We start from the raw sequence: 115343 nt of genomic DNA on the forward strand, positions 1-115343 counted from the left end.
CACCCCGCCCGTCGAGGCGTGCCGCCCGGGGGGGGGGGGGGGGGGCGCGGGGGGGGGGGGGGGGGGCGGGCGGGGGCGGGCGGGGGGGGGGGGGGGGGGGGGGGGGGGGGGGGGGGGGGGGGGGGGCCGGGGCCCCCCCCCCCCCCCCGACGGGATCAGCCGGCGCGATCAGCCGAGCAGGTCGTCCAGGTCGCCGTTGAGGCAGTGGTCGACCACCGGACGTACGGTCTCGAACGTGCACTCCTTGGCGTTGCCCGGCGTGCAGGCGTCACCGAGGACGTGGTTGGTGATCCGGTCGACGTCCGCGGCGTCGCCGACGATCGTCGGGGCGTTCTCGTAGTAGGCGGTCGGCCCCTGGCCGAGCCGGTTCTTCGAGTACGTGTCCTTCGTGACGTCCACGAACCGCTCGGTGATGCCGACGTCGCGCAGCAGCCGGATGGCCGCGGCCAGCGCCGCGTCGGCGGCCTGCACGTCGGTCATGCCGTGGGTGTCGACGCCCATCGCGCGGGCGATGTCGGCGAACCGCTTGTAGTGCGTGGGCATGTTGAACGCCCACACCCGCGGCAGCGCGATCGCGTTGTTGAGGCCGTGGTGGGTGTCGTAGAACGCACTGATGGCGTGGCTGATCGAGTGGATGATGCCGAGGCCGCCGGAGTTGAACGCCTGGGCGGCGATGTACTGGGCGTACATCATCCCCTCGCGGCCGCCGAGGTCCTGGCCGTTCCAGACCGCCTGCCGCAGGTTCTCCGAGGTCAGCTTGATCGCGTGCAGCGCGTTGCCGAGCGAGGGCTGGAAGTTGATCCGGGAGACGTACGGCTCGCTGGCGTGCGCCAGGACGTCGAAGCCGCACTGCGCGGTGTAGTCGACCGGGCAGTCGAAGTAGAGCACCGGGTCGTCGATCGCCAGGCTGGCGACCGAGGCGTCGTCGAAGGCGACGTACTTGTGCGGGTTGTCCGGGTCGGTGGTGGTGTCGGTGATGACGTACGCCCAGGACGTCTCGGACCCGGTGCCGGCCGTCGTGGAGACCGCGATGTGCGGCGGGTTCTTCGGGTTCTCGGACATGTTGAAGCCCTCGAACTCGTTGACGTTGCGGCCGTCGTGGGCGACCGAGATGCGCGCGCCCTTGCAGGCGTCGTGCGACGAGCCGCCACCGATGGAGACGAACGAGTCGCACTCGTTCTCCTGGTAGAGCTTCACCGAGTCCATGACGTTGTAGTCCTTGGGGTTGGACTCGACCTTGTCGTACACGACGACCTCGAGGCCGTGGTACTTCATCGACTCGACGATCTTGGTGACGATGTCCGTGCCGCGCAGGCCGGACGTCATCACCAAGGTCTTACGGAAGCCCATCTTCAGAGCCTCGGGCCCGATCATCTCGTGAGCGCCGGGGCCCATGAGGGCACGGGGGAACGGGTGGAACTCCTTGATGGGGAACGGCTTGAGTAGTTCGTCGACCTGCATGGCAACCTCCGTTGGCGTGTGTGACGCTCAGCACATTAGGTACGCCGAGAGCGCCCCGAACAGGCGAGGAACGGGAAACAGCCCACCCCGGGAGGGGCCGACCTACCCGTTGGGAGAGGTGCCTCCCTGGCCGGTCTTCCGGCCGGGTCGACGCGGCAGCAGACAGGTGATCGAACGTGCTCTGATCGCACCCGCCCACAGCCCCGCGCCGTACGCCATGTCGTCGAGGCGCCGGGCCAGCGGCCGGTATCGCGTGCCGGGGTTGTCGACCTGGGCGACGACCACGTCGACGAGCAGCGAGGCCGCCAAGGCGCGCCGGACGAGGGCGCTGCGCGGGGCGAGGAGCACGGTCAGCGGCCACCAGTGCCGCAGCAGCAGTGCGGCCTCCTGTCGTACCGTCCAGCCGAGGCCCTGGGCGCAGAGCTGAACCGCGAGCCGATCCCGTCCGGGGGTCTCCGGCAGCCGCCTTCGCAGCGAGAGCGTGCCGTAGGCGATCCCGGCCGCGGCGATCGGGAGGGACCACCGGCGGTGCACCATCAGCGCGGCCGCGGTGGCCGCCATGCTCACGGTCATCACGGCCGGCGCCCCCTTGCGGCCGTGTCGGACGGCGAGGTCGGCACCGCCGGTCCCATAGAGGTACTTACGGCCGAGCCAGCCGCGGATCGTGGTGCGGGTGTCGTGCCAGGCCGTCTGGTCCGGGTCGTAGCGGACGACCTCGCCGGCCTCGACCAGCCGCCAGACCAGGTCGACGTCCTCGCCCACGCGCATGGACTCCTCGAACCCCGCGCCGAGCCGGTCGGCGCGCCCCACCAGGCAGGCGCTGGGCAGCCAGCCCACCGCTGCGCCGGGGCGTACGACGCAGGCCCGGGTGCCGAGCGCCAGGGAGGAGTCGTCCTCGTCGAAGCGCTCGAACCACCGCGGTTCCCGGCTGAGGGCGCGGCTGCGGACCAGCGGCGCGACCAGCGCGACGCGACCGTCGGCGAAGTGGCGGGAGAGCGCCAGGAGCGTGGTCGCCTCGACCGTGACGTCGGAGTCGACGAAGGCGACGTACGGGGTGCGGACGGCCCGCAGGCCGGCGTTGCGGGCGCCGGCGGGGCCGAGGTTCTCCGGCAGCCGGATGATGCGCGCACCATGGCGGCGGGCCACCTTCTCGACCGCGTCGGGATCGTGGGAGTCGTCGTCGACGACGATGCGACTCAGACCCTCCAACGGGCCCAGAGCGCGGTCGAGCTGGTCGGGCCGGTCGCGGACGGGGATGACGACGGTGAGCTCGGCCGGGTCCACCCCGGGGCCGCTGAGCACGGGATCGGCCAGGTTGCCGTCGACGAGCCTGGCCGCGAGCGCCTCGGTGGCCGCGTCGACCACCGTGATCTCGCCGTCATCGAGGTGGGCCAGGGCGGCGTCGGCGAGCCGGACGGCACGCAGCGGCGAGCCACCGACCAGCAGGCGCCGGTCGATGCGGCGTACGTCCGCGCGGATCCGGACCCGGAAGCCGATCGGGAGTCTCACCCCACTGCCACGCCGCCGGGAGCCAGCACGTCCATCGTGGTCTGCTCGATCATCAGGGTGAGCGCCTCTGCTCCCTGCGCCGCCGTGGCGCCGGTGGGATCGCCGAGCACGCCGTTGGCGGAGACCGCCTCGACCCCGCCCGCCCGCATGAGCGGGAGGATCTCCGCGAGCGGCCGGGTGTCGCCGGGCTCGGCCAGATCCATGCGTACGGCCTCGGGCCGCAGGTGCAGCATCAGGGACGTCTCGGTGCGGCCCGCGTGCAGGTCGAACTCCTCGGTGCGGCACGGCAGCCAGCACGCGGTCTGCCGCTCGAAGGTGAGCTGGTTGACCGCGCTGGTCAGTGCGGCGGCGTTGCCGCCGTGGCCGTTGATCAGCACGACCCGGTCGGCCCAGGTGCGGGCCGACCGGACGAGCTCGACGACGACCAGATGCAGCGCGTCGCTCCCGATCGACACGGTGCCGGCGAAGGACTGGTGCTCGCCGCTGGAGCCGATCGCGATCGGCGGCGCCGTCCAGCTCCGGACGCCATGCTCGGCGAGTCGTTCGGCCACGCCGTGCGTGACCGCGGTCGCGATGGTCGTGTCGGTGTCGAAGGGCAGATGCGGTCCGTGCTGCTCCAGCGAGCCGACGGGGACCAGCAGGACCGTGCCCTCGCCGACCTGGGGCCAGGTGGCGTCACTCAGCGCGTACATGGAAGCCGTCCGGGACGATCAGATGCTCGGGCCGCAGCTCGCTGACCGAGCCGACCGCGAGGCCCCGCAGCGCCGAGTCGATCCCGCCGCTCAGCACGTCGAGGACGTTCTCGACCCCGGCCTGGCCGTTGGCGGCCAGACCCCACAGATAGGCCCGGCCGATCAGCACCGCCTTCGCACCGAGCGCGAGCGCCTTGACGACGTCGGAGCCGCGGCGTACGCCTCCGTCCATCACCACGTCGACCTGGTCACCGACGCGGTCCGCGATCGGCTTGACCATCCGGATCGCGGCCGGGGTGCCGTCGAGGTTGTTCCCGCCGTGGTTGGACACGGAGATGCCCGCGACCCCGGCATCGACCGCACGGAGCGCGTCGTCGACCCGGCACACGCCCTTCAGCACGAACGGGGTGCCACTGATCTGGTGCCACTGCTCGCGCATCCAGACGACGTCCTCCCAGCTCGGCGGCGGGGTGGTCATCCACTCGTAATAGGCACCGAAGAACGTCGGCGCGCTCCCGCCCGGCGGAGCGAGGTTCGGTGCGGTGAGATCGGGGAAGGAACCGGTCCGCCCGAACTTCCACGCCCACCGGGGCCGGGCCGCCACCTGCGGCGCCAGCCGCATCATCGTCCGCAGATCGACCTGCTCCGGGATCTCGGGGCTGCCCCAGTCGCGGCCGATCGAGAAGGACCAGTCGAGCGTGGCGATCAGTCCCTGGGCGCCGGCGGCGTGCGCCCGCTGCATGCGCTGGACGATCGTGTCTCGGTCACCGGTCCAGTACATCTGGAAGAAGGTGGTCGCGCCGGTCGCCGTCACCTCCTCCACCGACCTCGAGGCGAAGTTGGAGAGCCCGATGATCGTGCCCCGGGCCGCGGCGGCCCGGGCGACGGCGACCTCGCCGTCCGGATGTACGGCCTGGACCCCCGTCGGGCTGATCAGGACGGGCAGCGGGACGGAGTGGCCGAAGACGGTCGTGCCCAGGTCGCGCTTGGCGTGCTGGCCGACGACATGGGGCGCCCAGCCGAGCTCGGCGAAGGCGGCCTGGTTGTCGGTCATGCTCTGGCCGCGCTCGGAGCCGGCGACCAGCGCGCCGTAGACCGGCTCGGGCAGCCGTCGCCGGGCTCGTTCCTGAGCCACCGCGACCGACTCGAACCACGGGTTCTTCTTCCAGGGGTTCTCGAGCTTCACGACAGGTCACCTCCGGCGAGCGGGTCTTCGTTGCAGGCGGAGACGGGGCGCCGCCTGGTCGCTCCGAGGTTGAGCAGCACCGGTGCGTTGCGGCTGGCCTGGCTGCGCGAGTGGTCCTGGCTCGCCGTCGGCACCGATCGGTCGCCGGCGAGCGCCGTCTCGCCATAGCCCTGGACGCACTCCGGGTCCGGCCCGTCCAGCGGCAGCCCGGTGAAGAACTTGGCGGCCATGCAGCCGCCGCGGCACGCGTCGAAGTGCTGGCACTTGGTGCAGGCTCCGCCGGTCTGCGGCGAACGCAGCTCGGTGAACAGCGGCGAGGACTGCCAGACCTCCCGGAAGCCGCCCTCGCCGAGGAGGTTGCCGGCCAGGAACTGGTCGTGGATCGCGAACGGACAGGCGTACACGTCGCCGATCGGGTCGATCAGGCACACCACCCGCCCGGCGCCGCACAGGTTGAGCCCGGGGAGCGACTCGCCGTAGGCGGCCAGGTGGAAGAACGAGTCCCCGGTGAGCACATCCTCGCCATGAGCCATCAGCCAGTCGTAGAGCTCGCGCTGCTGCTCGGGGAGCGGGTGCAGCTCGTCCCAGACGTCGGCGCCGCGACCCGAAGGGCGCAGCCGGGTGAGGCGCAGGGTGGCGCCGTACTCGTCCGCGATGGCCTTGAAGTCGTCGAGCTGGCCGATGTTCTCCCGGGTGCAGACCACGGAGATCTTGGCGTCGGAGAAGCCGGCGTCGCGGAGGTTCCTCAGGGCCTTGAGCGCGGTGTCGTACGAGCCTGCTCCGCGGACCCGGTCGTTGACCTCCGCGGTCGCGCCGTCCAGGGAGATCTGTACGTCGACGTAGTCGGTCGAGGCCAGGAAGGCGGCGCGCTCGGGGGTGATCCGGAAGCCGTTGGTGGAGAACTTCACGCCGACCTGATGGTCGACGGCGTACTCCACGAGCTCCCAGAAGTCGGGGCGGATCGTCGGCTCACCGCCACCGATGTTGACGTAGAAGATCTGCATGCGCTGCAGCTCGTCGATGACCGCCTTGCACTGCTCGGTGCTGAGCTCGCGCGGGTCGCGCCGGCCCGAGCTCGACAGGCAATGGGCGCACTCGAGGTTGCAGGCGTACGTCAGCTCCCAGGTCAGGCAGATCGGGGCGTCGAGTCCGAACTCGAACTGCTCGACGAGACTGCCGCCGGCGGGACGGCCCGTGGGAGTGGTGGGGCGTTCTGGTGCGAGGGTCACGCTGCCTCCTCATGGCGGGGGCGGATCATGTCGGTCTCGGCGAGGGCACGGAGCGCCGCTGCGTACGCGTCGTGCTGCTCCGGCGGGATGCCGGCGGCGTCGAGCGCGCTGCCGAGACGAGGGTGCTGCTCGAGGAGCCGGACCACCTCGACCAGCTCCGGCCGCTTGAGGAAGGTCAGCTTCCGGTTGCCGAAGTGGTAGGCGAGAGCCCCGAACGGCTCAGGACGCAGCGCCACCGACGGCGAGAGTGTCCACGGCTCCTCGAGCATGCGATCGGGCATCAGTAGACGCCGCACATTCCGTCGATCGAGACCTCCTCGATGAGGTCCTCGGTGGCGACGTCGGTCGGGTTCGACTCGTTCTGGGGTTCCATCTGCTGCTCCTCTCACGGGGTGACCGTTCGCACGTTAATCACGGCGTGAGCGGAGCAACCTCCCCGATCGGAGAGTCTTGCGGGCAGGATCAGGGAGGAGAATCAGCTCGTGGCGTACGCGACGACCTGCTGACCGAGCGGCGAGAGCCGGCCCTCCTCGACCACCAGCTCCCAGCCGTGCCCCGCCTCGGCGGGCACGAACTCCGAGGACGTGGTCTGCGCCAGCGCGCGGGCGGCGTCCGCCTCCTCGCCACCGTCGGTGTCCTCGGCGATGGCGATCAGGCCCGGCGTGCTGATGGCGTCGGCGACCGAGGCGAGGTCGACACCGGCCCAGTTCGACGGCCCGGACAGGTCGACCCAGCCGTCGACGTCCACACCGGCGGCGACGGCCCGCACCGTCTGACTGCCGCCCATCGAGGCACCGACGAGCACGACCGGAGCGTCCGGCCACTGCTTCTCGACCTCGGCCAGCGCGGCCCGCACCTGCGGGACGGGATCGTCGGGATCCTCGATCCCGCACTCGGCCTTGCCATAGCCGCACTGGTCGTACGAGAGGCCCGCGACGCCCTGGAGAGCCGCCAGGGTCGCGAAGTCGCCCCAGCCGCAGCGGTCGCCGTCGGTCTGATGGAGCATCACCAGCACCGCCGACGGATCCCGGCCCTCCGGAGGGGAGAAGCGGATGGCCGGCAGCTCGAGCTCCGGCCCGGCGACCCGCGCCGGCTCGACGGCCACATCGGTCTCCGGCAGGAAACAGCCGCCGAGCTCACCCTCGATGTACGGCCCATCGGTCGGCAGCACGGGACCGGTCTCCTTCGCCTTCGCCGGCCCGGGGTCGTCGGCGCCGCAGCCGGCCAGGAACAGGCCGAGGATCGCCGCGCCGGCCGCTACGCCCTTCACGCTTCGCATATGTCAATATTGACATATGAGGAACCCCGGGGTGACCGCTTCCAACCTCGGCTTCGCGATCCTCGGCCTGCTGGCGCGGCGCGCGAGCACCGGCTACGAGGTCGCCCAGCGGATGCGTCAGCCGATCGGCTACTTCTGGACCGCCCGCCACTCCCAGATCTACCCGGAGCTGAACCGTCTCGATGCTGCCGGACTGGTCGAGCACGAGGTCATCGAGGGCGCCGGTCCCCGACCGACGAAGCGCTACCGGATCACCACAGCCGGTCGGGACGCGCTGGCGGCATGGGTCGTCGGCGACCTCGAGCCCCAGCCGGTCCGTGACCTGGAGGTCCTCCGGCTGTGGTCCGTCTGGACCGTCGAACCCGATGCCGCCGACGACCTGGTCGCTCGGCTCGAAGCGACCCACCAGAGCGCCCTCGACCGCTACCTCGAGGAGCTCGCCGAGATCTCCGACGACCCGGGCGCTCGCGACCCCTCGAACCCGCTGTTCGCGAGTCGGATCACGCTCGAAGGCGGCATCCGGTCACGGCGTACGTCCTTGGAGTGGTGCGCCTGGATGCGCACCGAGTTCGCAGCCGCCGAGCGGCACGAGCGACCCGGGACCTGATCAGCCCAGGCCGGAGACCTCGGCGGCGATCGTGGTGTCGTCGCCGTGCCCGGTGTGGACGACCGTCTCGCCGGGAAGCGTGAACAGCTTGGCCCGGATCGACGACTCGATCGTGGGCCGATCGCTGAAGGAGCGCCCGGTCGCTCCGGGACCACCCTGGAACAGGGTGTCACCGGTGAAGACGCACCCCAGCGACGGCACCGACAGACAGACCGCTCCCGGCGCGTGACCGGGCGTGTGCAGGACGGTCACCTCGGTGTCGCCGATCTCGATGACCTGGCCGTCGGAGAGGTCCGCGTCCCACAGCTCATCGGGGTGGGTGAGCTCCCACAGCGGCCGGTCGTCGGGATGGAGCAGGATCGGGGCCCGAACGGCCTCGCGCAACGCCGGCGCCACGCGTACGTGGTCGTCGTGGGCGTGGGTGCAGACGATCGCCTTCACGCGGCGACCGTCCACCACCGCCAAGATGTCCTCCACCGAGTGCGGTGCGTCGATGACCAGGCACTCCTGGTCGTCGCCGATCACCCAGACGTTGTTGTCCACCTGGTGCGTCTCGCCGTCGAGGCTGAAGGTGCCGCTGGTGACGCCGTGGTCCACACGTACGGCCATCACAGCACCACCACCGAGCGCAGCACTTCGCCTCGGTGCATCTTCTCGAAGGCGGCCTCGATGTCGCCGATCCCGATCTCCTCGCTGACGAAGGCGTCCAGGTCGAGACGGCCCTGCCGGTAGAGGTCGACCAGCATCGGGAAGTCGCGGCTGGGGAGACAGTCGCCGTACCAGCTGGACTTGAGCGAGCCACCGCGTCCGAAGACGTCGATGAGCGGGATCTCGGGCACCGCCATGTCGGGCGTGGGCACGCCGACGAGCACGACCGTGCCTGCCAGGTCACGGGCGTAGAAGGCCTGCTTCCAGGTCTCCGGGCGACCGACCGCCTCGATGACGATGTCGGCGCCTTCGGCTCCTTCGTAAGTCCCCGAGCAGATCCGCCGGATCTCCTCGACCGGGTCGGTCTGCGAGGAGTCCACGGTGTGGGTCGCGCCCATCACCGCGGCGCGCTCGAGCTTCTTGGCGTCGATGTCGACGGCGATGACCGGGCTCGCCCCGGCCAGCACCGCGCCGGCGATCGCTGCCACGCCGACGCCGCCGCACCCGATGACTGCGACCGAGCGCCCTCGGGTCGCACCGCCGGTGTTGATGGCGGCACCGATGCCGGCCATCACACCGCAGCCGAGCAGGCCGACGGCCGCGGGCCGGGCCTCCGGGTCGACCTTCGTGCACTGACCCGCCGCGACCAGGGTCTTCTCCGCGAAGGCGCCGATGCCCAGCGCGGGGGACAGCTCGGTGCCGTCCTCGAGGGCCATCTTCTGGGTGGCGTTGAACGTGGCGAAGCAGTACTGCGGCTCACCCCGCTTGCAGGCCCGGCAGCTGCCGCAGACCGCGCGCCAGTTGAGCACCACGAAGTCGCCCGGCGCCACGTCGGTCACGTCGGGGCCCACCGCCTCGACCACTCCTGCGGCCTCGTGACCCAGCAGGAACGGGAACTCGTCGTTGATCCCGCCCTCCCGGTAGTGGAGGTCGGTGTGGCAGACCCCGCACGACTGGATCTTCACCACCGCCTCACCCGGGCCGGGATCGGGCACGTTGATCGTCACCAGCTCCACCGGGGCTCCCTTGGCACGGGCGATGACGGCCTTGACCTGCTGCATCTCTCTCCTCTCGGGGCACCGGAGGCTTCCGGTCGCTCCCCGGTTCATCCTGGGGGTTCGTGATATATCTGAGCAAGGGCCGGTCTCGGCGTCCGGGCTTCCCCCGGTCAGGCGCCCGGCCCGCGCCTGTCGGCCGGCTCGAACTTCTCCCGGTGGATGAGCCGCGGCGCCATCCGGCGCCGCTTGAACGCCTTGACCCCGGCCTCGACCAGCGCCGGCGAGCCACACAGCCACCCGGACCAGCCCCGGGCGCTGGCGATGTCCTCCACGAACGCGTCGGGGGCGTAGCCGCTGCGGTGGCCCGGCACAGACTCCCGGGAGAGCACCGTGACGACGCTGAAACCCGGGTACGTCCCGGCCAGCTCCGTGAGCCGGTCGGTGTCGTAGAGGTCCGCCTCGGTGCGTACGCCGTGGTAGAGCACCGTCGTCCGGTTCGGGTGGCGTTCGAGCGCCGTGCGGGCGATGCCGAGCAGGGGCGCCAGCCCGGTGCCGCCGCCGATGAGCACCATCGGCTCGCCCGCGTCCTGATCCGCGTCCGGAACGTGGAAGTCACCCAGCGGGCCGCGCACCTCGACCCGGTCGCCGACCGACACCGGCCCGAAGAGCCAGTCGCTGGCGACGCCGCCGGGGACGCGGCGTACGTGGAGCTCGAGGACCTTGTCCTCCTGGGCCGTGTTGGCGAGGGAGTACTGGCGCCGCTCGGAGGTGCCGGGGACCAGCACCTCGACGTACTGTCCCGCCGAGAACGCGAGCGGCTCCTCGAGGCCGAACCGGACGCGCCGGGTGTCGCGGGCCACGTCCTCGACGTCGACGACGGTGGCGGTGAGATCACGGAGCAGGTGGGTGGCGCGGCCCGTCTCTGTGCCGCGCAGCGCGACCTCGGTGTCCACGAGCGGCCGGGCCTGGCACGCCAGTGCCAGACCGCTCGCGCGCTCGTCCGCGGTCAGCGTCTCGAGCGGGGAGTCGCGGTGGTCGACGTCGCCGCACAGGACCTGCAGCTTGCAGGTGCCGCAGGTGCCCTGGTTGCAGGAGTTGGGCATCCACACGCCGGCGCGGAGGAACGCCTCCAGGATCGACTGGTCCTCGGCACACTCGACGCGGCGGCCGGAGACACTGATCGCGGCGGGCATCGCTCAGACCTCCCAGGTGCCGTGCAGGCTGGTGGGGCCGCGGAATCCCCAGCCCCAGAACTCGACGCCCTCGCCGGTGTCGCGCTCCAGGTTGGGGATCGCCTCGAGGAGCTCCTCGAGCCCGATCCGCATCACCTGGTTGGCGTAGTAGATGCCGGCGCACGCGTGGTTCCCGGCTCCGAAGGCGAGGTGCGGCAGCGGCGGCCGGTGCAGGTCGTACGCCGTGGGCGCATCGTATTTCCCGGAGTCGTGGTTCGCGGAGCCGTAGGAGAGGATCACCGGCGTCCCGGCGGGCAGGTCGACGCCGGCGACGGTGACCGGCTTGGTGCTGATCCGCGCGGTCGCCGACCAGATCGGCGACGTCCAGCGCATGCCCTCGGAGATGGCTCGCGGCAGGAGCGAGGGGTCGTCGACGACCTCCTCCATCTGCTCGGGACGGCTGAAGAGGCCGACCAGCGTCGAGGCCATCCCGTGGCCGGGCTCCTGCATCGCACCGAGCAGGTAGACGTAGATGGTGGGGTAGATGTACGCGCGGTCGCGGGTCTTCCCCGGCGGCATGCCGTCGTGGAGCCAGTGGGAGATCGCGGTGTTCTCGGGGTGCTCGATCCACCGGTCGATCAGCGGGTCGACGACCGCCTGGATCTCGGCCCTGGCCTCGTCACCGGGGGTGAACCCGTCGGGATTGGTGAACTCTCCGTTCTCGTCGACCGCGGCGTTGGTGAACGAGACGCTCAGCTTGTGGAACCACTCGCGGAGCTTGTCGGAGGAGACCGACTGCAGCCCCAGCAGATCGCCGAGCGAGCGTACGGAGACGGGCTCGCAGTACTCCGCGACCAACTCGGCGCGCCCGCGGTCCTCGAACTGCTCGACGTAGTTCCGGGCGATCGGACGGACCAGGTCGTCCACCCAGCTGTCGACCTCGACCGGCTGGAGCTGGGGCTCGACCATGCCGCGCAGGTCGGCATGGATGTCGCCGTTGACGCCGATGATCGCCGGGTGCCCGAACGTACGTCCGCCGGCCGGGGTGATCACCGCCTCGAAGTCGGGGCTGGTGGCGACCTCGCGGCAGATCTCCGCGGTGGAGGCGACGTAGGAGCCGAGCACCGGGACGAAGGCGAGCGGCGCCTCGCTGCGTAGGCGCTCATAGGTCGGGTAGGGGTTCCGCTCGAGCTCGGTCATCGTGACGTCGTCGAGCCAGGAGAGGTCCTGCTTGCCGGGTTGCTGCGTGGTCGTCATGGGTGCTCCTCGGGGAGTGGGAGGTTCCGAACAGGAGTCGAAAGTAGGTCGGTCCTCGCACCCCGGCGACACGGATTGCGCGGGTTCGGCACCCTGAACGCGACCAATTTGTGACGCTCGTCTCAGGTACGCTCGGCGGCATGTCCGGTCGTATGCGAGCCGCTCCCCGGGACTGGGGGCAGGCCTCGCGCGTCGTGGCCCAGGCATACTTCCCGCACCAGCTCCGGCCGGTCGGCGGCGCTCACGAGCCGCGGCTCACGCTACGTACGCTGGATCTCGGGCCGGTCCTGATCGGCCACGTCGGCTGGGGCGCGGACGTCGCGATCGAGTGTGACTACCCGAGCGCGTACGAGGTGAACATGCCGATCACCGGCCACCTGGAGAGCCGCGGCCGGTTCGGTGAGCTCACCTCGGTGGTCGGCCAGGGCACCGTCTTCCGGGCCGACACCCCGTCCCTGATCAGCCACTGGGACGCGACCTGCACCGTACTCGGCGTGAAGTTCGACAGCGACTGGCTGGAGGTCGAGACCGAGCGGATCCTGGGCACCGACCGCGTCAACACCCGCGCTCTCCTCCCGGAGCAGCTGTCGCTGGAGTCCGGCCGCGGTCGCGCCTGGCATCACCTGATCACCAGCCTGGCAGCCAACCTGCACGACCCGGACCTCTTCGCCGACAGCGAGCTCGTACGCCGCCAGCTCGCCGGCGCGGTCGCCGCGGGCCTGATGGAGATGTGCTGCCCCGACGGCGGCGTCACCGCGGCCGCCCAGCCGCGGACGATCCGACGCGTGGTCGAGGCCCTCCACGACGACCCCGCCCGGGCCTGGACCGCCGCCGACATGGCCGCCCTCGCTGGCACCAGCGTCCGCCGGCTGCAGGAGGGATTCCAGCAGTGGCTGGGTAGCGCGCCCTCCCAATATCTCCTCGACATCAGGCTCCAGCGCGCCCACGCCGACCTCACCACCGACCCCGCCCTCAGCGTCGGCGACGTCGCCGCGCGCTGGGGCTTCTCCTCCGCGAGCCGCTTCGCCGCCGCCCACCGCCGCAGGTACGGCACCGCCCCGTCGGCCGCCCGCCGCTGACGGTCCGGCCGGTCTAGCTGCTCGGCGGCATCACGAGGAACCGCTCCAGCTGGCGACGCTCTGCTTCTACGTCGTCGCCGGGGCTGATGAGGAACGACAGGATGATGCGCAGGACCCAGTCGGCGAGGTCGGGGTCGGTGGCGCCGGAGGCGAGATAGCTCTCCGCGGATCCGCGGATGATCGGGGAGTCGTGGAGCACCTCGCGCAGCAGGGTGCTGTCACCGGCGTACCAGGCGGCGAGGTGGGGGCGCTCGCGCACGGCGGCGAGGCAGGAGATCACGGCCTCGACCACGCGACGGCGGGGGTCGGACACATCGGTCGTCGCCTCGGCGACCTGCTTGGTGATGAGCCGCGCCTCGCGATGGGCGAAGGCGTGGATCAGCGCCTGCCGGTTCTCGAAGTAGCGATACAGGGTCGCCCGCGAGCAGCCGGCCGCGCGGGCCACCTCGTCCATGCCCGGCTTGTCGACGCCGCGCTCCACGAAGAGCTCGCCCGCGGCGTCGAGGATCCGTTCGGCGGCGAGCTCGGTCCGCTCCGCCTCCAGCCAGCTCATCCCGCCACCTCGACATGGAGGCTGAGGGGCCTGCGTACGTAGCTCCCCGGCGCCCATCGCAGGGAGTCGTGGTCGACGGTGAAGGACGGCATCCGGGTGAGTATCTCGGTGAGCGTCACCCGGCCCATCATCCGGGCGGCCGCGGCACCGAGGCAGTGATGCGCCCCGTGGGCGAAGGTCAGGATCTGCCGCGGCCGGCGGGTGACGTCGAGCTCCTCGGCGTCGGCGCCGAAGGCACGAGGATCCCGGTTCGCGGCGGCGTAGCAGAGCAGGACCTTCTTGCCCGCGGGAACGGTGACGTCATGGATCGTGACGTCGCAGGTGGTGGTCCGGGCGAGCCCCTGCACGGGCGAGGTGAGCCGCAGCAGCTCCTCGACGGCGGCCGGGATGTCCTGCAGCGCGAGCTCGCGCTGGTCGGGGCGGTCGGCCAGCAGCGGCAGTCCGCCACCCAGCAGCCCGGTCGTCGTGTCGTTGCCGCCCGCGACCATGGTGAAGGCGAACGCGAGCACCCGCAGCAGCCCGGCGTCGTCGTCGGCCTCCCCGGCGGCGACGAGGTGGGAGACGGTGTCGTCACCGGGCTCGCGCCGGCGTCGCTCGATCAGCTCGGCGAAGTAGCCCATGAGCTCGGCGGCGGCACCGGCTCCGATGCTCTCGTCCTGCGCCGCATTGGCCGTCACGATCGCGTCGGTCCACACGTCGAAGCGACCCCAGTCCGCCTCGGGGACCCCGAGATAGTGGGCCACGACCATGCTCGGCAGCGGCTTGAACAGCTCCTCGACGATGTCGCCACCGCCGGCCGCCCGGATCCGCTCGACCCGCTCGACGACGAACTGCGTCACCCGAGGAGTGACGTCCTCGACCTGCTTCGGCGTGAACCCCCGGTTCACCAGCTTCCGGAACGCCGTATGGGCCGGCGGATCGGTCATCACCATCGGCGGGTTGTCGGCCAGCCCGATCCGCTCGAGCTCGTCGTGAGCCGTCGTCAGCCCGCCGGTCGAGCTGAACGTCTCGTGGTCGCGCACCGCCGTGTAGACGTCGTCGTGCCTGGTCAGGACCCAGTAGTCGCCCCGAGCGACGTGGTGGACCGGGTCGTGCTCGCGCAGCGCGGCGTACATCGGCCACGGGTCGGCCCAGGAGGGCCCGGTCGGAGGGACGTACGCGGCGATCCCGTGAGACACATCGATTTTCATGTCTCACAGAATCAACACCGTCGGCTAGTTTGTCAATGGCTCGGTCCGGCCAGCGCGACACCGTGTCGCTCGGTGACCGACAGGATCGCGGCCAGCGAGTCCGCGGCCGGAAGGTCCGTGGGGACGGAGGCGGAGAAGTCGGCGAAGAACTTGCCGGCGCCGTCGCCGCTGGTGATCGCGAGGAACCGGGCGGAGTCGCCGACGACCTCGAAGGTGATGGGCGTGCCGGCAGGGCAGACGACCATGCCACCGGGTTCGACGTCGTAGGTCGTGCCGTCGACGTACACCGTCACACGGCCCTCGAGCAGGTACAGCACCCCGCTCCACGGCGAGACGTGCGGCGGCGCCATCGGGGAGGCGGGGGCGACGACCTCGAAGACCTCGAATGCGCCCTGGGCGTCCTTCACCGCGGCCTTCGCGATGTGGTCGCCGTCGATCATCGGGATGTGCTGACCCTCGTGGGGCCGGACGTACGTGGTGCTCATGACGCCTCCTTCTGTTGGGTACGCACCAGCGTCCGCCGCCGGAGGAGACCCGGTGCGAGTAGTGCGCTACTCGACTCCGAGGAGGTCTGCCAGCGCGGCCCGCTCGGAGACGCCGAGCTTGTGGCCGGCCCGGTAGAGGTGGCCCTCGACGGTACGCACCGAGAGCGTCAGCCGGGCCGCGATGTCCTTGTTCGACAGCCCCCGGGCGGCCAGTGCGGCGATCTCGCGCTCCCGCACGGTCAGCGGCAGCGGCCGGGCCGCGACGACCAGCGCAGGGGTGCGGGCACCAGACCTCTCGGCGAGCCTCTCGGCGGTCGCCGCCGCGGTCATCGCCGACCCCTGCCGCCCCGCGCGGCGCTGCACGTCGGCGCACTGCGCCGCCGCGTCGCCCGCGGCGACGAGATCGCCGAGCCGGGCCCAGGCGTGCGCCACCTGGAGCAGCGCATCGCCGTCCTCGTCGGCCCAGGCTCGGGCGTGGGCCAGGGCGGTGCCGGCGCGAGGGCACAGCCCGGCGAGCGCGGCGAGCCGACGGGCCGGCGCCACGGTCGTGTCACCGAGCTGGACCGCGGTCTGCCAGGCGAGGACCTCGTACGTCGGCGAACCCGCCTCGCGAGCGAGATCCGCCGTGGCGACGGCATGGCCGACAGCCTCCGTCGTCCACCCCTCGGCCGCGGCGCCCCACGCCAGCGCGAGGTGGTCGTCGGGCAGATAGAGCCGGTACGCCGGATGGTGCCCGGCAGCGACGCCGGCAAGCAGGGGCGCGGCGTCCTCCGGTCGACCCGCCTGCGCCAGGGCGGTCGCCAGCAACGTACGGCACCGGAACCCGAACTCGTGCCCCGAACCCTCCAGCCCGGCCCATGCCTCGCGCAGCGAGACCAGCGCGTCACGCAGCCGACCCTCGGCGAGGGCGGCGTGCCCGGCGACCACCAGCCCCATCAGCCTCGCCGGACCCGGAAGGTCGGCCGAGGCCGCCCGCATCCTCCGCGCCAGGTCCGCGCCCTGCTCCGGGGTCCCGGCGAGACGGTGGCCGAGCACCTGGAAGTCGGCGAGCCCGAAGCCGGGGATGACGGTCGGCACCCGGTCGGCGGTCAGCCCGCCCACGACGGCGGCCTCGTCGAGGAGCTCACGGTCTCCGGTGACGGCGGCGACCGCGGACGCCGAGGTGGCGACCAATATGCCGGCCAGGTCGTCGGGAAGCTCGCTCCGCAGCAGCTGCGGCGCACGGGCGAGCACGGCCGCGACCTCACCGTCCACCAGACCCAGGACGAGCGACATGGCGGCGACATGGGCCGGGGCGGCGCCGGTGGCCTCGGCCGCGGCCAGCGCCTGATGGGCCTGGTCGGGGCGGGCCATCGTGAAGAGCAGGTTGCCGGTGCGATGCAGCTGCACCATCGCGAGCAACCCCGGGTCGGACGTGGTGGCGACGATGTCCTCGTGGATGGCCTCGGCCTCCTCCCCGCGACTGAGCCAGGAGAGCGCCGCGCCGTGCACGACCCGGGCGGCGAGGTCGCCGGTGGCAGCGGCCGCGCGCGCCAGCCGCTCGGCCAACGGAAGGTCGTACATCCGGGTCGCGGCCTCGGCGGCCCGCAGGAACAGCGCCGGCTCCGGCGGCAGGTCGGAGTCGAGGGTGAGCACGGCGCGGGGGATCGGGTCGGGCTCGGGGTCAAGGGTCTGCGCCACCCGGCCGCGGAGGCGGCGGGCCCGCAGCGTACCCATCGCGGCGCGGCGTACCTCGCCGTAGAGGGGGTGCGCCAGCCGGGCGACCAGGCCGTCGGTACGCACCAGCCCACGGCTCTCCGCCTCCTCGACGTCCGCCGCGGAGGTCAGTGCGGACAGGGTCGGGACCGCCACCGGCTCAGCCAGGGCGACCATGTCCACGACGTCCCGCACCCCCGCCGCGAGGTCGCCGATCTCGCGCTCCAGCAGTCCGGCGAGCTCCGGCGAGATCGCCGGCTCGCTGGTCCACCTCCAGATCCCGGACGCCGCGGTGAACCGCCCCGCCGACACCTCACCGGCCAGCAGGTGCCGCAGGAACAGCGGGCTGCCCTCGGTCATCGTCCACAGCCGATGCGCGGAGGCGGTGTCCACCGGCCCGCCGAGCACCCGGGCGATCAGCTGCGTACTCTCCTCGGCATCCAGCGGCGCCACCTCCAGCCGCGGGAGATGGTCGTCCTTCCACAGCGACGTCACGATGTCGGGTGCGGGTTCCCCGGTACGCAGCGTGATCAGCACCGGAGCCAGCCGGCGCGTCACCACCCGCTGCACCACGATCGCCGAGTGCTCGTCGAGCAGGTGGGCGTCATCGACCGTCAGCACGAGGGGCCGCTGCCGGGTGAGCTGCTCCAGCGCCCCGCCGATCGTCTCGGCCGCCTCGCCGGACGGGACGTCGAGCAGACCGGCGAACGCACCGAGCGGGAACGGCCGCGCGGCCGCGCTCCCCTGGGCGTACACGACGGCTCGCCCGTGACCGGCGGAGACCGCCAACGCCTCACGGGCGAGCCGGGTCTTCCCCACCCCCGCCTGACCCGCAACGATGACGCCCGCCGCACCGGGCCTGATCGCCGCCGCGACCCTCCGCAGCTCCTCGTCCCGCCCGGTCAGCGGCCACAGCCGCTCCATGAGGTCAGGCTAGTGGCAAGGGATCCGGCCACACATCACTCAAAATGTGGCTCCGCTCAACGGCTCGATCCGGACTTCGCCAGACCGATGCCAGTCCTCACGGCACCAGCCGCGGGAGCCCTCACAGAGCCGGCGAGAGGTCCTCCCAGACGACCTTCCAGCCATCCGTCGGGAACCCCGGAGCAGAGCCGCGCGGTCCCGGGGTGCCGGTCGCGCCACGTACGCCTTCGGGCGAGTCCGCCCACCCGGCGCACATCATCGCCACCGAGTAGAGCAGCCCGCCGGCCGACGGGAAGTACGGCGAGGGCACACCGCTCTTGCCGCTCGCCGGCAGCCCGGTGTCGGTGAAACCGAGGCGCTCATGAAGCAGGTTGTCGACCGCGCTGACCGGGTCACCGAGACGGGCCGCGTTCATGGCGAGCAACGGGAAGTCCCAGCTGTAGAGGTCGGTGACCGGCCAGGTCTCGTACACGCGTCGGGTGGTCGCCCGCATGGTCTCCAGGTCGACACCGTCGCCCGGCAGCATCCCGAACGGCGCGATCGGGTCCGGGTGGTTGGTGTTGCGTTCGGTCCACATGTTCGGCACGCCCTCGTAGAGGACATAGGTGCCGTCCTCGACGGGCAGCGGCGCGAGATTGTCCAGGATCTCGTCCAGCGCCTCGTCCCGCGCGCGGCCGAGCCGCTGGCGCCATTGCTGGGCGATGCGCAGCCCGAACTTCCAGTAGGAGAGCTCGAAGGTCGGGTTCAGCGTCGACTCCGGCTTGTTCCGTTCGTTGCAGCACATGATCGGCGGCCCGATGACGTACCGGCCGGTCTCCTCCTCACGGTTCGCGAACGACGCCATGAACTCGGCCGTCTCGCGGACCACCGTCTCCCACTTGCGCAAGGTGCTCTGCTGCGGATGCGCCTGGTAGTCCATCTCTGCGAGGAACAACGGGTGGGGCTGCTGCCAGATCAGCAGGCAGGTCGGCGTGCCCGGCGACTCCCGACCGGTCGCATCACCGAAGGCGGTGGTCATCTTGGGCCAGCGCGCGCCACGGAAACCCTGCGACACGGCAAGCTCACGTGCGTGCGGAAGGAACCGTTCATAGATGTCCGTGCTCCGGTCGAGGAGCGACCAGCGGTTCCACAGGCCGTAGTGGAAGGCGTGCCACCAGTACATCTCCATGTGGAACTTGCCGTACCAGCCGTTGTTGACCAGCCCGGACTCCTGGGCCGGATCGTTGCCGGCGTCGTTGACCGCGAGGTGGTACTGGCTGAGCACGATGCGGCGCTCGAGCTCACGCCAGCGCGGGTCCGTGCTCTGCGAGAGATCGACGGCACCGCCGGTCCGCCAGAACCGGGGCCACCACTCCTCGCTCGCGTCGACGACGTCGTGGGCCGACGGCACCTTGTCCACCTCTGGGGCGAACAACGCGGTCAGCTCCAGACGGTTCCCCCGGCCGACGATCTGGTAGCGGTGCAGTGCCGGGTCCAGGCGAGTGATCTCGGCCCCGCCCGGCAGGTCGAGACCGACCTGGTACTCGGTGTCGTCCATCGTGTGGGTGATCCGGGCGGTCCGGCCGCGGCGTGTCACGGCGGTGGTGTGCCTCTCGGGGCGGTCCCAGAACCCGACGAACGGCGCCGAGAACTTCTGGGTGCCGGTGGTCATCGCATACGGGAAGTCGATGAACGCCGTCAGGCGACCGGCCCTGACCAGGTCCGAGTCGATGCGTACGCCGATCGCGTCCTGCCCCGGGTGGCAGGCGGTCTCGACCTTCACTTGGTGGCCCTCGAGCCGGAACCTGCTGCGCAGCAAGCCTGTCCACGGGTCGAGCATCTGCTCGACGTCGGTCAGGTCGGCCTCGACCGCCTCCGTGCCGTCAGCCTTGAGCATCCGCAGCCCGATCCGCCCGAGGTTCGCCCGGTGGGGGTTCTCCCGGAGCCAGTTGAAGATCTCCGGCTCGCCCTCGTCATGGGTCCAGTACGCGACATCGCGGCCGTAGGTGTCCCAGACCCGGCCCTTGAGGTCGGAGATCTGCTTGCCGGGAGGCAGCGCGTCCTCGTGCCAGCCCCAGTCGGCGAGGGTGTTGAAGGCGAGGAAGGTCTGCAGGCCGGTCACGTCGGCACCGAAGGCGAACCGGCCGTTGCCGACCTGGATCGGAAGCTCGAGGTCGCTCTCGTGTCGAACCACACGGTGCCGGGAGACCAACGCCTCGCGGTCGATCGCCCGGCCGCGTGATGGCGCCGCCGCCGCAGCCGACTCGGCTGCCAGGACACGGCTCATGAGGGTCGCCGACGCGACGGCGGCCATGCCTTGGAGGACACCACGACGGGCAAGCTGGTGCTGATGGATCACGGTCTGTTCTCCCACCTTGATCGGAGCTCCGAACACATCGGGCATGAAACGATTCAGCTCATGACCGTAAAGATGTGACGTCAGTCACGTCAAGGTTCTGTCCGGGTCCGGCCAGAGATCACGGACCTGCCGATCGAGCTCGACAACGTGGTCGGCTAGAACGGCTCGATCGCGAAGCGACCCCACGCGACGAAGACCATCGCGGCGAGAAAGAGCAGGTCGCCGAGCAGCTCCTTGTACTCACCGCGACGGATCCGCTCGGTGATCGCTCCGGCCATGTAGAGCGCCATGCACGACGCCGCGATCGGCACCAGGATCGGCGCCACGCCGACCAGCCCCGGAAGGACCAGGCCGATGCCACCCAGGACCTCCACGACGCCCATGAACCGCACGTTGCCAGGCGTGAAGTCCTCCGGCCAGCCCAGCTTCGCCGCGTACTTCTCGTACGGCATCGTCAGCTTGACGATGCCGCCGGCGATGTAGCCGAAGGCGAATACGCCGGCGACGATCCAGAGGGCGATGTTCATGATGTCTCCAAGTTCAGTCGATGTACGGATGCCCCTAGGACGAGGAACGCGGTGCATCCGTGACATCGCTACTGACGGGCCATCGCGATCCTGAACCGCTCCTCCGGGTCGATGTAGTGGTCGTGGACGTCGTCCCCGAGGTCGATCTGGACCCACGCGATCTTTCCCCTGAACCGGCTGGTCCGGGTGGTGTAGTCCGACGAGACCGTCGTACCGGACTCGTAGCCGATGTCGGTGGTCTCGTCGGCCGAGAAGATCATCGGCTGGGTCATCTCCACCCGGCCCGACCCGACCGGCTTGCCGTCGTCGTAGAGCGTGACGTCGCCGCCCTTGGCGAGCCCACCCCCGTCGTACGCGAACTCGACCCGGACCTGGCGGGTCCCGGCCGCGAGCAGGGACTCCGAGACGACGGGAAACTCGTGGATTCCCAGCACGTTGTAGACGAACTTGAGCCGTCCCTCGCGGACGAAGAACGTCCAGCCGCCGAACCGGCCGCCCTGGGCGATGATCACGCCCTCGGCACCGGTGTCGGGGATCGTCACCTCGGCGGTGACGGAGAACGACTTGTTCTTGATGCTGACCACGCTGTTCTCCGAGAGCCGGCCCATACCGGGGAAGAAGAGCTGGGTGGTGCCATGGACGAGCGTCGGTCTGCCGGCCATCGCCGGCTCGACCCGCTCGGCGGTGCGATCGTCCATCGGCAGCACTCCGTACTTCACGGCCTCGATCAACCAGAGCCGCTGCAGCTGGGCGAGCTTCTCGGGGTGCTCCGCCGAGAGATCCCTCGCCTGGCTGAAGTCCGTGTTGCCGTCGTAGAGTTCCCACACGTCGTCGTCGAACGCCGGCAGGTCCCCGCCGACCATCACCCACGGGGTGCGGTGCTTGGTGACCGCGCTCCAGCCCTTGTGGTAGACGCCGCGGTTGGCGAACATCTCGAAGTACTGCAGGTCGTGGCGCTCCGGCTCGTTCGCTCCGCGGAACGTGTAGAGCATGCTCGTCCCCTCCATCGGGGACTGCTGGACGCCGTTGACCATCGCCGGCTCAGGCAGCCCTGCAGCTTCGAGGATGGTCGGCGCCAGGTCGATCACGTGGGTGAACTGGGAACGCAACGAGCCCGGGTCGTCGATCCCGTCCGGCCAGTGCACGATCGTGCCGTTACGGGTGCCGCCCCAATGCGAGGCGACCTGCTTGGTCCACTGCAGCGGCGAGTTCATCGCCCACGCCCAGCCGACCGAGTAGTGGTTGTAGGAGCTGGGTGAGCCGAACTCGCCCATCTTCGCCCGCATGAAGTCCGGGGTCTCCAGCGCGGCCATGCCGTTGAAGTTGGCCATCTCGTTGAAGGCACCGTTGACGGTGCCCTCGGCCGAGGCGCCGTTGTCGCCGACGATGTAGTAGACGAGAGTGTTGTCGAGTACGCCGAGGTCGGCGATCGTGTCGATCACGCGGCCGACGTGGTGGTCGGTGTGCTCGAGGAAGCCGGCGTAGACCTCCATCTGACGGGCGAGGACGGGCTTGAGCTCGTCAGGCATGTCGTCCCATGCGGGGATCTCGTCGTGGCGGGCGGTCAGCTCGGCATCGGCGGGGATGACCCCGAGCTCCTTCTGCCGCTCGAAGGTGCGCTCCCGCTGGACGTCCCAGCCGTCGTCGAACCGGCCGGCGTACTTGTCGATCCACTCCTGGGGGACGTGGTGGGGAGCGTGGGTGGCGCCTGGCGCGAAGTAGGCGAAGAACGGCCGGTCGGGCATCAGCGCCTTCTGCTGGCGGATCCAGGCACAGGCGTGGTCGGCCAGGTCCTCGGTGAGGTGATAGCCCTCCTCGGCCGTCGCCGGCGGCTCGACCGCGGTCGTGCCTTCGTAGAGCGCCGGATCCCACTGGTTGTTCTCGCCGCCGATGAAGCCGTAGAACGTCTCGAACCCTCCGCCTGCCGAGGGCCAGGCGTCGAAGGGGCCGAGCGGCGAGGTCTGCCAGACCGGGACCTCGTGGCACTTCCCGAACTGCGCCGTCGAGTACCCGTTGAGCTTGAGCGTCATCGCCAGCGGAGCCTTGGTGTTCGGCCGCAGCGAGCTGTTACCGGGCGCCGAGGTGGCCGTCTCGGTGATGCTGCCCATACCGACGGAGTGGTGGTTGCGGCCGGTCAGCAGCGCCTGCCGCGTGGGGGCGCACAGCGCCGTGGTGTGGAACCGGTTGTAGCGCAGGCCGTTGGCAGCCAGCCGCTCGGCGACCGGCGTGGCGCAGGGCCCTCCGAACGCGCTCGACGCTCCGAAGCCGACGTCGTCGAGAAGTACGACGAGCACGTTGGGCGCGCCGTCCGGCGGGAGCAGCGGCTCGATCGGCGGGTAGGCGGTGTCGGGATCCTTGGCGTCGTACGTCGTGTGCGCCGGTGCTGGTCGGTCCGGGATCGGCAACATGGTCCGGGCGTGGGTGTCGGGACGGTTCGGCATCGCGGAGGCTCCAGTCGTCGGCGGGTGTCCACCGAGCGTCACAACCGACTGCGCCTGCCACGTCACCCCTGGCGGATGATCGACCGCGTTCTTCAGGATTCGCTCTGAAATGCACGAAGCCCCAGGTCATCCCTGGGGCTTCGGTGGTGGTGCGCGAGGGGGAGTTGAATCCCAATCCTTTCGGACACACGAACCTGAACAGTGCGCGGGTGGTGTCGAGGCGCCTATACGACGGGCATCGTGCGCAACCCCGACCCCTCCACCGCCGCCAACTGTCAACCCAGACTGGTTGTACGGGTCGTCGCGTGGGCTACACGCGGCGACCACGACGGCGCGCTCCTACAGCTATTCGCCTTCAGGCTGCCTAGCCGCGGCAACGGCTCCGGTATAGGTCTCATTAGTGAGGTCGCCATCGCCGATCCCGAGCCTTGCGAGCACAGTCCGGATCGTGGTCAGGGCCGATTCGACCTCGTCGTCGGGCGACAGCGTCTCGACCTCCAGATAGGTACCTTCAATCTCCGGCACCTCGACGAGCGTCGCCAGAACGTCCCGTCTCTCGGCAGTGAACCGGTGATTGCGACACAGCTTGCGGAACGCGATCACCTCCTCCGCCCCCAGAGCCTTCAGGACGGTGTCGGCGACTGCCGGATCGGCAAGCTCGGTCTCGTGCTCGGGTCTTGATCCCGAAGCCTCCTCGACAGGCGCGGTCTTAAACGTCAACAGCGAGCGACTGCCGGCGTCGTTGGTCACAGTCCGGACCCGAAGCTCCTGGTCGCGGGCGGTGAGGGTCTCATCGGCAAGGTCGTAGTAAGTATCGTGATAGGTCTCATCGACCCCAGGAGCAAGGCGTTCAAGCTCAGCTCGGACGTACTCCACTTCGCCAACCTTGGCCTTCAGTTCGACCTCGACGAGTCCGCTCACAGGTCCGCCTTTCCCTGATCTGCCGACTGGGTCGAGATCGGCCGCAACGTCAGAGCCTCGATGTGCCGTAGAAGCCCATGGAATAGCGGACCTCGTGGGCTGGCGATGATCTTGTACATCGCTGATTCATGTCCTTCCCAGGTGCCGAAGGTCGATACGAACATGACGGTGTCGAGCCGGATAACCCGCCACACCGGCATCTGGTCGTAAAGGTAGACCTGCACGCCGGGCAGTCCCTCCAACCGAGACATCGTCATCCGGATGCCCGTTGCGAACTCCTGCGGAGTCTCGCCCACCTCGACCGCTCTAGCCGCTGTCAGGTCGCTGTCAGGATCGAGGAGCATGATGCGTACGTTGGTCTCCGCGCCACCGGTAATGCGCGAGCGGAGCAACGAGTCTTTGAGCCCAAGCAGGCCAAGGCCGCGGATCGCAAGCACGTCGATGCTCGAGGCAATCTGCAGCTGCGCCGCGATCTCCTCTCGCGCAAAGCCCTGGTCGCGGTAGACATTGACGACCTCCGGATAGGCCGAGAGATCGGCAGCGTCGCGTTGCCCGGATGTGCGGGCAGGTGCGAGCCCAAGGATGCGTCGACTCTCGGCCGGAATCCCCAACCCGTCGGCAACTCGCTCGAACACGTCGAGCTTGGTGATCTCGCGGCGGCCGTTGATGACCTCGTTGACCCTCGACTGCGACAGGCCCGTTGCCGCCGCGATCCGCGCCTGGCTCAGCCCGGCGTACTGCTGCATAGCCCGGAACACGCCGCCCATGTCGCGACTGACCAGCGCGTCACGTACCTCGGGGCGCTCCCATGCCCACGACGGCATCGCCACAGGATCCGGGCCGATGGTCATCCCGCCTCCTCTGCGCGTACGACACGTCCAGGTTATCTCACGGTGAGATATACGCGAAGGGATCGAGCCGGTGGCGTCGTCGCGGGCAACGTGGCAGTTGCTCCGGCCGCGACGCCTCAAAGTGGCGTCGCGGTTGGGGCATTCCAGCAATCACCAAGGAGACCCGAGCGATGACAACGACCGCACGAGGAGTCGGCCGACCGCGGCACACCGGACAGACGCCATCCATCTCAGCGCGTGAGGACATCCTTGACCACGCCGCCCGCCTGTTCACCAGCCGCGGATACGCAGGCACTTCGACCCGTGAGATCGCCGAAGCAGCCGGCATCCGACAGGCGTCTCTCTATTACCACTTCGCCGATAAGAGCGCGATCCTCGGCGAGTTGCTCGAGCAGACCGTCCGTCCCACCGTCGACAAGGTCGACGAGATCGAGCAGCTCGCCGTGGCGCACGGATGGGCGACGGTTCTGTACATCCTTGTCCTCGTCGACATCCACACCCTCGCCGTCGCTCCACACAACGCGGGCATGCTCCCTCGGCTGCCCGATGTCACTAGCCAGCCGCTGTACGAGCGTTCCAAGACCGTGCGCCGACAACTCATCGACGCCTACGACCGCATCGCCTCACATCTCGCCGACGACCGCCGCCAACAACACGAGCTCCGACTTGGCAACTTGCTGCTTCAGCTCGTTGAAGTCGTCATCAGCGTCCGCCGCATCGGCGACACCGTCAACGACACCAAGCGCAACGCGATCGCAGCCTCTGCTCTGCGCATCTGCGACGTACCCCAAGAGCAGATCTGGACCGCTGCGCTCAACGCCGAACGGCTGGTCGGTCAGTTCATCTAGTCTCCCGGCCGGGGCCGCTCCAACGGTGGCGGTTGTGCCGGGCCGAACACCACAGCTGGGTGGTCCCCTTCGTCGGTCACCAGGTGGGATCGTTCATTCCGCGGGCTCAACAGTCCAAGCAGCTTCGATCTCGCCAGGAGGCTGGGGGCCGTACCCACAATCGGTGGCGCCCCAGCGACGCGAGTGGACCGCGGCGAAATGTCGGGGCAACGCACTACGCTCGCCCCTGAATGATTGCCCCATCAGCGGCGGAGAAAAGAGGCACCAGCAGAATGAGTGAGAACTCGGAGGCGCGTTCACAGCAGGTTCTGCTCTACCCCGAGCAGGAACTTCGGGCGGCCCTCGACCGCCTTGATGCCGACTTCGTCGACGGTCAAGAAGCGTGGGTTCTCGGAAAGCTATACGAGCTCACCCTGGAGATTGGCACATCTGGCGGGCAGGTGACGATGCCTGCGGGAGCGGTGCCTTCGACGGCGGAGTTAAAAAAATTCGAGAGCCGGACGCTAACGCACCTTCTGCGGGAACAGCCTGCTTGCGACGAGGCTCGTAAGGCGCTGGAAAACCTCGACCTTCAGGGCTCGCCGGCCGACATCCGCTCGCAGATTCGCTCGATCGTGCCAAGAGCAGCAGATGCTTATCGGACGGCTCTACATGAAGCCCGTCGAGTTCATGGCGAAAACCGGGACCATGTGATCTTCAGCGCCGGGGGGACCGTGCTGCCATTCGAAGAGACAATGAACTGGTGGGATCACCGACTCACGGCAGTACGGGAAGCGATTGTGCACCTCTCGCTTCTGGATCGCCTCGCCGAGACCAAGGCGAGTTTGCTCGACGAAATCCAGCAAGCTCTGAAGGACGTGAAGGAGGCATCCACCGACCTTGAGACTCAACGGACGAGCCTCAAGGACCTTCGGGCCCAAGAGGCGAGTCGGAATCTCTCGACGCACTTCGAGACCTTGGCCCGCAACGAGCGCTGGAAAGGGGCAGCGCTCCGTGTACTCTCGGTAGCTGCTCTCCTCGCCGCGATGGGCATCGCATGGACGGCCGGGGTATCCAAGGAATCGCTCGGATCGTGGACGGAATTGTCCCGGCACCTGGCGCTCACGTTGTTGCTAGCTGGAGGCGCCGCCTACGGCGCGAAGCTCGCCTCGTCGCATTACACGTTTGGGCAGTGGGCTAGGTCGATCCAGGTCCAACTCGACTCCTTCGAAGGCTTCATTGGCGTTGTCGAAGAACAGAGCGCAAGAGACCGCATGCGCGAGGAGTTCGGACGCCGGGTCCTAGGGGCGCCGCCGCAGGCCACAGATGACGGAAGCACTGGACTCACGGCGGGCGAACTGCTGCAAGTCCTAGCTTCCGCCCGAGCGTCTTCGTCTCCCGCCAGCAAAGGATCTTGACGTTGCCACCTGAAACGAGACCCCACATGCGGTGCGACGAAGCACTGGCCAAGGTGGCGAAACGGGCTGGGAATACTGAGAGGCCCCGAGTCATCGACTCGGGGCCTCTCAGTTGCCCACGTGCGCGAGGGGGGAGTTGAACCCCCACGTCCTTTCGGACACACGGACCTGAACCGTGCGCGTCTGCCTATTCCGCCACTCGCGCGTGCAGAGGAAACGTTAGCCGACGCGCACCCATCGACCCAAAACGACGGCACCCCGCCCACCTTGACGCTGGTGGTCACCCGATCGTGGGAGGATCGAAACCACGCAGAATGCGGGAAGTGGCAGATCCCCTAGGGTGCACCGATACGATCGGGCCGAATCGCGGGGACCATTGTGCCCGTACGCGACTGACCACCCACCCCGACCGGCCCACCCCCGGCACCCTGAGAGGAGCGCAACCACGTGAGCGGCCTGCAGAAGTTCGAGCAGAAGTTGGAGCAGCTCATCTCAGGCGCTTTCGCGAAGGCGTTCCGGTCCGAGGTGAAGTCGGTGGAGATCGTCGCCGCGCTCCAGCGCGAGATCGACAACAACGCCCAGGTGCTCAGCCGCCAGCGGCGCCTGGTCCCCAACGACTTCTTCGTGGAGCTGTCCGCCAGCGACCTGAGCAAGCTGGAGTCCTACGGGCCCCACCTCAAGGAAGAGCTGAAGCGCCAGCTGATGGACCACGCCGAGGCGCAGGGGTTCGTCTTCCCCGGCCGCGTGAGCATCGAGTTCGGTGAGGCGAACGACCTGACGATCGGCCGGTTCCGGGTGCGCAGCCGCGCCCAGGCCGCCGTCTCGGGCGGAGACATGAGCGACACCCAGGTGAGCCGCGCGCAGGCCTACCTGGAGATCAACGGCACCCGGCATCCGCTCCACGGCAACCTCGTCGTGGGTCGAGGCACCGACGCCGACCTGCGCATCAATGACCCGGGCATCAGCCGCCGCCACATCGAGTTCCGCTCGAAGCAGGCCGGCGACCGTGTGCGCGTCGAGGTCTATGACCTCGGCTCGACCAACGGCATGCTGGTCAACGGGCAGAAGATGGCGAGTGCCACCTTGGACGACGGCTCTCAGGTGCGCATCGGCACCACCGTCATCACCGCGCATATCGTGGAGGAGCGCCGTTGAGCGAGCTGACCCTGTTTCTCATCCGGGTCGCCTATCTGGCGATCCTGTGGATCTTCGTGCTGGCCGCGTTGTCGGTGATCCGCTCCGACATGTTCGGCGCACGGGTCACCAACGCCTCTGCCGGCGGCCAGCCCGCGGCCCCGCCGGCTCGCGGCAAGGCCGCTGCTGCGGCGAGGGCACCGCGGCGCGGCGTACCCACGCATGTGGCCGTCACCACCGGCTCCAACGCCGGGGTGACCGTGCCGCTCTCGCAGGCCCCCATCGTCATCGGCCGCGGCAGCGATGCCGCGATCATCCTCGATGACGACTACGCCTCCACCCGCCACGCCAGGATCGCCGTCTCCGGCGACCAGTGGTTCGTGGAGGACCTCGGATCGACCAATGGCACCTACATCGGGTCCGTCCGGATCAATCAGCCGACCGCCATCTCTCTCGGGACCCAGGTGCGGATCGGTAAGACAATCCTGGAGCTGCGCAAGTGACCGCTGCGACCGACCCCACCCCCGACCCTGCTGCTAACCCCGGCATCGCCGATGGACGACCCTTCCGCCTCGAGTACGCGGCGGTCTCGGACGTCGGCCGGGTGCGCAAGGACAACCAGGACAGCGGGTACGCCGGCCCCTGGCTGCTGACCGTCTGCGACGGTGTCGGCGGCGCTGCCCGCGGCGACATCGCCTCCAGCACGGCCGTCCAGCAGCTGCGCAAGCTCGACGAGGAGCCGGCCTTCGGGCTGGTCGACGACGACCTGATCGGCCTGGTCTCCCACGCGCTGCACATGGCCCATGACGAGATCGGCCACCTGGTCGACCACGACCCGACGCTCAACGGCACCAGCACGACCTCGACCGTCGGCTTCTTCGACGGCGCCAAGCTGACCGTCGGCCACGTCGGCGACAGCCGTGCCTATCTGCTGCGCAACGGCGCGATCCACCAGGTCACTCACGACCACACCTTCGTGCAGACGCTGCTCGACGAGGGGAGGATCACGGAGGAGGAGGCCAAGACCCACCCCCACCGCAACCTGATCCTCAAGGCCCTCGACGGCACCCGCGAGCTCGAGCCCGACCTGTTCATCGTCGACCTCGCCGCCGGCGACCGGCTGATGTTCTGCAGTGACGGTGTCTGCGGCTACGTCGATGACCCGCGGATCGCCGACATCCTGGCCACCGGCACGCCCGAGTACGCAGCCGTCGAGCTCGTCCGGGTCTCCCTCGACTCCGGCAGCACCGACAACGTGACCTGCGTGGTCGCCGACGTGGTGCCCAGCGACACGATCCCGTCCCCGGGCCTCGAGGCCCAGATGGTGGGTGCCGCGGCCGAGCTCAAGCGGAAGACCACCAAGACCGGCCAGATGACCGCGCTGTTCCGCGGTCACCGGATGGGCGACACCGGCGAGCTGGAGCCGATCGACGAAGAGATCCCCGACGGTGCGATCGCCTCCGACCCGGAGGAGATGCGCTACGCGCTCCAGGCGCCGGCCAAATATCTGAAGCTGCGCTGGGTGTTCGGGCTGCTGACCCTTCTCGGTGTCGTCTGGATCGCTGCCGCGACCGCGTTCGTGTGGTCGCAGAACCAGTGGTACATCGGCGAGCAGGGGGGCAACGTCACGATCTTCCGCGGCGTACCCACCACGATGATCGGCCTCGACCTCTCCGAGCCCTACCAGACCTCTGACCTGAAGGTCGCCGACCTGGCCGAGACCTACCAGAACCAGCTCGAGGACGGCATCCACAGCAAGGACCTGGCCGGCGCCCAGGAGAAGGTGCAGTCCCTCGCCGACCAGAGCGCCGCGGACGCGGGAAGCGGGTCATGAGCGAGCGCCAGCGAGCGACAATCGGCCTCAGGTCGGCACCTTCGTATTCTTGCGCTTGCGCTACGGAGGTGCCGGCATGAGCGGGTTCACTCCGGCTAGCTCCATGCCCGTTTTCGTCCACCGGTCGCGGCGGGGAGCGGAGCTGGTCCTGCTGATCCTGGCCCTCGCGGTCGGGATCGGAGCCTACGCCGCGGTCGGCCTCGGTGTGGAAGAGAAGATCCCGGTCGACATCGTCGGCTACGGCACCTGGCTGGTCGCGCTCCTGGTGGCGGCCCACATCGGCGTACGTCTGCTGGCTCCGTACGCGGACCCGGTGCTGCTTCCGCTGGTGGCGATGCTCAACGGCTTCGGTCTGGCTGTCATCCACCGGCTCGACCTGGCCGCGGGGGCGAACGAGACCGACGCCTTCGCCCGTCAGCAGCTGATCTGGATGACGATCGGCGTGGTGCTGTTCCTGATCACGCTCTTCGTCGTGCCCGACCACCGGATGCTGCAGCGGTTCACCTACACCGCCGGCCTCGGTGCGGTGGTCATGCTGATCCTGCCGATGCTCCCGATCATCGGTAAGACGATCAACGGCGCGCGGATCTGGATCAACCTCGGGCCGGTCAGCTTCCAGCCCGGCGAGGTCGCCAAGGTGCTGCTGGTGATCTGCTTCGCCGGCTATCTGGCGGTCCACCGCGACGCGCTCGCCCTGGCGGGGCGCCGGTTCGCCGGCATCGACCTGCCCCGCGGCCGCGACCTCGGACCGCTGCTGATGATGTGGGCGATCAGCCTCGCGATCCTGGTGCTGCAGCGCGACCTCGGCTCCAGCCTGCTCTTCTACGGCCTCTTCGTGGTGACGCTCTACGTCGCGACCGAGCGCAAGGGCTGGATCGTCGTCGGTGGACTGCTCTTCGCGGGCGGTGTCTTCGCCGCGCTGAGTCTCTTCAGCCACGTACGCGTCCGGGTCTTCACCTGGCTCGACCCGTTCAAGTACTACCCCGTGGGCGATGACGGCGTGACCTCCTCGGGCCAACTCGTCGAGGGCCTCTTCGGGATGAGCTGGGGCGGCATGATCGGGCGTGGCTTCGGTTCGGGCGAACCGTGGCGGATCCCCTACGCCAACTCCGACTTCATCATCCCGGCGATCGGCGAGGAGCTGGGCCTGACCGCGCTGCTGGCCCTGCTGCTCTGCTACGGCCTGATCGTCGAGCGCGGCCTGCGCACGGCGATCGTCGCCCGCGACGACTTCGGCAAGCTGCTCGCCGTCGGCCTGGCCACCTCGGTCGCCCTGCAGACCTTCGTGGTCGTCGGCGGCGTGACCGGGCTCATCCCGCTGACTGGTCTGACCACACCGTTCCTCTCGTATGGTGGATCTTCGCTGGTCGCCAACTGGGTGATCGTGGCACTGCTGTTGCGCGTCTCGGACCAGTCCCGCCGTCCACTGCCGACGGCGCCGTCCGATGAAGATCTCGCCGCTGAGGAGACCCAGATCGTCAAGCTCGACAAAGGGGCGATGAACAAGTGAATCGCCCCATCCGCACGCTCAGCGTCGGCTGCCTGATCCTGTTCGTGGCGCTGATGCTGAACCTGACGTACGTCCAGTTCTTCAAGGCGAACTGGTACAACGACCGAGCCGACAACCGGCGGGTCACCGAAGAGGCCTACTCGCAGCAGCGCGGCGACATCCTGGTCGGCAAGAAGGCGATCGCCACCAGCAAGCCGAGCGACGACAAGTACGAGTGGCAGCGCACCTACCCCGGCGGCAAGAAGTACGCCCCGATCACGGGTTTCATGTCCTACTCCTTCGGCCAGACCGGGATCGAGCGCTCCCAGGACTCGGTGCTGTCGGGCAAGGACAACAAGCTCTTCACCAACCGTCTGGTCGACCTGGTCACCAACTCCGAGCCGGCGGGCGGCAACGTCGAGCTCACCATCAACCCGAAAGTCCAGGACGCCGCGTACGAGGGCCTGACCGCGCTCGGTGAGGACGTCCAGGCGGCGGCGGTGGCGATCGAGCCGAACACCGGCAAGATCCTGGCGATGGCCTCCACGCCGACCTACAACCCGGACAAGCTGGCGACCCACGACTTCGGTGCTGCGACGAAGGCCTACAACCAGCTCTCGAAGGACGAGAACGAGCCGCTGCTCAACCGCTCCATCCAGACCGCGCTGCCGCCGGGATCGACCTTCAAGCTGGTCACCGCCGCGGCCGCGATCGAGAACCTCGGCATGGACGGTGACAGCATGGTCTACGGCGGCGCGTCGCTCGACCTCCCCGGCACCACGACCGACCTGCCCAACCTCAACGGCACCAGCTGCGGCGGCGAGCAGATCACCCTCACCCACGCTCTCGAGGTCTCCTGCAACACCGCCTTCGGTTCTCTCGGCATGGAGCTCTCCGACGAGGAGATGCAGGAGCAGGCCGAGGGGTTCGGCTTCGGCCAGGACTACCTCGACGACATCGGCCCGCTGGCCAAGAGCCAGTACCCGCCCAACGACGGCAAGGCCGAGCAGGCCCGTGCCGCGATCGGTCAGCAGAGCGTGATCGCGACCCCGCTGCAGATGGCGATGGTCTCGGCCGGCATCGCCAACGGCGGCGAGGTCATGAAGCCCTACCTCGTCGACCGGGTCACCTCCTCCTCGCTCGATGTCATCGACCAGGGCAACCCGACCACGATCGACAACCAGCCCGCGGTCTCGCAGGACACCGCCGAGATCCTGACCCAGATGATGGTCAGCACCGTCGACAACGGCACCGCCGAGGCGGCAGCGATCGACGGCGTGAGCGTCGCCGGCAAGACCGGCACCGCACAGACCACCCCGGACAAGCCACCGTACGCCTGGTTCACCTCGTTCGCCCCGGCGGAGAACCCGTCCATCGCGGTTGCCGTGATGGTCCAGAAGAGCGGCACCGAACGCAGCGAGATCGCCGGCGGACGGCTGGGCGGCCCAATCGCGAAGGCCATGATGGAGGCAGCGATCTCATGAGTCGTTACGTATTCCACGAGCTCATCGGCACCGGCGGGATGGGCGAGGTGTGGCGGGCGACCGACACGACCCTCAACCGCGAGGTCGCGATCAAGCTCCTCAAGCCCGAGCACGCCGAGGACCCGATCGGCCGGTCCCGGTTCGAGTCCGAGGCGAAGCATGCCGCGGCGCTCCACCACCCCAACGTGGTGGCCGTCTACGACGTCGGCGAGATGCCGACCGCCTCCGGCCTGATGCGGCCGTTCCTGGTGATGGAGCTCGTCGACCACAAGCCGCTCTCAGAGCTCATCCGTGATGGGCGGCCCCTGGCCCCGGAGGTCGTCCGCGACCTGCTCGGTCAGGCCGGCGACGCGCTGGCCGCTGCCCACCGGGCCGGGATCGTGCACCGCGACGTGAAGCCCGCCAACCTCCTGATCACCCCGCAGCGCAAGGTGAAGGTCACCGACTTCGGCATCGCCCGCGCGCAGGCCTCGACCGGCATCACCGGCACCGGCCAGGTGATGGGCACGCCGCAGTACCTCAGCCCCGAGCAGGCCCGTGGCGAGAAGGCCACGCCGGCCTCCGACGTCTACTCCCTCGGTGTCGTCGCCTTCGAGTGCCTGGCCGGCTACCGGCCGTTCCAGAAGGAGACCCCGGTCGCGACCGCGATCGCCCACCTGCACGACCCGGTCCCGCCGCTGCCCGACCACGTCCCTGCCGATCTGGCTGCGATCGTGATGAGGAGCCTCCAGAAGGACCCGACCCTCCGCTACGCCGACGCGGCCGCGTTCACCAGCGCGATGATCGGTCACGGTGCCGCCGACCCGGACGCCGATGCCACCGTCGTCGCCGCCGCGGTGCCCGGGGACGCGACCGCCACGTCGGTCATGGACCCGGTCCCGTCGCCCACTCAGAACTACGTCGGCATGCAGGGCGCCGCGGGCGGGCCCGAGGGTCCGCCGCCGCCTCGCTACCAGGACCCCTACGACCGTTACGACGAGGACGACGAGCAGAAGCCCTGGTACAAGAAGCCGTTCAACATCGTCGTCATCGTGATGCTCGTGGCCGTGATCATCGCGGTCATCTGGATCATCTCGACCCTCGCCGCGGATCCGAAGAACCCTCCGGCCGACGACACGTCCACCACCCCGTCGGCCTCCTCCACTCCCACCCCGTCGGAGGAGCCCGAGGAGGAGCCGAAGGCCGTCGAGATCAACGAGGACGACTACATCGGCCGCAACGTCGATGAGGTGCGCTCCGAGCTGGGCGACCTCGGGCTGACCGTCAAGGTTGCTGTCCAGGACAACGACGGCAGCTACGAGCCCGACACGGTCGCCGGCCTCGACCCGACCCGCAACCTCTACGAGGGTGACCCGATCACCATCCGCTACTACGGCGAGCGTCCCGTGGTCGAGCAGCCTCCCGCCGAGGAGGAGCCCGACGAGGAAGAGAGCGACGAGGAGGAGCCGACCGACGGAGAGTCCTCCGACTGGGGCATCCCTGATCTTCCGGGGAACGAGAACACCGGTGGCGGCAACGGCAACGGGGGCGGCAATGGCTGAGGGAGCTCTCCTGGCCGGTCGCTACGAGGTCGGCGAGCTCCTCGGCCGAGGCGGCATGGCGGAGGTCCGCAAGGGCACCGACCACCGGCTCGGCCGCGTGGTCGCGATCAAGCGGCTGCGGGTGGATCTCGCCAGCGACGCGACCTTCCAGGCGCGGTTCCGGCGCGAGGCGCAGTCCTCGGCCAAGCTCAACCACCCCTCGATCGTGTCGGTCTACGACACCGGAGAGGAGAAGTCCGACGACGGCGTCGCCCAGCCCTACATCGTGATGGAGTACGTCGCCGGCCGCACGCTGCGCGACGTACTCCGTGAGGGTCGCAAGATCCTGCCCGAGCGGGCGCTGGAGATCAGCTCCGACGTACTCAACGCGCTCGACTACAGCCACCGCAACGGGATCATCCACCGCGACATCAAGCCGGGCAACGTCATGCTGACGCCGGCCGGTGACGTGAAGGTGATGGACTTCGGCATCGCCCGGGCGCTCAACGACGCCCAGTCCACGATGACCCAGACCGCGGCCGTGGTCGGGACTGCGCAATACCTGAGCCCCGAGCAGGCCCGCGGCGAGCAGGTCGACGCCCGCTCCGACGTCTACTCGGCCGGTTGCCTCCTCTACGAGCTGCTCACCGGTCGTCCGCCGTTCGTCGGCGACTCGCCGGTGTCGGTGGCCTATCAGCACGTCCGCGAGCAGGCCCAGCCTCCCTCGGCCCATGACCCGACGCTGACCCGTGAGCTCGACGCGATCGTGATGAAGTCGCTGGCCAAGCGGGTCGAGGATCGCTACCAGTCCGCGCAGGCGATGCGCACCGACATCGAGCGCTACCTCGCCGGGCGTCCGGTCCAGGCGACGGTGCCGCCGAGCATGGACCAGACCCAGGTCGCCCAGAACCGCGCGGTCGGCCCCTATGACGGCGATCCCACCAACGGTGGCTACTACCCGCCCCAGGACGACCGCGCCGGGGGCCCGCGCCCATGGGTTCTCATCCTGCTCGGTCTGGTCATCATCGGTCTCATCGGGTTGGGCGCCTACTTCCTGCCTGCGGCCCTCGGCCCGCAGAGCACCCCGGCCCCCGACGTGACCGGCCTGACCCAGGAGAAGGCGATGGCCGAGCTGAGCACGGCCAAGCTGAAGGGTGCGATCAAGCAGGAGTCGAGCGACACCGTCGCGGTCGGCGTCGTGATCTCCCAGGACCCGTCCGCCGGCCAGGACGTCGAGGAGGGCAGCACCGTCACGCTGACGGTCTCCACCGGGCCACCCAACCGGGAGATGCCCAACGTGATCGGGTCTCCGCAGAAGACGGCCAAGGAGCTTCTCGAGAGCGACCCCTACAACTTCACGGTCAAGGTCGAGACGGAGGATTCCGACGAGGCCAAGGGCACCGTGATCAAATCCGACCCGGTCGACGGAGAGAGCGTCACCACCGGCAAGTCGACCGTGGTCACGCTCACCGTCTCCAAGGGCCCCAACAAGGTCCCGAACGTCGTCGGGAAGACGGCCGAGCAGGCAGAGGAGATCCTCCGCAACGCCGGCTTCACGCCCGTACGCAAGGACGAGCCGAACACCGACAAGCCCAAGGGCACCGTCGTCGAGCAGACGCCGGCCAAGGGCACCCCGCTCGCGCAGGACGGCCAGGTGATCATCTTCGTCTCGACGAAGGAGGAGGCCCTGCCGAGCTGTCAGACGCTCGTGCCCGGGACTGACCCGGCCAACCCGTCGGCGTCGGCCACCCAGACCGCCGACCCGGGCGACCCGCCGACGTGTGACCCGGCGCTGCCGCCGAGCTCGCCGGCGGTGCCGTAGCCCGAACGCCGAAACTCAGCCGAAGCCCCTGTCTCACTTCTCCTGAGGCAGGGGCTTCGCGTATTTCACGTCGAGCAGGCCGTCGTAGGCCGGAGCGGTGAGGTAGGTCAGCGGCTTGAGGAACCAGCCGATCTGGACGTTGGGGTCGCGGGCGTCGGCCTGGTAGTTCTGCACGTGGTTGTCGCGGTCGATCGCGGCCTGGAGCCGGTCGGGGTCACCGACCGCCTCGATGACGTACGGCTGGGGGTAGGGGACGCCGTCGAGCTGCACCGTGCTGCCGGAGCACTTGATGCCGGTGGTGGTGATGATCCGCTTGCCGGCGATCGTGATCGCCTCAGCGCCACCGGCCCAGAGCGCGTTGACGACGGCCTGGATGTCCTGCTGGTGCACGACGAGCGAGTTGGGGTCGTCTCCCGTGTAGCTCTCCTGGACCTCCGAAGGCGCGTCGCCGAGGACGATCTGCATGCCGGCGCCGCTGTGGTCGGAGGTGCCGGCCGGATCGGCTAGCCGCGCGGACTGGTTCTGGAGCTTCTTGACGTCCTTGTCGGTGACGCCGCTGGTGAGATGGTCCACCTGGCTCTGCAGGTCGGCCAGCTGAGCCTCGAGGCGGTTGTAGCGGACCCTCTCCCCGTCGACCAGCGTGGCCAGGTCCTCGTAGCGTCCCGGACGCAGGTCGGTGCCGTCGGCGTTCACGAAGCTCACCGCCAGCAGGCCGCCACAGAGCAGCACCACGACGGGCGTACCGACCCGCCACGAGGTCAGGCGGGACCAGCGCTTTGGTTTAGAGGTGGGGTTAGCCTGGGTTCCGGAGCTCACGACCATTAGGGTATGCGCAGCAATCACATTTTGTCTGAGGAGCATCACCCGTGGCCAAGCTCAAGCTCTCGAAGAAGAGTGATCTCGACCTTCCCAAGGAGCCGATCGTCACTCCCCGCTTCGCGGTCGCCCTGTTGCTGATCGCCCTCGGCATCGGCTGGATCGCCTACTACTACGTCGGCGTCCGCCCCAACGAGGTCGGTGGCGACTTCACCGGGCCGAAGCCGGTGCAGAAGCTCGAGGAGTGGAACTACCTGATCGGCTTCGTCCTGCTCTTCCTGGGCCTCGCCGTCGCCGCCCACCCGAAGACCCCGCTGGGCCGCGGTCGCGGCGTCGTCGTCGGCATGCTCGGCTGCTTCGTCATCGGCCTGATCTGGATCTGCGTCTTCTACGTCTTCGCCAACGACCACCTGGACAAGATCTGGGTCTTCAACGACCTGGGCCAGAAGAACCTCCTGGTCGGCATCGGCTTCATGGCGGTGGGATTCACCTTCGCCACGAAGTGGGAGTGACCTTCTCGTTAGACCTCGAAAGCGGCGCAAACCTTTGGTTTGCGCCGCTTTGCGTTACACGGGTGTAGTTCTCCACAGGGCCATCCACACCTGTGGATTTGTCCACGCCGTGAAAACGCCCCGAAAACACCTACCGCGAAGGCGTCAGAACAGGGCGATCCGTACGCCGATCAGGGCAAGCAGCACCAACGCGAAGCCGCCCAGTGCAGCCCATTGCAACGGTGCCTTCCGGTCGGCCCGGAAGGTGGTGAAGATCCAGGCGACGACGAGACCTCCGATGAAGCCACCGACGTGGCCCTGCCAGGAGATGCCGTTGCCGAAGAAGGTGATGCCCGCGTTGATCAGGAGCACCGGCAGCAGCGGGGAGAGCGACTGGCCGGCCCTGACGAAGAGCACCACCAGGACACCCAGGAGACCGAAGATGGCCCCGGAGGCACCGACGGTCGAACCGGCCGGTGTCGACGCCCAGACCACCAGGGCGGAGCCCGCCAAGCCGGAGATCAGGTAGAAGACCAGGAACCGCAGCCGGCCCACGATCGGCTCGAGGAACGAGCCGAGCATGTAGAGCGACAGCATGTTCACGGCCAGGTGGATGATCGAGACGTGGGTGAACGTCGAGGTCAGCACCTGCCAGAGCGCGCCGTCGTCGACTCCTGGCATCCAGGTGTAGCCGCTCGCCCGGCAGACGTCGTTCGGCACCGCGAACCCGCCGTCAGGGGTGAGGCAGTAGCCCTGCAGCCGGATCGCGAGGAAGTCGGCGACCCTCGACCCGCCTCCACCGGTCAGGACGATGCTCAGCCAGACCAGGACGTTGACGCCGATGAGCGACAAGGTCACCGGGAGGGCCCGGAAGCTCACCCGCGCGCCGGTGAAGCGCTTGGGCTGGCGTACGGACTTGTGGCCTTCCTTCACGCACTCGGGGCACTGGAAGCCCACGGAGGCGCTGGCCATGCAGTCAGGGCAGATGGGACGCCCACAGCGCTGACAGCTGATGTGGGTCTCACGGTCGGGGTGGCGGTAGCAGACCGGCACCCCGACCGGTGTCGAGTCGGACAACTAGACGATCTCGACGGTCTCGATGACGACCGGCTCGACCGGGCGGTCCATCGCCCCGGTCTTGGTGTTGGAGATCGAGTCGACGGCCTTCTTCGACTCCTCGTCGGCGACCTCGCCGAAGATGGTGTGCTTGAAGTTCAGCCACGGCGCCTGGCCGGTGGTGATGAAGAACTGCGAGCCGTTGGTGCCGGGGCCGGCGTTGGCCATCGCGAGCAGGTAGGGCTTGTCGAAGGTGAGCTCGGGGTGCGGCTCGTCCTTGAAGGTGTAGCCCGGGCCGCCCGTACCGGTGCCCAGCGGGCAACCGCCCTGGATCATGAACCCGTCGATGACACGGTGGAAACCGAGACCGTCGTAGTAGGGAACACCGGAGCGGCCGGCGTCGTCCGTGTACTCCTTGGTCCCCGTGGCGAGGCCGACGAAGTTGGCGACCGTCTCCGGAGCATGGTTGGGGAACAAGGTGATCGTGATGTCACCGTGATTGGTGTGGAGGATGGCCTTCTGGTCAGCCATGACCTGCCCTTCCGACATTGGGATTGGTACGGGATGTAACTCCCCGATCCTCCCACACGGCCGGTCGAGATCAGGCGGCTGAGGCCTCCATCGCGACCCGCGTCAGCTTCGTGGCGCGGTGCTCGGCCCAGAAGCTGAGCACCGGGATGGTGCCGCACAACGCCGTGACGATGGTGAAGGGCATCGGCCAGGCCGCCTTGCGTGAGAGCAGGAACGCGGTCAGCAGGAAGATCATGTAGAGCCAGCCGTGCGCGACACCGAGGTACTGGGAGATGTCGGCACCCAGCTGCCAGCCGGCACCGCTGTCCTTGGCCAGCCACGCCGCATCGCTGACCAGATACCCGTAGTGGAGCGGCAGGCCGATGAGGCACAGCACGACGAGCAGCACACCCACGATGGTGGCCATGATCCGATAGGCGGCCAGATTGCCGGAAAGACTCACGCCTTGGAGGGTACGTGGCTTTCCTGAGGCGCGTTCTCAGGGGTCGGCATCGTGTCCTCGCCGTCCTCGTCGTCGTCGCTCTCGTCGGGTCCGCGCAGGGTGTCCCGCAGATAGCGCCACCACACGTAGATCGCGAAGACGCCGAACAGCCACCACTCGATCGCGTAGAGCAGGTTGCGCAGCCCGGTCGTGGCCTCCGGCTCGGGCAGCTGCGGGGCGGGCACGTCGGCGACATCCGTGGCGCCGTCGTTGACCGGCATCGCGCTGGCCGGCCAGTCGTCCTCGACCGGCGAGCGCACCATGTAGGCGCTGTAGAGGTCGTAGCTGGTGCGCGAGATCAGGTCGGAGACGTCCAGCTGCGGGAAGATGTTGTCGGACTTGCGGTCGTCGGCGACGTCGGTCCAGTCGCTGGGCTGCAGCCAGCCGGTGACGGTGACGTGACCGCGCGGCGCAGGCGGCGCGGTGCCGACCTCAGGTGTCCAGCCACGCACGACGTAGACGGCCGACTCCGTCTCCTCGACGAGCACCGGCGTGACGGCCCAGAAGCCGACCTGAGAGCCTCGCTCCATCCCGTCGATGAAGATGGTCTCCTCGGGCATCCAGATCCCGGAGACGGTCACGGGGCGGCCGATCTGCTCCCACGGGAAGGCGTCGTTGGGACCGATCAGGTCGGTGAAAGGCTTCGGCTCGGCATGCACCAGCTCCGCGACCTGGTCCTGCTTGTCCTGCTGGCTCGACTGGTACTGCCACACCCCGAGCAGCACCGCGCCGGTCACGAAGATCACCACCAGCGCGTGCGCACCCCACAACCTCGGGGAGAAGATCCCGAGCGGATAGGTACGGTGCGGGGGACTGGACTGGGCGGCCATAGCAGCTCCCAGAGTACGGGTCGCTAGTCGCAGACCGCGAATGGGACGGGTTGGCTGGTGACCAGGGTGGCGGCGGTCACCGGGCTCTTCACCCGGAACCCGATCCGTCCCGTGGCCGGATCCGCGACACCGTTGGTGAAGACCTTCTTGTACGCCGCGACCTGATCGCCCAGCTTCAGCCGGTAGAACAGGTCGTCACGGTCCTCGCCGAGACGCAGCGTGGCCAGCCCTCCGCCGAACTCGACCGAGTAGGCCTCGACCGGCGCCAGCCTGGTCTTCTCCTTCGGCCCGCCCTCGGCGCAGCCCTTGACGACGTACGTCGAGGTGGCGGGGCCTCCGGCGACCGCGACCAGGTCCTCCTGGGCGGCCCAGCTCTCCACGTCCGGGGTCGCGGTGTTCTTGGTGATCAGGTGGGTCTCCGGGTCGAACTTCGCGCCCTTCAGCGGGCCGACACCGGCCTTGATCGCCGGTCCGGGCTTGACCCGGTCGGCGACCTTGATGACGTACCCGTCCTTGCCGCCGCCGGTGAACCTGGCCTCCCAGGTCACATCGGCCGCGCCCCACCTGTACGTGTCTCGCAGACGCTGGTCCACCCCGCGCAGCAGACCACCACTGACCTGGGCGGCCTCCTCGTCGGCCCGGTTCCACAGGTCGCGCTGGTCCGCAGGGCTCGACCGTCCGGTGATGTCGTCGAGCCCGAAGAGCGACTTCACCTCGTCGTAGTCGGTCACCGCCAGCGTCTTGGCGCCCGCGGGGACGAACGTCATGGCTGCCTCGACGGGGTCCATGGTCGCGGCGTACACGGGGTAGGTGTCCTCAGACGCAGCCGCCTCCGGCTTCTTGGGCTCGCTGTCGTCCCCACAGCCGGCCAGCGCAAGGGCCAGCCCAACAGCCAGCACGCACATGCCCCATCGCCTCACGTTCACCCCAACGAGTATTCCCGATCCCTGTCACGGTGTGCGTCACGAAATAGATGGAGGCCGCAGGCGGAACGCGCCTGCGGCCTCCTTGATCCCGAGCGTCAGCGACCAGCGCCAGTCAGCTCAAGGGATGCGGGGAACGGCTCGAGCACCGGGTCGATGATCCGCGAGGAGGCCTCGGACCGAGCGACACGGCTGCGACGCAGGTCCTTGACGGTCGTGAGGCGGCGGAGCCAACGGTCGGTGCCGTCGTAGCGAGCCGTGAAGGGCTTGCGGCCGTGCAGCGCACGGTGGTTGTCGACGATGAGGATCTCGCCCGGGGCCAGCGCGACATCCTCGACGTTCGCGGAGAGCTCCATGATCAGCAGCTGGAGCGCCCGGTCGGCCTCGACGTCGCCCGGCAGAGCCGCCATGTAGGGCGGGTCCAGACGGACGTCGGGAGCCTGGGGTGAGCCGGAGAGCACCGCGGTCGGGGCGGCGAGCAGCTCGCCCTCGTTGACGCCGGCCTCGCGGAGGTTGCGCAGGTGCTCGTCGTCGGGGTGGATGACATAGCGCGGCTCGAACAGCGGAGCGTACTCAGGGCCGGTCACGTCGATCGAGCTGATGCCGACCGCGGTGGTCGGGATCATGTCCTGGTTGCGCAGCGAGATCAGTCCGAGGTGGTCGCAGCGAAGGTTGCTGAACGCGTCCTCGATGTGCAGGTCGAGGACGACGTCGCTGCTGTGCCCGGTCTGCAGGTTCTCCTGCTTCTGGATCGGCAGGATGTTGTTGACCAGCTGGCCACCCTGCAGCGAGGACCAGGAGACCGCGTCGCCGAGCTGAGCCATGATCAGGGCGAGCCAGAAGTCGGCCATGTGCGGCGCCTGGGCGTCGGGGTGGTTCCAATGCGGCGGGGTAGGTCCGGCGGTCACCGGAAGACCACTGATCACCAGAGCGTCGGTCGCATCGCCGTAGCGGAACGCGCGGATCGCCTTGGCGACGCTGTCGGGAAGCTCACCGCCGAGGAACGGCGCGGTCTCGAGGAACTCCGAGGAGACCGGGCTCGCGAACCGGGCGAGCAACGACTCCGACAGCTCGGCTGCGGTCTGGGACTCTGCTGGGGTCATCTCGACCCGGGTGACTACGGACTCTGCGCCCACAACATTGACCTCTCGGACTTTGCGGTGGAGGGGTTCGTCAGAAGCGTTTTCTGGCGCCCGCACCAAAGGGTTTCCTAAGTTCGAGACCACTTTGTTCCGCCGTACGGAATTCAAACGAGTGATAGGTCCAAATATCGAGACGATAGGTATTAGTCCCCTTGCGCAATCGCCGTCAACCTGTTTAGGGAATGTATCCCCCCTGCGGTTTCCCAGTTACCGGGATTTGGCCGTATGGCGCGGGTTCCGGAGGCAGTACACAGCCGTCGCGGCCCCTATCCTGAGCCCCATGACTGCCATGACTCCGCCAGGACCTCCGAGGACGGCAGCAGGATTCGGCGGCTCGACGGCCGACCAGGTGCTGACCATCGTCCTGATCGTGCTCGGTCTCGGCGCGAGTGTGATGGCCAGCTTCTTCGGCGCGTTCTCCATCATGGCCAGCGACGGGTGCTTCGATACCTGCAACTACACGATGATGAACATCGGCGTCGCGGTGATGGTCTTCACCCCGTGGATCTGCTGGCTCATCTTCGGCATCTGGGGGATCGTCCGCCTGGCCCGCAAGAAGCTCGCCGTCCTCGTCGTGGTCGCCGGCGGCGTACTCTCGGTCGTTCTCTACATCGTCGGGATCGTCCTGCTGACGGCCACGATCGGCTGAGCATCACCGGTAGGGATCGACGAGTTCACGCAGCGAGGTGAGGGCCTCCCGAAGGGCCGATGCCAGGGGTGGCCCGAGGTGGTCGTTCCACTCCTGCTCGACGCCCATCACGACCTCTCGAGCGCGGTCGGCGGCGTCCTGCCCGGCGGTCGTGAACCTGATCAGGCGCGCCCGGCCGTCGACCGGGTCCGGGACCCGCTCGACGAGCCCTTCCCGCTCCAGCGCCGCGACCAGCACGCTGGCAGTCTGCTTGGTGACCTGGGCCTGCTCGGCCAGGTCGACCAGGCGCGAGCCGTCCTCGGCGATCCGCTGGGCGAGCCGGGCCTGCGCGACGGTGATGTCGTAGCCGGCGTCCCGCATCGCGGAGATGACCCGTTCATCCATCGCCCGGTAGGCGATGAGCATGAGCGTTGCGACGTCGATCGGACCCCTTGACACTGTGCGGCACCCTGCTCAATATAGTCAGTAAGACTGACTATCATACCGCTCTCCGGTGTTCAGACGACCGTCTGTTCACGGGGTTCCGCCGGACGCGTGTTGCTTCCACGATCTCCACAGCCTCGCTCGTCGAGGCCCGTCCCGAGCAGGTCCTCATGAACGCAGTCGCGCAGCTCAGTGCCGGCATCTCCGCCCTGATCCTCATCGCCGTCTTCCCCGCGGAGGCCTTCTTCATCCACCGCCCCGAGGTCCAGCGGTTCCTCGGGATCGAGCCGCACGGCATCCGCAACGTCCACCTGTGGTCGTTCTGCATCGGCGCCCGCAACGCTCTCGCCGGCGTCGGCACGCTCGTCGGCCTCTGGATGGTGAACTTCGGCGACGAGTCCACCGGAGTCACCGTCGTGGTCGTCACCTGCATCTACATGCTGCTCGCCTCGTTGTTCATGGGGCTCGCCGACGCTCTCGGATACTGGCTTCCCCGGGGCGGCAGCATCAGGGGAACCGTCGCGTCCTCCGTCCTGCCCGCGGTCGCGCTGATCGCGATCGCGGTCTGATAGCGCGGAGCAGCCGGGACCACTACGCTCCGAAGCATGGGCGCCGCGATCGTCTCGGGTCTCTTCGCAGTGGTGCTCGCCTGCCTCGCCTGGGGTCTGCAGAACGGCAGCAGGCGGGCGCGGGTGCTCAGCCGGATCGAGCGCTACACCCGGATCCTCAAGGACATTCCGTACGGGCATCCGGCGCGAGTCCACCTGGAGGCCGCCCTCGCCGCCGAGGCCGAGAAGCTGAGCGCCCTGACCGGCGCGAGGATCCCGTCGTACGCTCCTGCGCCGCTGCCCGACCCAGGCCCAGGCCCAGGCCCCGCCACCATGGACGACATCTTCGGAACGGGCGAGCACCGACCGATCGCACCGGGCACACCCCCGCCGGTTCAGCCGACCGCGCCGCCCTCGCGGCCACAGGTTCGCCGTTCGACGCCACCCCAGGCGTACGCCTCGGTGGCCCTGGGTCTGCTGGCCGGCGGGTTCGCGGTCTTCGCGCTCTGGATTCTCATCGACCAGCTGCTGCGTTAGGCAACCATATTCCTTGACAGGCATATTCCTGTTGAGGCATCTTAGAGGAGTGCCCACCCGAGACGTCTTCAGCGTGATCGCCGACCCGACCCGTCGGCAGATCCTCGACCTGCTCTGCCAGCGCGAGATGGGGGTGGGCGAGCTGGTGCAGACCCTCGGGCTCGCCCAGCCGAACGTGTCCAAGCACCTGCGGACGCTGGGCGAGGCGGATCTGGTGCACGTACGCATCGACGGACCGCGCCGTCACTATCGGCTGCGTCCCGAGCGGCTCCGGGAGCTGGAGGAGTGGCTGGCGCCGTACCGCCGGATGTGGGCCGACCGCCTGGACGCGCTCGAGCGCCACCTGGACCAGCTCGACGACCACGACCACGAGAGGACTGAGAGATGACCGAGACGACCGAACCCCTGGGCGAGGTGCTCCGCGACGGCGAGCGGACGGGCCTTCGCTACGTACGCCGGCTCCGCCACTCACCCGAGAAGGTGTGGCGGGCCCTGACCGAGGCGGACGGCCTGCGGCACTGGTTCCCGACGGACATCGTCGGTGAGCGTGTGGCCGGAGCGCGGCTGAGCCTCCCGTTCTGGCCCGAGGGCCTGGAGCTGGCGAGCACCACCGACGCGATCGAGGAGATGGGGGTCGACCCGGACAGCTACGTCTCGGCGGGGGAGCTGCGGGTCTGGGACCCGCCCCGGACCTTCGAGTTCACCTGGGGGATGGACGGCCGTGAGGAGCTGACCGACCTGCTCCGCTTCGAGCTCGAGCCCACCGACGACGGCACCCGCCTCACCTTCGTGACGTGGTTCGGCAGTCCCACCGGGAACACCGATTCCGCCGTCGGCTGGCACGTCTGCCTGGACCAGCTCGCCGGCGTCCTCGACGCGCCGGAGCCCCCGGCCGAGGAGGACGCCGACCTCGTCGTCCAGCGGGTCATGGCCCGGTCCGAGGAGCTGCGACCCGCGTACGCCGCCCGGCTTCAGGACGCGGTCGAGTCGAGCTCGTAACGGCGCTGCAGCAGGATCGCCGCGCTCATCAGGACGGCGGGCACGATCGTGAACCCGACGACCACGGCCACCAGTGCCGAGTGCGGCTGGACGATCTGCTCGCCGGCGGTGCCCGACACGAAGCCACCGAGGCCGAGGACCCCGGCGTACAGGTAGGGCCCGAGCGCGGTGCCGAGCGCCTCGGTCGCCGTCCAGGCACCGGTGTAGGCGCCCGCCCGGGAGACCCCGGCGGAGCGGGCGGCGTCCACGGCGTCGGGGACCATCGAGAACGCGAACAGCTGCAGGCCGGCGAAGGCGACGCCGAGCGCGACGACCGCGGGAGCGGTGACCGCGATCCCGACCGCCGCGCCGGCCAGGAGCACCAGCGAGCCCACCACGAAGATCGACTGGCACAGCAGCAGTCCGCGCTGCTTGCCGATCCGGCGCGACAGCGCCCGCCAGCCCGGCCCCGCGACCAGCGCCGGACCGAGGAACAGACCCATGAGCAGCGCCGTCAGCTTCTTGTCGTCGAAGATGTGGTCGGTCACGAAGGGCAGCGCGGCCAGGAACAGATGGGTCGTCGTACCCGTCAGCAGGTAGGACAGCGCGAGGAACCGGAAGTTGCGGTCGCGCCACGCGACCCGGAGGTCGTCGAGCACCGAGTGCGCCGCCCCCGTCTCCGGGGCGCGCACACCGGTCTCGGCCGTGAGCCGCCGTACTCCTCGGATGGCGACGAACGCCGTGATCACGATGACGACGCCGAGGACGACGGCCATCCGGGCGTACGCCGCGCGGCTGCCGGACGCGGTCAGGGCCGGGGCGATCACCCCAGCGGCGAGCAGCCCGACGGTCAGGAAGGCCATCCGGTAGACGAAGACGCGGGTGCGCTCGTGATAGTCGATGTCGAGGTCGGAGGCCGTCGTCAGATAGGGCACCTGGAAGCTCGCGAAGAGCAGGTTGCCGACGACCAGCCAGCAGCAGACCCAGGCGGCGGCCGACCAGCCGTCGAGGCCGCCGGGGACGGCGAAGAGCGCGGCCATCGCGACGCCCAGCAGGGCGCCACGGGTCATCATCGATCGTCGGTGTCCCAGACGTACGGCCTCGCGGTCCGAGCGGGAGCCGAGCAGCGGGTGGACGATCACGTCGATCACCTTCGGCGCGAGGATCGTCAGGCCCGCCAGGAACGGCGCGACGCCCAGCACGTCGGTGAGGAAGTAGAGGAGCAGCAGGCCAGGGACGGTGACCCACACGCCCATCCCGACCGAGCCGATGCCGTACGCCGACAGGGTCCCCGCTGACGCGCGGCGGACCGCCGGCAGCGTGGTCATGCCGTCTCCCGGTGGCGGCGCACGACGCCGACGGCGAGGTCGGCACCGTCGAAGGCGCCGGCCCGCGCACGCTCGGCCAGGGTGCGCCGCACGATGCGGTCCGACACGGCCGGCAGGTGGCGGGCGATGAAGAACTCGAGCGCTCCTCGGCGCGTGGTGGTGACGTCGCGGCGTACGCGGGTCGAGGTGGCCGCGCGGACGATCGCGTCCACGACACCCTCCAACGGCTCGTAGCTGCTCATCCCCTCCAGGGAGAGTCCGGCGGCCGCGGTCGAGTCGTGGATCGGGCTGCGCACCGCCGACGGATAGACACAGGTGACCCCGACATGGGTGCCGAGCTCGTGGCGCAGCGCGTCGGCGTAGGCGACCATCGCCCGCTTGGAGGCGCCGTACGCAGCGGCCAGCGGCAGCTGGAGCACGGCCATCCGCGAGGCGACCATCACCACCCGGCCACGGTCGGCGACGAGCGCGTCGACGCAGGCCGCGGTCACCCGCCAGGTGCCGAGGAGGTTGATGTCGAGCTGGCGGCGTACCTCCTCGCCGGGAGGCAGCTCAGCGGGCGCCGGGCCGCCGATGCCCGCGTTGTTGACGAGGATGTCGAGCCCTCCGCCCAACTGCCCGACGGCGTCCGCGACCGCGGTCGCGACGCTCGCGTCGTCGGTGACGTCGCACGCGACGACCGGGTGGGGCTCGTCGCCGGTCGGGCGGATGTCGAGCCCGACGACCTGTGCCCCTTGGGCCACCAGCCGCGCGCCCAGCGCGCGGCCGATGGTGCCGGAGGCTCCGGTGATGAGGACCCGCTTGCCGCGTACGTCCTGACGGTTCTGCCTGCTCATGCGCGGGACTCCTCGCTGGTGACGGACGGGTTCCGGGCCGGACCGACGCGGCCGACGCCGGCGGCGATCTCCCGAGGGACCGCGGCGACGTACTGGTCGAAGTCGATGCGCATCATCGGCCGCTTCGCGCCCCACCGCGCCAGCGCCGCGGCGTACGCCTTGGTCACCGCGGCACGTTGCGCGGCGGGGGCGGGAAGCCCGTAGCGACCGCTGAAGCAGGCCGCGACGAGCTTGGCCTGCGCCTCGACGACCGGCAGCGCGGCCCCGGTCGACTGCATCAGGCCGGTGAACGCGAGGGTCGGGTCCTCGAGGTGGAAGACGCGCATGAACAACGGCATCGACTCCGGGTCCTCGCCCGTCCACTCCGCGCCGAGGAACGGCAGGCTGACCCGGTAGCCGGTGGCCCAGACGATGACGTCGACCTCGTCGGTGCTCCCGTCGGTGAACCTGACGGTGGCACCGTCGAAGCGCTCGATCCCCGGCCGCGCGACCACCTCGCCGTGGGTCAGCCGGTGCAGGATCGTGTCGCTGATCGTGGGATGGTTCTGGAACAGTCCGCCCGCCGGCGCCGGCAGCCCGTACGCCTCCGGCCGCCCGACCGCGACCCGCAGCATCGTCTCCGCGATCCGCTGCCGGAGACGCCAAGGGAGTCGCGCGAGGGCAGCCCCGGTGGCATCGGCCGGGCGGCCGAAGAGGTACTTCGGCACGATGTGGGTCCCGTGCCGGGCCGAGAGCAACACCGGCCCATCGCTGACGTGGGACGCGTCGACGGCGATGTCCATCGCCGAGTTGCCCATCCCGACAACCAGCACATGCTGACCTGCGAAGACGCCCGGCGTGCGGTAGTCGTGGGCGTGCATCTGGTGCCCGTCGAAGTCACCGGGGTAGGCAGGCGACGGCCAGCGCGGGTCCCAGTTGTGGCCGTTCGCGACCACGACCGCGTCGAACGCCTCGGCGGTCGTCGCCGCTCCGCCCGGGCCGGTCGAGGTGACCTCCCACCCGTCGCCTGTGCGGCGTACGCCGGTGACGGTGGTGCCGAAGCGGATCCGCTCGGTCACCCCGTGCTCGTCGGCATAGGACTTCAGGTAGCCGGCGATCATGTCCGCCGAGGGATAGTCGGGCCAGTCGACGGACATCGGGAAGTCGACGAACTCGGTCCGGCCCTTGCTGGTGTTGAGGTGGAGGCTGTCGTAGGCGGGCGACAGGCCGCTCGCGTTGTCCCGTGCCCACAGCCCGCCCGGACGGTCGCCACGTTCGAGCACGGTGACCGACAGACCCTCGTCAAGCAACGCCTTCGCCGCGGTGAGACCGGCCGCGCCGGCGCCGATCACCGCTACGTCGGTGATGTCCATGAGCCCTCCTGGGTATCTGATCGGCCGTCAGTCAATCGCATGATGGAGAGCGGGACAAGGCTCTGCCGAGGATTTCTCCAACAAGTGATGGAGACGGTTATCCTCGGGGCCATGAGCCAGCGCGCCGACGACACCCACAGTCGAGAGCGGATCCTGGTCGCCGCGACGGATCTGTTCGCGGAGCGCGGCTACGACGCCACCAGCACACGCGCGATCGCTGATGCCGTCGGGCTCAACATCGCCACCGTCGCCTACCACGTCGGCAGCAAGCCACAGCTCTACCGCGAGGTCATGCGCCGCGCCCACGAGGCCCAGCGCACGGTCGTGCTCGACGCACTGAAGCATCTGGAGTCCACGGACCCGACTCCCGCCGCGACCCGGGCCGGGCTGATCGACTTCGTCGATGCGTACCTCGCCTTCTGCCTCGAGCACCGCGAGGTGCCGGCGCTGTGGATGCGGCGCTGGCTCTCGGAGGGCAAGGACCTCATCGAGTTCGAGAGCGACCTCGCCGGCCCCCTGATCGCCGAGGTCGCGGGCGCGGTGCGGACCGCCCTGTCACGCGCCGGGATCGGCGCCGACGTCGACGTCGAGATGCTCGTCTTCACCATCGTGTGGACCGCGCACTCCTTCGCCCAGGCCGGCATCATCGATGCCGCCGGCGACCGGGTCCCCACCGACGATGCCCCGACCCTGGACCGCTTCCGCGACCACCTGCACACCGTGATCGACAGGATGATCCCGACGCCCGGCTGACCGGATGGCGAACCTGAGGTCACACGCTGTCAGTGAGACGGCAGAGCACGGCAGTCGCGTCGTCGTGCCGTTTCCCGTGAAACCCGGCGGTGGCGACCTCGTCGGCCTCTCGCGTACGCCGCACAAGCTCCTCCGGGCCTCGATCGAAGAGGTCGAGCAGCTGCTCCCAGGTCCAGCCGTTGCGCTCGACGAGCGTCGCAGCCCCATCGGTCAGCACGGCAGCAGAGCGGACCTGCTGCGAACCGAGGTCGATACTGCCGGTGACGGCATGGCGAGCGGCTTCCGGCACGGTGCTGGCGACCCAGAACCCGTCGTGGGTGTTGCGAGCCGCGCCGAACGCGGCCACCGAGTAGTCGTCGAGGTGGTCGAGCCGGTCGTCGGTGATCTCGCGGATGCTGCCATCGGCCATCCGGAACACGACGAACGAGTCCGCGAGGGTCAGGTAGTCCGCCCGCCCGCCCCGCACACGGAGAAGGGCAACCGTCGAGGACGGGCTGTTGGGATCGTCGAGGTCACAGGTGTCCGCGTGAGCCTCGCAGACCTGCTCGATCGCACGCTCGAGGAGCGTCGCCAGACCTGCGTCACTCGGCGCGGTGATTCCCTCAGCCAGCCGAAGACCCAGCTGGCGCACCAGCCACGGCACGTCATGGATGCATCCGGTCTCGAGCCCGGCGACGGGCGTCGCCCCGTCGAGCACGATGACGAAGTCCTGCCCGACGAGCACGAAGTCCTCGTTGACCTCGTGAGTCGGTGAGACCTCGGTGTAGACATCGCTGCTGATCCGGATGCTCACTCAGCAGCCTCGATTCTGGTGGAGCGTAGGGGACTCGAACCCCTAACCCCCTGCTTGCAAAGCAGGTGCGCTACCAATTGCGCCAACGCCCCGGACGGGTGTCCGTCGGTCAGTTCACCTTGTCGGTCGCCGCGGCCCAGTGACCCTTCTCGGGGTTGGACTGGTCGAGCTTCTTCTTGGCGAGGATGATGCCAGCCGCGGCCAGCAGTACGAGGACGATCTTCTTCATGTCATCTCCTGCGAGTCGTGGTGAGCATTGCTGCCCGTTAGACCTGGAAAGCGTACCGGCCCGCCCTGAAGCGTACGAAATCAACCGGCCTCGGGGTCGGGGGCCAGGCCCAGGGAGGCGATGGGGGTGCAGGTCATGTGGGTGCTCGCCCACATCCGGCCGGTCACCAGCCCGAACCCGCGCGCCGAGGGCCGGCTGTAGGGGGCGGCGCCGGACTCGTAGGTTGCGATGAGCTCGCCCGAGACCTCGACGATCGCCTCGGCCATGTTGGGGAACTTGAACTTGCGCCGGACCGCGCCGACACCGCCGTCGGCCCTCCGCTCGCAGACGAAGACGGTGCTCGGGCGGTGGCGTCCGAACGAGGAGGAGAAGACGTACTCGTCGCGGCGCACGACGACTCCCTGGACCTTGGGCGGGGTCGTGGTGGAGAGGACCGGCTCGGAGAAGTCCCACTCGCCGTTCTCGCCCTTCGCGTAGGCGAACAGCGTCTGGTTGCCGAAGCCCCCCACGTAGAGACGGTCTCCACGGATCCGGCAGTAGGAGCCGGCCGCCACCTTCGCAGGCGCCTCGACCGGCTCGACCTCGGCGCCCTTCTCCGCTTCGCGGATGGCCGAGAGCGAATAGCGGTAGAGCCGACCGGTGCCGCCGCCCTTCGAGACCCAGACGTCGTCGCCGTCGGTCGCGACCCCGCCTGCGTGACCGGGCCCGGCCTTGCCTTTGTAGCCCACGAGCAGCACCTCGGCGGCGGACTTGCCGCTCTTCAGGTCGACCAGCACCAGCGCCGAACCCTTGTCGTGGGAGTAGTAGCTCTGGGCCAGCAGGTTGGTGTCCGGGTCATAGCCCAGCCCCTGCGGCGTCCAGTCATCGGCGCCGCCAGTGGCGAGCGTGTTGGGGATGAGCGGGCCGACGCGACCACCCAGCCGCTGCCCCCACCTGTCGGTGCGCTTCATCCCGCCCTTGACCCACCGGCGCGTACGTCCTGGGATCGAATCGAGGTCGAACGGAAGGTCGATCTTCGTCATGACGGTGATGTTCGCACGCGGTTCCTACCCTGGTCGGATGGCCCGCCGTCCCGTGGTCGGTACGTTCCCTGTGTGACGAGCGATCCCTCTGCTTCTCCTGCCACCCCGACGCCCCGCGAGATGGCTGGTGCCCTGGGCGGATTCGCCCGCGGCCTGCTGCGTCCGCGGCGCCCCGACCAACGCCTTCTCGACTCGATCACCGATGCCGGCCTGCCCCAGGGCGACCGAACGGTGAGCGTACGCACGATGCCCCAGGTGCCACGCACGCTGCCCGCCGGCGGCCTCATCGAGGGCGCCGGCCTCCGCCGGTCCGTACGCAACGCGATGACCTGCTTCGTCGTCACCCATCCCGAGGCGACGTTCGTCGTCGATCCGTCCTACTGCCGCGACGCCCCTTCGCGGGCCTTGGCCGAGCTCCCGGCCATGCTGCGACGCCTGGTCACGCCGCCGGCCGACACCATTCCCACTGTCGACTCGCTGCGAACCGCACTGGTCGAGCCGGACTTCGCCCTCCCGACCCACGCACACTGGGACCACGTCTGCGGCCTCCTGGACCTCCCCGGTCTCCCGGTACATCTCCGCACCACCGAGCGCGACTGGATCCTCGGCCCCGGTCGCCCACCCGTCGGGGGAGTGCGTCCGGCCCTCACCGATGGCCGGCCGGTGGAGACGTACGACCTCGACGGGCCGCCCGTCGCCACCTTCACCGCCTCCCACGACCTGTTCGGCGACAGCTCCGTCCTGCTCGTGGAGCTCGCCGGCCATACGCCGGGCAGCATCGGCGTCCTCGCCCGAACTCCGTCCGGCTGGGTCCTGATCGCCGGCGACGCCGCCTGGCACTACGACCAGGTCGACCTGATCAGACAGAAGCCGGCCTTCCCCGGAGACCTCGTCGACGAAGACCGAGACGCCGCCTTCGCCACCCTCCACCGCCTCCACCTGGCCCGCCACCTCATGCGGGTCGTGCCGACCCACGACCACGACGCGTCCGGACGCCTCGGAGTGGCGGATGGTGGTCATCCGCCCCGGTGAGGAGAGACCTAGGCCACGTCAACCAACGGCGTTCGTCCCTGCCGATTCCCGCCCGGGTGCGATGTGCTCGAGATCGAGGATGTGAACCTCCGGGACGCGGCTGAGGAGGAAGTGGTTTCGGTGAGCGCGATTGCGGTATCCGGACTGGTGAAGGACTTCGGGTCCGGGACGAGGGCCCTGGACGGCCTCGATCTGAGGGTCGAGACGGGTGAGGTGCACGGCTTCCTGGGGCCGAACGGATCGGGAAAGACCACCACCATCCGCGTTCTGCTCGGAGTGCTGCGCGCCGACGCCGGGAAGGTCGCCGTGCTCGACGGCGACCCCTGGCGCGACGCGGTGGCGCTGCACCGACGGCTGGCGTACGTGCCGGGCGAGGTGAACCTGTGGCCGAACCTCACCGGCGGTGAGGTGATCGACCTGTTGGCTGACCTACGGGGCGGGCTCGACCCAGTCCGTCGGGAGGACCTGCTCGAGCGCTTCCAGCTTGACCCCACCAAGAAGATCCGGGCCTATTCGAAGGGCAACCGGCAGAAGGTCGCCCTGGTCGCCGCCTTCGCCTCTGACGTGGAGCTCTATCTGCTCGACGAGCCGACGTCGGGGTTGGACCCGCTGATGGAGGCGGTCTTCCAGGAGGTCGTACAGGACCTGCGCGCTGTCGGGCGAAGCATCCTGTTGTCCAGCCACATCCTGTCCGAGGTGGAGGCGTTGTGCGATCGCGTGACCATCATCCGCGCCGGTCGGGCCGCCGAGTCCGGGACCTTCGAGGAGCTGCGCCACCTCACCCGTACGTCGGTGGTCGTCGACACCGTCAGGCCGATCGAGGCGGTAACCCGTTGGACCGGCGTCCACGACGCGCACGTCCACGACGGGCACGCGGAGTTCAGCGTCGACGCGGTCGAGCTGAACCCCGTGCTCCAGCGCTTGGTCGGCCTGCAGGTGCGGTCGATGACCACCTCACCTCCCACCCTGGAGGAGCTCTTCTTGCGGCACTACGGCGAGAACGGATCGGCTCCCGATCGCACCGGCGGCTCCGGGGTGGTGGGGAGTCGATGACCGGCTTCACCGGGACATTACGGCTGGTGCGGCTCGCGCTCCGGCGCGACCGGATCGTGCTTCTTGCCTGGATCCTCGGGATGGCGGGGTTCCTGGCAGCGACGACTGCGCTGTTCGACGACAACTACACGACACATCCGGAGCTGCTGGGACCCGATACCCAGATCGTGGTGGAGAACCCGGGCATGCGGGTGCTCGGCCTGGTGACCGGCGCCAGCGTCGGTGCGTACACCCTGCACCGCGACGCCCTGACCCTGGCTGTGCTCGCCGCCATGATGAGCGTCCTCGCGGTGGTCCGGCACACCCGCCAAGCCGAGGAGCTCGGCCGCCAGGAGATGCTTGCCGCGGGCGTCGTCGGCCGATACGCGTCGCTGACCGCAGCCGTGATCGTCGCTCTCGCCGCCAACACCGGCCTGGCCGTGATGCTCGGGCTCGCCATGGCCGTCACCGGCCAGGTCTTGGCCGGTTCGCTCGTGGGAGGCGCATCGATCGCTCTCGTGGGGGTGGCCTTCACCGGTGTCGCCGCGGTGACATCTCAGCTGGCGGCCACCGCCCGCGGCGCGATCGGCTTCGCCGGTGCCACTCTCGGCGTCTCGTTCATGTTCGCGGCACTGGGCAACATGCTCGGGACCGTGGACTCCGCCGCCCTCCGCGTCAGCAGCGCCTGGCCGGCCTGGCTCTCCCCGATCGGCTGGGGCCAGCAGATGAGGCCGTTCGCCGACAATCTCTGGTGGCCGGTCGCTCTGGGCGGGATCGTCACGGCCATGCTCTTCGGACTGGCGCTCGTACTCATCGACCGGCGAGACGTGGGCCGGGGGATCTGGCCCGAACGGCGCGGTGCGCCGCATGCGAGTCCCGCGCTGCTGAGCCCCACTGGCCTGGTCTGGCGGCTGCAGCGTGGTGTCCTTCTGGGCTGGGCGATCGGCATGATCGGATTCGGGCTGATCTTCGGGGCGCTGAGCGACCGGATCCAGGGGCTCGAGGGAGCAGCGACGGAGTGGTACGAGACCTTCGGCGGTGATGCTGACCTGCTCGGCGCCTACTGGGCGTCGATGATGCAGATCGCCGGGATGGCCGTGGCGATCTATGTCGTCTCGCTGTTGCTGCGTCTACGCCACGACGAGGCGCAGGGCACTCTGGAACCCCTCCTCGGCACCGCCGTCTCCCGGCTGCGCTGGCTCGGTGCGTACGCGGTGAACGCGCTGGTCGGGGCCACGTCCCTGATGCTCCTCTATGCCACGGCGATGAGCCTTGCCGGCGGACAGGCGCTGGGTGGGACCGCATCGCTGCTGGGCGACCTGGCCGGCGCCGCGCTCGTTCAGCTCCCCGCCATCGGCGTGCTCGGTGCAGCCGTCGTCACCATCGTCATGGTGCTGCCGAGATGGTCCGTGGGTCTGTCCTGGCTGCTGGTGGTGTTCTGTGTCTTCGTCGGACCGATGTTCGGCCCCTCCTTGGGGCTTCCCTCCTGGCTCTCGGACCTCTCGCCGTTCAGCCGTGTGCCGAACGCGCCGGCCGTCGCGATCAGCTACGGCCCGGTCCTGGGTCTGGTCGTGACCAGCGTGGTGCTGGGCGTGGCCGGAGCCCTTGCCCTGCGCCGACGAGACCTGTCGCTCCCGGCATGACGAGTCGACGGGCGTCCTGAAAAGCAGAAACGCCCCGAACCGGAGTCCAGGGCGAGTGCTGTGCGCTTAGGAGGACTTGAACCTCCGACCCCCACATTATCAGTGTGGTGCTCTAACCGTCTGAGCTATAAGCGCAGGTGCCAGCCGGGGGTGGAAGCCCCACCAGCAGGCGAGATGAAACATTACCCGCCCGCCGCCCGCGGAACCAAAACGGTGACACCCCTCCCAGCCTGGGGAGGCCTGTCCGAACCTGGCTCGGAGAGCCCTCCCCAGGGTTAGGGTGCCAACATGTCCGACTCGGAGGACCGGCAGGCGATCTTCGCGCGTGAGGATGCGGCGCGGATGCTCGACGCCCAGCGGCGGATGCAGGACGGCGTGACTCACCGTGCACAGCTCGTCGCGGGCGGCCTGACCAGGGTCGACATCGAGCGGGCCGTACGTCGCAACGAGCTCCGCCGGGTGCATCCTCGTGTCTACATCGACCACACAGGACCGCTCACCTGGGAGCAGCGTGCGTGGGCCGCGGTGCTCTACGCCGACCCGGCCGTCTTGTGTCGAGAGAGCCTCGAGGCGCCCAGAGGCCGTGACGACGGCCGACCGATCCATGTCGCCATCGACCATTCCCGCAAGGTGATGCCTCAGCCAGGCATCGTCATCCACCGGATGCGTGATCTGAAGCTCAAGACCTACGGCGGCACACCACCACGCCTCAGGGTCGAAGACAATGCGCTGGTCATGGCGAACGAAGCCAGGTCCGAGATCGACGCGATCGCGCGGGTCGCCGACGTGGCCAGTCGACCGTACGTCACCGCGACGACGCTTCGGGCCGCCCTGGAGCGCACAAATTCCCTTCGCCGCCGCAAGCTCGTCCAAGCGCTGGTGAACGACCTCGAGGCAGGCACGCACTCGGTCCTCGAGCACGGCTACCTCACCAAGGTAGAGCGAGCACACGGGCTGCCCGAGGGGCGACGGCAGGCACCCCGGCGCGGCCCGACCGGCACCCAGTTCCGGGACGTGGAGTACGAGGCGTACGCCCTCGTGGTCGAGCTCGATGGTGCGCTCGGTCACGACACCTGGCGCGACCAGGCCCGCGATGCCGAACGCTCGTTGGACGATCTCGCGGAACTCGGGGCGGTCACCGCGCGACTGCGGTTCCACCAGGTGTTCGATACGCCGTGTCGGACAGCAGACCGCGTGGGACGCATCCTCGTCAGGAACGGCTGGAGCGGGCCGGTGCAGACGTGCAGCGACGACTGCCACCTGAACAAATGAACCTGGGGAGGGCAATCCGAACAGGGTTCGGACAGCCCTCCCCAGGGTGCAGAGGCTGGTAAAGCTCAGTTCTCGGTGAGCTCGACCTCGACGCCGCCCAGGAGGGCGGCGGCCATGTTGTAGAGGAACGCGGCGAGGGTGGCGACGGCGGTCATCAGGACGATGTTGACCACCGAGACGACCATGGTGAAGCCCATGACGCGCGCGAGGCCGAGGTAGTCCTGGACGTTCCAGCCGGCGCTGGAATCACCGACTACGTCCTGGACCGCCTGGTTGATGGAGTCCCACACACCGGCGGCGCCGAGCACCGACCAGATCACGAAGACGGCGACGATCACCACGACGCTGAGCGCGATCGAGAGCAGGAAGGCCATCTTCATGACCGACCACGGGTCGATCCGGCTCAGGCTCAACCGGGCCCGGCGGGCCGAGGCGCTGACCGCGTCCCGCTCCGCGCCGGCAGGGCCGGAGGTGCGGGCGGTCGAGGCCACCGCCGAGGTGGTGCGCCTGGCCGCGTTGGCGACCGTGTCCGTGATCCGCTGGGTCACCGGCTGCGCTGCGGTCTCGTTCCGCTCGGTCATCGCGACTCCCCCAGTCGTGCGGTCGGCGGTGCGGTCCGTCATCAGGATTCATCTTCCGTCGTGGTCTCGGTCGACGCTCCGTGCTCGTCGTCTCCACCGATTGTTACATCATCCGCAACCTCTGTCCCGGTGGCGATGTCATCGTCGACCTCGCGGGCCTCGACGGACCGTGCCACGACGGCGACCGAGTCACCCTTCTTGGGCGAGACGAACTTGACGCCCTGGGTGGAGCGACCGGTTGCCCGGAAGTCGGCGTTGATCGGGCTGCGTACGACCTGTCCGGTCGCGGTGATCGAGAGGATCTCGTCGCCGTCGACCACGATGAACGCACCGACCAGGCCGCCGCGGTCGGCATTGGCCAGGGCCATCGTCTTGATGCCCAGACCGCCGCGGGACTGCAGCCGGTACTCGGAGATCTTCGTACGCTTCGCGAAACCACCGTCGGTGATGGTGAAGACGAACTGCTCCTTGACCTCGTCCGGCGACTCGGCACCGGAGACAGGAGCCGCTACGTCCGCGGTGTCCTCGTTGGCCTCGGAGAGCCCGGCCGCGATCTCGGCGGCGACGTGCTCGGCCCGGATGACCGACATCGACAGCAGCGAGTCGCTCTCCCGGAACTTCATGCCGGTGACACCCGAGGTCGCCCGGCCCATCGGCCGCAGCTGGTTGTCGTCGGCGCGGAACCGGATCGCCTGGCCCTTGCGGGAGACCAGCAGGATGTCGTCCTCGGAGTTGACCAGCTCGGCACCGATCAGCTCGTCGTCGTCCTCGCGGAAGTTGATCGCGATGACGCCGGCCTGACGGGGCGAGTTGTAGTCCCCGAGCCGCGTCTTCTTGATCAGACCGGAGCGGGTGGCCAGCACGAGGTAGGGCGCCTGCTCGTAGTCGCGGATCGCGAGCACCTGGGCGATCGACTCGTCCGGCTGGAACGAGAGCAGCCCGGCCACGTGACCGCCCTTGGCGTCACGCGCCGCCTCGGGCAGGTTGTAGGCCTTGATCCGGTAGACGCGGCCGGCGGTGGTGAAGAAGAGCAGCCAGTGGTGGTTGGTGGTCGAGATGAAGTGCTCGACCACGTCGTCGCCGCGCAGGGTGGCGCCGCGTACGCCCTTTCCACCGCGCTTCTGCGTGCGGTACTCACCCGCGAGGGTGCGCTTGGCGTAGCCGCCGCGGGTGATCGAGACGACCAGCTCCTCATCGGGGATGAGGTCCTCCATGGAGAGGTCGCCGTCGGCCGCGATGATCTGGGTGCGGCGGTCGTCGCCGTACTTCGCGACGATCTCGTCGAGCTCGTCCATGACGATCTGACGCTGGCGGGTCACGTTGGCGAGGATGTCCTCGAGGTCCGCGATGATCAGCTCGAGCTCGGCGAGACGGTCGACGATCTTCTGCCGCTCCAGCGCCGCGAGGCGACGCAACTGCATGTCGAGGATCGCGTTGGCCTGGACCTCGTCGATGTCGAGCAGCCGGATCAGGCCCTGGCGCGCGTCGTCGACCTCGGGGGAGGAGCGGATCAGCGCGATGACCGCGTCGAGCTGGTCGAGCGCCTTGACCAGGCCGCGCCAGATGTGGGCGTCCTCCTCGGCCTTGCGCAGCCGGAAGGCCGTACGCCTCCGGATGACGTCGATCTGGTGCTCGACCCAGTTGGAGATGAACTGGTCGATCGAGAGCGTGCGCGGCACACCGTCGACGAGCGCCAGCATGTTGGCGGAGAAGTTGGTCTGCAGCTCGGTGTGCTTGAGCAGGTTGTTGAGTACGACCCGGGCGACCGCATCGCGCTTGAGCACGACCACGAGCTGCTGCCCGGTGCGGGAGGAGGTGTTGTCCTTGACGTCCGCGATGCCCTGGACCTTGCCGGTGTCGGCGAGGTCGGCGATCTTCTGGGCAAGGTTGTCCGGGTTCACCATGTAGGGGAGCTCGGTGATCACCAGGTTGGTGCGGCCCTTGCTGTCCTCGTCGACCTCGATCACCGCACGCTGGGTGATCGAGCCGCGGCCGGTGCGGTAGGCCTGCTCGATGCCCTCGCGGCCGACGATCAGCGCGCCGTTGGGGAAGTCGGGGCCCTTGACCCGCTCGAGCAGCGCGTCCTGGAGCTCCTCGCGCGTCGCGTCGGGGTGCTCGAGCGCCCACTTGGCGCCGGAGGCGACCTCACGCAGGTTGTGCGGCGGGATGTTGGTCGCCATGCCGACCGCGATGCCGGCCGAGCCGTTGACCAGCAGGTTCGGGAACCGGGCCGGAAGGATGGCCGGCTCCTGGGAGCGGCCGTCGTAGTTGGGGCCGAAGTCGACGGTGTCCTCGGTGATGTCGCGGACCATCTCGAGCGCCAGCGGCGCCATCCGGCACTCGGTGTAACGCATTGCCGCGGCCGGGTCGTTACCGGGCGAACCGAAGTTGCCCTGGCCGTGGATCAGCGGGTTGCGCATCACCCACGGCTGCGCCAGCCGGACCAGGGTGTCGTAGATCGCGGTGTCACCGTGGGGGTGGTAGTTACCCATCACCTCACCGACGACGCGGGCGCACTTGGAGAACCCGCGGTCGGGACGGTAGCCACCGTCGTACATCGCGTAGAGGACGCGCCTGTGAACGGGCTTGAGCCCGTCACGTACGTCAGGCAGCGCGCGGCCGACGATGACGGCCATCGCGTAGTCGATGTAGCTGGACTGCATCGATGCCTGCAGCTCGACGGTCTGGATCCGGCCGCCTTCAGGAGTCAGCCCGGAATCTTCCGGAGGAGTCTCGGTCACGATTTCACTTTCTGCGTGCGTCTATCGATATCTAGGGCGAGGCTCAGATGTCGAGGAATCGGACGTCCTTGGCGTTGCGCTGGATGAAGGAGCGTCGCTCGGCGACGTCCTCACCCATGAGGATGGAGAAGATCTCGTCGGCGTGGGCGGCGTCCTCGAGGGTGACCTGCAGCAGCAGTCGCTGCGAGGGGTCCATCGTGGTCTCCCACAGCTCGTCGGCGTTCATCTCGCCCAGACCCTTGTAGCGCTGGACCGGGTTCTCCTTGGGCAGCTTCTTGCCCTGCTCGATGCCGTCGCGCATGAGGGCGTCACGCTCGGCGTCGGAGTAGACGAACTCGTGCTCGGCCGGCTTGTTCCAGCGCAGGCGGTAGAGCGGCGGCTGGGCGAGGTAGACGTAGCCCTGCTCGATCAGCGGCTTCATGAACCGGAACAGCAGCGTCAGCAGCAGCGTGTTGATGTGGTGGCCGTCGACGTCGGCGTCGGCCATCATCACGATCTTGTGGTAGCGCAGCCGGTTGATGTCGAAGTCGTCGTGCACGCCGGTGCCCAGCGCGGAGATGATCGACTGGACCTCCTGGTTGGCCAGCACCTTGTCGATCCGGGCCTTCTCGACGTTGAGGATCTTGCCTCGGATCGGGAGGATCGCCTGGATCCGCGGGTCGCGGCCGGACTTGGCCGAGCCACCCGCGGAGTCACCCTCGACGATGAAGATCTCGCACTCTTCGGGGTTGGTCGACTGGCAGTCGGCGAGCTTGCCGGGCAGGCCGCCGCCACCGCCGATGCCCTTGCGGTTGCGGGCCAGGTCACGGGCCTTGCGGGCCGCGATCCGGGCCGAGGCTGCGGCCATCGACTTGCGGATGACCTCCTTGCCCTCGGCAGGGTTCTGCTCCAGCCAGGCGCCGAGCTGGTCGTTGACGGCGCCCTGCACGAAGCCCTTGACCTCGGTGTTGCCGAGCTTGTCCTTGGTCTGGCCCTCGAACTGCGGCTCGCTGATCTTCACCGAGATGATCGCGGTGAGACCCTCACGGATGTCGTCACCGGTGAGCCGGTCCTCCTTCTTCTTGATCAGACCCCACTCCTCGCCCCAGCGGTTGACCAGGGTGGTGAGCGCGGCGCGGAAGCCCTCTTCGTGGGTGCCGCCGCCGGGGGTGTTGACCGTGTTGGCGAAGGTGTGGACCGACTCGTTGTAGGAGGACGCCTGCCACTGCATGGCGATCTCGACGCTCATCGGGTTGGGCGCCTTGTCGTCGGTCTCGGTCTCGAAGGCGATGATGCTGGAGACCGGGTTCTTGCGCTTGTTGAGGTGGTCGACGTAGTCGGCCAGTCCGCGCTCGTAGTAGAAGGACTGCTCCAGCACCCGATCGCCGTTGCCGGTGCTGTGCAGCTCGTCGGCGCTGTCGGTGTCGGACTCGATCGTCCCGTCCTCGACTGCCTCGGCGAGGGCGGAGGCCTCCGGCCGCTCGTCGCGCAGCTCGATCCGCAGCCCCTTGTTGAGGAACGCGGTCTCACGGAAGTGGCTCGAGATGGTCTCGAGGTTGTAGTCGGTCGACTCGAAGATGTCGCTCGAGGCGTTCCAGGAGATCGTGGTGCCGGTGCGCTCGCCCTCCTCGAGCTCGCGCACCTCACGGAGGTCGTAGTCGGGTACGCCGCTGGTGAACTCCTGCTCCCACAGGCGGCCGCGGTTCTTGATCTCCATGTGGAGGTTGGTCGAGAGCGCGTTCACCACCGAGGAGCCGACGCCGTGCAGACCGCCGGAGACCTTGTAGCCGCCGCCACCGAACTTGCCACCGGCGTGCAGCACGGTCAGCGCCAGGGTCGCGGCGGGGACCTCCTGGCCGGCCGCGGTGTCGGTCGGGATGCCTCGGCCGTTGTCGGAGACGCTCACCCAGCCGTCCTCACGCAGCGTCACCTTGATGGTGTCGCAGTAGCCGGCGAGCGCCTCGTCGACCGCGTTGTCCACGATCTCCCAGATCAGGTGGTGCAGGCCGCGGGATCCCGTCGAGCCGATGTACATACCCGGTCGTTTACGGACCGCTTCGAGTCCTTCGAGGACCTGGATGGCAGACGCGTCGTACTCGACTCCGTCTGTGGTCTTGTCGTCCGGCATAGGAGTCGTCTGGTCGGCAGCGGTCACCGGTGCGATCCACCTGTCATTTCGGTCCGGAATCGGACATGGTGTCGGTCGGGCATGCAACGGGCCGACCAGCGCCGGGAAGGTGAAACCTTGGACGATCGACCCAATCCCCATATTACCCCGTAGAAGCCCGGATTCCACGCACGCCGGCGTTCCTGAGGGGGAACTGTGATCGAAATGAGCGTCTGTGCGTCTCGTGACGGTGTCTCTGTGCCCTCAGCAGGGGGCTCGGTGAGTCCCTATACGTCCTCGGGGCGCCTGGAGCGGCAGATCGCGGCTCACGCACTGCGCCTCGAACACATGTTCACGGCCCGCCCTCAGCCGTAGGTGTCGCGCGGTCCGCGGCCGTCACGTACGCCTCGGGGACCCTTCTTCCACGAGGGAAGATGTGGGCCGAGCACCTCGATGACGAGGACGGTTCCGTGGCCCAGCTCCTCGTTGAGGCGCTTCACCAACGTGGGCGCCAGCAGCTTGAGCTGGGTGGCCCAGGCGGTGGAGTCGGTGCGAACGGAGAGCTTGCCGTCGGCGTACGACTCCGGGGTGGCGTGGTCGGCGATCTCCTCGCCGACGATGTCTGGCCAGCGGGCCATCACCCCGTGCACGCGCAGTGAGGTGTCCCACCCGTGGTCGTTGACCATCCGACTCACCACCGAGTCGATGAGCTGGGGGTCGCGGTCGTCGGGCCGGGCGCCGGAGACGGTGCCGCGGCGGGTGGCGTTGTCGGGCGTACGTCGCTTCTTGCGCAACCCTGCCTTGGGCGCGGGCATCTTCGCGGTGGCTCGGGTCAGGGAGCGGGCGAGGTCGAGGCCGTCAGCACGCTTTTCCGGTTCCTCCTCACCGCCTTCGGCGGTGGTCTCGACAGGCTCGACCACCTGGGGGTCTTCGTCACTCATCGCGGGTCACCTCGCCTGCCTTGACGTGGTAGCGGGCACCGGCGAGCGCAGCAGGTACGTCCTCGGGGACCGCCGCGGTGACCAGGACCTGCTCGGCGTCGGCGACCAGTTCGGCCAGCTGGACCCGGCGCTGGCTGTCGAGCTCGGCGAAGACGTCGTCGAGGATCAGGATCGGGTCGTCGCCGTCGGCCCGCAGCAGGTCGTACGACGCCAACCGGAGCGCCAGCGCGAACGACCAGGACTCGCCGTGGCTGGCGTAGCCCTTGACCGGGAGGCGCTCGGCGCCGGCGCTGATGTGCAGGAGAAGGTCGTCGCGGTGGGGGCCGACCAGGCTGATGCCGCGGTCGAGCTCGTCCTTCTGGCGGCGGGCGAGCTCCTCGAGGATGGCTTGGCGAAGGGTCTCGACGCTGGGGGTGGTCTCGCCGGGCTCGACCACCGGTTTGTAGGTGATCTCGGCGTCGTCGCGGCTGGCACCTCGGGCGACGGTCTCGTAGGCCTTCCCCACATAGGGGCGCAGCGCGTCGACCAGGGAGAGCCGTTGGGCGAGGATCTCGGCACCGATGGTGGCGAGGTGGTCGTCCCAGACGGACAGCGTGGCGAGCGCACCCTCGCGGGCCGAGCCGCGCGCGAGCCCGGCGGTCTTCAGCAGCGAGTTCCGCTGCTTGAGGACACGGTCGTAGTCGCTGCGTACGCCTGCCAGACGGGGTCCGCGCAGGATCATCAGGTCGTCGAGGAAGCGCCGGCGGTCGGAGGGGTCCCCCTTGACGAGGGTCAGATCCTCGGGGGAGAAGACGACGGTGCGGACCAGGCCGACCAGGTCGCGGGTGCGGGGGAGCGGGCTCTTGTTGATCCGGGCCTTGTTGGCCCGGCCGGCGTTGATCTCGACCTCGAGCGTCGCGGTGCGGCCGTCACGCACGACGGCGGCGCGCACGACCGCCTGCTCCGCGCCGGCCCTGACCAGCGGCGCATCGGTGGCGACCCGGTGGGACTGCAGACGAGAGAGGTAGTCGATCGCCTCGACCAGGTTGGTCTTGCCCTGACCGTTTCGGCCGACGAAGGCGGTGACGCCCGCGTCGAGGGGGACCTCGACGCTCGGATAGGAGCGGAAGTCGTGGAGAGAGAGGTGTGAGACGTACATCGTGTTTCCTCTCTCGTTAAGGTGCCTGCATGACCCAGTCTCCCAACCCTTACGGCCCGCCTCCAGGGCAACCCGCCTATGGAGCGCCCGGTGGGCCGTTTTATGTGTCGATGATGGGCGAGGTCTATGGGCCGTACCCGGTCGAGCAGCTCGCGCAGATGGCGGCCGCGGGCCAGATCAAGGCCGACACCCCGGCCAGCGTCGGCACTGACCAGCAGTGGTTTCCCGTGAAACAGATCCCGGGCGTCTTCTCGCGCAGCGAGTGGCTGGTTGCGCTGCTGCTTTCGATCTTCCTGGGCACGCTCGGTGTCGACCGTTTCTACGTCGGACAGATCGGCCTCGGCATCCTCAAGCTGGTCACCTGTGGTGGTCTCTATATCTGGTGGATCATCGACATCATTCTCATCGCTACCCGAAAGTTCACAGATGCCGACGGCAGACCTCTTGCCTGAGCAAGGCCACGGCCCTCGCGAGCGCCTCGCGGCGGTGAGCTCCACGGAGGTCACCGCCGCCATCGGCGTCGGCGGGATCGTGATCGCGTCGCTCCTGCCCGCCGGCGGCATCGAGGACGGCCCGGTGCTCTGCCCGTTCCGTGCCATCACCGGGCTTCCCTGCCCGGGATGCGGTCTGACGCGGTCGTGGGTCTACCTCATGCACGGCGACATCGGCTCGTCGCTGGCGAGCAACTGGTTCGGACCCGTGCTCATCCTGGCGATCCTCGTCCTGGCGGTGGTCGCGGTGCGCGCCCGGATCTCCCGGCGACGCCCCACCGACCTCGACAAGCTCGTGCGAAGCCCGATCATCCTGGGCTTCTTCGGGCTCTTCCTCGCCTACGGCGCCGTCCGCCTGATCCTCACCCTGACCGGAGTCATCGACCCGATCTAGGTGGTCGAGCCTGTCGAGACCACCAACCGAGGAATCAGGCCTCCGACTCCGAGATCACCGCGTGCCCACCGAAACCGTTGCGCATCGCGGCGATCGCCTTCATGGCGTGGTCGTCCTCCTGGCGCGAGACGAACCGCGCGAACAGCGAGGCCGAGATCGCCGGCATCGGGACGGCGTTCTCGATCGCCGCCTCGACGGTCCAGCGCCCTTCGCCCGAGTCGTCGGCGTAACCCTTGATCTTGTCGAGGTGCTCGTCGGCGCGCAGCTGGTCGACGAGAAGATCGAGAAGCCAGGAACGTACGACGGTGCCCGTGCGCCACGAGGCGAAGATCTCGGGGACGTTGTCGACGATGTCGACCTTGTCGAGGAGCTCCCAGCCCTCGGCGTAGGCCTGCATCATCGCGTACTCGATGCCGTTGTGGACCATCTTGGAGAAGTGGCCGGCGCCGGGGGTGGAGCCGCAGTGGACAAGACCGTCCTCGGTGCCGGTCGGCTTGAGCGCCTCGAAGGCGGGCATCACCTTGGCGGCGTCCTCGTCGGAACCGCCGTACATCAGGGCGTACCCGTTCTGGAGACCCCAGACGCCACCGGAGACACCGCAGTCGACGAAGCCGATGCCGTTCTCGGCCAGGCTCGCGGCGTTCTTGGCGTCATCGGTGTACTTCGAGTTGCCGCCGTCGACCACCAGGTCGCCCTCGCCGAGGAGCTCCTTGAGCTCGGCGATCGTGGAACGCGTCGGGTCACCGGCCGGCACCATCACCCAGACCACCTTGGGGCTGGGCAGCGCCTCGACCAGCTCCGCCAAGCTCGCCACGTCGGCGAGATCGGGGTTGCGGTCGTATCCGACGACGGTGTGGCCGGCCTCCCGAAGCCGGGTGCGCATGTTGCCACCCATCTTGCCGAGGCCGACGAGTCCGATGTGCATTGCAAGGTTCCTATCCACGGGTGGTCGAGCTTGTCGAGACCACCCTAATGAGAGAGCGAATCAGGAGAGCAGACGCCGCGGCATCAGCAGGTAGCGGAAGCCCGGCTCCTCGCCACCCTCGGCCGGCTTGCCGCTGATCACCACGGGCTTCGGCGCCTGGGTGAAGGCGAGCTCGACGACCTGCTCGTCGATGGCCTGCAGCCCGTCGAGGAGGAACTGCGGGTTGAACCCGGTGGTCAGCCCCTCGCCCTCCATGGTCGCCTCGATCGACTCGGACGCCTGGGCCTCGTCGCCGGAGCCTGCGTCGAGGGTGAGTACGCCGTCCTCGAAGACCATCTGGACCGCGGTGTTGCGCTCGGCGACCAGGGCGACGCGCTTGACCGACTCGACCAGGGAGGCCTTGTCGACCAGAGCGGTGGTGAGGTGCTCGGCCGGGAACAGGCTGCGCACCTTGGGGAACTCGCCGTCGAGCAGGCGCGTCGTGGTGCGACGTACCCCACCCGCGGCTGCCCCCTCGAAGCCGATGATGCCCTCGCCGGTGCCGGTGGTGGAGAGCGCGAGGGTGACCTCGCTGCCGCTGGTCAGCGACTTGGCGGTGTCGCCGAGCACCTTCGCCGGCACCAGCGCGGCCAGGCTCTCGTCGGGAGTCGCCGGGTTCCACTCGAGCTCGCGGTGGGAGAGGCGGAAGCGGTCGGTGGCGAGCAGCGAGATCGTGGAGCCCTCGATCTCGAGCCGCACGCCGGTCAGCACCGGGAGCATGTCGTCGCGACCGGCGGCGGTCACGGCCTGGGCGACGGCGTGGGCGAACAGCTCCGACTTCACCGTGCCTGCCGCGGTCGGCATCTCCGGCAGCGTCGGGTAGTCCTCCACTGGCATGGTCTGGAGGCTGAACCGCGCGCTCCCGCAGGTGAGCGAGACGCGGGCGCCGTCGGTGACCATCTCGACCGGCTTGGCCGGAAGGCTGCGGCAGATGTCGGCGAGCAGCTTGCCGGAGACCAGCGCCTTGCCCTCGTCTGCGACCTCGGCGGAGAGCGTCGCCCGCGCGGAGGTCTCGTAGTCGAATGTCGAGAGCACCAGGCCCTCGTGACCCGCCTCGATCAGGAGACCTGAGAGCACCGGGGTGCTGGGGCGGACCGGAAGGCTGCGGGCAGCCCAGGCGACAGCATCCGCGAACACGTCGCGGTCGACGCGGAACTTCACGATGACCTGTCCTTCTTCTAGCTCGACATCGGGGCGTTTGAGGACATGCGGTCCGGGCTGTGCTTGAACCCTGGGGGAAGACGCCACCGGTTCCGGAACGCCCCCGCGCTGACATGACCTGGAGTACGCATCCTGCCACGGACCGCCGACAACCGGTAAGCGCTCAGTGGTGTCGGGTCTGCACAGGCGTACCTGTGCACTCGGTTCGCCGAGCAGGTTGTCCCCAGGGAAGGGCGTTCGTGGAATTTCACCGAGGATCCATGGATGTAAATAGTTTCGTACGTCGTAAGAGCATCTGTGGGAAATGTGGATGAGCAGCGTCTTCCCTGGTCATGACCGGAAATGTGATTCCACAGGGGATGTGGACGCCATGCTGAAATGACGCACGTCACTGTGGGCTGTGGAGAGTTGTCGGCCCGTTTGAGTGTTTTGTGCACAGGCCATCCCCTTTTCCATCCCATTTGAACGGCCGGTTCTCCACAGGTTCCACCCAGCCTGTGGGCTGTGGACAACCTGGGAAATCTCGTCCTGTGGGTTTTCGAAATCCCAAAACGCGAAACGGCCGCCGGCCCGGAAGGGGCGGCGGCCGCGTACGACTGCTGGTCTGGCTAGGCCTGGCGCGCCTGCATCTTGACCCGGTTGGTGAGCTCGGAGACCTGGTTGAAGACGGCCCGGCGCTCGGCGAGCAGCTGGTTGATCTTGCGTTCGGCGTACATCACGGTGGTGTGGTCGCGGCCGCCGAAGTGCTTGCCGATCTTGGGCAGGGAGTCCTCGGTGAGCTCGCGACACAGATACATGGCGATCTGGCGGGCCATGACGAGGTGACGCCCACGGGAGGGCCCGGTGAGCTCGTCGATCGACAGCCCGAAGTAGGCAGCGGTCTGGGCGATGATCAGGCCGGCGGTGATCTCGGGCTCGCCGCCCTCGGGGATCAGGTCCTTGAGCACGATCTCGGCCAGGGTCAGGTCGACGTCCTGCCGGTTGAGGTTGGCGAACGCGGTGACCCGGATCAGCGCGCCCTCGAGCTCGCGGATGTTGGTCTGGATCTTGCTCGCGATGAACTCGAGCACGTCCGGCGGCGCGGTGAGCCGCTCCATCGCGGCCTTCTTACGGAGGATCGCGATGCGGGTCTCGATGTCGGGCGGCTGGACGTCGGTGATCAGACCCCACTCGAACCGGTTGCGCAGCCGGTCCTCGAGCGCCTCGAGCCGCTTGGGCGGGCGGTCGGAGGTGAGCACGATCTGCTTGTTGGCGTTGTGGAGCGTGTTGAAGGTGTGGAAGAACTCCTCCTGAGTCTGAGTCTTCCCCTCCAAGAACTGGATGTCGTCGATCAGCAGGACGTCGACATCGCGGTAGCGCCGCTTGAACCGGTCCTGCCGGTCGTCGCGGATCGCGTTGATGAACTCGTTGGTGAACTCCTCCGAGCTGACGTAGCGCACCTTCGCCCCGGAGTAGAGACTCCGCACGTAGTGACCGATCGCGTGCAGCAGGTGGGTCTTGCCCAGCCCCGACTCCCCGTAGACGAGCAGCGGGTTGTAGGCCTTGCCCGGTGCCTCGCTGACCGCGACCGCGGCCGCGTGCGGGAACCGGTTGGATGACCCGATGACGAAGGTCTCGAAGGTGTACTTCGGGTTCAGCCGGGTCTCGAGCACGTTGTGGCTCGGCTCGCTCGGCCGGGTCGGCGGACCCGGGACGAGCGGCCGCGGCGGAACCGGCTCCTCGATCGGGGCCACCTGAGGCGCCGGGGGATTTGTCGACATGTCGCCATACCCAGGACGTACGTCGTCAGGCGCCGCGGGAGCGGCCGGCTGCTGCGCGGGCGGCGATGCGATGGGAGCCTGCGGCGCCGAGTACGCGGCGGGCGCACCCGGCTCGTCGTGGGGCGCGGTCGCCGGTGGGACGCCAGGGATCAGGCCGGGCGAGTTCGGCGGGTAGACCGACTGATGCGGGAAGGCCGCTTGGTTCGGGTAGGCCGACTGGTTCGGGTAGGCCGACTGCTGCTGCAGGGCAGCGGCGGCGGCAGCGTCCGCGGCGGCGATCTCCCGCTCGGAGATCATGATCGCCTGGGTGTCGGGATCCGGCGTGACGTCGAGATCGGGGTTCACGGTCACCGCGATGCGGATCTCGCGATGGAAGATCTCGCCGAGGGACCTCTCCAGGGAGCCGCGCAGGCGGCCCTCGATCTGGTTGCGGGTGAAGTCGTTGGGGACCTCGACGATCGCGGTCGACCCGTGCAGGGTGAGCGGCTCACTGTCCCGGAGCCACGCACGCTGGTTCGGCGGGAGCTCGGCGACCACCTTCGTCCATGCGGACTGGAGATCTGGCTGTGGTTCTGGCGCGAGGCCGGAGGACTCCACAGGTTCCTGCCTTCCCTGATGGCTCGGGTGGGTGGTCTTTGTTGATGCAGCCTGGATTGATGCAGCGGTCCGGTCTACATCCTCCACAGACTTTTCCACAAGCTGTGGAGCATCCCCGAATGTAGGCATCGGAGACCAACCGAGACACGTCGCCGTCCTCGAGAATCCGACCGTTTCGGCAGGTCAGGCGGGAAAACTAGTTCCCTGCATGGCATCCCCCCGAATGCGGCCGACGCTCCTGACGATGTGCAGGGAAACCTCGGTAGAGGACGAAACTACCGGCTGGCGAGGGTCATGGGCAACCCGTCCTCCACAGGTGCAGGACTAATGACAGGGGTGTGATAGTGCGCGAGTTTGACCCTGGTTTCGCCGTCCACGTACCGTTGCTAGGTCGCCCGGTCTACGGGTGCCGCATGTCCACGCCTCTCCTCATCGGGCGCGGACGGGCGGTGCTTGTTGAATCGGCCCGCCTGGAACCACCGAGGGCGACCCCATCAGACCAGCCGGCACAGCAACCGGCCCCACACAACTAAGGAAGCACCCCGTGAGCAAGCGTACTTACCAGCCGAACAACCGCCGCCGTCACAAGACGCACGGTTTCCGCCTGCGCATGCGCACCCGCGCCGGCCGCGCGATCCTCGCTGCGCGCCGCGGCAAGGGTCGCAAGAGCCTGACCGTCTGAGGCCGCGGCCTCAGCCACCACGCGCGTGTTGCCACGTCGCCACCGACTGGTCGATTCGTCGGGCTTCAAAGAAGCAGTACGACGGGGCAAGCGCGCGGGCTCGAAGAGCCTGGTGGTCCACCTGCTCGTCCCCGGCACCGGCCCAGATGCCGACCGGGAGGGCGAGCCGCAGGTGGGCTTCGTGGTGAGCAAGGCCGTCGGTCCGGCCGTCGTCCGGAATCGCGTGAAGCGCAGACTGCGTCACCAGGCCCGGGAGTCCCTGAGCGGACTCCCGGGCTCTGCTGTGCTTGTGGTCCGTGCACTGCCTGCTGCCGCCGACGCCGACTACGACGCCCTGGGCGTCGATCTGCGGCGCTGCCTGGAGCGAGTGCTCCGATGAGTGCCGCGGTCCGAGTCGTACGTGCTGGTCTCGACAAGCTCAACCACGTTGTCGCGTCCGTGCTGATCGGACTGCTTCACGTGTGGCGGACTCTGATCAGTCCGCTCTACGGCGATGTGTGCCGCTACTACCCGTCGTGCTCGGCGTACGGGCTCGAGGCCGTCAAGACGCACGGCCCCTGGCGCGGGAGCTGGCTGACGGCGCGCCGTCTGGCCCGTTGCGTCCCCTGGGCCAAGACCCGGGGCTTCGATCCCGTACCGGCCGCGAAGAATTTTTCAAGAGACCCTGAAGACCTGGTCCGTGTAAGTGCGGACTCCCCAAACCGAGGAGCCTGATTCCGTGGGAGCCATAGGCGATCTGTTCGGATGGATCGCAACACCGCTGTATTACGCCATCTCGGGCATCCTGCTCGTATGGCAGAAGGCGTTCTCGTACGTCATCCCGTCTGAAGGTTGGCAGTGGGCCCTGGCCATCGTCGGCCTGACCGTGACCATCCGTGCGCTGCTGATCCCGCTGTTCGTGAAGCAGATCAACTCCAGCCGCAACATGCAGCTGCTGCAGCCGAAGGTCAAGGAGCTGCAGAAGAAGTACGGTCACGACCGCGAGAAGCTCGCCAACGAGACCATGAAGCTCTACAAGGACTCGGGCACCAACCCGTTCGCGTCCTGCCTGCCGCTGCTGCTGCAGATGCCGATCTTCTTCGTGCTGTTCCGGATGCTCGAGCACGCCTCGAACGGTGACGGCAAGGGCTTCCTGACCGACGCGGCTGCGCACGAGTTCGCCACCTCGACCTGGCTGGGCTCGCTGCTCTCCGACCAGTTCACCACCGCCGACCACATGTCGACGCGGATCCTCACCGGGTTCCTGGTCGTGGCGATGATCGCGACCACCTTCCTCACCCAGCGTCAGCTGATGTCGAAGAACATGCCGGCCGATGCCATGACCGGACAGTACGCCCAGCAGCAGAAGCTGCTCCTCTACGTGCTGCCCGTCGTGTTCGCCGTCGGTGGTATCGCCTTCCCGGTCGGAACGATCCTCTACTGGACCTCCTCCAACCTGTGGACCATGGGCCAGCAGTTCTACGTGATCCGCAACAACCCCGCACCGGGGACGCCGGCGTTCGACGCCAAGCAGGAGCGCGACCGGGAGAAGCGCCGCAAGAAGGGTCTGCCCGACGCGGAGATCGACATCGCCGAGGCCAACGAGGCAGCGGCCGAGAAGCGCCCCGCGCAGCGCACCCAGCCCAAGAGCCAGACCAGGAGCCAGCGGAAGAAGGCCGGCACGAGCGCCGGTCGCTCCACGACCCAGAAGGACGGGGGAACCAAGTGACGACTCAGGATGTGAGCGAGACCGTGACCGAGACTGTGGAGGAGGTCAGCGACGACACGCGCCTCAAGCAGCTCGAGCAGGAAGGTGACATCGCGGCTGACTACCTCGAGGAGCTTCTCGACATCGCCGACCTCGATGGAGACCTCGACATGGACGTCGAGGGCGACCGTGCCGCCGTCTCGATCGTCGGTGGTGACCTCCAGCAGCTCGTCGGCCGCCACGGTGAGGTTCTGGACGCGCTCCAGGAGCTGACCCGGCTCGCGGTCTACCGCGAGACCGGCGAGCGGTCCCGCCTGATGCTCGACGTCGGCGGCTACCGTGCCGACCGTCGCTCGACGCTGATGGCGCTCGCCGAGGAGACCGTCGCGAAGGTCAAGGAGTCCGGTGCCCCGGTCTCGCTCAAGCCCATGTCGCCCTTCGAGCGGAAGGTCGTCCACGACGCCGTCGCCGCCGCCGGGCTCACCTCCGAGTCCTCCGGTGTCGAGCCGCGTCGCTACGTGGTCGTCCTGCCTGAGTGACGCTGAGACAAAGAGATCGCCCCTCGTGCCGTGTGGCACGAGGGGCGATCTCTTTGTGTGGGTGTTTCACGTGGAACGGGCGGCGCCTCAGGACCAGTAGACGACGACCCGGTCGCCGATGCGGACCTGGTCGAAGACCCAGGCGATCGACGACTTGTTGCGTACGTTCGCGCAGCCGTGGGAGCAGCCGTTGTAGCCGCGGGCGGCGAAGTCCGAGGAGTAGTGCACCGCCTGGCCGCCGTTGAAGAACATCGCGTACGGCATCGGGGTGTGGTAGATCGACGAGACGTGGTTGCGGCTCTTCCGGAAGATCTTGAAAGCGCCCTCGCGGGTCTTCGTGTCGGAGCAGCCGAAGCGGGCGTCCATCGCTCGGATGATCTTGCCGTTGCGTACGTAGCGCATCCGGCGGTCGGTCTTGTCGACACAGAGGACGCGGCCGGTGAGGCAGCGGCGGTCGAGGTTGTAGAGCTTGGCGTCGGTCGGGGTGCTGGTCAGCGAGCGGAGCCGGTCGAGGGTGCGCTGGTTGACCTTGCCGGTGGCGGTCAGGCGCTGGTTGCGCTGGAAGACCTTGACGGCGCCGGCGGTCTTCGAGCCGTAGGTGCCGGTGACGCGCCCCTTGAAGATCCGCCGCTCCTTGAGGCGAGCCTGGATCTTGCGCACCCCGATGCCCGAGGAGCCCTGCTGGTAGAGAGTCTTGTACGCCGTGTGCAGCCCGATCTGCCCGACGGAGGCTGACGCGGTGCTGGCCTGGGCGCTGCTCGGCGCCGCGATCGAGCCCAGGGAGAATCCCAGGGCGAGGATGGTGGTGAGGAAGATCGCCACCGGGGTTCTACGGACGTTCACATCAGCTCCGTGGTCATGGATGGGGGGCCCGGTCGCACGGGCCGCTGGAGTCGCACCCGGAGTGCGACGTTCTACGACTAAGACGTTCGAGCAGCGTGCGCGGTTGCATCAGATTCGCGAGGCTGCTCGCGGACTTTAGCGCACCCAGCGCCCACGCGGTGCCTTTGTCAATCCTTCCGCGGATTCGTTGGGCCGGCGTTCTTCCAGGCGTCTCCAGGGACGTGGGTTTCACGTGAAACGGGATGGTCATCGAGCCCGTCGAGATGACGCCTCGCACGTACATGTGCGTGGTCTCGACAAGCTCGACCACCGGGACCGGGTCATCGAGCTTGTCGAGATGACGTCGAGCACCTACATGTGGGTGGTCTCGACAGGCTCGACCACCGGAGACTCGTGCGCACGTCGTGTGGTGGTCTCGACAAGCTCGACCACCGGAGCTGGGTCATCGAGCTTGTCGAGATGACGTCGTTCGGACGAGTGTGCTGTGGTCTCGACAGGCTCGACCACCGGGACTGTGTCATCGAGCTTGTCGAGATGACCTCGTGCGTACGTAGGGAGTTCTTGGTTGTGCGTTTCACGTGAAACAGTTCGTGTGTGAGCGAGGAACGTGGGGACTTGGGTGGCCTGGGCGAGGTGGACCCTCGGGCGGAGAAGCTCTTTCCGGCTGATCGGCTGGAGCTCGCGGAGAGGTACGCCGCTTGGCTGGCCGAGGCGGGGGTTGTGCGCGGTTTGATCGGACCGCGGGAGGTTCCGCGGTTGTGGGATCGGCACATCCTCAACTGCGCCGTGCTGGGGGAGGTGATCCCCGAGGGGGTCGCGGTGGCGGACATCGGGTCTGGCGCTGGACTGCCGGGCTTGGTCCTCGCGATCGCTCGCCCGGATCTGCACATCACGCTGATCGAGCCGCTGCTGCGGCGTACGACCTTTCTCGAGGAGGTCGCCGAGGATCTCGGTCTCGAGAACGTGACGGTGTTGCGGGGGAGGGCGGATGCCTTCCACGGCGAGCTCGGGTTCGACGTGGTGACCTCGCGAGCAGTGGCCGGCCTGGGCAAGCTGCTCGACTGGTCGATGCCGTTGGTCGTACCGACGGGTGCGCTCGTCGCGATGAAGGGGTCGAGCATCGAGGCGGAGATCGACGAGGCCGACGCAGCGCTGAAGAAGTGGGGATGCGCACCGCCGACGGTCTCAGAGCTCGGTGTAGGCGTTTTGGAGACAACAACTGTCGCGGTTCGGGTGGTTTGGTCGGATCCCGCACGGGTAGATTGGCCGCCGGTCCCGAAGGGCGGCCAGAAGGGGCCCAAGGGCGGGTCCCGTAAGAAGAAGCGCCGCTGATTGGCGGTCGAGCTTGTCGAGACCAAGACATCTCGCATGTGGGCTGGTGGTCTCGACAAGCTCGACCACCTTCTATGGAGGGTTAGGAACTATGCCGTACGACGACGAGAGCGCGCAGAACGCCGTTTCACGTGAAACCGACGAACCGGTGTCGATCAGGCTCCGTACGGCCGGGGACATCGCGTCCTTCGAGAACGACTTCGACACGGAGGCGACGCCGCTGGCTGCTGCCGCCGAGCACACGCTCCTGGCGCGGGGTGCGGCGAGCAATCGGCCGCCGCTGCCACGCCCGGCGAGCACGCGCGTGATCGTGTCCGCCAACCAGAAGGGCGGCGTCGGCAAGACCACCTCGACGGTGAACATCGCCGCGGCTCTGGCCCAGCTCGGTCAGAAGGTTCTGGTCATCGACCTCGACCCGCAGGGCAACGCGTGCACCGCGTTCGACGTCGACCACTTCCAGGGGACCCCGGGGACGTACGAGGTCCTGGTCGAGGGGGCCACCCTTGAGAACGTCGTCGTGCCCGTCCCGAAGCTCGAGGGCCTCGAGCTCGTGCCGGCGACCATCGACCTGGCCGGCGCCGAGGTCGAGCTCGTCGAGGAGAACGGACGTGAGCAGCGCCTGAAAGAGGCGCTGGCCAGGTCCCCCCGCGTGGGTGACGCGGAGGACCGTTGGGATTACGTCCTCATCGACTGCCCACCGTCGCTGGGCCTGCTCACGGTCAACGCGCTCGTCGCGAGCACCGAGGTGATGATCCCGATCCAGGCGGAGTACTACGCGCTGGAGGGTCTGGGGCAGCTCCTCAAGACCGTCGAGATGGTCCGCGCCGCGCTGAACCCGACGCTCAGGGTCTCCTCGATGCTGATCACGATGTACGACGCCCGCACCCGGCTCGCCTCACAGGTCGCCGAGGAGGTGCGCGAGCACTTCGGCGACACGGTCATGCGCACCTTCATCCCCCGCGCCGTGCGCGTGTCCGAGGCGCCGTCGTTCGGGCAGACGGTGATGACGTACGACCCGGGCTCACCGGGTGCGCTGAGCTATCTCGAGGCCGCCAAGGAGCTCGCCAAACAAGGCGAGCACTGAGGTGATCGACCCTGTCGAGATCACCGTCAGAAGAACCTGGTGGTCGAGCCTGTCGAGACCACCGCAGGGCAACACGGAACTGAAGTGAAGAATCCCGGTGGTCGAGCCTGTCGAGACCATCAGCAGGACAGCACAGAGCTGACATGAGAATCCCGGTGGTCGAGCTTGTCGAGACCACCATCAGCAGCATGGAACTGACATGGGGGACATCCAGATATGAGTAAGCAGCCGCCGAAGCGTGGCCTCGGACGAGGTCTGGGGTCGCTGATCCCGACCGCTCCTGCCGCCGCCGGAAACGACTCGGCGGACAGCGCTTCTGTCCAGCCGGACGTCCGTCATTCGGACCTTTCCGCTGGGGCGACTTCTGGCTCATCCGTGGACCCCGGGTCCACCGACTCGGCGGAAGGCCGCCAGATCGAGAATTCGAATCTGGCGCCCGTCGACGGCGCATATTTCGCCGAGCTGCCGGTCAAGCAGATCCACCCCAACCATGTCCAGCCTCGTCAGGTCTTCGACGAAGAGGCGATGGCCGAACTGGTCCATTCGATCGAGGAAATCGGCCTTCTTCAGCCCATCGTCGTCCGGAAGGTGGCGACCGACTCCTACGAACTGGTCATGGGTGAGCGCCGGTGGCGCGCCACCCAGAAGGCCGGCCTCGATGTCATCCCGGCGATCGTCCGGGAGACCGATGACACCGACATGCTCCGGGACGCGCTCCTGGAGAACCTGCACCGTTCGCAGCTGAACCCTCTCGAAGAGGCGGCGGCCTACCAGCAGCTGCTCAGCGACTTCGAGTGCACCCACGACGAGCTCGCCCAGCGGATCGGTCGGTCGCGGCCGCAGATCTCCAACACGATCCGGCTCCTGAAGCTGTCCCCGTCGGTCCAGCGACGGGTCGCAGCCGGCGTTCTCTCGGCCGGCCACGCCCGGGCGCTGCTCGCGGTCGACGGCGAGGCGCAGCAGGACAAGCTGGCTCAGAAGGTGGTCGCGGAGGGCATCTCCGTACGCGGCCTCGAGGAGATCGTCGCCCTGGGCGACCCGGACGGCGACGCCTTCGCCACGCCGCGCGTGAGGCGAGCCAAGCCGACTGCTCCTGGGCTCAAGGAGATCTCCGACAAGCTCTCGGACCGCTTCGACACCCGGGTCAAGGTCGATCTGGGCCGTTCCAAGGGAAAGATCACCGTCGAGTTCGCCACGCTCGAGGACCTGCGCCGGATCGTCGAGCTGATGTCAGCCGCACCGGAAGAATCCATTTAGGCATCAAGCGCTAAAGCGTTTTGTCGACAAATAGATTTGCTCGTTGAGCGCGCCTGGTCATCGAGCCTGTCGAGATGACGCTCTTAACGGGCTTGGTGGTCTCGACAGGCTCGACCACCGGGGTTGCCCGGTCATCGAGCTTGTCGAGATGACGCCTCGAAGAGGGTCTGCACCTACTGCGTGTTTGTCGAGGGGTGCTCAGCGCCGCGGATGGGGAGGCCAGGAATGGGTCCGGTCGCACCGAACGTCTCCAGGAGCTCCATCTCGGCCTCGATGACACCCGCCAGGCGGCGTACGCCTTCTCGGATCCGCTCCGGGGTCGGATAGCAGTAGGAGATCCGCATCGAGGAGGCGCCGAAGCCGTCGGCGAAGAAGCCGGTGCCGGGGACGAACGCGACCCGCGAGGTGACCGCGCGAGGCAGCATCGCCTTGCTGTCGATGCCGGAGGGGAGCGTCAGCCAGACGAAGAAGCCGCCGTCGGGCTTGGTCCACGTGCAGGCCGCGGGCATGTAGTCCTCGAGCGCGTCGAGCATGGCGTCGCGACGCTCGCGGTACATCTCCCGCATCTGCTTGATCTGGCCCTGCCAGTCGTGGTTCGCGAGGTAGGCGGAGACGGCCATCTGGTTGAACGGCGGCGGACAGAGCGTCGCGGACTCCTGGGCGAGGACCAGTTTCTCGCGGATCGCGGAGGGGGCCAGCGCCCAGCCGACCCGCAGGCCCGGGGAGAACGTCTTGGAGAAGGAACCGAGGTAGATGACACCCGGGTCCTGGGCGCGCATCGCCGGGCGGGGCTCGTCGTCGAAGCCGAGGAGGCCGTAGGGGTTGTCCTCGAGGACCAGAATGTCGTGGCGCCGGCAGATCTCGAGGATCTCGGTGCGGCGCTCGGGCGTCATGGTGACGCCGGTCGGGTTCTGGAAGTTCGGGATCGTGTAGAGGAACTTCACCTTGCGGCCGGAGGCCTTGGTGGAGACGATCGCCTGCTCGAGCGCACTCGGGATGAGGCCGCTGGCGTCGACCTCGGCGTGCACGATGTCGCATTGGTAGCCCTTGAAGACGCCCAGAGCACCGACGTACGAAGGGGCCTCGCAGATCACCACGTCGCCGGGGTCGCAGAAGACGCGGGTGACCAGGTCGACGGCCTGCTGAGAGCCGACGGTGACGACCACGTCATCGGGGTGGGCCTCGATGCCCTCCAGCCGCATGACCTCGCAGATCTGCTCGCGCAGGACGGGATCGCCCTGGCCGCCGCCGTACTGCAGTGCGGTCGGGCCCTGGGTCAGGATCAGGTCCTTGATCGAGTCGCCGACCACGTCGAGGGGGAGGCTGGAGATGTTGGGCATGCCGCCTGCCAGCGAGACGACCTCCGGGCGCGCTGCGACTGCGAACAGAGCTCGCACCTCCGAGACCGTCATGCCTGCGGTGCGTGCGGCATAGCGGTCGGCGTAGGGATCGAGTCGGGATGATGTTGCGCGCTGGGGAAGATCAGTCATGGTGTCACCATCATGAAGGATCGCATACGCTGGTGACAGACCCTTAACCGAGTATCAAGGGTGAGACATGGCACGCCGTATCCTGCCGCTGACGCTGGACCTCTTCGCCGAGGTCCCGGCGCCGTGTCGTGCCTGTCTGTTCTGGGAGCGCGACCCCGTCGGCCATCGACGCGTCTCCTCCGCGCAGACGGTAGGGGTCAAGGAGGCGTGGATCTCCGAGGTGCTCCGCGAATGGGGGTCGTGCGGGCGGGTTGCCGTGGTGGACGGTACGCCGGTGGGGTTCGTGCTGTACGCGCCGCCGGTCTTCGTGCCACGGGTGGCTTCTTTCCCCTCCGGTCCGGTCTCCGCCGACGCGGTCCTGATGACCACGGTGTGGATCGACCCGCGCCATGTCGGTGGCGGGATCGGCCGGATGCTGGTGCAGGGGATGGCGCGCGACCTGGTCCAGCGGGGATCGGTCCGCGCGATCGAGGCCTTCGGTGACGTCGGCCCGCTGAGCGGGATCCACGGCCGGCGCTGCGCCGCGCCGGCGGACTTCCTGGGACGTGTCGGGTTCAAGACGTACCGCGAGCACCCGACCGTGCCACGGATGCGGATGGATCTGAAGCAGACGGTCACCTGGATCGACGACTTCGAGTCCGCCTGGGAGCGGCTGCGGGAGGTCGTACGCCCCCGCAACCATCCGTCACCTGCCTCATCCGAGCTGCATCGCGACGCGGATTGAATGTTTCATGTGAAACGGGCGGTGGTCGAGCCTGTCGAGACCACTCGTCCCCCCGGTGGTCGAGCCTGTCGAGACCACTCGTCCGCCACTACTGCCATCTCGTCCGCCACTACTGCCATCTCGTCCGCCACTACTGCCATCTCGTCCGCCACTACTGCCATCTCGTCCGCCACTACTGCCATCTCGCCCGACGTAACTGACGCCTCGGCGAAATGAACGATGGCGCGCCACTGTGACAGTGGCGCGCCATCGTGTGACAACCGGTGTCAGCCGATGAACTCCTGCAGCTCCTTGAGGAGAGCGGCCTTCGGCTTGGCGCCGACGATCGACTTCACGACCTCGCCGCCCTGGTAGACGTTGATGGTCGGGATGCCGGTCACGCGGTAGGTGGAGGGGGTGACCGGGTTCTCGTCGACGTTCATCTTGGTGAAGGTGACCTTGTCACCGTGCTCGCCGGCGAGCTCCTCGAGAATCGGGGAGACCTGGCGGCACGGGCCGCACCACTCGGCCCAGAAGTCGACCAGTACGGGCTTGTCGGACTTCAGGACGGTCGAGTCGAACTCGGCGTCGGTCACGGCGGTCATGTTGTCAGCCACGATGGGTTCCTTCTCGGTAGGGACGGGTTGGGAGGTCTGTGGTCAGAACGCTGGGATTGCGTTGCGCATTCCCGTGCGCACGGTGGTCGAGCTTGTCGAGACCACCACCGTAGACGCGGCGATCAGGCCGAGACGGCAGCCGCCTCGGCGTGGGCCTGGTGGGCGAGGAACTTCTCCGCGTCGAGCGCGGCCTGGCAGCCGGTGCCGGCAGCGGTGATCGCCTGGCGGTAGACGTGGTCGACCAGGTCACCGGCGGCGAAGACGCCCTCGATGTTGGTCGCGGTGGTGCCCTCCTTGGTCAGGACGTAGCCCTCGTCGTCGAGGTCGACCTGGCCGGTGAGCAGCTCGGAGCGCGGGATGTGGCCGATGGCGATGAACAGGCCGGAGCACTCGAGGTCGCGCAGCTCGCCGGTCTTCGTGTCCTTGACGGTGATGCTCTCCACGGAGAGCTCGCCGTTGATCGACTCGACCACGGAGTTCCAGGCGATCTCGAGCTTCGGGTCGGCGAAGGCGCGCTCCTGCATGATCTTGGAGGCACGCAGCTCGTCGCGGCGTACGAGCAGGGTGACCGAGGAGCCGAAGCGGGTCAGGAAGAGGGCCTCCTCCAGGGCGGAGTCGCCGCCGCCGACCACCACGATGGGCTTCTGCCGGAAGAAGAAGCCGTCGCAGGTGGCACACCAGGAGACGCCCTTGCCGGAGAGCTCGTCCTCACGGGGCAGACCGAGCTTCTTGTAGCCCGATCCGGTCGCGAGGATGACGGACTTCGCGTAGTGGGTGTCGGTCGCGGTCTTGATGACCTTGACCGGCCCGGTGAGGTCCATCTCGATGACGTCGTCGGGCTCGAGCTCGGCACCGAAGCGCTCGGCCTGGGCACGCATGTTGTCCATCAGCTCCGGACCCATGATGCCGTCACGGAAGCCGGGGAAGTTCTCCACGTCGGTGGTGTTCATCAGGGCGCCGCCGGCGGTCACCGAGCCCTCGAAGACGAGCGGCTGCAGTCCGGCGCGGGCGCTGTAGACCGCTGCGGTGTAGCCCGACGGGCCGGAGCCCACGACGATCACGTTGCGGGGGTCGGTCGGGGACGACGGGGTCGGCATCTTTGAGGCTCCTCAGGTGTGGCTGGCGAACTGCACAACAGATCGTAGGCCACGTACATTCCATGGCCCTGAACGCCGAGACGTCACCCGCGTCGGCCGAGACGTCACGTACGTCGGTCGTCGTGGCATCAATGCGACATCTCGGGCGACGGGAGTGACGCTTCGGCCGACGGGAGTGACGTCTCGTCAGGAGACGGGGGTGCCGAGAACCTCGATCTCCTTGACCTCGGCACGGTAGCCGCCGTCGCCGGTCGGAAGGCCGGTGATCCACACGAGTACGTAGCTGCCCTCGGGTGCGCCGTCGAGCTTGATCTCGTCCTCGGTGCCGACACTGGCCTTCGCGGCAGGTGCGCCGGTGGGGTCGTCGGTCCAGGGGGAGTCGCCGACGTAGACAGAGATGTCGGTGGGCTCGCCGATCATCCGGAACTTCAGGGAGTCGACGGAGTAGTCGCCCTTGAGATTGAGGACGACGCCGATGCCCGGCTTGAGCGAGCGCGGACCGTCACCGATCTGGTCGTTGTAGGTCGACGTACGCCAGTTGGTGGCGGGGTCGTCCTTGCCGTCCACAACGCCGCCGACCAGGTCGGGGTATTCCGTTGGCGGGTCGCCGTGAGGGTCGAGGTCCTTGGCCGTGATGCCCTTGATCGGGGTCGGCTTCGCCTCAGCGGTGTTGTCGCCGCCGTTGTTGCCGGTGCCGGGGTTCTCGGCGGTCGTGTTGGGGTCGTCGTTGATGATGTTCCAGGCGATCGATCCGGCGATGAGGACGAGCACCACGAGGGCGACGCCCATGGCGATGCGGAGCCAGCTGGTGCCGGGCTTCTGGTTGTAGTCCGGCTCCTCGGCGATCGGTACGTTGGCGCCGGTCCACGGGCCCTGCCAGCCGTTGTAGGAGGCATCCGGGGCCACCGGCCGCCGGGCGGCGGCGGGGGGCGGCTGCTGCGGACGCTGCGGTGCTACGTAGCCCGGGGTCTCGTCGGCGAACAGCGGCTTCGACGGGGTCGGGTCCTGCAACGGCGGCGGGGAGGACGGGCGCTGGCGCTGGGGGCGTACGGCATCGGGAGCCACGCCGATGGCGTTCGACGCAGCCCGTGCCTCGGCCGGCTCGGCCTGGGTCGGCGCAGCCATCGCCTGGGTCTCCTCGTCGATGGCCGAGGGTCGGTTGAGCGGAGCGGTCGGCTCCCCGGAGAAGCCGGCGAGCGCGGAGTGCAGCTCGGCAGCAGTCAGCGGCGGCATATCGGCGCCGCTGCCCAGCACCCGGTCGCACAGGTCGTCGAGGGGGCGCGGCACACCGGCGCGTACCTGCCGGGGGCGGAGGACACGGCCGTGGTCGCGCGGCGCCGGAGGCATCGAGGACAGGGTCTCGCCCGCCCACTTGCCGGTCAGAGCGGCGTAGAGGACGCCGACGGCGTCGACTCGGTCGCGTCGCTGGGAGTCACGCGTGTCGGGGTCGATCCCGTGCAGCGCGGCGTCGACACCGAAGCCGATGACACGCACCGCGCCGAGGTCGTCGAGCAGCACGGCCTCGGGGTTGAGCCGACCGTGGGCATGGCCCTGGTCGTGGGCCAGGACCAGCAGGTCGGCGACCTCGGAGGCGATCCAGGCGGCCTGCTGCGGCGGCAGCGGCCCACCCGCGGCCAGCGCGTTCTCCAGCGACGAGCCCTCGCCCCACTCGTTGACGACGTACGCCACCTGGTCGGTCTGGGCGGCGTCGAGGACGCGCAGCATCCGGGGGTCACCGACGGCAGCGGAGTTGCGGGCCGCGGCCATCAGGCGCGGCGCGCGCTCGTCGCGGGCATCGAGGACGTGCACGGCAACCGGGCGACCCAGCACCGCGTCCTGGGCGCGCCAGAAGCGTCCCTCGCGGGACTCGCTCAGCAGATCCGTCAGCTGGTATCTGCCGGCGAGGACGTCGCCTGATTGCGTGAACTCCATATCGGACCCATTCTTTCAGACCTTGCCAGACAGTGAGCGGGCTGTCCGATGGTGTCAACGACGCAGTCGTCGGGCGACCTGTTGAACCATCGCGGTCAGCTCCTTGACCTGGGCAGCCTGCGCCCCGAGGAGCAGCATGCCGAGATACAGCGCCCCGACGATAGCGGCCCCGATCAAGGCCAGCACCATCGTCGGCTCGTCGTTGATCATGCCCAGCGCCGTGCGGAGCAGCCATGCGGCAGCCGCGGCCACGACGGTCACCATGACCAGGCGGGCGAGGAACCCGAGCAGCCCGCGACCGTCGAGGTCTCCGAGCGTGCGCTTGAGCACGACGTACGAGACGACGGAGCCGATCAGGTAGGACAGCGTGTAGGCGCCGGCGAGTGCGGGCGCGGTGTATTCCGAGGGAACGGCCCTGGTCAGCAGCAGCGCGGCGACGATGTTGGTGGTGGCGACCGAGCACTGGATGAAGAAGACGGTGCGGTTCTGCTCCAGCGAGTAGAAGCCGCGCAGCAGCAGGTAGTGGATCGTGAAGAAGACCAGCCCGGCCGCGAAGACCGACAGTGTCGGGGCGTAGTCCTTGAAGGCGTCGGCGCCGGCGCCGTAGCTGAACAGGATGTGGGCGATGTCCTCGGAGAGCACCGGGAGCAGTGCGGCGATCGGGATCACGATGGCGAGCGCGTTGCGCAGCTGCCGGGAGAGCGTACGTCCCAGCTCGGGAAGCTCTCCGGCAGCGCCGTGGCGCGAGAGGAGCGGCAGGATCGCCGTCGCCAGCGAGACCGTGATGATCGAGTGCGGCACCTGGGTCACCAGGAAGCTGTTGGAGTAGACCGTGTAGCCGGTGCCGCCCGCGGCCGAACCGGTCGAGGCGAGCCGCGTCACGATCGTGTACGCCACCTGGTTCACGACCACGAAGAGCACGGTCCACATGCCCAGCTTCGCGGTCTGCGAGAGCCCGGCGCCGCGGAAGTCGAAGCGGGGGCGGTAGCGCACTCCGGCCTTGTGCAGCACAGGCAGGAGCAGCAGGAACTGGAGAACGATGCCGAGGGTCGAGCCCAGGCCCAGGAGAACCTCTTGGCCGGTGGTGAAGCCACCGACGGAGGACGGCCCGAAGACGACCAGGTAGGTCACCAGGGTCGTGATCGCGATGATGTTGTTGGCGATCGGGGCCCACATCATCGGGCCGAAGCTGCCGCGGGAGTTGAGCACCTGCCCGACCAGCACGAACATCCCGTAGAAGAAGACCTGCGGCAGGCACCAGCGGGCGAAGTCGATGGCCGACTCGAGCTGCGCCTTGTGATCGTCGGTGTACCAGTCTGCTCCGAGGTAGAGGCGCATCAGCAGCGGCGCCCCGAGCACCAGGATGATCGTGACGACGCCGAGGAAGAGCCCGGCGAGCGTGATGATCCGGTCGGTGTAGGCGGCCCCGCCGTCCGCGTCGTTCTTCTGCGCCTTGACCAGCTGCGGCACGAGGACCGCGTTGAAGACACCGCCGGCCAACAGGATGTAGAGCATGTTGGGCACGGTGTTGGCGATGTTGAAGACATCGGCGTGCAGCCCGGATCCGAGGGCGGCGACGAGAAGTGCTGAGCGGATGAACCCGCTGGCCCGGGAGAAGAGCGTCCCCGCGGCCATCACGGCGCTGTTGGCCAGGACCGAGCCTCCGCCGGACTTCTGCTCGGGCGTTGTCACAGGGCTACCGCTCGCTTCGGTCGTTTCGGTCGCATCGGCTCCGCGCTCGTCGAGAGCGCCTGAGCTCGTTCCTCGCCCGCGCTCTCCACTCACTCGTCGCCTCCTGACGTACGTGCTTTCTTGGCCTTCATGATGCGCCGGGTGAGACGCACGGCGATCGCCGCGAAGAGTAGCGCGCAGCCGGTGCCGACGAACCACCAGATCACTCCGCTCACCTGCGAGGGGCGGATCGGGACGGAGGCGTGGGCGCCCAGCGGGTTGCCCTTGGTGTCGGTGACGACGATCAGGGCGGTGTGGGTGCCGGTGTCGAGCATGCTCGCGGCGAGGTTGAAGCTGGCCTTGGAGTTGGCGTCGAGCTGGACCGGCTCGGAGGTCGCGACCCGCAGCGACTCGTCGGTGATCGCGTCCAGCCGCACCGTGACGGGCTCGTCGAGCTCGTTGCTCAGGGTGACCTGGAACTCGCCGCCCTTCATGCTGGAGAGGATCACCTTCGGCGGTACGGCCACGGTGACCGAGCTGAGCTCGGAGCTGACCTCGCTCAGTGCGTCGGCGGCCGGGTCGGTGTTGCTCTTGCGGGCGGAGTAGGAGATCGAGGTCAGAGCCTCGCTGACGATGTCGGAGGCGACCTCGTCGTTGTGGGTCAGGATCCGCTGCAGCATCTCGCCGGCGCCGATGAGCTCGTTGGCCGTGTCGATCCGGTCGGTGGAGATCTCTGCCTTCATCTCGCGGCGGGGGTAGCGGAGCTTGTCGGTCGTGATCGACGTCGCCTTCTGCCCGGTGAGGGCCTCGTCCAGGGTCGAGGACGAGATCCAGGCGGCCTTGTTCCACGGGGTGACGAACGAGGCCGCGCTCTGCGGAGGGTGCCAGCCGTCGGGGAGCACCGCGATGAGCGGCTTGCCGGAGCCGCGGAGCAGGGCCGCCTCGGCGACGAGACGCTGGCGCACCGAGATCGCGTCGATCGGATCGTTGGGCCCGGGCCCGCCGGCGGCGGCGCCGGAGGAGGTCACGATCATCTGGTGACCGTCGAGGTCGGCGATGACCGGTGCGGTGCCGCGGAACATCTTGTCGCCGACCAGGTTGACCGCACCCGGTTCGAGCAGGTTGACCGCGGCGCGATCGAGGTAGCCGGTCGGCGGCGCGACGGCCGAGGTCGCCTTGATGCCGAGCTCGGCGAGCGCCTGGGCGGTGTGCTCACGCGCCGTGGCCAGCAGGTCGGGGTCGGTCGTGGCGAGCGCGGACAGGTCCGGGTCGGCGTAGGGGAGGGCGATCAGGTTGTGGCCGGCGAGCGCGTCCTCGAGGCGGCCCAGCCAGACCGTCGCGGCCTTCTGCGCGGCCTCGGCCTCCTCGTCGATCGGCTCCTCGGCGTCGGCGTCGGCGCTGGCCGAGGGGCTCGGCAGCAGCCCGGAGGCCGAGGGCGACGCACTCTGGCTCCCGCTCTCCTCCGGCTCCTCCTCACCCTCGTCCGTCGGCGCCAGGTTGCGGGCGGGGTTGCCCTCGGCGAGGTTGCGTACGGCATCGATCAGCGCCGGGTCGATGGCCCAGGTCAGGTCGGGCATCTCGGCGCCGGTCTCGAGCATCCGGAAGAGCCGGCCGCCGGCGCCCAGATCGCGGGTCCAGCCCGGTAGGTAGTTCACGCTGCCGTCGCCGTTGTAGACCACGCTGCGCCGCAGCGGCATCACCAGGGACACCTTCTCGGCCTTGGCCTTCTTGTTCGGCTCCTTGACCAGCGGAAGGAACGTACGTGCCCGACCGTCAGCGGTGTTCGGCGTGGTGGAACCGAGCGCGTGGACCCCGAACCAGTAGACCCCGGGCTCGGTGACGTCCAGCTGCCTGCGCGGCACCGAGAGCGACCACGAGTAGGTCTCGCCGGGCGCGAGGTCGGGGATCGCCGCGTACGTCCCCTCGGCCACGATCCGCTCGCCGACCAGGGCGTCCGCGGGCATCTCGGCGGCCTCGGCCAGCTCCTGGGAGGTGGTCATCGGCGTGTCGCCGACGAACGGGTAGACCTTGACGCCGTGCCACTCCTCCTCGGTGGTGTTGGTGACCTTGCCGCGCAGGGTGATCCGGCCCTTGGTGCGGCCGTCGAGGCTGACCGTGTCGAGCTCGTCGATGCTCATCGCCAGCGGGTCGGACTCAGCGGTCTCCTCCGCGGCCCGGGCCGGAGCGGCCAGCGTGGTCGCGGACAGCATCAGCAGCAGGGGTGCCAGCAGCACCAGGACGAGTGCGGCGGTGACTCGCCCACGTGGCCGTGGCGGCCTCGCCTGATGCTGGCGGACTGGCATGACTTCGAGAATATCTTTCAGGGGGTGCGGTCCTCGTAGACTGCGGCGTTGTGTCCGACAGCCAGCTTCCCCCGATCAGCGTCGCCGATGTTCAGCGATCGGTGACTGCTGAACTGGACCGTATCGCACCTGTCATCGACTCCCTAGGTGAGGCCTTCGCTCGCTCGGGCTTCGAGCTGGCGCTGGTCGGCGGCCCGGTCCGCGACGCGATGCTCGGCCGTCCGCACAACGACCTCGACTTCACCACCTCGGCCCGCCCCGAGGAGACGGAGAAGATCCTGCGTACGTGGGGCGAGGCGCTGTGGGACATGGGTCGCGACTTCGGCACCATCGGCACCCGCAAGGGCCCGTGGCAGGTCGAGGTCACCACCTATCGCTCCGAGGCCTACTCGACCGACTCCCGCAAGCCGGCGGTGGCCTACGGCACCTCCCTGGCCGACGATCTCGTACGCCGCGACTTCACCGTCAACGCGATGGCGGTGCGGCTCCCCGGCCGTGAGGTCGTCGACCTCTACGGCGGTGTGGTCGACCTGGCGACCCGGGTGCTCCGGACCCCCGGGACCCCGGAGGACTCCTTCTCCGACGACCCGCTGCGGATGATGCGCGCGGCGCGCTTCGCCGCCCAGCTCGGCTTCGACGTCGCGCCCGAGGTCGTCGCCGCGATGAAGGACATGGCCTCGCGGATCGAGATCATCTCGGCCGAGCGGGTCCGGGACGAGCTGGTGAAGCTGATCTGCGCGCCGTTCCCGCGCCGTGGGCTCTCGCTGCTGGTCGAGACCGGCCTGGCCGACCTGGTGCTGCCCGAGCTGACCGCGCTGCGGATGGAGCGCGACGAGCACAACCGGCACAAGGACGTCTACGAGCACACTCTGACCGTGCTCGAGCAGTCGATCGACCAGGAGGCGCGTCTCGGTGGCGGGCCCGACTTCGTATCCCGGTTCGCGGCGCTGATGCACGACGTCGGCAAGCCCCGCACCCGGAAGTTCCACGACGACGGCACCGTCTCGTTCCACCATCACGACGTCGTCGGCGCCAAGATGACCCGCAAGCGGATGAAGGCGCTGCGCTTCTCCAACGACGAGATCGAGGCCGTCTCCTCGCTCGTCGAGCTGCACCTGCGCTTCCACGGCTACGGCGACGGGGAGTGGACCGACTCCGCCGTCCGTCGCTATGTGAGGGACGCCGGCGACCAGCTCGACCGACTCCACATCCTCACCCGTGCCGACTGCACCACCCGCAACCGCCGCAAGGCCGACCGCCTCGCCCGCACCTACGACGCCCTCGAGGCCCGCATCGAGCGGATCTCCGAGGAGGAGGAGCTCGCCGCCCTCCGTCCCGCGCTCGACGGCAACCAGATCATGTCGCTGCTCGAGATCGGACCCGGGCGGGAGGTCGGCGCTGCGTACAAGTTCCTCATGGACCTGCGCCTCGACGAAGGCGTCCTCTCCGAGGACGAGGCCGCCAAGCGGCTGCTCGACTGGTGGGCCAAGCGCTCCGCATAGCCCGTTCGGGCTATGTCGGTCGGCGCGGTTCGGCCTTAACGTGAACCCGCGCGTCGTGAGGCTGTCCGACGCTGCATGAGCCCGTCGGCTCGCCCCCACCGAGCTCGAAAGTCTTTCATGCGTCTTCTCTCCCCGGCGTACGTCGTCGGCGGTCTCCTCCTGTCCGGCGTGATGACCGTCGGGCTCGCCTCCGCCGGTGCGGCGGACACCGAGACCACCGACTGTCACGGTCTTCCGGTCACGATCGACCTCAACACGGCAGCGGACGTGGCTGCCACCGAGGGGGCAGACGTCATCCTCGGTACGCCCGGCGACGACACGATCAACGGTCTCGGCGGTGACGACACCATCTGCGGTGGCGAGGGCGACGACCGGCTGTTCGGTGAGGACGGCGACGACTCGCTTTTCGGTGGCGGCGGCAACGACAGCATCGGCGACGGCGTGATCGAGGCGTGCGATGCCGATGACAACCTCTACGCCGGTGGCGTCGGTGACGACTCCATCCAGGTGAATTGCCATAGCCTCCAGGGGTTCACCAACACCGTTCTTCCCGGCGCCGGAGATGACGCTGTGACCTGGCCGTACGCCGGAGATGAGATCGGCTACGACACCAACTATCTGTCGTACGCGGATGTCGCCGGTCCGGTCGAGATCGACCTCAACCCGGTCGAGGTCGACGGCCGCATGGTCGTCAAGGTGACCGGCGGAGCCGGCACCGACATCATCCGGGCCGCACGCGACGGTGCCGCGCCTCGCGTACGTTTCGTCATCGGCAGCCAGGGCGATGACACGATCACCGGGACAGACCTGATCGAAGCGCCGGGCTCGTGGAAGGCGGTCGAGGAGCTCAACGGTGGTCCTGGGGCGGACACGATTCATGGAGGGGCCGGTCGAGACTTCCTCAGCGGCGACTCCGGGGCCGATCGACTCCACGGGGATGCCGGCGGTGACGTTCTCAACGAGAACGGCCTGGGTGACGGGTACGCGTTCGACCGGGATGTGGCCAACGACCAGCTCTTCGGCGGGGCGGGCGCCGACAAGGCCTACGTTGGTATGGGCGATGACGTCCTCGATCTGGGCGACGGCCAGGACGAGATCAGCTATGTCTTCTCGCCCGTGGCTGCGACGGTCTCGTTGGCGACGACCATCGCTCAGGACACCGGTCTGGGGCACGACACGATCTCCGGGACGGAGGTCGTGACCGGTTCCCGCTTCGCGGACGAACTCGCTGCCGGCACCGGCGGTTCGACGCTCGTCGGGGAAGAAGGGAAGGACCGGTTCGTCGGCGGTCCGGGGGACGACACCTTCAAGGACAGCGATGCGACGGTCTCGTACGCGGCCGCTCGCGGCTCGATCACCATGACGCCGACCCGCACCACCGGGGGCGAGGTGACTGTCGTCGGCCAAGGCACGGACACGTTCGAGATGTGGCCCTCCTCCGGTCACGGGTGGAGCCTGATCGGGTCCGCCTATGGCGATGTCATCGAGGCTGGATTCTTCTGCGATGTGAACGGCGGAGCTGGCGACGATCGCCTCGTTCCCGGGGGACGCAGCCTCGAATGTGACGACTACACCATCAGCGGTGGCGATGGCGACGACATCCTGGAGTTCCAGCGACTGGACGCTTACGTGGACTACTGGTCGGCACGTTTCGACGGTGGTGCCGGACTCGACATGGTGTCCTTCGCTCAGTGGTCGTCCGCCACCTACACGATCCCGGTGGGTGCGGACGGCGTCATCGGCTCGCCGGGTCCGGACCGCATCAGCGGCGATGCGCGTGCGAACCGCATCGACACCGGTGCGGGAGACGACGACGTCTTCGGCGGCGCCGGCAACGATGTGATCGACGCAGGCGCAGGTGACGACACCGTCGGCGGCGAAGCAGGAGACGACTCGATCACCGGCGCGGCCGGACTCGACAACCTCGACGGCGGCGAGGGCAACGACCGTGTCGACGGTGGCGCGGATGCCGACACCGTACGCGGCGGCCTCGGCGACAACGCCCTGGTCGGTGGCCTCGGCGACGACCTCATCGAGGGCAGCGCCACGAAGGACTCGATCTCCGGTGGCGACGGGAACGACACCGTGAAGGCCGACGCGGGCAACGACACCGTCGACCTCGGTGCGGGCAACGACACCGTCTACGCAGGGGACGGGAACGACACCGTCACGGCCGGGACCGGCACCGACACCGTCCACGGCGAGGCCGGTGACGACCGTCTCGATCCCGGCACGGGCGTGGACTCTGTGTTCGGCGAAGCCGGCAATGACACGATCCTCGGCGGCGCCGCGGTTCCTGTCGGTGCGCAGGGCGACAAGATGTCCGGTGGATCCGGGACTGACACGGTCACCTACTCCTCGGCCAAGGCCGGCGCTCGCGCCTGGATGAAGGCCGACTACTACAGGGCAGACGCCGACTCGCTTGTCGAGGTCGAGTCGATGATCGGGAGCGCGTACTCCGACGACCTTCGAGGCGACCATCTCGCGAACCGGATCTCCGGAGGCTCCGGCAACGACCACATCGAGGCGTTCGGCGGCAAGGACGTGATCTCGGGCGGGGACGGCAACGACAGCATCGACCCCGGTGCTGGCGACGACGTCGTCAGCGGGTCGAGCGGCACGGACACGGTCGCCTACGGCAGCGCCTCGAAGACCGGGGTCCGAGTCACGCTCGCCACGACGTCGGCACAGAACACCGGCGGATCCGGCTACGACCGGATCAGCACGATCGAGAACCTGACCGGGTCGTCGGCCAAGGACGTCCTCACCGGCTCGTCCGGGAACAACGTCATCAGCGGTTCGTACGGCAACGACACGATCAGCGGCGGGCGCGGTTCCGACAGGCTGATCGGCGGCTCGGGGACGGACACCGTCACGTACGCCTCCGCGGGATCGCGGGTGGTCGCGTCGCTGACGCGTGCGACCGGCGGAGCGGGCACCGACGCGCTGAGCGGCTTCGAGAGCCTGACAGGAAGTCGCTACGACGACAAGCTCGAGGGGAACGGCGCGAGGAACGTGCTTCAAGGCGGCGGTGGTCGTGACGTCCTCTATGGCTACGGCGCTGATGACCGCCTCTACGGCGGGAGCGGGCCCGACAGGCTCAACGGCGGATCAGGTCGCGACTACGGCAACGGCGGGGCGGGCGCCGACACCTCGACATCGATCGAGGTCAAGGTCAGCGTCCGCTGAGAACCCGATTGACATCTGGTCGCCTACTGTCCATCGAGCCATACTGACGGTACGGTTCCGGGCATGACGACGATCACGGATCTCGAGGCGACGACCACCATCAACGCGACGCCGGCCCAGGTGTGGGCCGCGATCACGGACCTGCCGCGGATGTCCTCGTGGAGCCCGCAGGTGGTGAAGACTGTCGTGTTCGGGCAGGTCAAGGAGGGGACCCGCTTCCTCAACATCAACCACCAGGGCTGGAAGCACTGGCCGACCAACGCCAAGGTCGTACGTTTCGCCCCGCACTCCGACTTCGCCTTCCGGATCACCGAGAACACCACCGTGTGGTCCTACCAGCTCGAGGAGACCGCCGAGGGGACCTCGGTCACCCACCGCCGCGAGACCCCGACCGGCATCTCCGCGCTCTCGCGCTCGCTGACGAAGGTCGCGTTCGGCGGCCAGGAGAACTTCACCGAGGAGCTGCGTACGGGCATGGCGACCACGCTCGCCAAGCTCAAGGCCGACCTCGAGGGCTGACCACCTCAGGCCGAATCTGTAGAAATGGGCGACGAAACTCTAGTTTCGTCGCCCATTTCTACAGATTCGGGCCGCCATAACGACAGAGTCGGCGGGTTCAGGTCCTCGCGTTGGTGGTCCACCGGTAGACGGTGCGCTGGCTGACGCCCAGCTTGGCGGCCACGTCCGGCACCCGGGCGCCGGCGCGGACCAGGACTCTGGCGGCCTGAGCGTTGTCCTCCGGCAGGTTCGCGAGCAGGTCCTCGATCTCGTCGGGGAACGCGTCGGGGTAGTCCATCGCCGGCTCGGGATCGGGGATGTTCTCGGGGAACGGGATCCGGTCGAGGAGCGTGCCGTCGGCCTCGGGCGGCTTGGTGGCCGTGCGGCCGTTACTGAACTCCGGGGCCATCCCGGCGCCCGGGGCGGCGTCGGCGGCGGTGCGGGCGGCCTCGGTCACCCGGCTCGACACCCGGCGGCGGGTGTCGGGGGTGGCGAGGGCGGAGGCCATCTCACGGGTCCGGCTCTCCCGCGGCGGCAGCACCTCGCGAGGCATGTCGGCGAGATCGTTCGGCACCGTCTCGGCGTGCTGCTCGTCGCGCTGCTCAGGCGACTCGGTGATCTGCTCGGCAGAGACCCGCTCCACGACCGGCACGCTGAGCGCCTCGTGCACGTCGGGCAGCGTGATCGGCAGCCGGTCGGCCTGGCGGGTGCCCTCGGCGACCGCGGCGAAGGCGTCGACCCACTGGGTGATCTGGTCGCGCATCGCGCCCGGCGCGACCGAGCGCAGGGCGACCGCCTCGGCGCGCCAGTAGCGCTTCTGGGCGCGCTCCAGCTTCCGGCGGGACGAGGCCGTACGCTTCCGCACCGCCGTGTCGCGAGCGCGGCGCCACTCGACGCGGGTGGCGAGGAGGGCATGCATCCGGGCGCCCATCCGCAGGTCGGACCAGGAGCGTTCCATGGCGAGGTGGCGGTCACCGACGAGCGCCAGGTGCCACATCAGGGCGGCCAGCAGCGGCACGATGAACCGGAACGCGGCGGCCGTCGCGGCGTGGCCGAGGTGGATCTCGTGCCAGCCGGCGAAGAACCCGGACGCGGCAGACAGCAGCCAGGTCAGGGTCAGCAGCGTCTGAGCCGGCCGGTCCTGCTGAGCCGCCTCCCGGGCCATCAACGCCACGGTGACCAGCGAGAGCTCGAAGACGCCGGCGAAGGCGTAGGCGTTGATCGCGCCCATGGCGAGGACGTCCCGCCCGAAGCCGACCATGGCGACGTACGCGGCGGCCGTCGAGATCAGCGCGACCGAGACGGCGCCGAAGAGGATGAGGCCCCGTCCGTTTCCTGTCGAGCCCTTGCCTGTCGAGGGGGTCGTGCCGTTGTCGGGACGCATCGTGGGGTCTCCCGTACCTGAGGCGATCGATCGTTTCGGCCCCGGAGTCTAGGGGATGGAACACGTGTTCGAGACGTACGTGGATGGAGTGTTGACAACCCGACGGAAAATTCGGCCGCCGAGCCCCCGAAGCCGGGGCTACAGTCCGGGCATGTCGAAGACGGCGGTGCGCCGCGTACTTTTCAAGTCGTTCTGGGCGGTGATCGGCCTGGCCATCGCAGTGAGCCTCTTCAAGCTGGCCTTCACCGGCTCGACGCAGGATGCCGACGGGGCGCCACTGACACCGACCGGGAAGATCCCGCCGGAGGAGGTCGTCGCCGAGAAGGGCACCATCTCCAACTCGCTCACGGTGGACGGGACGATCGTGATCGACAAGCCGGTCTCGGCCACCAGCTCGGTCACCGGAGTGCTGGCCCACAGGTTCGCCGAGACGGGCGCCCGGGTGAAGAAGGGCGACAAGCTCTTCCAGGTGCGCGCCGAGGAGGAGCCGGTCGCGGAGCCCGTCGAGGAGCCCGTCGAGGAGCCCGTCGAGGAGCCCGGGAAGGTCGACGACGCGACCGGCGACGGTGATCGCGACGACGCACCGGTCGAGCCGTCGCCGCCCAAGCCGGTCTATCACTGGTACACCGTCGTCGCCCCCGCCACCGGCATCGTCGGCAACTACGCCGCCGAGCTGATGGGCGAGGTGAGCGAGGACGGGGTGGTCGTCTCGATCCGTCCCACGACCTTCCACGCGGTCGGGGCGATCTCGCCGCTGGACCGCTACCGGCTGGCGAGCAACCCGGACCGGGCGACGGTGACCATCGAGGGCGGCCCGAAGCCGTTCACCTGCACCGACCTGAGCATCGGCGACGCGGCGACGGAGACGATCACCAGCGACGCACCCGAGGGCGAGATGATGGAAGGGGAGCAGGGCGCCGAGGGCGACTCCGGGGCGGGCGCCCGGATCAGCTGCCTGGTGCCCGGGAAGGTGACCGTCTTCGACGGTCTGACGATGACCATGGCCATCGACGCAGGGAAGAGCGACGGGGACGTCGTCACCATCCCGGTCACCGCGGTCACCGGACTGGTCGGCGACGGCAGCGTCTGGGTCGTCGGGGAGGACGGCACCCCGACCGAGCAGCCGGTCAGGCTCGGCGTGACGGACGGCAAGCTCGTCGAGGTCACCAGCGGGCTGAAGGCCGGCGACTCGGTGCTGCGCTACGTCCCCGGCTCGAAGGAGTCGGCCGACGACGGCATGTCCGAGGAAATGCCCGCGGGGGAGATGTGAGCGCGGAGGAGCTCCTCAGGCTCACCGGTGTGGCCCGTACGGTCGAGCTCCCCGACGGCGAGGACCTGCACATCCTGACCGGCGTCGACCTGGACGTACGCCGCGGCGACCATGTCGGCATCGTCGGCCGCTCCGGCACCGGCAAGTCGACGCTGCTGAACCTGCTCGGCCTGCTGGACCGGCCCACCGGAGGCATCCTGGAGTGGGCAGGTCGCAACGTCACCGACATCAGCAACCGGCAGGCGGCCCGGATCCGCGGGCGCGATGTCGGCTTCGTCTTCCAGCAGTTCAACCTGCTGCCGGGGCGTACGGCCCTGGAGAACGTGATGGCCCCGCTCCTGTACGCCTCGGGCAAGGAGTTCTGGCAGCGGCGCCGGATCGCGGCGACGATGCTCGACAAGGTGGGGCTCGGCGACCGGCTCGACGCGATGCCGCAGTTCCTCTCCGGCGGCGAGCAGCAGCGCATCGCCATCGCCCGCGCCCTCGTCCGCACCCCGTCGGTCGTCCTGGCCGACGAGCCGACGGGAGCGCTCGACGTCGAGACCGGCGCGATGGTGATGAAGCTGCTCGACCAGGCGACCTACGACTCCGGCGCGGCGCTGATCACGATCACCCACGATCAGAACGTCGCCGCCCTGGCCCGCCGCCGGTTCCGGCTCGCCGAGGGACGGCTGCACCCGCTGACCGAGGAGGCGGTGGCGTGAGGACGGCTCTGACGCGTCTCGCCACCGGTCTGGCCGCCTCGACCGTCGAGGCCTGGCAGGAGCTGCGCATCCACAAGCTCCGGGTGCTGCTGTCGCTGGTCGGGGTGGCGGTCGCGGTCGCCTCCATCACCGCGACCGTCGCCGCCGGCCAGATCGCGAAGCAGATGTTCACCGAGTCCTACGAGGTCGACGGGCGACCGGCGCACATCTCGATCTTCGCCTACGACGACAGCAGCGGCATGCCGCTCTCCGTCGAGCGGGTCCGGCCCGCGTTCCAGACGGTCGCGGAGCGGTTCGACGTGACGTACGCATCGGCGAGGATCTCCGCCTACGACATCAAGGCGACCACCGCGGGCAGCAGCAAGCGGGTCGAGCTGATGGGGGTCGACCCCGGGTACGCAGCCATCCATCGGGTCGTGGTGCCGCAGGGCCGTTGGCTCGAGGAATCGGACGGGGAGCGCCTCTCGCCGGCGCTCGTGATCGACGAGACCTTCGCGAAGAAGCTCGGTCTGCAGGGGTCGCCGCTGCCGACCTCGGTCGAGCTCGACGGCCAGGGGATGTCGGTGACCGCCACGATCGTCGGCGTGACCAGCCTGCGGGGCTACGGCACGCCGCGTGCGTTCATGCTGGCCGACTCGCTGGAGCACTGGCAGGCCGGAGCACCCACGGACGCCAGCTACGAGATGTGGGTGCCGATCGACGGCGCCGACGAGCTCGCCAACGAGATCGGGATGGCGATGCGCGCCGAGCTCCCGGGGCTCCAGGTCGACGCCCAGCGCGACGACTACATGGCGTGGGGCGGTGAAGACCCGATCGGCCCGATCAAGTGGGTGATCATCGGGATCGCCGGGATCATCCTGCTGCTCGGCGCCCTGAGTCTGCTCAACATCGCGCTGGTCACCATCCAGCAGCGGATCCGGGAGATCGGGATCCGGCGCAGCTTCGGCGCGACCACGGGGCGGGTGTTCTTCTCGGTGCTGATGGAGAGCGTCGTGGCCACGGTCGTCGCGGGTGTGATCGGCGTGCTCCTGGCCGTGGCCGCCGTCAAGAACCCGCTGGTGGAGAAGTACTTCCTCCAGGGCATCGACGACGTCCCGCCCTTCCCGCTCTCGGCGGCGTTCCTCGGCCTCGCCGTCGCCCTTGCGGTCGGCGCGATCGCGGGCATCCTCCCGGCGATGATCGCCGCGCGGGTCAAGATCATCGACGCGATCCGCTTCTGACCCCGCGGTCGAAAATGCGACTGCCCCGGGTGCCAGGCACCCGGGGCAGCTCAACGGCGGCAGGTCACTCGCCGCGGATGAACGCCTCCAGCTGGACGCGACCCTCGGTGTCCTCGATCTGAACCGGCGGGCTCTTCATCAGGTAGGCCGAGGCCGGGATGATCGGGCCGCCGATGCCGCGGTCCTTGGCGATCTTGGCGGCACGGACGGCGTCGATGATGATGCCGGCGGAGTTCGGGGAGTCCCAGACCTCGAGCTTGTACTCCAGGTTGAGCGGGACGTCACCGAACGCACGGCCCTCGAGCCGGACGTACGCCCACTTGCGATCGTCGAGCCACTGCACGTAGTCCGACGGGCCGATGTGCACGTTGCGGTCGTCGATCTTGTCGGCCAGCTCGCCCTTGAGGTTGGAGGTGACCGCCTGGGTCTTGGAGACCTTCTTGGACTCCAGGCGCTCGCGCTCGAGCATGTTCTTGAAGTCCATGTTGCCGCCGACGTTGAGCTGGTACGTACGGTCCAGCGCGACGCCGCGGTCCTCGAACAGCTTGGCCATGACGCGGTGCGTGATGGTGGCACCGACCTGCGACTTGATGTCGTCACCGACGATCGGGACGCCGGCGTCCTCGAACTTCTTGGCCCACTCGGGGTCGGAGGCGATGAAGACCGGCAGCGCGTTGACGAACGCGACGCCCGCGTCGATCGCGCACTGGGCGTAGAACTTGTCCGCCTCCTCGGAGCCGACGGGAAGGTAGGAGACGAGGACGTCGACCTCCTTCTCGCGCAGGATCGAGACGACGTCGACGGGGTCGAGGCCGGACTCGGAGATCGTCTGCCGGTAGTACTTGCCCAGACCGTCGAGCGTGGGGCCACGCTGGACCTCGACGCCCTTGAACGGGACGTCGGCGATCTTGATGGTGTTGTTCTCGGAGGCGTTGATCGCCTCGGAGAGGTCCTTGCCCACCTTCTTGTCGTCGACGTCGAAGGCGGCGACGAACTCGACGTCAGAGATGTGGTAGTCCCCGAACGTGACGTGCATGAGGCCCGGGACGGTGGCCGTCGGGTCGGCGTCCCGGTAGTACTCCACACCCTGGACCAGGGAGCTGGCACAGTTGCCGACTCCCGCGATTGCTACACGAACCGAACCCATCGGGGCTCCTTCCAATACTCCTGGGCCGACTCATCGGCCCGGAGATCATTTCTCGTTCTCTTGGCTGCTCTGCGCTGTGCGCGAGACGTCCGCTTCGTCGCGTACGCCATCGTCATCCCCCAGATCCCCCCGACCCGCTGCCTGCTCATCGATCGCAGGCTTGGGGTTGCGCTCGGCGTCGATCAGCGAGGAGAGCCATCGGACCTCCCGCTCGACCGACTCGACACCGTGACGCTGAAGCTCGCGGGCGTAGGAGTCGACCTCTTTCTGGGTCATGGCAAGCTCGCGTTGCACCCGGTCGAGCCGCTCCTGGAGCCGGCTGCGACGTCCTTCGAGGACGCGAAGCCTGATCTCCATGTCGGTGCGACCGAAGAACGCGAACCTGATGTCGAAGGTGTCGTCCTCCCAGGCCATCGGACCGACCTCGGACATGAGCTGCGTGAACTCACGTTCGCCGGCCGGTGTCAGCTGGTAGACGATCCGCGGACGCCGGGTCACCGGCGTGACGGTCTGCGCCGCCTCCTCGATGAGGTGCTTGCGCAGCATCTTCTTCAGAGCCGGGTAGAGAGAGCCGTACGACAGCACTCGCCCCCAGCCCAGCATCAGGTTGAGCCGCTTGCGCAGCTCGTAGCCATGCATAGGCGACTCGTGCAGCAGCCCAAGGACTGCCAACTCGATCGTCTCTGCGCGACGTGCCATGCGACCTATCGTACCGATATATCCACGATGGCAAATAGAGACCTAAGTCTTGTCTGAATACGCCCGACAAGACCACTTCGATGCAACCGTCACCGAACTGTTGACGTCGGGTGACTCGACGCGCGCTGGGCGTGGATGCGGGAGCGCTAGCGTCGATTGCGTACGCTGATGGCTGCCGTTCACCTACCCGAGGACCCACCCGGGGAAGGTCAGGCAAGCGTCGCGCGTCAGGTTGATGGGATTCCCTCGGGGGGATTCAGCGACGTCGGGGGATTGTCAGTGTCAGCCCGTCCGGTCACGTGCCGGGCAGTCACAGGAGCAGTGCTACACCCGTGAGCGACCCATCCGGCGGCTTTTCTCAAAGGCCCAGCCCCCGCAGTGCCAGTCCCCGCAGATCCGATCTCGGCGGGCAGCAAGGACGACCCCAGGGCGGACCGCGCCCACCGCAGGGTGGTCCAGGTGGTCGACCGCCGGCTCCGCGCCGCCCGCAGGGCGCTCCCCAGGGCGCGCCCTCAGCTGGTCGCCCCCAGCCCCGCGGCCAGCGGCCGATGCCTCCGGGCGGTCCCCGCCCCGGTCAGCGGCAGCCCTACCCGCCGGGACCCCGTCGTCCCGGTGAGCCCCCGGTCGACCGTCTCGGTCAGCGCCCTGCGCGTCCCGAGCGCGGCGGCGGCGGTCGCGGGCCGCGCGACCCCAACTCCGTAGCCGGCGCGCCGAACGGCCGCTTCGATGACGAGGGGCTGGACAAGAAGGCTCTGGCCCGCAAGGTCGGCAAGATCGTGGCGATCGTCGCCCTGGTGATGGCGCTGATCGGCAGCGGCGCGGTGATCATCTCGTACAACATGATCTCCGTCCCCAGCGCCAACGCGGCGTTCGAGGCCGAGTCGAGCTTCGTCTACTACGCCGGTGGCAAGAAGGAGGTCGGCCGCTTCCAGGCGGGCGACCAGAACCGTGACGCGCTGAGCGTGGACGAGATGCCCGCGCTCGTGAAGGACGCCGCGGTGGCGGCCGAGGACCGCAGCTTCTACGAGAACAACGGCATCGACCTCAAGGGCATCGCGCGCACGCTCTTCACCAACGCCACCACCGGCAGCGCAGGCGGTGCGTCGACGATCACCCAGCAGTACGTCAAGAACCTCTACCTGACCCAGGAGCGCACCTACTCGCGCAAGGTCAAGGAAGCGGTGATCTCGCTCAAGATCAGCCGGCAGAAGTCGAAGGACGAGATCCTCACCGGCTACCTCAACACCGTCTACTTCGGCCGTGGCGCCTACGGCGTCCAGGCCGCCGCGAAGACCTACTTCCGCAAGTCGGCCAAGGACCTCAACATCAAGGAGGCCGCGGCGCTGACCGCGATCCTCAACAACCCCAACGGCTTCGACCCGGAGAAGGAAGGCAAGGACTCCGGCGGCACCGAGCTGCTCGGCCGTTATCAGTACGTCCTCAAGGGCATGGGTGAGCTCAAGGCCTCGGGCAAGGCGCTCAGCGACTACGACGAGGCCACCCTCGAGAAGTCCAAGGAAGCGCTGCCCAAGTTCCCCAAGCCGCTGGCCGACAGCCGCCTCGGTGGTCAGAAGGGTCACGCGCTCACCCTGGTGAAGAACGAGCTGAAGTCCCTCAAGGACGACAACGGCAACCCCCTCTTCACCGAGGAGGACATCGACAGCAAGGGCCTGAAGGTCACGACCACGCTCAGCGCGAAGGCCATGAAGGCCGCGCAGGACGCCGTCACGGACGTACGTCCCAGCGACAAGAAGGCAGTCAACGCGAAGCACCCCGAGAACGAGCTGCACGTGGGTGCCGCGACCGTCGACGTAAAGACCGGCGCGCTCAAGGGCTTCTACGGCGGCCAGGACTACCTCGACTCGCAGATCAACTGGGCGGCCTCGGGCGGTATGGCCGGTTCGACGATGAAGCCGTTCACCCTCGCCGCGGCACTCGAGGCGGGCTACTCGCTCAAGGACACCTGGACCGGTGAGGCAGGTCTGGAGTACGCCGGTGGTGGCACGGTTCGAAACTCGGGCCAGAGCGACGCTGACCCATCCGGTCACAGCTATGGCAAGCACATCACCGGGATCAAGGCGATGGAGGAGTCGGTCAACACCTCGTTCGTCCAGATGTCGGCTGCCCTACCCAACGGCAGTGAGGACGTCTACGAAATGGCGGTCAAGTCCGGTCTGCCCCCGGACGAGCAGCACATCGAGGGAGCGCCGGCCGACTACCGCTCGATCCCGGCCTACTCGATCGACTTCGACCCCAACAACTATCTGCTCACGCTGGGTCGTCAGGCGATCAGCCCGATCAACATGGCCAACGCCTACGCGACCATCGCCAACGGCGGTGTGCGGAACACCGTGCACCTCGTCTCGAAGGTGATCAACGCGGACGGCGAGGTCGTCTACGAGTGGAACCAGCGTGACGGTGAGGAGCGGGCGATGTCCGAGGACACCGCCGACGACACGTCGTACGCCCTGCAGCAGGTCGTGAAGAACGGCACCGGCCAGACGGTCAGCGGGATCAACCAGCCGGCCGCCGGCAAGACCGGCACGGCGACCAACGAGGACGACGACGTCTCCTCGGCATGGTTCGCCGGCTATACGCCGCAGCTCGCCACGGCGGTCATGTACGTCCGTGGCAAGGGCTCCGGCAAGCTCGACGGCTGGCTCGACTCCTACTTCGGCGCCGGCTACCCCGCGTCGACATGGGCCGAGATCATGGGCACACTCACCGACGACCTCGACATCGAGGAGTTCCCGGAGCCGGCGTGGAAGGACGGCGAGGCACCGCAGGACGGCCACGAGCCGTCGCTGACCGCCACTCCGACCCCGACTCCGACCGAGTCGGCGGACTGCTCCAAGAAGGACGAGCGCAAGGGTCTCTGCATCCCGATCGAGGAGCCGGAGGAGAGCCAGAGTCCCACCGACGGCGCCACCGAGGGTGACCCGGACCCGTCGGCGACCCCCGACGAGCCCGAGGCGACCGATCCGACGGTGACCGAGACCGCGTGCGACTGGTTCGGCGATTGCGAGTCGTCCTCGCCACCGGCGGATGGCAATAATGGGGGCGGCAATGGCGCTAACACCGAATAGGGCACTTACTTCGTGACTGATGGTCCAGTGACCGCCCCGGCGGCGGAGGATCCGGTTGTCCGGACCGCCTCCACCGCTGTGGGCGGTCCTCTCGGGGGACTCGCACACGGCCGACGGCGCTGGTTCAGCGCGATCGGCCTGTTGCTGCTGCTGAGCTCGCTCACGTTCGCGATCGGGATGGTCTCCAAGCAGACCTGCTACAACGCCACCTGGACCAACGGCGACACCAGATACACCCACTTCTGCTACTCCGACCTGCCCTATCTCTACGTCGACCGTGGACTGGCCGAGCAGGAGTGGCCCTACTCCTCCGATCCTGAGGTCCGGGCGCGCTACCAGCAGGTGATGGAGTATCCGGTCGGCATCTCCTACTACGCCTGGGCGACGTCCCACGTCACCGACTGGCTGACCGACACTCCTGACGAGGACGAGCGCCATCTCGTCGAGACCTCCGGCTTCTGGGGTCTGCCCGGCATGCACCACGAGATCCGGACCTTCATCGCCGTCAACGTGATCGGCTTCGCGGTCGCGGCGCTGCTCTCCGCCTGGTTCCTGGCGCGTACGCACCGCCGACGGCCCTGGGACGCGGCCGCGTTCGCGCTCGCCCCGGTGCTGGCGGCGACCGGGATCATCAACTGGGACATGCTGGCCGTGGTCTTCGTGGCCGGGGCGCTGTGGGCGTGGTCGCGCGATCGGCCGCTGCTGACGGGAATCCTCATCGGACTCGGCTGCGCGACCAAGCTCTACCCGCTCTTCCTGCTCGGCGGGCTGGTGGTGATCTGCATCCGGCGCCGCCGCTACTACGACCTGGCGGTCGCCGCCCTGGCCGCGGTCCTCGCCTGGGTGCTCGCCAACCTGCCCGCGTTGGCCACCGGCTTGGAGGAGTGGAAGGTCTTCTGGAGCTTCAACTCCGAGCGCGGCCCCGACCTCGGCTCGCTGTGGCTCGTCGTCCAGCAGGCCACCGACGCGACGATCTCGGCGCAGACGGTCAACCTCGTCTCCTGGGCCTTCTTCATCGCCTGGTGCAGCGGCGTACTCATCATCGGACTGACGGCTCGCGAGACGCCACGGCTGGCGCAGCTCGGCTTCCTGATCGTCGCCGGGTTCCTGCTGGTCAACAAGGTCTACTCACCGCAGTACGTCCTGTGGCTGCTGCCGCTGGCAGTCCTCGCCGTGCCGCGCTGGCGTGACCAGCTCATCTGGCAGGCCGGAGAGCTCTTCTACTTCGTCGCGGTCTGGTGGTATCTCGCCGACCTCCTGGCCGGCAGCGGTGGGGACCAGCCGGTCTACTGGTTCGCGATCCTCGCCCGGGTCGCTGCCGAGATCTATCTGATCGTGGTCGTGGTCCGGGAGATCTACGAGCCGTGGCGCGATCCGGTCCGGTGGACCGAGGCGCGCGCGGAGTCTCAGGAATCCAGGGTGATCTCGTCGAACGAGGTCGCGGTGTAGCGCACCCGCACCTCGAGCTCCTCGCCGACCTCGGGCACGCGCGCGCCCGAGGGGAGCATGAGCATCGACTCCTGCATGTGCGGCGGCTCGGCGAACCAGAGCGCCTTGCCGTCGAGCGTGTAGGGCGAGCGCGACTGCCCCATGGCGTCGAGTCCGCCGCGGGCGACCGCGAGGGCGCGGGAGCGCAGGTGGGTGTCGCCCAGCGGCGCCTCGAGCCCGATCCCGTGGGCGGTGCCGCCGGAGGCGACGACCAGGTGACCGGCGCGCATCGCGGTGCGGCCGCGGTAACCGTAGGAGTATCCCCGCTCGAGCGGGTGCACGTCCTCGACGGTCGCGGTCACGGTGAGCGCGCCACGGTCACCGAGCCACAGCGCGGTGCCGACGCGGGGCCGGAAGGTGATGTCGCCGTAGGCAGCGCGCAGCTGGGCCAGCTCGTTGGCGCTCAGGTGGGAGACCCACACCGTCTTCGCCTCGGCGCCGACGACGGCGTCCATCTGGGCGCGTACCTCGGCCAGCGAGCCGCCGTCGAGGCCGAAGTGCATGGTGATGCCCTCGAAGCGGGCGTGCTCACGGGCGACGGCGGCGGTCGGCCACAGGTCGCTCGGCGTCATCCCGTGGCGCCGCATCGAGGTGACCAGCTCGAGGATGACCCGCGCGCCGGGTTGGCGCTCCAGCAGCAGCGGCAGGTCCTCGGGGCGGCTGATGGTGTGGATGATCCGGTCGGCGATCTCCGGGTTGATCTCGGGAGAGTAGGGCCGCCACGGGGTGAGGACGTAGATCGACCCGCTGAACCGGGTCGCCACCTCCCACACCTCGTTGTAGGTGCCCACCGCGAGCGTGTCGACGCCCGTGCCGAGACCGTTGAGCCACTCTGTCTGGTGGGCGAGCTTGCGCAGGGTGAGGCCGTAGCCGTTGCCCTTCGCCACCGGGACCAGACCAGGAGTCGCCTCGGCGAAGGTCTGGACGTGCTTGCGCCAGCGATCGGCGTCAACGGTCAGTTTCAGCGGCATACGGAGATCAGCGCCTCTTCATGTAGACATCGAAGGCCGTGTAGATCGGCTTGTTCAGCGGCAGGTCCCACTCCCCGGCGTACTCCACCGCCTGGCCACCGGTGCCGACCTTGAACTGGATCAGCCCCACGTGGGAGTCGTCGGTGGAGAGCGTCGGGGTGATGCCGCGCAGGTCGTAGGTGGTCGCGCCGGCGGCCATGGCGTCCTGGATCATCGCCCACTGGAGGGCGTTGGAGCCACGTACGTCTCGCTTCTCGGTCGAGGAGGCGCCGTAGGAGTACCAGGCGTGCTGACCGACGCGGACCATGATGGTCGCGGCGACGAGGTCGCCCTCGTGTCGGGCCAGGAAGAGCTTGATGCGCTCCGGGTCCTCGGTCGACATCGCCCAGAACATGGTGCTGAAGTAGCTCCGCTGCCGGGGCGTGAAGTGGTCGCGCGCGGCGGTGTGGACGTAGAGATCGTGGAACGCGCTCAGGTCACCCTCGAAGTCGCCGTCCGCGGGCTCGGTGGGAGAGGCGACCGAGACCTCGACGCCCATCTTGGCGGACTTCTTGATGTTGCGGCGCCAGAGCTGGTTCATCCCCTTGAGGACCTCGTCCTCGGTCTTCGGCGTGCCGTCCTCGTGGGCCAGCGGGATGACGAAGTTGTACTGCGGCTGTCCCGCGCCGAAGCCGTCCTCGGGGGACTGGAGCCGCCAGCCCGCCGCCCGCAGCTGCGAGACGACGCGCGCGCCGGTGGCGTCGCGGTGGGTCGGGATCAGCTGGTTGAGCCGCTGCACGGTGTCGTCGGCGATGCCGTCCTTGACCTGGTTGGCGTTCCAGGTCGCGGTGGTGACCGGCGGTCCGATGCGGATGCCGAAGGCGCCGTTCTTCTTCAGGTACGCCGCCAGCGGCTCCAGCCACGGAGCCAGGTCGCCCGACCAGTCGATGCTCGGGCCCTCCGGCAGGTAGGCGAGGGTGAACCGCTCCAGCTTCGGGACCGGCCGGTGCAGCACGAGCGCGGCACCGACGATGGAACCGCCCTGGAGGCTGTCGAACCATCCGATCGACTCCGAGCGCCACTCGGTCTTGACCCGGGCCCACGACGGGGTCTGGAGGAAGCTCACGCTGGGTTGCTTCTCGATGAAGGCGAGATGCTCCGCAGCGGTGATGGGGCGCACGGTGAGACTCACCCGCAGAAGGCTACCCGCTCCGGCGGTAGGGCCGAATCCCGGTGGTCGCGCTTGCCGGGAGCACTGTCCGCGAGCCTCTCAGCGCCCCAATGTGGGGACAATCGCCCCGCTCCCTAGTGAGTCCGGGACTCCGAGCCGCTATTCTCGGCGACCAGATGTATCACGGCTTGGGGCCTGGCCTCCTTGTTGCCGTGACAGCAACTATGACCACCACGATGGCGCGCCCGCGCGTCATCTGGCCCCGCAGCGGCACGGCGCCGATCCGGAGGCCGCCGGTCGAGGAGGGGACTGTGACACGGGTGCGACGCGGGGTCGGGCATGCCGACGCACCCGCGACCGTATGGTCCCGGGCCACGGCCGACTTCGACCGTTGGCTCAGCGGCGACTCCGCCGCCCTCGACGAGCTGGTAGCGACGATGACGCCCGTCCTGTGGCAGGTCGCGCGCTCCTACCGGCTCACCCAGGAGCAGGCCGAGGACGTCGTCCAGAACACCTGGCTCAGCTTCGTACGCAAGCACTCCTCGATCCTCGACACCGCAGCCGTCGGTGCCTGGCTCACACTGACCACGCGCCGTGAGGCGTGGCGGGTCGCGAAGCGATCCGGGCGTGACGTACCCGTGGAGGACGAGGCGCTCGAATCCCGCGTCCCGACGCAGCGCTCCGCGGAGTCGCTGGTCGTCGAAGGCGACCGCAACTCGCTCATCTGGGCAGCTGTGGAGTCGCTTCCGGAGAGGTGTCGGCGGCTGCTGCGCGTGGTCGCCTTCTCCGACCGGCCCGACTACGCCAGCCTGGCCGAAGAGCTCGAGATGCCCATCGGCAGCATCGGCCCCACCCGCGGCCGCTGTCTCGGGAAGCTGCGGGATGCACTTGAGAACGAGGGGGTGTCGTGATGGGTCGCTCGGAGGAGCCCACACGCGAGGAGCTGCTCGGCCTGGTTCGACAGGCCTACGTGTCCGGCGATCCGGTGCCCGGCGGCCTGATCTCCCGGATGCAGGCGGCCGCCGCCGGGGCCGCCGAGGAGTCCGGACTCGGGCTCGACCTGGAGCTGATGCTCCTGGTGGAGTCGTCTTCTGATGTGGAGGCCGCCGGGGTCCGCTCCGCCGCTCCCACCTCCGCCCGCTCCGCCTACACCCTCCGCTTCGCGCAGTCCGGAGTCGATGTCTTGGTGCGTGTCGCCTCCGACACCGACACCACCGCCCGCCTCGACGGCTGGGTCGTCCCCGGCTCGCCCATGACCGTCCGCGCCATCCGCGCCGACGAAGTCCGTACGCCGATCGTCGCCGTGACGTTGGGCGCCTCGGGGCGCTTCGAGCTCACCTCGCTGCCCGCCGGCCTCATCCGGCTCCGCTTCGAGCCCGCCGACGGCTCTGCTGCCTTTCTCACCCCCACGTTCGAGATCTGATCCAGGAGTAACAGTGCATTCCAAGCGTGAGCCACGGTTGTCGGTGTCGTACGGATCCGACGCCCGCATCCTCGACCCGACCAACGCCGTTGCCGTAGACGGGGTCACTGCCGGCACTACGATCTACTCTTCGACCACGCTCCTGATCTCCAAGTCGGTGGACTTCGAGGACACGTTCCGGCGGATCAAGAAGGTTGCCCGTTCTCTGAACTGGCGTGTCGAGGCCGAGCCCGAGCCTGCGCACGCCGCTGATCTCCGTTTCGGTGCTAGGAGAATCGGCCTTGGAGTGGTTCCGGGAAAGGCAGTCGCGGCCCCAGATGCCTGGACGCTCCTTCAGTTCCTGCGAGCTGAAGGAGCGGACGGTGCGCAAGGCGTGAGCCTGGAGCACGTTCTTGTGCCGGTTCCGCTCAACGACCCGCACCCCCTGAACGACCCGCACCCGCTGAATGACCCGCACCCCCTCAACGACCCGCACCCGCTGAACGACCCCCACCCCCTCAACGACCCCCACCCGAACTCCGGGTACGACCCGATGGGAACGGGCGGTCGCCAGCCGGTGGCGTACGTTGGCTCGGCTCCGGCCCGGCAGAGCGACGACGACCTTGAAGGTCGTGCGCGGCCCGTGGTCGCCATCCTCGACACGGGGTGCGGTCAGCACCCGTGGCTCGACTTCGTCGATCGGAACGTGCGCCTTGGCAACCATCGAATCGGATGGCCGTCAAGTGTTCCGGACTCGGAGATCGACGGAGACCAGGTGGGTGCGCTGGACGGTCTTATTGATCCCTTGGCGGGTCACGGCACCTTCATCGCTGGCCTGGTTCATCAGGCATGTCCCAACGCCGACATCTATGCGTGGCGGATCGTTCCGCCGGAGGGCCCGGTTGCCGAGTACGGCTGGCTGACGGCCCTCGCTCAGATCGCCGACCTGGTGCACCTCTATCGCCAAGGGGATCCGCGAGGGAGGCGGATCGACGTGCTCAGCCTGTCGATCGGTTACTACCACGAGACACCCGAGGACGCGCTCTTCGATCCGATGCTTCACGAGATTCTTGCTGATCTCGCAGCGAACGGGACGTTGGTCGTCTGCTCGGCCGGAAACGACTCGACATCGAGGCCGAACTTCCCGGCAGCGTTTGCGCCATGGAGCGAGGGAGAGGGTCCTTGCTCCGCGTGGGACAAGGCGTTGCCAATCGTCTCCGTGGGAGCCCTCAACCCGAACGGGACAGATGCGATCTTCAGCAACGCTGGCCCGTGGGTGCGTGCTTACGAAGTCGGGGCTGGCGTCGTGAGCACCTTCCCCACCAGCTTCGACGGCGGCTACCAGGCGACGGTCGCATCTGAGTTCTCCGGTCGAAGGCGGGAGACATTGGATCCCGACGACTTCGGTGGCGGATTTGGAACCTGGAGCGGGACATCGTTCGCGGCACCGCTGCTCGCCGGCCGAATCGCTCAGCACCTCTTTGACAACGGTGATCCTGGGGATGTCACACAGGACATCGATCGCGCCTGGGCAGCCATCGAAGTCCTCACTACGCTCAAGCAATGACTTCCGACGATCCGGACGAACTGCACAAGCAGGGAGTCGCGGCGCTCAGGGCAGGCGATTTCGACACCGCGCGGGCGCTCTTGGGACGAGCCCTGAGTGTCGCAACTGCCCCTGACGTCCTCGCCCGGATCGAGTCGTCGCTGGCGTACCTCGAAGTCGATGACTCCAACCTGAGCGTGGCGTTGGAGAAAAGCGATCGAGCGCTGGGCTTCGGTGTTGAGGGCTCCACACGAGGAGTGCTTCTCGCGCAGCGTGCTCTGCTCTTACGGAGGGCCGGTCGCGCGGCAGAAGCATTGGAGACCTTTGGCGACGCCATCTCATCACTCGAAGGGCTCGACCTGGCCAAGGCCTACCTCAACCGAGGCACGGTTCACCTTGACCGCAATGACATCGTTCGAGCCATAGACGATTTCAACTCCGCTGCAGATCGGTACCGGTCAGTTGGCGAGCAAGTCTTGGCTGCCCAGGCAGATCACAACCGGGCGTACGCGCTGTTTCTTTCGGGCGACCTCCCCGGGGCGCTTGCCCTGATGGAATCTGCCTATCGCCTCCTGGCCGACGCCGGACAGTTGGTGACGGCGGTGTGCAACGCCGACCGGGCTGAGGTCCTGATGGCGGCCGGACTGACGCGGCAGGGTGGAGAGATGCTGCGGCAGGCGGCCGAGGCGTACGGATCGAAGGGGCAGCGGCAGCGGCAGGGGGAGGCCGAGCTGGTGCTCGCCTCGCATCTGGTCGCGACGGATCCGGCTGAGGCGGAGCGGGTGGCGCGCTCGGCGCTGGGCTGGTTCGAGGAAGCGCGGGCGCCGGGGCTGGCCCTGCGGGCGCGTGCGGTGGCGTTCGAGGCGGCGGTGACGGCGGGCGTCGGTCCGAGCGAGGACGGTGAGGCGCTGGCCGGTCCGCTCGAAGAGCAGGGACTGAACTGGCCGGCTCTCCGGGTGCGCATGCAGGCCAGGCTGGCACGTATCCGTTCGGCGGAGAACGCCGGCCTGCCGACGCGACCAGCGAGCGGCAGGGTCATTGGTCCGGTCCCGCTCGAGGCACCTATCGACATCCGTCTAGTGGAGCGGGAGCTCCGAGCAGAGCTGGCTGTGGCGGCGGGTCGTGCGAACTCCGGACTTCGCGAGCTCCGGGCGGGGCTCGACGACTTCCATCTGTGGCAGAGCTCGTTCGGCAGCCTGGACCTGCAGACCAACGTCGCCGGCCACGGCCGCACCCTCGCCAGGCGCGGCCTGGAGCTGGCCGTCGAGTCGGGCGAGACCGACGTGCTCTTCGAGTGGTCCGAGCGGTCGCGGATGCTGGCCTCGCGGGTCCAGCCGGTGCGTCCGCCGTCCGACCCCCAGCTCGCTGCCGACCTGGCGGAGCTGCGCGGCGAGGTGACGCCCGAGCGCGAGGCCGAGCTGCGTGAGCAGATCCGTCAGCGGGCCTGGCGGGTCAAGGGATCTGGTCAGGTCTCCGATCCGGTCGGCCTTCCTGACCTGCGCGAACGCATCGGTGACCATGTTCTCGTCGCCTATGTCGTTGCCGCCGGACGCCTCGTCGCCGTCGTGGCGACCGCCGACTCCGCCACCCGGATCGACCTCGGCGACCAGGCTGCGCTCGGGTCGCTCTTGGGCGGCCTGCTGCCGGATCTCGACGTCGCCGCGACCGACCTCCCGGGCCCGCTCGGTGTTGCCGTACGTGGTGACCTGACCGTGCGGCTCCAGCAGCTCTCCGGGCTGCTCGTCGCCCCTGTTCTCGAGAAGATCGGTGACCGCCCGGTCGTCCTGACCCCGTCAGCCGTGATGGCGGCGGTGCCGTGGACCCTGCTGCCCGGCCTGACCGGCCGACCGGTCACGGTCGCCCAGAGCGCCACCGCCTGGCTGAGCCGCGCCGACACCCCGCTCCGCACCCAGAAGGCTGGCTTCGTCGCGGGACCGCGCGTCATGCGCGCCGCCGACGAGGTCGCCAAGAGCGCCACCGCTTGGTCCGGCGCCCACACGCTCACCGGCACCGACGCCACCGCGGCGGCGGTGTCCGCGCTGGCGGCCGAGGTCGACGTACTCCACCTGGCCGCCCACGGCCACCACTCCGCCGACAACCCGCTCTTCTCCGGCCTCGAACTCGCCGACGGGACCTGGTACGGCTACGACATCGACGGCCTCGCCGCCGTCCCCGACGTCGTCCTCCTCTCCGCCTGCGAGGTCGGGCGGTCGACGATCCGCTGGGGCGAGGAGCTGATCGGGCTCGTCGGTGCCTGGCTGCACGCCGGCGCCCGCGCCGTGATCGCCTCTCCGGCCGTGGTGGCGGACGAGGCTGCGTACGAGGTCTTCAGCCGTCTCCACGGTGCCCTTGCGAAAGGCCTGGCCCCTGCCGAGGCCCTCGCCGAGTCCCTCCCCGCCGCGACCACGGATGCCCCGCCGGCCCCGTTCGTCTGCTTCTCATAGCCGCGGTGACCGTCTGGATGACGGGCGAGGACCCGGTGAGCCCTCGCCCATCACTATGGGGGTCTAGTCGGGCTGGTTGTGCGGTGCGGCGAAGGCGTAGACCGCCAGTGCCGTGGGGACGATGGTCGCGCCTGCGAGGTACAGGCGAGCCTTCAGTTCATCGAACGTCATCGCTTCCTCCTCTCGTGGGGTAGAGGTGAGATCGGCGCGGTTACGCCGACGGCTGGGCGGCACTCTCCTGTGTGGGGCCGGTGACAGAAGAGGCCGAGGCGCCGGGCTGGCGACAAGCGATGACCAGCAGCACCAAGCCGGTGAAGAGCAACAGGTCGCCGACGCTGAGGACCTTCATCAGCACGGGGATGGGGATGAGGTCAGCGAGCGGAATCCAGAGCGCTGACACGTCGTCCAGGCGGATGTAACCGGGCGCGTCGGTCGTCAGTTCGGCGCTGGAGTAGCCGGCGATGCGTGCCCCTTGGTAGCTGTACGGCATCGCCCCGAGGACAGCAATCGGAATCGAGTTTGATGCGGTTCCAAGCGGAACGAGTGTGAGCGCCCATCGGCCCGGGCGACGAGACCGGAGCGAGCGATTCAGCCAACAGAACGCGATCGCAATGACCAGGACCAAGACGGCGTACGTCCTCCGCTCGATGCCCTCTTTGACCTGATCTGGCCACAAGCCCTCCACATGCATGAACTGGAGTGCGGCGGCAAGAACGATAAGCCACTTCCCGCGCAGTTTCGTCAGCGACAGTGCGACGTTCGGGCGGGCGACGATGATGAGGCCGATCAGGGCGGGCAACACCATCAGGGTGAGCATTCCTGGGCCTGGCATGCCCAGCAACGTAGCAGCGCAAGAAGGGCGTCGGGGGCGCGTTTCCCAACTTTCATCGCCATGAACGCCAGCGACGAGAAATGTCCGAAGCCGGTGTATCAGGCGGTCTGCCGCGTACTCCTTGGGGCTGTCCGGACCGAGATTCGGGGGAATTCGGTTCGGACGCTGGCGCCGCCGCCTTGGGGGAGGCTGGCGGTTTCGGGGCCGCAGCGTGGGTTGGGCACTAGGGGGATGCCCAACCCGCGTCCGGCTTGAACGTGGGCCGAGCGGGGCGGTGAGGGGATGACTGCCCCGCCCGGCAACTTTCGATTCTTCCGCTCTGCCGGTGCCACGGCAATGCTTCGGCCGCCGCAGAACTGAAATGTGTTCTAGGCGGAACGGTCCAGCCGGCCGAGTCGCTTACCGAGGGCCGGGGTGACCCGGTCGACCCAGGTCGCGGTGATGTGGGAGTCGTCGTAGTAGGTGACGACGTCGCCGACGACGAGCGGGCAGCGCTCGGTGCAGACCAGGTCGACGATGTCGACGTACGCGGCCTCGGTCCCGTCGAGCGCCTCCTGGGTCACCTCGTTGGAGTCGACCTCGGTGCCCTCGGCGTTCACGACGCAGTCCTGGAGGAGGTTGCGGGCGTCGGAGAGGCACTCGCCGGGGTCGTCGTCGACGGAGGGGACGTCGGCGAAGACGCGTACGTCCGGGGTGACCTTCTCGAAGGCACTGACGCCGTGGCGTACGCCCTCTCGCCACTGCTCCTCGGTCGAGACGCCGTCGCGCTCCTCCATGTCGAGCATGCCGCGGGCGCCGACGACGATCGTGTCGGGGTTGAGCTCGGTGATCTGCTCGTTGGTCCACTTCCGGAAGTCCTCGCACTCCGCGACGGTCATCTTCGAGGACTTCTGCTTCACCCCGTACGCCGCGCAACCGAGCTTCACGAACGGGACCAGCTTCACGTGCTGGCGCTCGGCGAGGGTGTCGAGGGCAGGCAGCCACATCCCGATGTGGGAGTCGCCGACGACGGCCACGGTGCGGTCGGCCTTGCCGTCGCCGTAGACGCAGTCGCCGTCGAGCTTCGTCTCGCCGTAGCCCGCGTAGCAGTAGCCGCCGCGCTCGGCCCACGAGTCGGAGGCGTCGAACTTGGCCTCCGGCGGCAGCGGGGCACCCTCTTCGGCGGCCTCGACCGTCGTCTTCAGGACGCCGGTGACCGGCTTGTGGTCGGTGTCGAGGACGTCGGGGTTCTCCTGGAACCACTCCTCAGCGTTGGCCTTGGCGACGTCGACCTGATAGCCGGCGTACGCCTGGGAGCTCGTGCCCGCGACCAGGGCGAGGGCAGCGGCGGCGGGCCAGAGGGCGAGTGCGCGGCGGCCCTTGGTGAGGTGCGGGATCTTGTGGCGCTGGAACGGCATCTCGATCCAGTGGTAGCTCGCCGCGGAGGCGGCCAGGATGAGCGCCAGCATGATCAGCAGCTGGCGTACGCCGCCGCCGGGGATCGCCTCGGGAGCGAGGATCAGGATCGGCCAGTGCCACAGATAGAGGCTGAACGAGATGTCACCCAGGTAGCGCAGCGGCTGCTTCGAGAGCAGCCAACCGGTCGGGGTGGCGGGGCCGGCGACCAGGAGCGCGACCGTGCCGAGCACCGGCACCAGGGCGTGCCAGCCCGGGAAGTGGGTCGCCTCGCTGAAGCTCGCGGTGGCGTAGACGAGGGTGCCAACGCCGATGATGCCCAGGGCCGTTGCGTACGGCTTCTTGATGCTCTCCAGTCGGCCCGCGACGCAGGCGAGAAGGGCGCCCGCGGCGAGCTCGAAGGCGCGGGCCGGGGTGGAGAAGTAGGCAGTGGTCGGGTCGACGCTGGTGGCGTGCAGCGACCAGGCGAGGCTGACCACCGCCACGAGCGCGGCGAGCGCGGTGATCGCGCGACGGCGGTGGTGCTTCGGGATCCAGAGCGCGACGGCGAGCACCAGCAGCGGCCAGACGACGTAGAACTGCTCCTCGACCGAGAGCGACCAGTAGTGCTGGAACGGCGAGGGCGCGGCGGTGTTGAAGTAGTCGACCGCTTCCTTGGCGAAGTGCACGTTGGCCAGGAAGACCGCCGCCCAGCCCGCGTCGCCGGCGATCTGGTCGGTGCGGGTCTGGGGCAGGACGATCGCGCTGTAGGTGAGTACGACCAGCATCGTCGCGGTCGCCGCCGGCAGGATTCGGCGGGCGCGGCGGGCGTAGAACTGGCTGATGCTGACGGTGCCGCTGCGGTCGGTCTCACGCAGCAGCAACGTGGTGATCAGGAACCCGGAGAGGACGAAGAAGACGTCGACTCCGACGAACCCACCCTCGAACCCGGAGAGCCCCGCGTGGCCGGCGATCACCAGCCCGACAGCGACTGCACGGAGACCTTGAACATCGGCGCGCCAGTTCGAACTCATTCGGAGGACGATATGTCAATGGCCCTGTTGGGTCATAGTCGAAGTCCCACTGGGCGAGCCGATTCTCAGCCGAATCTTCACCTCTGGTGAGCGAGACCGCAGTTCGTGCGAACGAATCTTCGGTTGTGGCGGATCAATGCGCGATTTCGTCCGCCATAACTCAACACTCGGGTGTCAGAAGTGAAGATTCGGTGAGAATCGGTCAGAGTCGGGTCAGATTCGCTCGCGGAGCCAGGCGAAGTCGCTCGTGTGCTCCTCCGCGCCGCCAGGGGTCTCGCAGATCACCGGGGCGCCGGCGTCGCGGACGACGCCGGCGAGGAGGTCGGGATCGATGCGGCCGGCGCCGAAGTTGGCGTGGCGGTCGGCGCCGGAGTCGAACTCGTCGCGCGAGTCGTTGCAGTGGACCAGGTCGATCCGGCCGGTGATCTTGCGGATGTCCTCGACGACCGTCTCGAGCGGGTTGCCGCCGGCGTGGGCGTGGCAGGTGTCGAGACAGAAGCCGACGTTCTCCGCGCCTTCGGCGGTGGAGATGGCCTCCCAGACTCCCGCGATCCGGTCGAGGTAGCGGGCCATCGCGTTGTCGCCGCCTGCGGTGTTCTCGATCAGGAGCGGGACCTTGATGTCGGTCGCCTCGATCGCCTTACGCCAGTTGTCGAAGCCCTTCGCGGGGTCGTCGTCCTTGTTGACGTGACCGCCGTGGACGATCAGGCCCTTGGCGCCGACCTCGGCCGCGGTGTCCATGTGCTGCTGGAGGAGCTTGCGGCTCGGGATCCTGATCCGGTTGTTCGTCGTGGCGACGTTGATGATGTAGGGCGCGTGGACGTAGAGATCGACGCCCTGCTCCTCCGCGCGGGCCTTGAGCGCTGCCGCGCCGTCGGCGTACGTCACCACCGGGCCCTTGTAGGACTGGGGATCGCCCAGGAAGAACTGCACCAGGCTCGCGCCGCGCGCGGTCGCCTCGGCGACGGGGTCGGTCTGGTCTACGTGGGCACCGATCGCAACAGCCATGGGCCCAGTCTAGGGCGCGGCACCGACATCCTTCGGC

Annotated in this window: 102 protein-coding genes, 3 tRNA genes and 1 pseudogene; 45 read left to right on the forward strand and 61 right to left on the reverse strand. The window is 68.7% G+C overall.

Annotated features, from left to right (window positions below):
- Positions 1-168 precede the first annotated feature (168 nt).
- From mdo to ACIRON_RS13325, 8 genes are all read right to left on the reverse strand, one after another.
- Positions 169-1461, reverse strand: a complete 1293-nt coding sequence (gene mdo / locus ACIRON_RS13290) for an NDMA-dependent methanol dehydrogenase (protein ID WP_402992769.1) — start codon at positions 1459-1461, stop codon at positions 169-171.
- A gap of 102 nt (positions 1462-1563) precedes the next feature.
- Positions 1564-2970 (reverse strand): mycofactocin biosynthesis glycosyltransferase MftF, encoded by a 1407-nt coding sequence (gene mftF, locus ACIRON_RS13295; RefSeq protein WP_402992770.1) that lies wholly within the window; start codon positions 2968-2970, stop codon positions 1564-1566.
- Positions 2967-3662, reverse strand: a complete 696-nt coding sequence (gene mftE, locus ACIRON_RS13300) for a mycofactocin biosynthesis peptidyl-dipeptidase MftE (RefSeq protein ID WP_402992771.1) — start codon at positions 3660-3662, stop codon at positions 2967-2969. The genes mftF and mftE overlap by 4 nt, the downstream gene beginning before the upstream one ends.
- On the reverse strand, positions 3646-4848 hold the full coding sequence (gene mftD / locus ACIRON_RS13305) for a pre-mycofactocin synthase MftD (RefSeq protein ID WP_402992772.1): 1203 nt from the start codon (positions 4846-4848) through the stop codon (positions 3646-3648). The genes mftE and mftD overlap by 17 nt, the downstream gene beginning before the upstream one ends.
- Positions 4845-6077: a mycofactocin radical SAM maturase gene (mftC, locus tag ACIRON_RS13310; protein ID WP_091043881.1), complete on the reverse strand. Its 1233-nt coding sequence runs from the start codon at positions 6075-6077 to the stop codon at positions 4845-4847. Before mftC ends, mftD begins: the two co-directional genes overlap by 4 nt.
- Positions 6074-6358, reverse strand: coding sequence for a mycofactocin biosynthesis chaperone MftB (mftB, locus tag ACIRON_RS13315; RefSeq protein ID WP_091043883.1), 285 nt, complete (start codon positions 6356-6358; stop codon positions 6074-6076). Before mftB ends, mftC begins: the two co-directional genes overlap by 4 nt.
- Positions 6358-6450: a mycofactocin precursor MftA gene (gene mftA, locus ACIRON_RS13320; protein ID WP_141802062.1), complete on the reverse strand. Its 93-nt coding sequence runs from the start codon at positions 6448-6450 to the stop codon at positions 6358-6360. Before mftA ends, mftB begins: the two co-directional genes overlap by 1 nt.
- A gap of 102 nt (positions 6451-6552) precedes the next feature.
- A complete protein-coding gene (locus ACIRON_RS13325; protein WP_402992773.1) occupies positions 6553-7356 on the reverse strand; it encodes an alpha/beta hydrolase in 804 nt (267 codons plus the stop codon).
- A 31-nt stretch (positions 7357-7387) separates the two neighbouring features.
- On the opposite strand from ACIRON_RS13325, the gene ACIRON_RS13330 reads away from it, so the two are divergent.
- The gene (locus tag ACIRON_RS13330; RefSeq protein WP_402992774.1) at positions 7388-7963 is read left to right on the forward strand and encodes a PadR family transcriptional regulator; all 576 of its coding nucleotides are present in this window, start codon (positions 7388-7390) and stop codon (positions 7961-7963) included.
- Here the strand turns inward: ACIRON_RS13330 and ACIRON_RS13335 are convergent, their stop codons facing one another.
- From ACIRON_RS13335 to ACIRON_RS13350, 4 genes are all read right to left on the reverse strand, one after another.
- A complete protein-coding gene (locus ACIRON_RS13335) occupies positions 7964-8572 on the reverse strand; it encodes an MBL fold metallo-hydrolase (RefSeq protein WP_402992775.1) in 609 nt (202 codons plus the stop codon).
- Positions 8572-9672 (reverse strand): S-(hydroxymethyl)mycothiol dehydrogenase, encoded by a 1101-nt coding sequence (locus tag ACIRON_RS13340; protein WP_402992776.1) that lies wholly within the window; start codon positions 9670-9672, stop codon positions 8572-8574. The genes ACIRON_RS13335 and ACIRON_RS13340 overlap by 1 nt, the downstream gene beginning before the upstream one ends.
- A 107-nt stretch (positions 9673-9779) precedes the next feature.
- Positions 9780-10802, reverse strand: coding sequence for an FAD-binding oxidoreductase (locus tag ACIRON_RS13345; protein WP_402992777.1), 1023 nt, complete (start codon positions 10800-10802; stop codon positions 9780-9782).
- Between the two features lie 3 nt (positions 10803-10805).
- Entirely contained in the window at positions 10806-12038 is a 1233-nt protein-coding gene (locus ACIRON_RS13350) for a cytochrome P450 (protein WP_402992778.1), read from the reverse strand.
- Positions 12039-12178: 140 nt separating this feature from the next.
- On the opposite strand from ACIRON_RS13350, the gene ACIRON_RS13355 reads away from it, so the two are divergent.
- A complete protein-coding gene (locus tag ACIRON_RS13355; RefSeq protein WP_402992779.1) occupies positions 12179-13117 on the forward strand; it encodes an AraC family transcriptional regulator in 939 nt (312 codons plus the stop codon).
- A 13-nt stretch (positions 13118-13130) separates the two neighbouring features.
- On the opposite strand, the gene ACIRON_RS13360 is transcribed toward ACIRON_RS13355, so the two are convergent.
- The 9 genes from ACIRON_RS13360 to ACIRON_RS13400 all read right to left on the reverse strand — a co-directional run bounded on the left by ACIRON_RS13360 (position 13131) and on the right by ACIRON_RS13400 (position 25042).
- Positions 13131-13670, reverse strand: coding sequence for a TetR/AcrR family transcriptional regulator (locus tag ACIRON_RS13360; protein WP_402992780.1), 540 nt, complete (start codon positions 13668-13670; stop codon positions 13131-13133).
- A complete protein-coding gene (locus ACIRON_RS13365; protein ID WP_402992781.1) occupies positions 13667-14860 on the reverse strand; it encodes a cytochrome P450 in 1194 nt (397 codons plus the stop codon). Before ACIRON_RS13365 ends, ACIRON_RS13360 begins: the two co-directional genes overlap by 4 nt.
- Positions 14861-14892: 32 nt before the next feature.
- On the reverse strand, positions 14893-15345 hold the full coding sequence (locus ACIRON_RS13370; protein WP_402992782.1) for a cupin domain-containing protein: 453 nt from the start codon (positions 15343-15345) through the stop codon (positions 14893-14895).
- A gap of 66 nt (positions 15346-15411) precedes the next feature.
- Complete coding sequence (locus tag ACIRON_RS13375) at positions 15412-17964, reverse strand: LuxR C-terminal-related transcriptional regulator (protein ID WP_402992783.1); 2553 nt, start codon at positions 17962-17964, stop codon at positions 15412-15414.
- Positions 17965-18085: 121 nt separating this feature from the next.
- Positions 18086-20347, reverse strand: coding sequence for a hypothetical protein (locus ACIRON_RS13380; protein WP_402992784.1), 2262 nt, complete (start codon positions 20345-20347; stop codon positions 18086-18088).
- Between the two features lie 110 nt (positions 20348-20457).
- Positions 20458-20829, reverse strand: a complete 372-nt coding sequence (locus ACIRON_RS13385) for a DoxX family protein (RefSeq protein ID WP_402992785.1) — start codon at positions 20827-20829, stop codon at positions 20458-20460.
- 68 nt (positions 20830-20897) lie between these two features.
- Positions 20898-23270 (reverse strand): sulfatase-like hydrolase/transferase, encoded by a 2373-nt coding sequence (locus tag ACIRON_RS13390; protein WP_402992786.1) that lies wholly within the window; start codon positions 23268-23270, stop codon positions 20898-20900.
- 345 nt (positions 23271-23615) lie between these two features.
- A complete protein-coding gene (locus tag ACIRON_RS13395; protein ID WP_402992787.1) occupies positions 23616-24191 on the reverse strand; it encodes a class IV adenylate cyclase in 576 nt (191 codons plus the stop codon).
- Positions 24188-25042 carry a transcriptional regulator gene (locus ACIRON_RS13400; RefSeq protein WP_402992788.1) on the reverse strand — a complete coding sequence of 285 codons (855 nt, stop codon included), beginning with the start codon at positions 25040-25042 and terminating at the stop codon, positions 24188-24190. Before ACIRON_RS13400 ends, ACIRON_RS13395 begins: the two co-directional genes overlap by 4 nt.
- Before the next feature lie 170 nt (positions 25043-25212).
- Between ACIRON_RS13400 and ACIRON_RS13405 the strand changes: the two genes are divergently transcribed.
- Positions 25213-25890 (forward strand): TetR/AcrR family transcriptional regulator, encoded by a 678-nt coding sequence (locus ACIRON_RS13405; RefSeq protein WP_402992789.1) that lies wholly within the window; start codon positions 25213-25215, stop codon positions 25888-25890.
- Positions 25891-26162: 272 nt separating this feature from the next.
- Entirely contained in the window at positions 26163-27287 is a 1125-nt protein-coding gene (locus ACIRON_RS13410) for a hypothetical protein (protein WP_402992790.1), read from the forward strand.
- Between the two features lie 121 nt (positions 27288-27408).
- Here the strand turns inward: ACIRON_RS13410 and ACIRON_RS13415 are convergent.
- A tRNA-Leu gene (locus tag ACIRON_RS13415) sits at positions 27409-27492 on the reverse strand.
- A 242-nt stretch (positions 27493-27734) separates the two neighbouring features.
- Between ACIRON_RS13415 and ACIRON_RS13420 the strand changes: the two genes are divergently transcribed.
- The 7 genes from ACIRON_RS13420 (at position 27735) to pknB (ending at position 36570) form a co-directional block, all read left to right on the forward strand.
- Positions 27735-28442, forward strand: coding sequence for a DUF3662 and FHA domain-containing protein (locus tag ACIRON_RS13420; RefSeq protein ID WP_091043921.1), 708 nt, complete (start codon positions 27735-27737; stop codon positions 28440-28442).
- Positions 28439-28924 carry an FHA domain-containing protein gene (locus ACIRON_RS13425; protein ID WP_091043923.1) on the forward strand — a complete coding sequence of 162 codons (486 nt, stop codon included), beginning with the start codon at positions 28439-28441 and terminating at the stop codon, positions 28922-28924. The genes ACIRON_RS13420 and ACIRON_RS13425 overlap by 4 nt, the downstream gene beginning before the upstream one ends.
- The gene (locus ACIRON_RS13430; protein WP_402992791.1) at positions 28921-30255 is read left to right on the forward strand and encodes a PP2C family protein-serine/threonine phosphatase; all 1335 of its coding nucleotides are present in this window, start codon (positions 28921-28923) and stop codon (positions 30253-30255) included. The genes ACIRON_RS13425 and ACIRON_RS13430 overlap by 4 nt, the downstream gene beginning before the upstream one ends.
- A gap of 76 nt (positions 30256-30331) precedes the next feature.
- Positions 30332-31765 carry an FtsW/RodA/SpoVE family cell cycle protein gene (locus ACIRON_RS13435; RefSeq protein WP_402992792.1) on the forward strand — a complete coding sequence of 478 codons (1434 nt, stop codon included), beginning with the start codon at positions 30332-30334 and terminating at the stop codon, positions 31763-31765.
- On the forward strand, positions 31762-33228 hold the full coding sequence (locus ACIRON_RS13440; RefSeq protein WP_402992793.1) for a peptidoglycan D,D-transpeptidase FtsI family protein: 1467 nt from the start codon (positions 31762-31764) through the stop codon (positions 33226-33228). The genes ACIRON_RS13435 and ACIRON_RS13440 overlap by 4 nt, the downstream gene beginning before the upstream one ends.
- Complete coding sequence (locus ACIRON_RS13445) at positions 33225-34769, forward strand: protein kinase (RefSeq protein WP_402992794.1); 1545 nt, start codon at positions 33225-33227, stop codon at positions 34767-34769. The genes ACIRON_RS13440 and ACIRON_RS13445 overlap by 4 nt, the downstream gene beginning before the upstream one ends.
- Positions 34762-36570, forward strand: coding sequence for a Stk1 family PASTA domain-containing Ser/Thr kinase (gene pknB / locus ACIRON_RS13450; RefSeq protein ID WP_402992795.1), 1809 nt, complete (start codon positions 34762-34764; stop codon positions 36568-36570). The genes ACIRON_RS13445 and pknB overlap by 8 nt, the downstream gene beginning before the upstream one ends.
- Before the next feature lie 33 nt (positions 36571-36603).
- Here pknB and ACIRON_RS13455 read toward each other — a convergent pair whose 3' ends face one another.
- The gene (locus ACIRON_RS13455; RefSeq protein ID WP_091043937.1) at positions 36604-37392 is read right to left on the reverse strand and encodes a DUF881 domain-containing protein; all 789 of its coding nucleotides are present in this window, start codon (positions 37390-37392) and stop codon (positions 36604-36606) included.
- Between the two features lie 44 nt (positions 37393-37436).
- Between ACIRON_RS13455 and ACIRON_RS13460 the strand changes: the two genes are divergently transcribed.
- Positions 37437-37898 carry a cell division protein CrgA gene (locus tag ACIRON_RS13460; RefSeq protein ID WP_402992796.1) on the forward strand — a complete coding sequence of 154 codons (462 nt, stop codon included), beginning with the start codon at positions 37437-37439 and terminating at the stop codon, positions 37896-37898.
- Positions 37899-38042: 144 nt separating this feature from the next.
- Here the strand turns inward: ACIRON_RS13460 and ACIRON_RS13465 are convergent, their stop codons facing one another.
- From ACIRON_RS13465 to ACIRON_RS13490, 6 genes are all read right to left on the reverse strand, one after another.
- The gene (locus tag ACIRON_RS13465) at positions 38043-38849 is read right to left on the reverse strand and encodes a rhomboid family intramembrane serine protease (RefSeq protein ID WP_402992797.1); all 807 of its coding nucleotides are present in this window, start codon (positions 38847-38849) and stop codon (positions 38043-38045) included.
- Positions 38850-38954: 105 nt separating this feature from the next.
- Positions 38955-39464 (reverse strand): peptidylprolyl isomerase, encoded by a 510-nt coding sequence (locus ACIRON_RS13470; RefSeq protein ID WP_091044367.1) that lies wholly within the window; start codon positions 39462-39464, stop codon positions 38955-38957.
- A gap of 70 nt (positions 39465-39534) precedes the next feature.
- The gene (locus ACIRON_RS13475; protein WP_378725073.1) at positions 39535-39906 is read right to left on the reverse strand and encodes a DUF3817 domain-containing protein; all 372 of its coding nucleotides are present in this window, start codon (positions 39904-39906) and stop codon (positions 39535-39537) included.
- On the reverse strand, positions 39903-40775 hold the full coding sequence (locus ACIRON_RS13480; RefSeq protein ID WP_402992798.1) for an SURF1 family protein: 873 nt from the start codon (positions 40773-40775) through the stop codon (positions 39903-39905). Before ACIRON_RS13480 ends, ACIRON_RS13475 begins: the two co-directional genes overlap by 4 nt.
- A gap of 23 nt (positions 40776-40798) precedes the next feature.
- Complete coding sequence (locus tag ACIRON_RS13485; protein ID WP_402992799.1) at positions 40799-41701, reverse strand: hypothetical protein; 903 nt, start codon at positions 41699-41701, stop codon at positions 40799-40801.
- A gap of 95 nt (positions 41702-41796) precedes the next feature.
- A complete protein-coding gene (locus tag ACIRON_RS13490) occupies positions 41797-42801 on the reverse strand; it encodes a TauD/TfdA family dioxygenase (RefSeq protein WP_402992800.1) in 1005 nt (334 codons plus the stop codon).
- Positions 42802-43120: 319 nt separating this feature from the next.
- Between ACIRON_RS13490 and ACIRON_RS13495 the strand changes: the two genes are divergently transcribed.
- Positions 43121-43489 carry a hypothetical protein gene (locus ACIRON_RS13495; RefSeq protein WP_402992801.1) on the forward strand — a complete coding sequence of 123 codons (369 nt, stop codon included), beginning with the start codon at positions 43121-43123 and terminating at the stop codon, positions 43487-43489.
- Positions 43490-43492: 3 nt separating this feature from the next.
- Here the strand turns inward: ACIRON_RS13495 and ACIRON_RS13500 are convergent, their stop codons facing one another.
- The gene (locus ACIRON_RS13500) at positions 43493-43927 is read right to left on the reverse strand and encodes a MarR family winged helix-turn-helix transcriptional regulator (RefSeq protein ID WP_402992802.1); all 435 of its coding nucleotides are present in this window, start codon (positions 43925-43927) and stop codon (positions 43493-43495) included.
- Positions 43928-44082: 155 nt separating this feature from the next.
- Here ACIRON_RS13500 and ACIRON_RS13505 point away from each other — a divergent pair, with 155 nt between their 5' ends.
- From ACIRON_RS13505 to ACIRON_RS13520, 4 genes are read left to right on the forward strand one after another with little or no spacing between them, the layout of a single operon-like run.
- Entirely contained in the window at positions 44083-44481 is a 399-nt protein-coding gene (locus ACIRON_RS13505; protein WP_402992803.1) for a DUF1304 family protein, read from the forward strand.
- 36 nt (positions 44482-44517) lie between these two features.
- Positions 44518-44997, forward strand: a complete 480-nt coding sequence (locus ACIRON_RS13510) for a hypothetical protein (RefSeq protein ID WP_402992804.1) — start codon at positions 44518-44520, stop codon at positions 44995-44997.
- 49 nt (positions 44998-45046) lie between these two features.
- Positions 45047-45385, forward strand: coding sequence for an ArsR/SmtB family transcription factor (locus ACIRON_RS13515; protein WP_402992805.1), 339 nt, complete (start codon positions 45047-45049; stop codon positions 45383-45385).
- Positions 45382-45996 (forward strand): SRPBCC domain-containing protein, encoded by a 615-nt coding sequence (locus ACIRON_RS13520; protein WP_402992806.1) that lies wholly within the window; start codon positions 45382-45384, stop codon positions 45994-45996. Before ACIRON_RS13515 ends, ACIRON_RS13520 begins: the two co-directional genes overlap by 4 nt.
- On the opposite strand, the gene ACIRON_RS13525 is transcribed toward ACIRON_RS13520, so the two are convergent.
- Genes ACIRON_RS13525 through ACIRON_RS13535 form a run of 3 tightly spaced genes read right to left on the reverse strand, consistent with a single transcriptional unit; the run spans position 45969 to position 49491 of the window.
- Positions 45969-47303, reverse strand: coding sequence for an MFS transporter (locus ACIRON_RS13525; protein ID WP_402992807.1), 1335 nt, complete (start codon positions 47301-47303; stop codon positions 45969-45971). The two genes, ACIRON_RS13520 and ACIRON_RS13525, sit on opposite strands and share 28 nt — an antisense overlap.
- Entirely contained in the window at positions 47300-48139 is an 840-nt protein-coding gene (locus ACIRON_RS13530; protein WP_402992808.1) for an SDR family NAD(P)-dependent oxidoreductase, read from the reverse strand. Before ACIRON_RS13530 ends, ACIRON_RS13525 begins: the two co-directional genes overlap by 4 nt.
- Entirely contained in the window at positions 48136-49491 is a 1356-nt protein-coding gene (locus ACIRON_RS13535; protein WP_402992809.1) for a flavin-containing monooxygenase, read from the reverse strand. Before ACIRON_RS13535 ends, ACIRON_RS13530 begins: the two co-directional genes overlap by 4 nt.
- A gap of 111 nt (positions 49492-49602) precedes the next feature.
- Between ACIRON_RS13535 and ACIRON_RS13540 the strand changes: the two genes are divergently transcribed.
- The gene (locus tag ACIRON_RS13540; RefSeq protein WP_402992810.1) at positions 49603-50244 is read left to right on the forward strand and encodes a TetR/AcrR family transcriptional regulator; all 642 of its coding nucleotides are present in this window, start codon (positions 49603-49605) and stop codon (positions 50242-50244) included.
- A 19-nt stretch (positions 50245-50263) separates the two neighbouring features.
- Here the strand turns inward: ACIRON_RS13540 and ACIRON_RS13545 are convergent, their stop codons facing one another.
- From ACIRON_RS13545 to ACIRON_RS13560, 4 genes are all read right to left on the reverse strand, one after another.
- Positions 50264-51037: a protein phosphatase 2C domain-containing protein gene (locus ACIRON_RS13545; RefSeq protein ID WP_402992811.1), complete on the reverse strand. Its 774-nt coding sequence runs from the start codon at positions 51035-51037 to the stop codon at positions 50264-50266.
- 16 nt (positions 51038-51053) lie between these two features.
- A tRNA-Ala gene (locus ACIRON_RS13550) sits at positions 51054-51129 on the reverse strand.
- Between the two features lie 17 nt (positions 51130-51146).
- On the reverse strand, positions 51147-51266 hold the full coding sequence (locus tag ACIRON_RS13555; RefSeq protein ID WP_218131262.1) for a DLW-39 family protein: 120 nt from the start codon (positions 51264-51266) through the stop codon (positions 51147-51149).
- Between the two features lie 80 nt (positions 51267-51346).
- The gene (locus ACIRON_RS13560) at positions 51347-52288 is read right to left on the reverse strand and encodes a hypothetical protein (protein ID WP_402992812.1); all 942 of its coding nucleotides are present in this window, start codon (positions 52286-52288) and stop codon (positions 51347-51349) included.
- 72 nt (positions 52289-52360) lie between these two features.
- Here ACIRON_RS13560 and ACIRON_RS13565 point away from each other — a divergent pair, with 72 nt between their 5' ends.
- The 3 genes from ACIRON_RS13565 to ACIRON_RS13575 all read left to right on the forward strand — a co-directional run bounded on the left by ACIRON_RS13565 (position 52361) and on the right by ACIRON_RS13575 (position 55995).
- Positions 52361-53320, forward strand: a complete 960-nt coding sequence (locus ACIRON_RS13565) for an MBL fold metallo-hydrolase (protein WP_402992813.1) — start codon at positions 52361-52363, stop codon at positions 53318-53320.
- 120 nt (positions 53321-53440) lie between these two features.
- Positions 53441-54373, forward strand: coding sequence for an ATP-binding cassette domain-containing protein (locus ACIRON_RS13570; protein WP_402992814.1), 933 nt, complete (start codon positions 53441-53443; stop codon positions 54371-54373).
- A complete protein-coding gene (locus tag ACIRON_RS13575; RefSeq protein WP_402992815.1) occupies positions 54370-55995 on the forward strand; it encodes an ABC transporter permease in 1626 nt (541 codons plus the stop codon). Before ACIRON_RS13570 ends, ACIRON_RS13575 begins: the two co-directional genes overlap by 4 nt.
- Positions 55996-56056: 61 nt before the next feature.
- Here ACIRON_RS13575 and ACIRON_RS13580 read toward each other — a convergent pair.
- Positions 56057-56130 (reverse strand) — tRNA-Ile (locus ACIRON_RS13580).
- A 153-nt stretch (positions 56131-56283) separates the two neighbouring features.
- Between ACIRON_RS13580 and ACIRON_RS13585 the strand changes: the two genes are divergently transcribed.
- On the forward strand, positions 56284-57267 hold the full coding sequence (locus ACIRON_RS13585) for a hypothetical protein (protein WP_402992816.1): 984 nt from the start codon (positions 56284-56286) through the stop codon (positions 57265-57267).
- 65 nt (positions 57268-57332) lie between these two features.
- Here the strand turns inward: ACIRON_RS13585 and ACIRON_RS13590 are convergent, their stop codons facing one another.
- The 5 genes from ACIRON_RS13590 to recF form a co-directional block, all read right to left on the reverse strand.
- Positions 57333-57890: a DUF3566 domain-containing protein gene (locus ACIRON_RS13590; protein WP_402992817.1), complete on the reverse strand. Its 558-nt coding sequence runs from the start codon at positions 57888-57890 to the stop codon at positions 57333-57335.
- On the reverse strand, positions 57890-60589 hold the full coding sequence (gyrA, locus tag ACIRON_RS13595; RefSeq protein ID WP_402992818.1) for a DNA gyrase subunit A: 2700 nt from the start codon (positions 60587-60589) through the stop codon (positions 57890-57892). The genes ACIRON_RS13590 and gyrA overlap by 1 nt, the downstream gene beginning before the upstream one ends.
- Positions 60590-60632: 43 nt before the next feature.
- On the reverse strand, positions 60633-62696 hold the full coding sequence (gene gyrB / locus ACIRON_RS13600; protein ID WP_091044024.1) for a DNA topoisomerase (ATP-hydrolyzing) subunit B: 2064 nt from the start codon (positions 62694-62696) through the stop codon (positions 60633-60635).
- Positions 62697-63040: 344 nt separating this feature from the next.
- Entirely contained in the window at positions 63041-63616 is a 576-nt protein-coding gene (locus ACIRON_RS13605) for a DUF721 domain-containing protein (RefSeq protein ID WP_402992819.1), read from the reverse strand.
- Positions 63609-64754, reverse strand: coding sequence for a DNA replication/repair protein RecF (gene recF, locus ACIRON_RS13610; RefSeq protein ID WP_402992820.1), 1146 nt, complete (start codon positions 64752-64754; stop codon positions 63609-63611). The genes ACIRON_RS13605 and recF overlap by 8 nt, the downstream gene beginning before the upstream one ends.
- Positions 64755-64783: 29 nt before the next feature.
- Between recF and ACIRON_RS13615 the strand changes: the two genes are divergently transcribed.
- Both ACIRON_RS13615 and ACIRON_RS13620 read left to right on the forward strand, forming a co-directional pair.
- Positions 64784-65206, forward strand: coding sequence for an NINE protein (locus ACIRON_RS13615; protein WP_402992821.1), 423 nt, complete (start codon positions 64784-64786; stop codon positions 65204-65206).
- Positions 65207-65240: 34 nt separating this feature from the next.
- Positions 65241-65639 (forward strand): DUF2752 domain-containing protein, encoded by a 399-nt coding sequence (locus ACIRON_RS13620; protein WP_402992822.1) that lies wholly within the window; start codon positions 65241-65243, stop codon positions 65637-65639.
- A gap of 34 nt (positions 65640-65673) precedes the next feature.
- On the opposite strand, the pseudogene gnd reads toward ACIRON_RS13620, so the two are convergent.
- From gnd to dnaA, 3 genes and pseudogenes are all read right to left on the reverse strand, one after another.
- Positions 65674-66594: pseudogene (gene gnd, locus ACIRON_RS13625) on the reverse strand (phosphogluconate dehydrogenase (NAD(+)-dependent, decarboxylating)); the annotation flags it as partial.
- A 30-nt stretch (positions 66595-66624) separates the two neighbouring features.
- Positions 66625-67764 (reverse strand): DNA polymerase III subunit beta, encoded by a 1140-nt coding sequence (gene dnaN, locus ACIRON_RS13630; RefSeq protein ID WP_008355535.1) that lies wholly within the window; start codon positions 67762-67764, stop codon positions 66625-66627.
- 608 nt (positions 67765-68372) lie between these two features.
- Positions 68373-70250, reverse strand: a complete 1878-nt coding sequence (gene dnaA, locus ACIRON_RS13635) for a chromosomal replication initiator protein DnaA (protein WP_402992823.1) — start codon at positions 70248-70250, stop codon at positions 68373-68375.
- Between the two features lie 415 nt (positions 70251-70665).
- Between dnaA and rpmH the strand changes: the two genes are divergently transcribed.
- Genes rpmH through ACIRON_RS13660 form a run of 5 tightly spaced genes read left to right on the forward strand, consistent with a single transcriptional unit; the run spans position 70666 to position 73029 of the window.
- Entirely contained in the window at positions 70666-70803 is a 138-nt protein-coding gene (rpmH, locus tag ACIRON_RS13640) for a 50S ribosomal protein L34 (RefSeq protein WP_091044043.1), read from the forward strand.
- 25 nt (positions 70804-70828) lie between these two features.
- Positions 70829-71182, forward strand: a complete 354-nt coding sequence (gene rnpA, locus ACIRON_RS13645) for a ribonuclease P protein component (RefSeq protein ID WP_378725131.1) — start codon at positions 70829-70831, stop codon at positions 71180-71182.
- Positions 71179-71517 carry a membrane protein insertion efficiency factor YidD gene (gene yidD / locus ACIRON_RS13650; protein WP_402992824.1) on the forward strand — a complete coding sequence of 113 codons (339 nt, stop codon included), beginning with the start codon at positions 71179-71181 and terminating at the stop codon, positions 71515-71517. Before rnpA ends, yidD begins: the two co-directional genes overlap by 4 nt.
- Before the next feature lie 4 nt (positions 71518-71521).
- A complete protein-coding gene (gene yidC, locus ACIRON_RS13655; protein ID WP_402992825.1) occupies positions 71522-72511 on the forward strand; it encodes a membrane protein insertase YidC in 990 nt (329 codons plus the stop codon).
- 11 nt (positions 72512-72522) lie between these two features.
- Positions 72523-73029: a protein jag gene (locus ACIRON_RS13660; protein ID WP_402992919.1), complete on the forward strand. Its 507-nt coding sequence runs from the start codon at positions 72523-72525 to the stop codon at positions 73027-73029.
- Between the two features lie 87 nt (positions 73030-73116).
- Here ACIRON_RS13660 and ACIRON_RS13665 read toward each other — a convergent pair whose 3' ends face one another.
- Positions 73117-73872: a L,D-transpeptidase family protein gene (locus ACIRON_RS13665; protein WP_402992826.1), complete on the reverse strand. Its 756-nt coding sequence runs from the start codon at positions 73870-73872 to the stop codon at positions 73117-73119.
- Between the two features lie 594 nt (positions 73873-74466).
- Between ACIRON_RS13665 and rsmG the strand changes: the two genes are divergently transcribed.
- The 3 genes from rsmG (at position 74467) to ACIRON_RS13680 (ending at position 77545) form a co-directional block, all read left to right on the forward strand.
- Positions 74467-75204: a 16S rRNA (guanine(527)-N(7))-methyltransferase RsmG gene (gene rsmG / locus ACIRON_RS13670; protein WP_402992827.1), complete on the forward strand. Its 738-nt coding sequence runs from the start codon at positions 74467-74469 to the stop codon at positions 75202-75204.
- A gap of 91 nt (positions 75205-75295) precedes the next feature.
- Entirely contained in the window at positions 75296-76288 is a 993-nt protein-coding gene (locus ACIRON_RS13675) for a ParA family protein (protein WP_402992828.1), read from the forward strand.
- A 216-nt stretch (positions 76289-76504) separates the two neighbouring features.
- Positions 76505-77545, forward strand: a complete 1041-nt coding sequence (locus ACIRON_RS13680) for a ParB/RepB/Spo0J family partition protein (RefSeq protein WP_402992829.1) — start codon at positions 76505-76507, stop codon at positions 77543-77545.
- A gap of 173 nt (positions 77546-77718) precedes the next feature.
- Here the strand turns inward: ACIRON_RS13680 and ACIRON_RS13685 are convergent, their stop codons facing one another.
- The gene (locus tag ACIRON_RS13685) at positions 77719-79035 is read right to left on the reverse strand and encodes a PLP-dependent aminotransferase family protein (RefSeq protein WP_378731539.1); all 1317 of its coding nucleotides are present in this window, start codon (positions 79033-79035) and stop codon (positions 77719-77721) included.
- A gap of 67 nt (positions 79036-79102) precedes the next feature.
- Here ACIRON_RS13685 and ACIRON_RS13690 point away from each other — a divergent pair, with 67 nt between their 5' ends.
- Positions 79103-79759, forward strand: a complete 657-nt coding sequence (locus ACIRON_RS13690; protein WP_091044066.1) for a GNAT family N-acetyltransferase — start codon at positions 79103-79105, stop codon at positions 79757-79759.
- Positions 79760-80025: 266 nt separating this feature from the next.
- Here the strand turns inward: ACIRON_RS13690 and trxA are convergent, their stop codons facing one another.
- The 5 genes from trxA to ACIRON_RS13715 form a co-directional block, all read right to left on the reverse strand.
- The gene (gene trxA / locus ACIRON_RS13695; RefSeq protein ID WP_091044069.1) at positions 80026-80355 is read right to left on the reverse strand and encodes a thioredoxin; all 330 of its coding nucleotides are present in this window, start codon (positions 80353-80355) and stop codon (positions 80026-80028) included.
- A gap of 122 nt (positions 80356-80477) precedes the next feature.
- Positions 80478-81452, reverse strand: a complete 975-nt coding sequence (gene trxB / locus ACIRON_RS13700) for a thioredoxin-disulfide reductase (RefSeq protein WP_091044070.1) — start codon at positions 81450-81452, stop codon at positions 80478-80480.
- A gap of 186 nt (positions 81453-81638) precedes the next feature.
- Positions 81639-83384, reverse strand: a complete 1746-nt coding sequence (locus ACIRON_RS13705; protein WP_402992830.1) for a hypothetical protein — start codon at positions 83382-83384, stop codon at positions 81639-81641.
- 54 nt (positions 83385-83438) lie between these two features.
- Positions 83439-85076 (reverse strand): murein biosynthesis integral membrane protein MurJ, encoded by a 1638-nt coding sequence (gene murJ / locus ACIRON_RS13710; RefSeq protein ID WP_402992831.1) that lies wholly within the window; start codon positions 85074-85076, stop codon positions 83439-83441.
- Between the two features lie 89 nt (positions 85077-85165).
- Positions 85166-87358: a DUF6049 family protein gene (locus ACIRON_RS13715; protein ID WP_402992832.1), complete on the reverse strand. Its 2193-nt coding sequence runs from the start codon at positions 87356-87358 to the stop codon at positions 85166-85168.
- Positions 87359-87408: 50 nt separating this feature from the next.
- On the opposite strand from ACIRON_RS13715, the gene ACIRON_RS13720 reads away from it, so the two are divergent.
- The 3 genes from ACIRON_RS13720 to ACIRON_RS13730 all read left to right on the forward strand — a co-directional run bounded on the left by ACIRON_RS13720 (position 87409) and on the right by ACIRON_RS13730 (position 92568).
- The gene (locus ACIRON_RS13720; protein ID WP_402992833.1) at positions 87409-88860 is read left to right on the forward strand and encodes a CCA tRNA nucleotidyltransferase; all 1452 of its coding nucleotides are present in this window, start codon (positions 87409-87411) and stop codon (positions 88858-88860) included.
- Between the two features lie 117 nt (positions 88861-88977).
- Positions 88978-92049, forward strand: coding sequence for a calcium-binding protein (locus tag ACIRON_RS13725; protein ID WP_402992834.1), 3072 nt, complete (start codon positions 88978-88980; stop codon positions 92047-92049).
- Positions 92050-92112: 63 nt separating this feature from the next.
- Positions 92113-92568: an SRPBCC family protein gene (locus tag ACIRON_RS13730; RefSeq protein WP_402992835.1), complete on the forward strand. Its 456-nt coding sequence runs from the start codon at positions 92113-92115 to the stop codon at positions 92566-92568.
- Between the two features lie 97 nt (positions 92569-92665).
- Here ACIRON_RS13730 and ACIRON_RS13735 read toward each other — a convergent pair whose 3' ends face one another.
- Positions 92666-93931: a helix-turn-helix domain-containing protein gene (locus ACIRON_RS13735; RefSeq protein WP_402992836.1), complete on the reverse strand. Its 1266-nt coding sequence runs from the start codon at positions 93929-93931 to the stop codon at positions 92666-92668.
- 151 nt (positions 93932-94082) lie between these two features.
- On the opposite strand from ACIRON_RS13735, the gene ACIRON_RS13740 reads away from it, so the two are divergent.
- Genes ACIRON_RS13740 through ACIRON_RS13750 form a run of 3 tightly spaced genes read left to right on the forward strand, consistent with a single transcriptional unit; the run spans position 94083 to position 97125 of the window.
- Positions 94083-95201, forward strand: coding sequence for an efflux RND transporter periplasmic adaptor subunit (locus ACIRON_RS13740; protein WP_402992837.1), 1119 nt, complete (start codon positions 94083-94085; stop codon positions 95199-95201).
- Positions 95198-95905 carry an ABC transporter ATP-binding protein gene (locus tag ACIRON_RS13745; protein WP_402992838.1) on the forward strand — a complete coding sequence of 236 codons (708 nt, stop codon included), beginning with the start codon at positions 95198-95200 and terminating at the stop codon, positions 95903-95905. Before ACIRON_RS13740 ends, ACIRON_RS13745 begins: the two co-directional genes overlap by 4 nt.
- Positions 95902-97125, forward strand: coding sequence for an ABC transporter permease (locus tag ACIRON_RS13750; protein ID WP_402992839.1), 1224 nt, complete (start codon positions 95902-95904; stop codon positions 97123-97125). Before ACIRON_RS13745 ends, ACIRON_RS13750 begins: the two co-directional genes overlap by 4 nt.
- A 64-nt stretch (positions 97126-97189) precedes the next feature.
- On the opposite strand, the gene ACIRON_RS13755 is transcribed toward ACIRON_RS13750, so the two are convergent.
- The gene (locus ACIRON_RS13755; protein ID WP_091044093.1) at positions 97190-98272 is read right to left on the reverse strand and encodes an inositol-3-phosphate synthase; all 1083 of its coding nucleotides are present in this window, start codon (positions 98270-98272) and stop codon (positions 97190-97192) included.
- A gap of 45 nt (positions 98273-98317) precedes the next feature.
- Entirely contained in the window at positions 98318-98971 is a 654-nt protein-coding gene (locus tag ACIRON_RS13760; RefSeq protein WP_091044095.1) for a PadR family transcriptional regulator, read from the reverse strand.
- Positions 98972-99519: 548 nt separating this feature from the next.
- Between ACIRON_RS13760 and ACIRON_RS13765 the strand changes: the two genes are divergently transcribed.
- Together ACIRON_RS13765 and ACIRON_RS13770 are read left to right on the forward strand one after the other, a co-directional pair.
- Positions 99520-102057 (forward strand): transglycosylase domain-containing protein, encoded by a 2538-nt coding sequence (locus ACIRON_RS13765; RefSeq protein WP_402992840.1) that lies wholly within the window; start codon positions 99520-99522, stop codon positions 102055-102057.
- Between the two features lie 12 nt (positions 102058-102069).
- Positions 102070-103506 (forward strand): glycosyltransferase family 87 protein, encoded by a 1437-nt coding sequence (locus ACIRON_RS13770; RefSeq protein WP_402992841.1) that lies wholly within the window; start codon positions 102070-102072, stop codon positions 103504-103506.
- Here the strand turns inward: ACIRON_RS13770 and ACIRON_RS13775 are convergent.
- Both ACIRON_RS13775 and ACIRON_RS13780 read right to left on the reverse strand, forming a co-directional pair.
- A complete protein-coding gene (locus ACIRON_RS13775) occupies positions 103464-104516 on the reverse strand; it encodes an alanine racemase (protein WP_402992842.1) in 1053 nt (350 codons plus the stop codon). The two genes, ACIRON_RS13770 and ACIRON_RS13775, sit on opposite strands and share 43 nt — an antisense overlap.
- A gap of 7 nt (positions 104517-104523) precedes the next feature.
- Positions 104524-105687 carry a lipid II:glycine glycyltransferase FemX gene (locus tag ACIRON_RS13780; protein ID WP_402992843.1) on the reverse strand — a complete coding sequence of 388 codons (1164 nt, stop codon included), beginning with the start codon at positions 105685-105687 and terminating at the stop codon, positions 104524-104526.
- A 290-nt stretch (positions 105688-105977) separates the two neighbouring features.
- Here ACIRON_RS13780 and ACIRON_RS13785 point away from each other — a divergent pair, with 290 nt between their 5' ends.
- From ACIRON_RS13785 to ACIRON_RS13800, 4 genes are all read left to right on the forward strand, one after another.
- Positions 105978-106577 (forward strand): RNA polymerase sigma factor, encoded by a 600-nt coding sequence (locus ACIRON_RS13785; protein WP_402992844.1) that lies wholly within the window; start codon positions 105978-105980, stop codon positions 106575-106577.
- Complete coding sequence (locus tag ACIRON_RS13790; RefSeq protein ID WP_402992845.1) at positions 106577-107089, forward strand: hypothetical protein; 513 nt, start codon at positions 106577-106579, stop codon at positions 107087-107089. Before ACIRON_RS13785 ends, ACIRON_RS13790 begins: the two co-directional genes overlap by 1 nt.
- 13 nt (positions 107090-107102) lie before the next feature.
- The gene (locus tag ACIRON_RS13795) at positions 107103-108635 is read left to right on the forward strand and encodes a S8 family peptidase (protein WP_402992846.1); all 1533 of its coding nucleotides are present in this window, start codon (positions 107103-107105) and stop codon (positions 108633-108635) included.
- Positions 108636-109165: 530 nt separating this feature from the next.
- Positions 109166-111058, forward strand: coding sequence for a CHAT domain-containing protein (locus ACIRON_RS13800; protein WP_402992847.1), 1893 nt, complete (start codon positions 109166-109168; stop codon positions 111056-111058).
- Positions 111059-111269: 211 nt separating this feature from the next.
- Here the strand turns inward: ACIRON_RS13800 and ACIRON_RS13805 are convergent, their stop codons facing one another.
- From ACIRON_RS13805 to ACIRON_RS13815, 3 genes are all read right to left on the reverse strand, one after another.
- Positions 111270-111875, reverse strand: coding sequence for a DUF5317 family protein (locus ACIRON_RS13805; RefSeq protein WP_402992848.1), 606 nt, complete (start codon positions 111873-111875; stop codon positions 111270-111272).
- Between the two features lie 383 nt (positions 111876-112258).
- Positions 112259-114298 carry an acyltransferase family protein gene (locus tag ACIRON_RS13810; RefSeq protein ID WP_402992849.1) on the reverse strand — a complete coding sequence of 680 codons (2040 nt, stop codon included), beginning with the start codon at positions 114296-114298 and terminating at the stop codon, positions 112259-112261.
- Between the two features lie 213 nt (positions 114299-114511).
- Entirely contained in the window at positions 114512-115306 is a 795-nt protein-coding gene (locus tag ACIRON_RS13815; protein WP_402992850.1) for a deoxyribonuclease IV, read from the reverse strand.
- Positions 115307-115343 lie beyond the last annotated feature (37 nt).

The sequence above is a fragment of the Nocardioides sp. NPDC101246 genome, assembly GCF_044767415.1.
Lineage (GTDB): Bacteria > Actinomycetota > Actinomycetes > Propionibacteriales > Nocardioidaceae > Nocardioides.

Coding starts and splice junctions, on each gene's coding strand:
- ACIRON_RS13540 (WP_402992810.1), top strand. CDS start 49,603: ATGAGCCAGCGCGCCGACGACACCCACAGTCGAGAGCGGATCCTGGTC.
- ACIRON_RS13740 (WP_402992837.1), top strand. CDS start 94,083: ATGTCGAAGACGGCGGTGCGCCGCGTACTTTTCAAGTCGTTCTGGGCG.
- ACIRON_RS13535 (WP_402992809.1), bottom strand. CDS start 49,491: ATGGACATCACCGACGTAGCGGTGATCGGCGCCGGCGCGGCCGGTCTC.
- ACIRON_RS13800 (WP_402992847.1), top strand. CDS start 109,166: ATGGAATCTGCCTATCGCCTCCTGGCCGACGCCGGACAGTTGGTGACG.
- ACIRON_RS13575 (WP_402992815.1), top strand. CDS start 54,370: ATGACCGGCTTCACCGGGACATTACGGCTGGTGCGGCTCGCGCTCCGG.
- ACIRON_RS13360 (WP_402992780.1), bottom strand. CDS start 13,670: ATGAGCTGGCTGGAGGCGGAGCGGACCGAGCTCGCCGCCGAACGGATC.
- ACIRON_RS13520 (WP_402992806.1), top strand. CDS start 45,382: ATGACCGAGACGACCGAACCCCTGGGCGAGGTGCTCCGCGACGGCGAG.
- ACIRON_RS13435 (WP_402992792.1), top strand. CDS start 30,332: ATGAGCGGGTTCACTCCGGCTAGCTCCATGCCCGTTTTCGTCCACCGG.
- ACIRON_RS13470 (WP_091044367.1), bottom strand. CDS start 39,464: ATGGCTGACCAGAAGGCCATCCTCCACACCAATCACGGTGACATCACG.
- ACIRON_RS13585 (WP_402992816.1), top strand. CDS start 56,284: ATGTCCGACTCGGAGGACCGGCAGGCGATCTTCGCGCGTGAGGATGCG.
- ACIRON_RS13790 (WP_402992845.1), top strand. CDS start 106,577: ATGGGTCGCTCGGAGGAGCCCACACGCGAGGAGCTGCTCGGCCTGGTT.
- ACIRON_RS13380 (WP_402992784.1), bottom strand. CDS start 20,347: ATGCCCGATGTGTTCGGAGCTCCGATCAAGGTGGGAGAACAGACCGTG.
- ACIRON_RS13730 (WP_402992835.1), top strand. CDS start 92,113: ATGACGACGATCACGGATCTCGAGGCGACGACCACCATCAACGCGACG.
- ACIRON_RS13365 (WP_402992781.1), bottom strand. CDS start 14,860: ATGAAAATCGATGTGTCTCACGGGATCGCCGCGTACGTCCCTCCGACC.
- ACIRON_RS13685 (WP_378731539.1), bottom strand. CDS start 79,035: ATGACTGATCTTCCCCAGCGCGCAACATCATCCCGACTCGATCCCTAC.
- mftA (WP_141802062.1), bottom strand. CDS start 6,450: ATGGAACCCCAGAACGAGTCGAACCCGACCGACGTCGCCACCGAGGAC.
- ACIRON_RS13525 (WP_402992807.1), bottom strand. CDS start 47,303: ATGACCACGCTGCCGGCGGTCCGCCGCGCGTCAGCGGGGACCCTGTCG.
- ACIRON_RS13510 (WP_402992804.1), top strand. CDS start 44,518: ATGGGCGCCGCGATCGTCTCGGGTCTCTTCGCAGTGGTGCTCGCCTGC.
- ACIRON_RS13765 (WP_402992840.1), top strand. CDS start 99,520: ATGCCTCCGGGCGGTCCCCGCCCCGGTCAGCGGCAGCCCTACCCGCCG.
- ACIRON_RS13400 (WP_402992788.1), bottom strand. CDS start 25,042: ATGACCATCGGCCCGGATCCTGTGGCGATGCCGTCGTGGGCATGGGAG.
- ACIRON_RS13325 (WP_402992773.1), bottom strand. CDS start 7,356: ATGCGAAGCGTGAAGGGCGTAGCGGCCGGCGCGGCGATCCTCGGCCTG.
- gyrB (WP_091044024.1), bottom strand. CDS start 62,696: ATGCCGGACGACAAGACCACAGACGGAGTCGAGTACGACGCGTCTGCC.
- ACIRON_RS13675 (WP_402992828.1), top strand. CDS start 75,296: ATGCCGTACGACGACGAGAGCGCGCAGAACGCCGTTTCACGTGAAACC.
- ACIRON_RS13490 (WP_402992800.1), bottom strand. CDS start 42,801: ATGACCCCAGCAGAGTCCCAGACCGCAGCCGAGCTGTCGGAGTCGTTG.
- ACIRON_RS13615 (WP_402992821.1), top strand. CDS start 64,784: ATGACCCAGTCTCCCAACCCTTACGGCCCGCCTCCAGGGCAACCCGCC.
- trxB (WP_091044070.1), bottom strand. CDS start 81,452: ATGCCGACCCCGTCGTCCCCGACCGACCCCCGCAACGTGATCGTCGTG.
- ACIRON_RS13530 (WP_402992808.1), bottom strand. CDS start 48,139: ATGAGCAGGCAGAACCGTCAGGACGTACGCGGCAAGCGGGTCCTCATC.
- ACIRON_RS13760 (WP_091044095.1), bottom strand. CDS start 98,971: ATGGCACGTCGCGCAGAGACGATCGAGTTGGCAGTCCTTGGGCTGCTG.
- ACIRON_RS13715 (WP_402992832.1), bottom strand. CDS start 87,358: ATGCCAGTCCGCCAGCATCAGGCGAGGCCGCCACGGCCACGTGGGCGA.
- mdo (WP_402992769.1), bottom strand. CDS start 1,461: ATGCAGGTCGACGAACTACTCAAGCCGTTCCCCATCAAGGAGTTCCAC.
- ACIRON_RS13355 (WP_402992779.1), top strand. CDS start 12,179: ATGTCCGGTCGTATGCGAGCCGCTCCCCGGGACTGGGGGCAGGCCTCG.
- ACIRON_RS13390 (WP_402992786.1), bottom strand. CDS start 23,270: ATGCCGAACCGTCCCGACACCCACGCCCGGACCATGTTGCCGATCCCG.
- ACIRON_RS13455 (WP_091043937.1), bottom strand. CDS start 37,392: ATGGTCGTGAGCTCCGGAACCCAGGCTAACCCCACCTCTAAACCAAAG.
- ACIRON_RS13335 (WP_402992775.1), bottom strand. CDS start 8,572: ATGGCCGTACGTGTGGACCACGGCGTCACCAGCGGCACCTTCAGCCTC.
- ACIRON_RS13405 (WP_402992789.1), top strand. CDS start 25,213: ATGACAACGACCGCACGAGGAGTCGGCCGACCGCGGCACACCGGACAG.
- ACIRON_RS13385 (WP_402992785.1), bottom strand. CDS start 20,829: ATGAACATCGCCCTCTGGATCGTCGCCGGCGTATTCGCCTTCGGCTAC.
- ACIRON_RS13735 (WP_402992836.1), bottom strand. CDS start 93,931: ATGCGTCCCGACAACGGCACGACCCCCTCGACAGGCAAGGGCTCGACA.
- ACIRON_RS13690 (WP_091044066.1), top strand. CDS start 79,103: ATGGCACGCCGTATCCTGCCGCTGACGCTGGACCTCTTCGCCGAGGTC.
- ACIRON_RS13340 (WP_402992776.1), bottom strand. CDS start 9,672: ATGCAGCAGGTCAAGGCCGTCATCGCCCGTGCCAAGGGAGCCCCGGTG.
- ACIRON_RS13705 (WP_402992830.1), bottom strand. CDS start 83,384: ATGGAGTTCACGCAATCAGGCGACGTCCTCGCCGGCAGATACCAGCTG.
- ACIRON_RS13345 (WP_402992777.1), bottom strand. CDS start 10,802: ATGCCCGCCGCGATCAGTGTCTCCGGCCGCCGCGTCGAGTGTGCCGAG.
- mftE (WP_402992771.1), bottom strand. CDS start 3,662: ATGTACGCGCTGAGTGACGCCACCTGGCCCCAGGTCGGCGAGGGCACG.
- recF (WP_402992820.1), bottom strand. CDS start 64,754: ATGTACGTCTCACACCTCTCTCTCCACGACTTCCGCTCCTATCCGAGC.
- mftB (WP_091043883.1), bottom strand. CDS start 6,358: ATGCCCGATCGCATGCTCGAGGAGCCGTGGACACTCTCGCCGTCGGTG.
- ACIRON_RS13605 (WP_402992819.1), bottom strand. CDS start 63,616: ATGAGTGACGAAGACCCCCAGGTGGTCGAGCCTGTCGAGACCACCGCC.
- ACIRON_RS13725 (WP_402992834.1), top strand. CDS start 88,978: ATGCGTCTTCTCTCCCCGGCGTACGTCGTCGGCGGTCTCCTCCTGTCC.
- ACIRON_RS13465 (WP_402992797.1), bottom strand. CDS start 38,849: ATGGCCAGCGCCTCCGTGGGCTTCCAGTGCCCCGAGTGCGTGAAGGAA.
- ACIRON_RS13445 (WP_402992794.1), top strand. CDS start 33,225: ATGAGTCGTTACGTATTCCACGAGCTCATCGGCACCGGCGGGATGGGC.
- yidD (WP_402992824.1), top strand. CDS start 71,179: ATGAGTGCCGCGGTCCGAGTCGTACGTGCTGGTCTCGACAAGCTCAAC.
- pknB (WP_402992795.1), top strand. CDS start 34,762: ATGGCTGAGGGAGCTCTCCTGGCCGGTCGCTACGAGGTCGGCGAGCTC.
- ACIRON_RS13755 (WP_091044093.1), bottom strand. CDS start 98,272: ATGGGTTCGGTTCGTGTAGCAATCGCGGGAGTCGGCAACTGTGCCAGC.
- ACIRON_RS13680 (WP_402992829.1), top strand. CDS start 76,505: ATGAGTAAGCAGCCGCCGAAGCGTGGCCTCGGACGAGGTCTGGGGTCG.
- dnaA (WP_402992823.1), bottom strand. CDS start 70,250: ATGCCTACATTCGGGGATGCTCCACAGCTTGTGGAAAAGTCTGTGGAG.
- ACIRON_RS13410 (WP_402992790.1), top strand. CDS start 26,163: ATGAGTGAGAACTCGGAGGCGCGTTCACAGCAGGTTCTGCTCTACCCC.
- ACIRON_RS13560 (WP_402992812.1), bottom strand. CDS start 52,288: ATGACGAAGATCGACCTTCCGTTCGACCTCGATTCGATCCCAGGACGT.
- ACIRON_RS13590 (WP_402992817.1), bottom strand. CDS start 57,890: ATGACGGACCGCACCGCCGACCGCACGACTGGGGGAGTCGCGATGACC.
- ACIRON_RS13775 (WP_402992842.1), bottom strand. CDS start 104,516: ATGCCGCTGAAACTGACCGTTGACGCCGATCGCTGGCGCAAGCACGTC.
- ACIRON_RS13555 (WP_218131262.1), bottom strand. CDS start 51,266: ATGAAGAAGATCGTCCTCGTACTGCTGGCCGCGGCTGGCATCATCCTC.
- ACIRON_RS13370 (WP_402992782.1), bottom strand. CDS start 15,345: ATGAGCACCACGTACGTCCGGCCCCACGAGGGTCAGCACATCCCGATG.
- ACIRON_RS13815 (WP_402992850.1), bottom strand. CDS start 115,306: ATGGCTGTTGCGATCGGTGCCCACGTAGACCAGACCGACCCCGTCGCC.
- ACIRON_RS13810 (WP_402992849.1), bottom strand. CDS start 114,298: ATGAGTTCGAACTGGCGCGCCGATGTTCAAGGTCTCCGTGCAGTCGCT.
- ACIRON_RS13495 (WP_402992801.1), top strand. CDS start 43,121: ATGACTGCCATGACTCCGCCAGGACCTCCGAGGACGGCAGCAGGATTC.
- ACIRON_RS13805 (WP_402992848.1), bottom strand. CDS start 111,875: ATGCTCACCCTGATGGTGTTGCCCGCCCTGATCGGCCTCATCATCGTC.
- ACIRON_RS13505 (WP_402992803.1), top strand. CDS start 44,083: ATGAACGCAGTCGCGCAGCTCAGTGCCGGCATCTCCGCCCTGATCCTC.
- ACIRON_RS13375 (WP_402992783.1), bottom strand. CDS start 17,964: ATGGAGCGGCTGTGGCCGCTGACCGGGCGGGACGAGGAGCTGCGGAGG.
- ACIRON_RS13350 (WP_402992778.1), bottom strand. CDS start 12,038: ATGACGACCACGCAGCAACCCGGCAAGCAGGACCTCTCCTGGCTCGAC.
- ACIRON_RS13480 (WP_402992798.1), bottom strand. CDS start 40,775: ATGGCCGCCCAGTCCAGTCCCCCGCACCGTACCTATCCGCTCGGGATC.